This is a genomic window from Streptomyces griseorubiginosus (assembly GCF_001514195.1).
Classification (GTDB): domain Bacteria; phylum Actinomycetota; class Actinomycetes; order Streptomycetales; family Streptomycetaceae; genus Streptomyces; species Streptomyces griseorubiginosus.
The window spans coordinates 485,413-600,055 of record NZ_KQ948735.1; the positions used below are offsets into that span (position 1 = coordinate 485,413).

A 114,643-nucleotide genomic window follows, 5' to 3' on the forward strand; every position below is an offset into this window, starting at 1 on the left:
GACGGCCCATGTCGGTACCGGTGAGGAAACGGCTCCAGCCGGCGGACATGACGGTGCCGGCACCGAAGCTGTTCCCGAGGTTGCGATGGACGACGACGGAACCGTCGATGCGCTGCAGGACCAGGTCGTCCTTTCCGTCCCCGTCGATGTCCGCCGGTGTGACCTTCTCCCGGCTGAAGACGTCCTTGACCCAACTGCTGAGGTCGTCGACTCGGGTGTCGACGGCGCCGGTACGGGTTTCGGCGGCGTCGATGCCGAGGCATCCGCCTTGCCAGGAGCGGGAGTTGACGGCGACGAGTTCGGTGGTGCCGTTGACGGTGCGCAGGGCGGGGCCGCCGGCGTCCCCCTTGCAGACGGTCGCCGTGGCGGAGCCGTCGAGGTCCACGGTGGTGGCCGCGGTGGCGGCGACGGTGAACGTGCCGGTGTGCAGCTTGTCGGGCACCCACTCGGTCCTGGTGCGTCCGAATCCCGCCTGCACCAGCTGCTCGCCCGCGACTGCGGGCGTCGTCGCCAGCCGCACGGGCTTGACGGTGGGGTCGGTGATCCGGGAGGCCAGCCTGACCAGGACCAGGTCCCGGTCGGCGTGCGGGACCAGCCAGAGGGCCTGCCGGACACTCCCACCGGTCTGGGTCAGGTCGGTGCGGCCGACCGTGACGGTGGTGGGGACGGCGGGCTTGCCCGCCGAGAGCTCACCGTCCGCGGCGAAGCAGGTGGCCGCGGTCAGGACCCACTGCGGGTCGACGAGAGTGCCGGTGCAGGCCGACTGCTCACCGACGTTGACCTTCGCGACATAGGTCAGCTCTGCCGGGGCCTCGACCCCGCTCAGCGCGGAGGCCGAGCCGGTCGCGGACGGAACGGCGCCCAGGACGACGGGGGTTGCGAGCAGGGCAGCGGTCAGCGCGGAGAGACGGTGACGTCTGGAGAGGTGCATGAGCGGGCTTCCTGGACGAGGGCCGCGCGTCCCGTGGTCAGCGGGCGCACTGCGGTGGGCATGACAATGTGACCGCGTTTACTTGGAGGACCTGATCTCGACGAGCATGTGATCGCGGCTGTCCGGGTCCGCGGCCTCGCCCACCGGTGTCCAGGAGTTCTTGAGGATGTCGTACGACTTCTCCTCGGCGCCCACCGTCATGTCGACCGCGGTCGTGTAGTCGTTGCCCTTGATCGCGTAGACCGCGGGGATCTCCAGGGTCAGCCAGCCGGAGTTGCCGACCACCTTGAAGCAGATCTTGTCGGCCTTGTCGCGGGCCATGATCTCCAGAAGGCCGGCACCACTCGCGCACTCGGCCAGGGTGATGTGGCCGTCGCCGCGCTTGAGGACGATGTTCTTCTCGGCCAGGATCTTGTCCGCCAGCGGGTAGTTGAAGTCCTCCACCGCGTAACCGGGGGTCTCCCCTGCGACCAGCGCGGCGGGGTTCGCCTCCTGCGAGGCTGCGCCGGGGATGCTCGTGGCCGCTGCGATCCAGGCCAGGGCGCCGACCGCGGCCGCGCCCAGTGCGCGCAGCGCGATCCGCCTGCGCCGTGGCTGAGCGGACATTCTGCTGTAAGGCTTCATTGCATCCCCCAAGTTCGTTACTGAGGACCGGATATTCGTCACCGGTCTCGCGTTTTCGGGTGCAAGGGAACGCCTTATCGGCATTGTTCTGCCGCGCGCGTTCCAACTCCCCCGGGAAGTGGCTTCCTTACGCCTCAAAGCGAGCAGCCCTCGCCCTGGCGATCACCAGCCTCTTCATCATGCAAACACGAAGCCACTCCTGGGTCGAGTGCGGAGAACGGTGCATACCGCAGCAAACCACATGCCTCACTCATGACCTCCGTCACACTCCATGAAGGTTGCACCCCCACTTGTGAAGCTCCTGTAAAGAAGCTTCTGATGATCCATCAAGATGGCAGCTCAAAAACGGAGTTAAAGAACCTGGTTGCTTAATTGGCCCACTCCGCAAGGACAGTTGATATGGTCCCGAGCGACAAGTGCTCCCGACCGCACGCCACTTCACGTCCGCGGTCGGCATTCCACTTTTTCGGGGCATTCGGAACCGCCCTGCCGGTGCGATCCGGCACGTCCAGCCAGCCGCTCACACAAAGGACTACTCTCCAATGCAGACAAGCTTCTGGAGCCGTCGCCGCGTGCTCGGCGCGCTCGCCGCCTCCGCCGTCGTGGCCTCCACACCCTTAACGCTCCTGCCCGCGACCGCCGCAGCCGCGGACGGTACGGGACCCGAACCGGTGCCGCTGCCGGACACCGAGCGCGCCAAGGTCGTCAGGGCGTGGCTGACCGGTGGCAAGGGCGTCAAGGCCGCTGCCGCGGCAGCCCTTTACGGGTCCGACGCCGACATCCAGACCTTCCTCGCCGAGACGCTGCCCAGGCAGACCGTGGAGGACAACCGCGTCGCGATCGTCCGCAGCCTGGACCGTGCGGGCAAGGGCCTGCGAAGAGAGGCCGTGGCCGCTCTCGAGAGCGGCGACGCCGCGATCGCCGCCTTCCTGAAGGACGGCTTCAAACCGGCCATCCTCGAAGATCTCCGGGTCGCCACCAGCACCGTCTCGACCACCGGCGACAAGGCCGTGGTCCGCAGCGCCAACACCGCTCTCGACGCCGCCACCGCACCGGCTCTCACCGCCTTCCTCACGGACAAGCAGTACGACGCGCGTCTGGAGGACACCCGGGTCCAGGTCAGCGCCATGCTGGTGAACGGCGGCCCGGAGGTGCAGAAGTACGCGAGCCGTGCGCTCGAGGGGTCCGCGAGCGACGTGGAGTGGTTCATGGAGACCGGGCAGCACATCGCCCGCGCCCGGGACCAGGAGTCGGCGACCATCGAGGAGCTGGTGGCCCTTGTCGAGCGCGAGGGCAAGCGGGCTCAGAAGGAGACCAACCTGGCCGTGGAGGCCTCGGCACGCGCCGAGACCGCCGCCGGGAAGGCCAAGGAGGCCGCCCAGAAGGCCGCCGCCGAGGCGTCCGCGGCCCAGAACGACGTGCAGAAGTCGGCGGCCGCGGCCCGCAAGGCCGCGAACGCGGCAAAGGGCGCGGCGGACGCCGCACGCAACGCCATCAACGCCTCCAACGCGGCGGTGAACGCGTCCCGCCGTGCCTCCTGGGCGGCCACCGGTGCCGCTCAGGCCGCCTCGAAGGCGGGCAGCGCCGCCTCCCGTGCCTACAGGGCCGCGATAGCCGCCTCCAAGGACGCGAGCAAGACGCAGGAGGCCAAGGACGCCGCGGTCGCCGCCAAGAACGCGGCGGCCAAGGCCCGTAGTGCCGCCGCGGCCGCCGACAAGGCCGCCGTCGCCGGCGATGCGGCCGCGTCCGCCGGCACGGCCGCCGCCTCCGCGGCACGCAACTCGGCCGCTGCCGCCACGGCCGCCGCCCAGGCCGCCGCCTCCGCCGGTGTCGCCCAGGCGGAGGCCGCCGAGGCCAAGCGCCAGGCCGCCATCGCCACCAGTGCGGCCAACCGTGCCACCAACGCCGCCTCCGCCGCCCAGGCACTGGCCGGCACTGCCGCCGCCGCGGCCCGCACCGCCCGCGACGCAGCCAATTCCGCCGCCGCCCACGCCGACAAGGCGGCAGCCGCCGCCGAGGAGGCCGTGAAGTACGCGGGCCAGGCCATCGACTACGCCAACAAGTCGACCGCGCACGCCGACGAGGCCGTGAAGGCCGCCAACGTCGCCACCAAGGCCGTCACCGACGCCATCGAGGTGGAGAAGAACGCTCGCGCCGCCGAGGCCCAGACGCTGGAGCAGGACAAGCAGAAGGCGATCGAGGAGGCGCGGCTGCTCGCCTCCGTGGAGGCGACCGATCTGTCCGACGTCCGCGACAAGCGCCTTCTCGCGGAACGCACCGCCCAGGACATCAAGGACCTCATCACCAGGGCTGAACAGGCCCTGTACTCCGGCGACATGGAGCTCGCCGCGACCCTGGGGCGCAAGGCCGCGATCGGCCTGATCGAGTCCCGGGGCGCCTTCACCCGGCAGGCCGCCCAGCACGCCCTGGCCGGCTCCGACGACGACATCTTCGCCTGGATCGACCTCGACCGGGCCCTCGCCCAGGGCCAGGACGACCGTGAGACCACCCTCCATGTGGCGACGATCGCCGCGCCGAAGATCGCCGAGGCCGCCCAGCTCGCCCTGGAGAGTTCCAGCTCCACGGCCATCGGTGACTTCCTCACCAGCGGCATGAAGAAGGCCTCCGACGAGGAACTGCGCGTCGCGATCGGCAGGATCATCAAGGACGGCGCGGGCAGGGCCGTCACCGCCGCCGCCAACAAGGCACTCGACGAGAACACCACCGAATCCCTCAACTACTTCTTCGACCACGCCTACCCGCTGGCCCAGCAGGAGGACGACAAGGTCCTCGCCAGTCAGCTCATCGCCACCGGTGGCGCCTTCACCAAGGCCTACGCCGAGGTCGCCCTGGAGGGCCCGGCGTGGATGCTGCGCAACTTCATCCTCGTGGTCCAGTTCCGGACGGCCCAGCTCGACCACGACACCGCCACCCATGTCGCCGCGATCCGCGGTGCGATAGCCGCCGCCGCGAAGATCGCCCAGCAGGCTCAGGAGAACGCCGCACGGGCGACCCAGGCCGCCTATCTGGCCCGTAACAACGCCGCCAAGGCTCAGGAGTGGGCGGACAAGGCGATAGCCTCCTCCAAGGCGGCCGACAGCTACGCCGACGAGGCGCGCCGCAACGCGGACGCCGCCGACAAGTCGGCCGCGGACGCCCAGGCTTCGGCCAACACGGCGAAGGCGGCCGCCGCGACCGCGCGCGGCGCGGCCCGCTCGGCCAACTACTCGGCCAACAAGGCGATCGACTCCGCGCGCGCCGCCCTCAAGTCCTCCGCCGCCGCGCAGAGTTCGGCCAACGCCGCCCGCGCCTCCGCGCTCGCCGCGCAGGCCGACGCGAAGAAGGCCGCCACCGCGTACTCCGAAGCCAAGCAGATCGCGGCCGCGAAGCACCGGGCCGAAGTGGCAGCCGCGGCCAAGGCAGCCGCGGAGAAGGCCAAGGCGGACCGCGAGGCGAAACGCGATCCCGCCGCCAACGACCGGAACAACCAGGTCAATCCCAACGGCACCCAGGACCCCGCCGACTCCGACGAGTGGTGGAACGACGCCCAGTTCTACGCGGACGCCGCCAACGTGGTCAGCGTCGGCGCCGGCCTCCTGGCCGCAGGCTGCACTCTCGCCGGATTCGTCTTCCCGCCGGCCTTCGCCGCAGCCGGCTTCTTCGCCGCCGTCTCCACCGGCGCGAGCGCCATCAGCACGGTCTTCACCGGCATCGAACACGGCTTCACGAGCAGCGACTTCTGGTGGTCCGCCGCAGGCACCGGCCTGAGCCTGGTCACTTACGGCCAGTCCAAGTGGCTGGGTGCGCTGAAGCCCGCCAGCACTGCCGTGAAGCCCGTCGTGGGCAAAATCGCCGGCGTGGTCGAGGACGGGGTCTCGTCCATCACCAAGGACCTGTTCGATCTGGTCGCCTGACCACTGAACCCCTCTCGCACGGCTCCGACGCGGTAGAGCGCGGGCCGCCCACCGCTGCCCCCGGGGGGCACCTCATGTCCGGTGCCCCCCTTCTCCGCTGCCTCCAGGACCACGAACCAAGGAAGAGAGACCTGACAGACATGCACGAGAGACGCCCGCGAGGCGCATCCCGAATACGGGCGCGGTCGACGGTACTCGCCGTCCTCGCCGCGGTGACGCTCGGACTCACCACGGCGGGTCCGGCCACGGCACAGCAGGCCGCGGACGGGAAGGCGCGGCCCGCGGCGACGGTGGACCGGACGAACCGGACCGGAACTCCGGCCCCCCTTACCGCCACCAGCGCCTTCCCCGGGCGGTCGGGCGAACGCTGTGAGGCCACGAGGACAGGGACGAAGGAGCGCCGGGCGGGCGCCGTCGAGGCGTGTGTGAGCACCAGCCCCGTCCCGGCCGCGCGAACCAAGGCACGGCAGCAGAGCCTCGCCGCCACCTCGGCCGCCACCGCGACCTGCTCCCTCACCAGCCCCGGCAACTACTCCTACGAGCGGTTCAGTTACTGCGTGACCGGGGTGAACGTCCTCTACGTACTGCGCGACAGCAAGGGCGCGGAGCTCGGGCGTGGCACCCTGGAGGTCTCCACCAGTGCCTCCCTGCCGGCGGCGGGTACGGCGTGGAGCGAGCACGTCACCGTGACGATGACCTCTGCGAGCGGCGAAGTCACCGCCCTCGACGCCAAGTTCCGTGCCTCCTGCGGAACCGGTTGCAGGGCGACGACGACCGCACCCTGGTACGAGAGTGGTCTGGTCCTGGGGAAGACCCTCGCCGGTGACGTCAAGTACTCCTCGGCTCCCGCGGTGGGCTCCGTCGCGGAGTTCCTCACCTCGTACAAGCTGTACGTGACCTCCCCCGGCGCCACGCCCGTCGACCCGAGCGCCTCCTGGGACAACCCGCGCAAGATCCGCTGCGACAACGCGGTCGGGGGCACCTCGTCGGCCGGCTGTGTCATCCCTTCGATCATGCCCGTCGTAGCGATGAGCGCGAAGGCCTCCGACGCCGGCGGCGCCGTGGCCGCCTACGCGTGGGCGCAGAAGAACCTCAACGGCGCCTGGGGGAAGAAGGGCAGCCCCCTGACCCGGTCGACGAGCGGGGTGGCGGACCGTACCGCACGTACATGCGGCGGCTTCTCGCCCGAGCCGGAGCTCGTCGACAACGACTCCTGCGGTGACTTCCCCTTCGGCGAGGCGAAGGAAGGCGGTGCCGCCGGCAGCGCCTGCGTCAAGGTGATACCCAACCTCGGCAACGGCGAATGGGACACGTACGTCCTGAACGACGCCCGGGCCGTGGACCCCGCCTCACCCTGTGTCCAGGCCCATGTCACGCCCGACGAGAAGCAGTTCGCCGCCGCGCAGCTCGCCGACGGATTCAGGAACCAACGGGTCATCGACGCCGACCAGTTCGAGCTGACGTTCTCGCTGCCGGACACCGGCCCGCACGCCCGCTGCCTGGACACCACACCGGACGGCTCGCTTCCCAACGGCGCCGGATGGATCCTGAACACCACCGAACCGGTTCCCCACGTCAACAAGACGACCGACCCGCTGGGCCGGCCCGGAGCCAGGCCGGGCAGGGCTCAGGCGTGCCTGGACAAGACAGCCCCCAAGGGCACACCCGCACAGGGAGACATCCCGGGCTGGCAGGATGCGGAGAACTTCAGGAAGGCCAACTCGCTCACCAACGGGCTGGCCCGGTGCCACCTGATTCCGAACGTCGCCGGCGGCCGGGGCATCCAGGTCAATCTCGTCCCCTGCTGGCAGTTGGGCATGAACACGGGCACGCCCAGCATGCGAACCTACGAAACCATGGCGCAGGATCTCATCCAGAGCGACGACGACTCCGAGTTCGGACCGGACGACGCGATCTTCTACCAGGTGACGCCCGTCTACAACGACGACACCAGTACGATCCCGGTGGGAGTCACGATGAACGCCAATGTCGAACGGGCCAACGGGACGATCGAGCAGTTGTTTTCCAACGTCTATGTCACCAACACCCTGAAGAACACCGGGTTGTACAACCTCGGCAACTGATCACCGTCAGTTCGTGCCATCGGGAGCCAGCATGAGTTTCACCACCCCGCCGCGGCCGCTCGACGTGACCGCGCTCTTCCCTCAACTGGCCCCGCTGGCCCGCACGGCGACCCGGCTGCATCCACGCCCCGGGTCGCCCACGCCGTACGAAAGCTCCGTCGGCGGACCGCTCCTGTGGCCCGCCGACGAGCCGTGGCCGCACTGCGACGAGCCACACGACAGCGAAGCGTCGGACAAGATGCACTCCCCGGACGAGATCCGGCTTCTGCGTCGTATCCGTACGGCAGCAGCCGAGCGCCGACGCCGCGACCCCGAGGCTCCCGCGTTCACGCCCGAGGAACGGGAGATCCAGCAGCGGCTCCGGAAGGGCCACCCGTGGGTCGACGGTCCGATTCCGATGATTCCTGTTGCCCAGCTCTACGCCCGTGACGTGCCCCTCCCGGGCAGCCCGCCCGGCGCCGATCTGCTCCAGGTCCTGTGGTGCCCCTGCGACCACGAGGAGTTCGCACACCCCCGAACCGCCCTCCGCTGGCGTTCGTCCGCCTCCGTCACCGACGTCCTCGACGCCCCGCCCGAGCCGCCGGTCATCCAGTTCGACTGGTACCTCCCGATGCCGTGCCTCCTGGCACCCGAGCAGGTCACCGAGTACCCCAGCCCCATGGAACTGAGCAAGGAACTGCAAGAGGAGTTGGGGGACGAGAGCCGGTGGGAGGCAGCCGGACACGCGTGGGACGCCACCGGTGCGGAAAGCCCGCAGGAGTTCTACTTCCGCAACCTGTCCCACGCCCCCGGGTGGAAGACCGGCGGCTGGACCCGCTGGGGCCTCACCGACCCCATGCCGCGTCCGTGCGCGGCATGCGGCACCGAGACGATCCCGCTCCTCACCGTCGCGAGCGGGGAATGGGACCCCGGCAGCCAGACCTGGATGCCCGAGGAGGAACGGACGAACCCGACCCTGCTTCCCCTCCGCACCCAGCCCGGGAACGTCACTCTGCTCAACATCGCCGACGCCTACGACCTGCAACTCCACGTCTGCCCGGTGTCCGCCGACCATCCGCACATCGAACTCGTGCAGTGAGCGGCCCGGTGGCCCTGCTTAAGGACGGCAGGGCTCGGCGAGTTCGTCCTCGGTGTGCGCCTCGCCCCGACTGGCCCTGAATCAAAGCCTCTGGACGTGGCGGTGCGTGATCAGACGGACGGCGGGTCCGAGGAAGGCTTCGTGTAGGTCGTCGCGTCGTCCCCCCGCGGGTGCGCAGGCGGCGGAAGCCGTGCAGCCGTGAGCCCCCGCGAACCGCGCGTCAAGGGTGGCCGCCGCGAGCCGGGTCAGGAGTGACGCGCAGAACCTGAGGCCGGCCGACTCGGCACATGGCGATCGGCGGGGCGGCCGTCTCACCCGCGTGGTCGAGGACCGGTCGCGCGCTGAGCGTGAAGGCCGTGGCGTGCCCGAAAGCAGAGCCGTGTTCATGACGCAGGGGTCGTCCAGGAGCGAGTTCCGGCCGGTCGCCCCGGACCGTCGCGCCGTCCGGCTGCGGGGGCGCTGCGCGGATGCGGGCGCGCTGCTCGTCCCGCGCGTTCACGGCAAGCCGCACTCGTGATGCGATCGATTCCCTCGTCGTCGCACTTGAATCGAGCGCATAAATCGGTCATGGTGCTTGAAACGCGCGTGACTCCTGCCGTTCGTGCAGGAGCAGGAGGTGCTGCATGGACGACATCGACCGGGCCATCCTGCGGGAGCTACAGGTCGACGGCCGGATCCCCTACGCCGATCTGGGGCCGAAGGTGGGCTTGTCGCCCTCGGCCGCGCGGCTGCGGTTGCAGCGGCTGATCGACGCCAAGGCGGTCCAGGTCGTCGGAGTGACCGACCCGATGACCATGGGCCGGCAGACGATGGCACTCCTCGGCCTGCGCATCGACGGCGACCCCCGGGCGGTCGCCGATGAACTGTCCCGGCACGACGAAGTCGTCTACACGGTCCTGACGTCCGGCGGCTTCGACCTGTTCGCGGAGGTGGTGTGCCCTCAGCCCCGCGACCTCCTGGACTTCATCAACGACGTCGTGCGGCCCGTCGAGGGTGTCGCGTCCGTGGAGAACTTCCCCTACTTCGGGATTCACACCCACCGCTTCCTGTGGCACGTCGACTGAGGCAGCCGGGAGTCCGAGCCCTGTCCGCTCATTCGCCCATTCGCTCACCCCAGCCGAGGAACCCTGCATGCCCCACGACGAGTACCGCACCATCGACTTCTTCACCGAGGACGCCCTCCCCGTACCCCGCGTGGCGCCGGCCGAGGCCGAGCTCATCGCCGCCGAGCACCTCGGCATCACCGCTCGCGCGCAGTCGCTGGGCAGCCAGCAGGACGCCAACTTCCTGCTGCACACCGGTGACGGGACGCCCGCGGCCGTTCTGAAGATCGCCAACCCCGCCTTCGGCACAGTGGAGATCGAAGCGCAGGACGCCGCAGCCGACCTGATCGCCTCGGCCTGTCCGGAACTGCGCATCGCCACGGTCCTGCGCCACCCCGACGGCTCCCCGCGGCGCACGACGGTGGACACCGGGAACGGTCCGGCCGTCGCGCGCCTGCTGCGCTACCTGCCCGGCGGCACGCTCTCGGGACCACGGCACCTGTCACCCGGCACCGTGGCCGCCATGGGCACGATCGCGGGGAAGGTGAGCACCGCCCTGCGCGACTTCCGGCACCCGGGCCTGGACCGCGTGCTCCAGTGGGACCCGCGGCACGCCGACCGCGTCGTCGCCAAGCTCGCCGGGCACATCGACGAACCCGACCGGCGCACGGCCGTCGGGACCGCGACGGCCGAGGCCTGGGCGCATGTCCACGAGCTCGCCGCCGCGCTGCCGTCGCAGGCCGTGCACCTGGACCTCACCGACGACAATCTGGTCCGCTGTCCCGGCAGCCGTCCGCCGATGCCGGACGGGATCATCGACTTCGGTGACGTGACCACGAGTTGGGCCGTCGGCGAACTCGCCGTGTCCCTGTCCTCGATGCTCCACCACGACGGGATCGAGCCTCACCACGTGCTGCCGGCCGTCCGGGCCTTCCACGCCGTACGCCCGCTCTCTGCCGAGGAAGCCGAGGCGGTGTGGCCGCTGGTGGTGCTGCGCGGCGCCGTCCTGGTGGCCAGCGGGCAGCACCAGGCCGCCGTCGACGAGGACAACGTCTACGCCACGGCCGCGCTCGACCACGAGTGGCGCATCTTCGAACAGGCCACCTCGCTGCCGCTGCCGGTGATGGTCCGCCTCATCAAGGACGCGACCGGCACGACCGCACTGCCCGCTCGGACCGCACCGGCCGACACGCCGGTACGCCCACTCCTGCGGGACGCTGATACGCCGGAGCGCCCCCTCCTGCGGGACGCTGATACGCCGGAGCGCCCCCTCCTGCGGGTCCCCGATGCGCCGGAGCGCCCCCTCCTGCGGGACCTCGCCGCCGACGACATCACCCTCCTCGACCTGTCCACCGACGCCGACTCCATGGACCACGGCGCCTGGACGGACGCCGGCACCGAGGCCCGGCTGGTGGCCTCCGCGCTGGCAAACGGAGCGGCCGCCGTCGCCACCCGGTACGCCCGTGCGCGGCTCACCAGGACACCGGCGCTGTCGGCGGTGTCCCCCGCCACGGTGCCCACCGGAACCGACCTCTGGCTCGGCCGGGATGTCGTGGTGCAGGCGCCCGCCGCCGGGAAAGTCCTCGCCGCGGCGCCCGGCCACGTGGAACTCGCCTACGGCGCGCAGGTGTTGTCGCTGTCCTTCCCCCGCACGGTCCGGCCCGTGGTCACCGCCGGTGCGACGGTGCGGGCGGGCGAGGACATCACCCACCTCGCCTCCGGTGCCGCGATCCATGTCGCGCTGCGCGACGCCGACGGCCCCGCCGCCCCGCGCCTGGTGCGTCCCGAGTACGCCGCCGGCTGGCTCGCGCTCACCGCCGACCCCGCCCCGCTCCTCGGCCTGCCGGCCGAACCCGACCGTACGCCCGAGAAGGACCTGCTCGACCGGCGTGCCGCCGCGTTCGCCACCGTGCAGGGGCACTACTACGCCGACCCCCCGCGTATCGAACGGGGTTGGCGCCACCATCTGCTGTCCACCGACGGCCGGTCGTACCTCGACATCGTCAACAACGTCACGCCGCTGGGCCACGCCCACCCCCGCGTCGAGCAGGCGGTCTCCCGGCAGTTGCGGCGGCTCAACACCAACTCCCGCTTCCACTACGCCTCCGTGGTGGAGTTCACCGAGCGCCTCGCCGCCCTCCTCCCCGACCCCCTGGACACGGTGTTCCTCGTCAACTCCGGTTCGGAAGCGGTGGATCTGGGCCTTCGCCTGGCCATCGGGGCCTCCGGCCTGCACGACGTCGTCGCGCTGCGTGAGGCCTACCACGGCTGGACGTACGCCTCCGACGCGGTCTCCACCTCGCTCCAGGACAACCCGAACGCCCTGGCCACCCGGCCGAGTTGGGTGCACACCGTGGACTCGCCCAACTCCTACCGGGGCCGCCACCGCGGGCCGGACGCCGTGCGCTACGCACCCGAGGCCGTCGCGGTGATCGACGAACTGGCCGCCGCCGGACGCCCGGCGGGAGCGTTCATCGGGGAGACCTTCTACGGCAACGCCGGCGGAGTCCCCCTGCCCGACGGCTATCTCGCCCAGGTGTACGCGGCGGTACGGCGTCACGGCGGCCTGGCCGTCGCCGACGAGGTCCAGGTCGGATACGGCCGCCTGGGACACTGGTTCTGGGGCTTCGAGCAGCAGCGGGTCGTGCCCGACATCGTCTGTGTCGCCAAGGCCATGGGCAACGGGCACCCCCTCGGCGCCGTCATCACGTCCAAGGCGGTCGCGGACCGGTACCGCGACCAGGGCTACTTCTTCTCCTCCACCGGCGGCAGCCCCGTCTCCAGCGTCGTGGGCCTCACCGTCCTGGACACCCTGCGCGACGAGGACCTCCAGGGCAACGCGGCACGGGTCGGCGGCCATCTGAAAACCCGGCTAGAGGCACTCGCCGACCGCCACGGCATCATCGGCGCCGTCCACGGCTCGGGCCTCTACCTCGGCCTCGAACTCGTCCGAAACCGCGCCGACTTGGAACCTGCCACGGAGGAGACCGCCGAACTCTGCGACCGCATGCTCGACCTCGGCGTGATCGTCCAGCCGACCGGAGACCACCTCAACATCCTCAAGATCAAGCCACCGCTGTGCATCGACACCGCCGCCGCCGACTTCTTCGCCGACATGCTCGACCTGGCCCTCACCCAACTCGGCCACTCCTGCTGATTGCCGACACCGAACCTCGCTGTCCTGAAACGGCGCACAGGCGGATCGGTTCCGCGGGCAACCCCGAAGAGCGCTGCTCCCTCCTACCAGTCGACCTACCAGTCGAACGGCCGGGATTCTCGGAGAGGAGCGTTCATTGGCCCGCCAGTGGTCTCGCAGGAAGTTCGTGGTCTACTCGCTCGCCGCGTCCACACTGACCGTCGCCGCGCCGCTCGGCTGTGACGCGGCGCCGGCGGAAGGCGCCGAGCCCACCGCACCCGCACCGCGCCGCTCCTCCGACGTCCTGGTGACCGGCGCCGACGAGGAGATGCTGGTCCTCGAAGTCACCGAGGCCAACAAGGTCGTCGTACGACTGCCGCGCGTAGAGGTCGGCCAGGGCGTCACCACCGCGGTCGCCATGATGATCGCCGAGGAGCTGGACGCCCGGATCGCCGACGTCGAGATCCCGCTCGCCGGCGCCCGTACCCGGGGCAACCAGTTCACGGGCGGTTCCAGCTCGGTGAGTTCGCTGTACGGTCCGGCCCGTGAGCTGGCCGCCCTGGCGCGTGCCAAGCTGGTGACCGCGGCGGCCAAGCAGTGGCGTCTGCCCGCGCGGTTCCTGTACACGAGGAACACGCGGGTGTTCGCACCGGACGGGCGGTCGGCCACCTTCGGTTCGCTGACCGCGAGCGCCGCCCGGATCACCCGGCCGACCGTGTCGAGCAGACCCAAGCCCGCGTCCCGGCACCGGGTGATCGGGCGACCGACCACCCGGATCGACGCCCGAGACATCGTCACCGGCAAGGCCGAGTACGCCGGGGACCTGGCGGTGGCCGGAGCGAAGCCGACCGTGGTGGCCCGGCCGCCCACGCTCGGCGGGAAGCTCGTCTCGGTCGACTCCCGGGCAGCACGCGCCATGCCCGGTGTCCACGCCGTCGTCAAGGCCGCCGGCGGGGTCGCCGTCGTGGCGGACTCCTTCCACCACGCCTTCCAGGCGCGGGACGCCCTGCGGATCACCTGGGCTCCGGGTCCGCTCGCGTCGCTCTCCGATGCCGAGATCCGCTCGCGGCTGCGGGCCGCCGTCCCACGGCTCGGCACCCCGCCGCGCGGATCCACGCAGACGGAGGGCGAGTTCGAGTTCGCGTTCGTCAGCCACGCCCCCATGGAGGTGCTGACGGCGGTCGCGGACGTCCGCGCGGACCGTGCCGAGATCTGGTTCTCCTCGCAGACGCCGATGGACGCGCGGGACAGCATCGCCTCGGCGGTCGGGCTGCCCGCTGCGAAGGTGAAGGTCCACGTCATACGAGGCGGCGGCTCCTTCGGCCGCCGGCTCAACCACGACGCCGCGATCGAGGCGGCCCTGATCTCGAAGGCGGCACGCCGACCAGTCAAGCTGATGTGGAGCCGCGCCGACGACATCCGGCACGGCCGGATGCGCCCGGCCAGCCACCACCGGATCCGGGCCAGCCACGCGGGGGGCAGGGTCGTGGCGTTCAGCCATGTGACGGCCTCCGTGAGCGAGTCGTACGAGGGGAAGGGCCTCTTTTCCGCCCAGGGGGGCGTCGGCGACGCGGTGGCACCTGCCCTCGCGACCGCGGCCGGCCCGCTGCCCAGCGACGACGGCCTGTACAACTTCGGCCGGGTGTCCGGCGATTCGGGATCGGTCGACCTGGCCATCCCCCTCGGCGCCTGGCGGTCGGTGGACTCGGGGACGATGCGGACCGCGGAGGAGATCGTCGTCGACGAGGTCGCCCGGAGCCTGGGGAAGGACCCGGTCGCCTTCCGGCGCATCACTCTCAGGAACAAGTCCGTCAAAGCCGTGCTCGACAAGGTCGCGGCCGCCGGTGACTGGGGCCGGACCCTGCCGGCGGGCCAAGCGCAGGGTGTCGCCGTCCACGAGGAGTATGGCTCCTGCGTGGCCTGTCTGGTCGAGATCGACGCCGGCGACCCGAAGAACCCCCGGGTGACCAGAGTGGTGATGGCCGCCGACGTCGGTACGGCCGTCAACCCGCGCGGGCTGGAGGCCCAGCTCATGGGCACCGCGATCGATGGCATCTCCACCGTCCTGACGGCCGGTCTGCACATCGACCGGGGCGCCGTCCGCGAGAGCAGTTACGCCGACTTCCGCTACGCCCGCCAGCGGCACGCCCCGCTGCGCTTCGAGGCGCACATCATGCCCTCCCGGCGGGAACCGGGCGGGGCGGGTGAACTCGGTGTCCCGGCCGCGGCCGGCGCCGTCGCCAACGCCTATGCCCGGGCGACCGGGACCAGGCCCCGCCGCTTCCCGCTCACCTTCTGACCCGACCTCCGAGAACCCGACCTCCGAGAACGCGATCTCCGAGAACGCGATCTCCGAGAACGCGATCTCCGAGAACGCGATCTCTGAGAACGCGATCTCCGAGAACGCGATCTCCGAGAACGCGATCTCCGAGAACGCGATCTCTGAGAACCCGACCTCCGAGAACCCGACTCCCAGAACCCGGTCTCCGGGAACCCGACCTCCGAAAAGGGTGCTGATGCCGTCGTATTCCTTCCTCCTCAACGGGAAGCCGGTCACCGTCGAAGCCCCGTCCGACATGCCCCTGTTGTGGGTCCTGAGGGATCTGCTGAACGTCACGGGACCCAAGTACGGCTGTGGCGTGGGCGTCTGCCGTGCCTGTACGAGCCACCTCGACGGCGAGGAGATCCAGCCCTGTGTCGTGCGGGTCGCGGACTGCGCGGACCGGCAGGTCACCACGATCGAGGGCCTGGCCGACGGTGACCGGCTGCACCCCGTGCAGCAGGCGTGGCTCGACTGCGACGTCGCGCAGTGCGGCTTCTGCCAGCCCGGCCAGATCATGGCCGCGGTGGCTCTGCTGAAGAAGACGTCCCACCCGACGGACGCCGACATCGACGGCATCGAGAACGTCTGCCGCTGCGGCACCTACTCCCGGATCCGCGAAGCGATCAAGAAGGCCGCGGCGCAGGGCTGACGGTCGGCCGGGCGGTCGTGGCGCGGCCGGAGGCGAGCGAACCTGGCTCGGTGAGGACGGCGGCCTCCTGGCACACTGTCGCCTCGACATGTCGGCAGGGCGAGGGGACGGGTGGGCGGAGTGGGCTCGCGGGACACTCGGGAACGGCCGGACGTCGCCGTCGTCGCGGCGGCCCGGGACGGGGACCGGCAGGCCGCGGAACAACTCGTGGGGGACTGCCTGCCGTTGGTCTACAACATCGTCGGACGGGCACTGCACGGGCACGGCGACGTCGACGACGTGGTCCAGGAGACGATGGTGCGGGTCCTGGACGGCCTGCCCGGACTCGAACGACCGGACCGGTTCCGGTCGTGGCTCGTGGCCATCACCGTGCGGCAGATCCGTGACCGGTGGCGCGCCGGGCGCACCTGGCTCACGTCGGACCCCTTGGAGGACCCGGGCGCGGGGGAGGCGCAGCCCGACTTCGCCGACCTGGCCATTCTTCGGCTCGCCCTCTCGGGCCAGCGGCGCGAGGCGGTCGAGGCGACCCGCTGGCTGGAGGACGAGGAGCGCGAGGTGCTCGCGCTGTGGTGGATGGAGAGCGCCGGCGAACTGACCCGCGGCGAGCTCTCGGCGGCCTGCGGCCTCACGCCGAGCCACGCCGCGGTCCGGGTCCAACGCGTCAAGGAACGACTGGAGACGGCGCGCGCCGTCGTACGGGCCGTGACGGCCTCGCCGCGCTGCCCGGACCTGGCTCCTGTGCTCGGCTCCTGGGACGGACGGCCCTCCGGGCTGTGGCGCAAGCGGCTGGCGCGCCATGTCCGGGACTGTCCGCGGTGCCTGCGCAGCGCGTCCGACCTGATACCGGCGGAGGGGCTGCTGGCAGGCCTCGCGCTGGTGCCCGTGCCCATCGGTCTGGCCGGCCTGGTACTGGCCCGGACGGCGGTGGCGGGGTCGGCCGGGGCGGGGGCCGGGGCGGGCATCCGTACGGCCGCCCGTGGAGGCCGTACGACTGCCCGTGGGGGCCGTACGACTGCCCGTGGGGGCCGTACGACTGCCCGTGGGGGCCGTACGACTGCCCGTGGGGGCCGTACGGCTGCCCGTGCGAGCCGTACGGCGCGGACCACCGGCCGGCTCGCCGCCAAGCCCGTGACGGCGGCCGCCGCGACCGCCGTCACGCTCGCGGTCGCCGGAGCGGCCTGGTACGCCGCCACCGGATCGCACGAACCGGGCCCGCGGCACGCTGCCGCGGCCGCGCTGTCGCCCGGCACCTCGTCCGAGCAGCCGTCCGCGCGCACCCCCGCCCCACGGACCGCGACCCCGACCCCGACTCCGCCCCGGACGCATGCGCCTGCGCCGAAGGCGGCCTCCGTGACGGCCGCCGAGCCGCGCTTCACGGGGCGGCACGCCCTGCGGTCGGTCGACCGGCCCGGGGACTACGCGAGCCAGTCCGACCGGCTGGGCATCCTGGGACCGGTCGGCGCCACCAGCTCCGAGGCCGCTCGGCAGGCGGCGACCTTCACGTTCGTGCCCGGTCTGGCCGACCCCCACTGCTACTCGCTCAAGGACGCCGCCGGCAGGTATGTGCGCCACTACGCCTTCCGCATCCGGCTGGACACCGACGACGCCTCCGCTCTCTTCCGCAAGGACGCCACGTTCTGCCCCCGTGCCGGTTCCACGCCCGGGTCGGTCTCCCTGGAGTCGTACAACTACCCGGGCCGCTATCTGCGCCACCGCGACGACCTCCAGCTGTGGCTCGACCCCGCGCAGGACACGGCCGCGTACCGGGCCAGCCGCTCCTTCGTCCTCGCGGCGCCCTGGTCCTGACACCGGGACCGTGAGGAGGTCCGATCCCGCCCGGTGCAGCAGAATTGGCGGTATGTCGTTTTTGTCTCTCATGGGAGGCGCTCGTGAAGGATCTCAAGTTCGAGCAGAAGAGTTCGCTGTCACGTATCGAGGCGGCTGACCGCCTGGCCGCGCTTGCCGCTGCGCTGCGAGACGGCGGGGAGGCCGAGCTGAAGCTCGGCTCCGGAACCACGCTGGGCCTGCGGATCCCCGACGACCTGCGCACCGAGCTGGAGATCGAGATCGGTGACGGCGAGGTCGAGCTGGAGATCGAGTTCAAGTGGTCGACCACATCGGGCCGGGCACCCCGGACCACGCCGTCGCAGCCGGGCGCCACCGCGGAGAAACCCGCGAGCGCCACCGCGGAGAAGCCCGCGAGCGCCACCGCGCAGAAGCCCGCAAGCGCCACCGCGGAGAAACCCGCGAGGAAGAAGAGCGTGCCCGCCAAGTCCGGTCGGAGCGGTACCGGCACCAGGAGGGCCAGGAGCGGCTGACGGGCAACCGCTGTCGCGTCACACCGGTTCCGGGACGAACGGGTGCAGTTCGTCCATGCCGTCCTGGATGACGCCGTACGTGCTCTCCGGTACCTCGTTCCAGGCGCCGGGCAGGTCGCCAAGGGGTTCGGACACGACGAGGCGGGTGTCGTCGGAGACCTCTTCCAGGAACGCGGCGTCCGGGTGCAGCTTGCGCAGGGTGTCCACGCGGGTGCTGTAGAACAACGACCGCGACCGGCCCAGGCTCGAGTAGCGGAAGGCCCACACGCGTTCGCCGTCGGTCACGCCGATCGTCATCTGGAGCGGGAACTCCACACCGTGCGCGCGGCCGACGCGCTCCACCGCGCCCACCATCCGGGCCACGGCCTCCGGCGGGTTGCGGTCGAGGCCGAAGGTGAGTGCCAGGTAGAACATCACCTCCGAGTCCGTCGTGCCCTCGATGTCCGCGTACAGCTCGGGGGAGACCAGCAGGGTCAGTTCGCGGCGCAGGAGGTGGAAGTCGGCGATGGCGCCGTTGTGCATCCACATCCAGCGGCCGTGCCGGAACGGGTGGCAGTTCGTCTGCTGCACCGCCGTGCCGGTCGTCGCCCTGATGTGGGCGAAGAACAGCGGTGAGCGGACGTGATCCGCGAGCTCCCTCAGGTTGCGGTTGTTCCACGCGGGGCCCACGTCGGTGAACAGGGCCGGGGTGCCGATGCTCTCCTGCGCGTACCAGCCGACGCCGAAGCCGTCACCGTTCGTCGTCTCGACGCCCAGTCTCGAGTGGAGGCTCTGGTCGATGAGCGAGTGCGCCGGTTTGTACAGGATGGTGTCGAGGAGCAGGGGCGTTCCCGAGTAAGCGAGCCATCGGCACATGAACGATCACCTGTGTTCCTGCCCGCGTCCGCGGCCGGAGGTCCTGGTTCTGGTCCGGTCCCATTTTCGCCTTCCCCCCGGCGCGGCGCCACGCGGAGGGTTCGGACCCAGGTTCACCTCGCCGGGCTCGACGCGGGCCTTCCCCGGTCGGGCGGCGCCGTGGGAACAGCTTGGGCCGTCACGGCCTGTTCAGTCGGAGGAGGGCGGCCGTGTCGGGGCGGGGGAGGTGGACGGTGAGGAGGGCTCGGGCCGGGTCCCATTGCGTGGTGCAGTCGGAGGTCGTCGGGTAGAGGACCACCGGAGCCGGGGCGCTGCCCCGCAGGTGGGGGAGGGGGATGGTGAGGTCGGTGGGGGCGGGTCCGCCGCCGGGCGGCTCCCTGCGCCATACGGTGAGCAGCGTGCCGGCGTCGGTGTGCAGGCCCTGGGCGATCCAGGAGTCCTCCCAGCCCGGCAGACCGAGGGGCCAGAAGGGGTGGGCGTCCTGGATCTCCCGCCGGATGTCCCGGTAGACGGAGATCGCCGAGCGGACGAGGGCGAACTGTTCGGCGCTCATGAGGTTGAGGAAGCCGGAGAGGTGGATACGGCCCAGCAGCGCGCCGGTGAGGGTGAAGGCGACCTCGTCCGGGCTGAAGTGCGGCTGCGGGTAGGCCCATACCGCCGCCTGTTCCGGTGTCACGGCGGTCGGTGCCGCCGCGGCGATCGGCGGGTAGCGCAGGAAGTCCTGCTGGTCGCTGGTGGACTGCACCTGGGCCAGGGCCAACTGTGCGTAGTCCATGCGCAGTCCGCCGGACCCGCAGTTCTCCACGACCAGACCGGGGTGCCGGTCCAGGATCGAGGCCAGCCAGTCGAGATGCGCGCGGTGGTGTCCCAGCAGGCCCGCCCCCGGGCTCTCGGGGCCGTTCTCCGTACCGGGGCCGATGTTGATGTTGTAGTCGAGTTTGAGGTAGCCGACTCCCCAGTCGTCGACCAGCCGGTCCACCACTTCGTCGAGGTGGGCCCGCGCGGCCGGGTGGCGCAGATCGAGGTGGTGCCGCCCGTGCTCGGTGACGCGCAGCCCCCCGCGCCGGAAGAACGCCTCGTCGGGCAGGGCACGGGCGAGCGGACTGCGGACGCCGACGACCTCCGGTTCGAGCCAGAGCCCCGGTGTCATCCCGTGACTGCTGATCGTGTCGAGGAGCTTCGGCAGACCGCCCGGGAAACGGTTCGGCGCGGGCTCCCACGCTCCCACGGCGTCCCACCAGCCCTGCGCGTCGTCGTCGTACCAGCCGGCGTCGATGACGAACACCTCCGCGCCGGCGGCGGCCGCGGACTCGATCAGGGGCAGCAGCCGCTCGGTGGTGGGGTCACCCATGAGGGTGTTCATGTAGTCGTTGTAGATCACCGGCAGCGCGCGCAGGTCGGGGTGGTCGCGGCGGATGCTCCGCCGGTAGTCCGTCAGGGCCCCGAAGGCGGCGTCCAGGCCACCGGTCTCCGCCCGGACGAGGACGGCCGGCACGGTGGTGAACTCCTGGCCGGGGGCGAGGGTGTGCTGCCACTGGTGGTGGGCGTCGTCCGGGCCGAACAGGGCGACGTACGCGGCGCCTTCGCGCTCACCGGTCTCGAAGCGCCAGCCGGCGCTGGACTCGATCTGCCACAGCCAGGCGCGGCCGTGCGGGTCGGTCAGCGCGGCGACGGGCAGGTGGCGGCCGGTGGACCAACTGCCCTGCGAGTACCGCTCGAAGCAGCCGCGGCCCTCGTGACCGTGGGCGGACCTGCTCAACGGGACGACCTGGTCGCGGAAGGGCGCCTGACGCCAACGGCATTCCGCGAGCCAGTCGTTGTCCGCCCAGTGCAGGGTGAGGCCGTCGAGGGCGCCTTCGGCGACACCGCCGAGGGTCAGAGTGCTGACGCTCTCCAGCCGGACCGGCGCGCTGCCCTCGTTGACCAGCCGCACCCGGGCCCGGAGAAAACCGGCGGGGGTGGGGCGGGTTCGCGTGGAGGTGGAGGGGCCTTGCGGGGGAGCGGAGGGGTCTTCTGAGTGGGCCAACTGCGTTACGCCCCCCGGCGCCTGACCAGCCCGCCCCGCACCACCGGCCGAACCCGCCCCCGCAAAGCCCGCCCCGCCCGAGCCCCCCGCCCCCGTCTCCAGCAGAACCTCAGCCACCAGCCCGGTCACCGCATCCGTCAGCCGGATCGTCGTGCGCTCCCCGCCGCCCGCCGACGCGACCGTCTCGTGGTCGCGGTAGACCAGCCGCTCGCCGATGGCCGTCTCGATGAAACGCTCGCCCGACCACAGGCGCCCGTGTCCGGTCGCCGTGATCTCCACCAGGGGGACGAGACAGGCCGTGTCCTGGCCGGGTCCGCCCAGTCTCACCGAGCCGGTGGTGTCCACGACGGCATGCAGTCCGAGTTCCGGGCACGCCCAGATACGGGATCGCTCGGCAACGGCAGCGGTCAACGTGATTCCCCTTCCGGGACGGTTCGGCTCCGCGAGGCTCGGCGTTCACGGTCGCAAGACCGACCCCAATGTGACCGCTCACAATCCTGGCATGCAAGTGACCGGTCACACAACACCCCGGCCCCTGAGATGAAGATCGTCGCCCGCTCCCGCGATGGGGGCATAAGTCTCGATCGCCCCCGATTCAACCCCCGACCACCGTCCCACCCCGCCCGGCCCCGCCAGAGCATGTCACGTGATTCATGACCGTCAAGGGTCTTGCCCCCGAAGGGGCCGTCATGCGAGTGTCCGGGCGATGGTTACGTAACCATGGCCGGTTTGCGCGGATCTGGGGCGTTCGTTCACGGACTCTCCGGCTCGTCAATGGCTCGGCTCAGGTGGCGAACCCGCACCCCGCACAAGCATTTCCCGTCACTGGAGACGACATGACCGAGACCCGGACGAGGTCGAGAAGACTGGCCAGTGTGCTCATGGCCGGCTTCGGCGCGACACTCATGTTGCTGACCGCCCCCGCCCTCACCCAGCCGGCCACCGCCGCCCCGGCCGCCCAGCCCGCCTCGGTCAAGCCCGCTCCGAAGGGCGGCACCAGCGACTTCCGCGGCGTCAACTGGGCGGACCCGCGGGACAACTACGCCAGTGACGCCGTGGTGCCCAGCGGCCTGAAGGTGACCGACAGCTACCGCACCGTGTACCGCACCACGGAGAAGATGGTGCGCGGCTTCCGGAAGAACCTGGGCGCCAACACACTGCGCCTGCCGATCAACCCGGCGAGCGTGGGCACCACTTGGTGGAAGTCGTACCGGGCGACGATCGACGCGGCCACGGCCCAGGGCGACAAGGTCATCGTCAGCTACTGGGAGGCCGACACCAGCAAGGACGGCCTGGTCGACGACCCGGCCACCTGGAACACCATGTGGGACACCGTGGTGCGGGCGTACCGGAACAACCCGCGGGTCTACTTCGAGCCCATGAACGAGCCGCACGGCTACACCCTGGACCAGTGGGTCTCCGTCACCAGCGGCTGGCTGGCCCGGCACAAGGACGTCCCGCGCGGCCGGGTCGTGATCAGCGGTACCGGCTACAACGACAACGTCACCGGTGTCGGCGCGGCCCGCGCCCTGAAGGGGACGCTGCTGTCGCTGCACTTCTACGGCTACTGGGCCAGCCACACCACGCAGGCGGACTGGACCGCCGACCTGGAGGCCCGGATCGGCGCGTACGCCGGGCGGACCGTCATCGACGAGGCCGGCTCACCGATGACCATCGGCCTCAACTACGGCGCCTGGAACGGCAACGTGTACACCTCCTACCTGGCGGCCGTGGCCAACACCGCCCGCAGCAAGGGCATGGGCCTGGTGTACTGGCCGGGACTGCGGTTCGGGGACGCCTACTCGATCGAGTCGCTGGACGCCGACGGCAACCTGGTGGACAACAGCGCCACCGGAGTCGCGCTGCTGCGCTGGGGCTACGGCTTCGGCAAGACGCCGCCCGTGAACGACCTGCCGCCCGCGCCGCCCGGTGAGGTCCTGCGCGGAGTCGGCTCCAACCGCTGCGTCGACGTGCCCGGCTTCAGCACCACCAACAACACCCAGCTCGACCTGTGGGACTGCAACGGCGGCGGCAACCAGACCTGGAACTGGGACGCGAACAAGCAACTCACCGTCTACGGCAACAAGTGCATGACGCTGGGCGGGACCGGAGCCTCGGCGGGCGACCCCGTGGTCATCTCCGACTGCACCGGCGCGGCGGCCCAGCAGTGGAACGTCAACGCGGACCTCTCGGTGACCAGCGTCGCCAACCCGGCGCTCTGCCTGGACGCGGCCGGAGCGGGCACCGGCAACGGCACCTCGGTCGACGTCTGGTACTGCAACGGCGGCAGCAACCAGCAGTGGACCAGGAGCTGACCCCGGCACCGTCCGTCGGCCTCGACGGCTGATCCCGCCCCCCACCCGTACGGGCCTCGCGAGCACCTTCGCGAGGCCCGTACGCGCGACTCCCCGCATGCTCCCGGCGTGCGATCCCTTTCTTTGTCACAGCTTGATCAGGCGTAGCTCCTCGCTTGGGCTCGCCATGGGGGTGGGCTGCCTACGCTTGGCCGACTTCGGGGCCAGGAGGGGTTTTGATGAGGGTGCGACGGAGATCGATCGCTGTCGCGGGGGTGGCCGCACTGCTGGCGTCGGCCGCCGCCGGCGGTGCCGCGCAGGCGGCTTCGAGCTCGCTGACGGTCACGACGCTGGGGCGGCACGGGGTCAAGGTCGCGACGACGGTCACGGTCGTGGCCGTGCCGTCGGGGCAGACGTACAGAATCGCCTCGGGCAAGCGGCTCAGCCTCGCGGCGGGGCGCTACATCGCGATGACCGACATATGGGAGCACGGCACGGAGGGGCTCGGCACCGACACCATCGGTGCGCAGGTCGTCCGGGTGTCGGGCAGCACGTCGGTGACGCTGGACGCCCGCAAGGGCAAGCCAGTCAAGATGTCGCTCGACACGCCTGCCGACGTCACGGGTCCACCGCGGATCAGTGCGCAGGTGTGTGCGGCTGTCAGCAACATGCCCGACGCCTTCAGTGCGGGTGGCTGGAACTACCAGGGGGCCCTCTATGCCATCCCGAACTCCTCCAAGCTGCTGCAGTTCGGGTACATGGCGCAGTGGACGGGCAAGGACAGCTATGTCGCGGTGAAGAACGCCACTGGTATCCCGACCGCTCCCAGCGCGACGTACAAGCGGTCGGGGCTGGCGACGGTCCACTTCTCGGTGCGCAGTGGAACGGAGATGGGAGAGCAGGTCCACACCGCGCTCCAGGCCGAGCCGAAGGTCGACGACTGCACCACCGACCTGATGGCCGACGTGCGTGACGAAAACGGCCCCTACACGGCCACCGTCCATGTGACGCCGGGGACCTGGCAGCCACGCGACGACATCAGCGGGAGCGACGGCACGGGCGTCAGCGGGGGATTTCCGAAGGTCAGGACGCTGAAGGCGACGCAGAACTTCACGCAGTACTTCGGCCGGGCAGTGTGGAGTCCGATGCACTACCTGCCGATGGTCGCTCAGCACGAGGTCGCCTTCATTCCGGGGGCCATGATCGGAGACCCCGACGTCGGTGCCGACGATGCCGACACGACGAAGGAGACAGTGGTTCTCACCAAGGGGAGCACCACTGTCAAGAAGCAGACCCTGACCCAGTGGGGTACGGGTGACGCGGAGTTCGTCGCCGGTATCCATTCGGCGGGCTGGTACCAGCTGACCGTCGACGCCCACCGCTACCACCCCGGCATCACCTTCCCCGCCGGCATGCTCTCCTCGCGCGTCACCCTCGACTGGCACTTCAAGGCGGATCCGGCCAAGTCGATGGTCGCGCCGGTCTTCCTGACCCGCTTCCTGCCCACCGGGCTGAACAGCCGCAACCAGGCCGCGCCGAGCAGCACCACGACCGTCGACGTGAGCGCCGGGCGCGGCTCCCAGGGCCCCGACCTGCGGTTCACCACGGTGACCGCCAAGGCCGTCAAGGTCTGGTCGTCCGCCGACGGAGGCAAGACCTGGAAGGCGGCCACCGTCAGGCACTCCGGCTCCACCTGGCAGGCCACCGTCCACAACCCGGCCTCCGGCGCGGTCGCCCTGCGCTCCGAGGTGACCGACGCGGCGGGCGACCGCTCGGTGGAGACGGTGTACCGGGCGTACGCCATCGGTTGAGACAGTCGTACGGGCCGGGGGTGAGGCGATCACCCCCGGCCCGCTCGGCGTCAGCCCAGCAGCTTCGCCGGCGTCAGCCCAGGAGCTTCGTCGCCAGGGTCGCCGCGTTGTACGAGCCCCAGCCCGTGGTGAAGTCCCAGCCCGTGGCGGCCGAGTAGGCGCCGTTGCTGCCGCTGGTGATGTCGTGGAAGCCGGTGCCGTTCGCCGCGTAGAGGGCGGGGTTGGCGAAGCCGAGGTTGGCCTTGCCGGCTGCCGCGGCCTGCTGGTTGTAGAGGGCCGCGAAGGCCGCCCACTCCGGGGCCGCCGCGCTGGTGCCGCCCACCGAGGACCAGCTGCCCTGCGAGTAGATCGAGACGCCGGGGCTGGGGTTGGCGTGCGCGGAGACGTCCGGGACCTGGCGGAAGCCGCCGCCCGCGCTCCTCTGCACCGCGGTCTGCCAGCTCGGGATCTTGAAGACGCTGGACTTGCCGCCACCGCCGCCGGACCAGGCCACCTCCTTGCTGAAGGCGTTGGCCGAGGTGACGGTCAGCTTGGTGCCGCCGACGCCCGTGACGTACGGGTCGCTCGCCGGGTAGTCGACGGAGGTGCCGCCGTCGCCCGCGTCGTCGGAGCCGTCGTCGCCGGAGGCCGCGTAGAAGCCGAGGCCCTGGGCGGCGCCCGCCTTGAAGACCGCGTCGACCGCGTTGATGTTGGAGGTGGTGCGGGCGGACTCGGCGGCGCCCCAGCTGATCGAGGTGGTCGGGATGCCGCTGTCGACGATGGCCTGGTAGGTGTCGACCTCACCGGCGTCGGAGTTGGGGCCCTCGAAGACGGTGACGCCGGCCTTGGGGGCGATCGCGTGCAGGACCTCGATGTCCAGCTCGACCTCGACCTGCCCGTCACCCAGCGCGCCGGAACCGCCGTCCACCTTGGACACGGTCGGAGTGGGCGAGCCCAGGCCGTAGTTGGTGTCGTACTTGGTGATGTTGGACTGCTGGAAGCCGTCGAACTCGATCAGCGCGATCTTCTGGCCGCTGCCCGTGTAGGTCCCGGAGACGTTGTAGCCGCCCTTGAGCTGGGCCGGGGTGTAGCCGCCGCCCGGCCCGTTGTGCGGGGAGACCGTGCGGGGAATGGCCTGGTGGTGCAGCTGGGCGTGGTTGTTGAGGCCCGCCACGTCACTGACCAGGGAGGCGAGGGCGGTGGGGAGGGTGGGCGCGCTGTCGTTGGCGTAGAAGGAACGGCCCGACCTGGCGTCCTTGAACGTGGACAGCTTGGTGCCGAAGGCCTTCTCCAGCTGGGCGGCGGTGCCGGTGGCGTCGACCAGCAGGTTGCCCGCGTGGACCTTGCCGACGGTCAGACCCTGCGCGTGCAGGTACCGCGTGAGCTGCTTGACCTCGGCGTCGGTGCGACCGAAGCGGGCCGCGAACTGAGCCTTCGTCAGATAGTGGCCGTAGGACGCCGAGTGCGGGTCGCTGACCTTCGCCACGAAGGTGTCGAGGGCCGAACCGCCTCTGGGGGACAGGCTGATCGCCACGGGTATCCGCTTGCCGGCCGCGACCGAACCGGTGCGCTTCGCCTGCGTGTCGAGGCCCTTGACGACGTCTCCGGCGACGGCCGCGCGGGTGGTGTGCGGCTGCGCCGCGTTCGCCGCGTAGGCGGCGGGGACGGCCGCGGAGAGCAGGGCCGGCACGGCGACCAGACCGACCAGCTTCAGGCGTGACTTCACTGAGTCCTCCGGAGAGTGGGGGTTGCGTCCCTGAGGCGGGAACGGCTTCACCGTAGGAACAGCGGACCCCTGCCCATAAGCGGGGGAACCCTTGCGTCACGTGTTAACGGCGGGTGTCGGAAGTGCGGGAGAACCGGACCCGGCCCTGCTGACTGACCGTCACCGCCTGTACGGGCGGCTGCACTTGGTCGTCGTCGCCCGTGTTCACGGCCGCCCCGGTCGCGAGGACCGTCACGGCCATCGCGTGCGCGAGCGCGGTGCGGGAGCGGACGCCGATCTTGCGGTAGACCCGGGACAGCGCCCCCTCGACCGTCTTGACGCTGATGAACAGCTCCGCGGCGACTTCCCTGTTGGTGGCCCCGCCACCGACCAGCGCGGCGATCCGCGCCTCCGTCGGGGTGAGTTCGGGCCCGCCCGTCTCGCCGGCCCTTTCCCCGGTGTCCACCCTGGCCAGCTCCTCCCGGGCCCGGCAGGCGAGCGGGGCGGCACCGATCCGGGTGGCCGTCTCCAGGGCCTCGCCGAGGACCCCGCGCGCCGAACTCCGGCGCCGCGAGCGGCGTTCGACCGCACCGAGCGCGATCAGGGTGCGCACCAGCTCGACCGGGAGCGGCAGCCGGCGCAGCCGCTCGACCGCGGCCCGCAGCCGCGCCGCGCCCTCCTTGGCCCGGCCTAGCCCCGCCTCCCGCAGCCCTTCCGCCCGCTCCAGCGCGGCCAGCACACTGCCGGGCGTGGCAGCGGACACCCGGGCACGAGCCTCCCGTACCACCGCCCCGGCCTCGTCGGTCTCGCCGAGCACGACCAGCGCCTCGGCCAGGTCGGCGTACCAGTGCAGCAGGGGCGGGTCGGCGGCGGACATCGCCTTGCCCAGCTCCCGCACCCGTTGGAGCGCCTCCACGGCGGCCGCGGCCCCCCGCGGGTCGCCGCCGAGCAGTTCGGCCTGTCCCAGTACGGCCAGCGCGCGCAGCAGGAACAGCCGGTCGCCGTCGGCCTCGGAAGCACGCACCGCCTGTCCGGCGAGCCGCCGGGCCTCCTCCGCGGTGCCGCCCACGGTAGCCGCGAGCGCCGCCGCGTACAGCGCCGGAGCCGCCGGTACGCCCGCCTCCGCGAGCGGCCTCGCACAGCGGTCCGCGGTGAGCAGGGCCTCCCGGCAGTGCCCGGCGCGCACCTGCACCCGGGTCAGCGCCACCAGGGTCGCCAGGACGTCCTCGACTCCGGCCAACTCGCCGACGGCCGCGAGGAGTCGGGTGAGCTGCTCGTGGGCCTCGGTGACCCGGTCGGAGTCCAGGGCGAGGATCGCCCGCATCCGGATCAGCCGCCAGCTCTCCGGACCGCCCCCGGTGCCGCCGCTCAGCGCGAGGGCGGCCTCCAGCGCGGCCTCGGCGGCGAGCGGCGCACCGGCCAGCGAGCGCACCCGGGCGAGCGTGGCCAGTGCCGCGACCCGGGTCTCGGTGTCGCCCACCTCGGCGGCCTGCCGCGCGTGCCGGTCGGCCTCCTCCAGCTCCCCGCACAACAGGCCCCGTACGGCCGCCCAGTGGTGCAGCCGTGCCTCCGACTCCGGGTCGCCCAGGGCGTCCTGGAGGCCCTCCTCGATCAAGTCGCCCGCGCCCTCCAGTGCTTGACCGGCGTTGCGCAGCAGGATGAGGCGGGCCCGCACCCGGCGGTGCGCGGAGTCCGACTCGGTGAGGACGGCACCGGCGGCCTCGCCCGCCTCCTCGATCCGCCCGGCGTCGCAGGCGTACTCGGCCGCGGCCAGCAGCCGGTCGGCGCGGTCCGCGGGACGGTCGCCCGGGGTGCGCCGGACGGCGAGCGCGGCGAGTTCGAAGCCGGTGTCGGGCGCGCCCTCGCGCCGGGCGGTGTCCGCCGCCGACATCAGGGTGCGGGCCGTGCCCTCGTCCTCGTAGGGACGGGCGTGGGCCAGGTGCCGGGCCCGCTCCACCGGCTCGGTCACCGCGTCGGCCAGCAGGGCGTGCGCCCGTCTGCGGTCGCTGCCCGGGGCGTCGGCGTACACGGCGGCCCGGAGCAGCGGGTGCCGGAAGTGTACGGCCCCGTCGGCGTCGACGGCCGCGACGCCGAGCCGTTCGGCCGCCGCGAGGTCGGCGGCCGGATCGGACAGCCCGGCGGCCCGCAGCACCGTGAGACCGGGCCGCGCGGCGGCGCTGGCGAGGAGCAGGGCGAACCGGGCCGGGTCGGGGAGGAGGCGGACCCGGCGCAGGAGGTGGCCGCGGAGTCTGGGGGGCACGTCCGTGCCGTGCGGGCCGGCGGTCGGTGTCGCCGGCAGTCCGGTCCGGCCCGCGAGCGGTGATTGGGGCAGCCCGTGCGTCTTGTGTGCGGCCCGGCCCAACTCCCGCGCGTACCAAGGGTTTCCGGCGGGGAGTTCCTGGACGGCGCGTACCGCCGACGGGGACAGGACGGTGCCGAGGTCGGTGCGGACGAGGTGGGCCACCTCCTCGTCCGTCAGCGGCGGGACGGGGAGTTCGAGGGTGCCCGGAGGGCAGCAGCGCAGGCGCGTCGGCTGCTCGCCCTCGGGCACGCGCTCGGCGGCCAGGACGCGGATGTCGAGGCCGTCCAGGCGGCGAACCGCGAAGGCGAGCAGGTCGGCGGTCGGCTCGTCGAGCCACTGCACGTCGTCGACGACCAGCAGGACGGGGCCGCTCGCGGCCAGCGCGCGCAGGGTGTCGAGCACGGCGACGCGGAGCGCGAGCCGGTCACGGTGGTCCGCCGGTGCCGCGCCCCGCAGCAGGGCCGCCTCAAGTGCCGTGCGGAGCCCGGGCGCCAGGGACTCCAGGCAGTGCTCCGGCACCCGTGCGAACAGGTCCACGAGCCCGGCGCAGGGGAGTGGGGCGTCCTCCTCGGCGGGTGCGCAGCGCAGGACCGCGCCGGGGGCGTCGGCCGTCAGTGCGGTCAGGAGGGTGGACCTGCCGATCCCCTCGGGGCCGTGGAGGAGCACTCCCTGCGCGGTGCGGGCGAGGTCGAGGAGCTCTCGGCGCCCGGTCAGCGGGGGTGGTGAACCCATGGGACACCGGCAGGTCGGACCATGTGCTCATGACAACCCTGGTGGATCACGGTTGTCAATGACGTCCGTCACCCGGCCGGTGTCTCCCGCAACGCCGCCTCCGCCCGCCGCGTCGGCCTGCCCAGCGCCCAGAACAGCACGCCGAGGAGCATGAACCCGACGAGCGGGACGAGCTCGGTGAGCAGGTACTTCCCGCGCTCGGCGTGGCTCCAGCCGGACGGGGCGTAGGCGGATCCGAACCAGTGGTCACCGGCGCCCGGGGCGACCAACTGCACGGTGGCGAACACGACGAGCACGGTGAGCACGATGCTGATCAGCAGCGGCGCCGGGGCCCGGTAGGGACGCGGGACACCGGGGGCCCTGCGGCGCAGCACCGCGAGCGCCGGGAAGATGCCCAGGTAGCTGACCAGCGTCGTGGAGACGGCCAGGCCAAGGACCGCGCCGAAGAGCTTCGCCGCGCTGCCGTTCGTCAGTTCGTGGGCCAGCACCAGGACGGCGGTGGAGACCAGGCCGCTGAGGACGTTGACCCGGACCGGGGTGCCGAAGCGGCTGGAGATGACGCCGAGGAAGCGCGGGGCCGCGCCGTCGTACCCGGAGACGGCGAGCGCGCGGTCGGAGCCCATCACCCAGGTCACGCCCGAGGACAGCACCGTGAGGATGAACAGGACCGCGGCGAGGTCCCCGAGCACGCTGCCCGCCCCGCTCAGGGACGCGGTGCCGTCGCCGGCGACATGGCCGCCGTAGACCGTGAAGACCTGCCGGATCGCGTCGATGAAGCCGCCGAGGCCGGAGATGGCCTTGACGGGCAGGACCAGCAGGATGCCGAGGATCGGCAGGGCGTAGAGGAGCACGGAGAGGGCGGCGCTGCGGAAGACGGCGTACGGCACGTCCTTCTGCGCGTCGGTCATCTCGTCGCCCGCGGTGCTGGGCAGTTCGAAGCCGACGAAGTTGAACATCAGGACCGGCACCAGACCGACGAAGCCCGCGTACGTGGGGGAGAAGTCGCCGAGCCCGAATCCGTGCAGGCCGTGCTGGACGCCGTAGACCACGACGGTGACGGTGAACAGGCCGAGCAGGAGGAAGCGGCTCCAGGCGCCGACGGTGGGGATCCACTTGCCGACGTCGAAGGAGAGGATCGCGGCGAGCACGCCCACCCACACGAACACCAGGGTGAAGACGTAGAAGGCGGGGGTGCTCAGGTCCTTGCCGTCGTTGAAGAAGGTCGTGTACGCGGTGACGGCCGAGACGGAGAGGGTGCCGCCCAGCCACACCGGATTGGTGATCCAGTACAGGAAATTGTTGACCGCGCCGGCCAGGCGGCCGAAGGCGCGGCTGGTCCATATGTAGGGGCCGCCCTCGTCGGGGAAGGCGGCGCCGAGTTCGGCGGTGAGCAGCGCCGAGGGGACGAAGAACACGAGGGCCAGCACGATGAGCCAGGTGAACGCCTCCGCGCCCTTGGAGGCCACCGTGCCGATGGTGTCGACGCCGACGATCGTGCACAGCAGGAAGAACAGGATGTCGAACCGGCCGAAGTGCTTGCGCAGCTTCTGCCGCTCCGACTGGGCTGCCGCCGGCGGGCCGGCCGGCTCTTTGGTCAGGGGGCCAGCGGTCACCAGGGGCTCCTGCGGAATGAGCGGGACAGGCGGGATTCGGCCAATGATCGGGGCCGTCGCACAAGCTCACAAGCGTTCATTGGGAAGTCTTGACCGGATATTGCCGAAAATGGACTGGGATAAGGCTCCGGCGTGCGCCCCCCTGCGCGGGGCCGTGTCTCCACGTGTCCCCGCCGCGCGGACCGGACCAGGCTTGATCGGGGTCTCCCGGGGGTAGTTGAACTCCCCCGGGAGTAGCGAGAGGGCGGGCGGTCGTCCCGGGGCGGCAGTGCAGGTGCCTCCGTGGGCACGATGTGCGGGCGGGTCTCGAGGGCGAGGCCGGTCCGTGTCGGGGAACAGCAACGCAGCCCGAGGAGGGCGCCATGAACCGCCAGATCCGTGTTCGCGTCACCCGTCGGCCCTCGTCCACCCGTGACACCCGGCAGCCCGAGATCGACCGCCGGACCCCGTCGGGGCGGCTCCTGCCGTACTGACGGCCCCTGGCAGTCCCTGACGGCCTCTTCGGCCGACGATGAAGTCGGTTCAGGCGGAGGCCGGTTCAGGCGGACGTCAGTTCAGGTACCTGTCGATCGCCGTCCGCAGCGCCCGCCGTACCGCGGGCGACGCGTCCGGCTCCTCGCCCACGGCCCCGGCCGTGACCACCGCGGCGACCTTGCGCAGCTTGGTGTTGGAGAGCTGCGAGGCCTCCCGCAGGATGTCCCACGCCTGGTCGGACGAGCAGGCGTGGGTGGCCATCAGGACCCCGCGCGCCTGGTCGATGAGCGGGCGGGTCACGATCGCCCGGCGCAGCTGCTCCACCTCCGTGCGCAGCAGATCCAGTTGCTGTGTGCGCTCCAGGACCACCACCGAGGGCACCGGCTCGCGGCGCGTCCCGGGGCCGTTCAGCGGGTCCTCGGGGTCCAGGCCCGCCATCTTCAGGACGCGCTGCGGCTGCTCGTTCCAGCCCGTCGCCGACACCGGCACGCCGCGACGGCGGCCGTAGGTGTCGAGCACTTCCAGCAGCTGGAGTCCCGCCGTGTCCATGAAGGTGACGCCCCGCAGGTCCAGCTCGACCCGGTCGATGCCCTCCGGCAGCCGGGCGAGGGCCCTGGACAGGGTGTCCGCGCAGCCGTGGACCAGATTGCCGCGCGGGGTGAGCACGGCCGTGGTCCCGTCCACGCGGCCCTCGACGGTCAGGGCGTTCAGCTGCCCCGCGAGCGTGGTGTGTGTCGCTGAGCTCATGTCCGCCTCGCTGCTCCCCACAGTCGTCACGACGTTGAGTCACCGATCACCGCCGGCCCGCCCCGGCCCTGGGTGTGGCCGTGCTGGATCGGCGTTACTGGAGTGCGCCTGCCCTGAGGGCGGTGGCCTACACCCCCGGCTCGCCGGGGAATGAGCGGCGTCCGCCGGGGGTAAACGCGGACTCGTCCAGGTATTGCTGAGAGAATTCCCGGGAGGGGAGACGTATCGGAGGAGAGAGCGTCCGGACGGCAGTGGGGAGTGGGTGTGTACATCGGATACGAAGCGTCACGGCGCCGCCTTCGGGTGCACGGGAACACGGTGAGGCCGCGATGACCGCCGTGACCGAGCCCGCGGGCCCCTTCGTGCATCCCGCGCTCTTCTACCGTGACCAGCAGGAGTACCTGGCCGGCGTGGTGCCGTTCGTGCGGAAGGGCCTCGCCGCCGGGGAGCCGGTGGCCGTCGCCGTGCCGACCGAGAACCTGCGGCTGCTGAAGCGGGAGATCGGCACCGGTGAGGGGGTGCGGTTCCTCGACATGCGGGAGGTCGGGCGCAACCCCGGCCGGATCATCCCCGGGGTGCTGAGCGCCTTCGCCGACGCCCAGTCGCCCGGCACCCGGGTGCGGATCGTCGGCGAGCCGATCTGGGCGGGCCGCAGCGCCACCGAGTACCCCGCCTGTGTGCAGCACGAGGCGCTGATCAACGCCGCGTTCCAGGGGCGGACCGTCACCATCCTGTGCCCGTACGACATCCAGCGCCTCGATCCGCAGGTCGTCGCCGACGCCTACGGCACCCACCCCGTGATCGTCGACGCGGGCTCCGGCCGGGAGCGGGAGAGCCCGCCGTACGACTACGAGGCGGTCCACGCCCGCTACAACGAACCCCTGCCCCCTGCGCCCGAGGTCCCCGCGCACACCTTCGTCTCCGACGTGCTCGGCGAGGTGCGGCACCTCGCCACCGACGCGGCCGCGCGGTTCGGTCTCGTGTCGCCCCGGCTCGACGACCTGGCCCTGGCCGTCGCCGAGCTGACCACCAACAGCGTGGTGCACGGCGGCGGTTCGGGCCGGCTGCGGGTGTGGGCAGAGGACGGGTACGTGGTGTGCGAGGTCCACGACCAGGGGCGCCTCTCGGACCTGCTGGCGGGCCGCCGCCCGGCCTCCCGGGACCAGCGGGGCGGCCGCGGCCTGCTCATCGTCAACCTCGTCGCCGACCTCGTCCGCGTCCACACGAACCCGGCCGGCACCACGGTCCGCTGCTGGTTCGCCCTCTGACCCGGGCACCCGAAGCCACCTGATGGATCTGGCCCCGACGCCGACTGACGGATCCGGCCCCGACGCCGGGGGGGGGGGTGGCCCGGACGCCGACTGGCCGATCCTGACCGACGCCGGCTGACGGATCCGGCCGCTGAGCCCGGCCCGCACGGCGTCCCCGCCGACTCTCAGCCCGCCAACGGGTCCAGCGACAGTGGCTCGATACGGCCCTCCAGCATGTACCCCAGGCCCTGTACGGCACAGACGTCGGGACGCTCGGCGATGTGCACCGGCATCCCCGTGGCGTGCCGCAGCATCTGGTCGAGGCCGGGGAGCAGCGCGGAGCCGCCGACCATCATGATCCCGCGGTCGGCGAGGTCGGCCACCAGGTCCGGCGGGCAGTTGCGCAGCACCCGGCCGATGCCGTCCAGGACGGCGGTCAGCGGGGTCTCGATGGCGTCCCGGACGGCGGCGGTGTCGACCTGCACGGAACGGGCGAGGCCGGTGGCCACGTCCCGCCCGTGGATCTCGGTGGACGCGGGACCCTGCGGGGTGAGGCCGTTGCCGGACAGGGCCAGCTGGAGCGGCCGTACGGACTGGCTGGGCAGCATCAGTTCGTGCTCGTGGCGCAGGTGCTGGACGATCGCGTGGTCCACGGCCTCGCCGCCGACCGGAATGCGCTCGGCGGTCACGATCGACCCGAGGGAGAGCACGGCGACCTGGGTGGCGGCGGCCCCGCACACCATGATCATGGTGGCCTCGGGCCGCTCGACGGGCAGTCCGCAGCCGACGGCGGCGGCGATCAGGGTGTCGACGAGCTCGACGCGGCGCGCGCCGAGTCCGACCAGGGTCTCGATGGCGGCGCGCTGGGCCAGCGGGTCGGCGTCGTGCGGGGTGCAGGCGGCGGCCCGCAGGATGGGCTTGCGGCGCAGCGCCCGGCGGATCTTGTCGCCGAGCAGATGGCGCAGCATCCGCTGGGCCATCTCGATGTCGACGACGGTGCCCCCGGAGACGGGCCGGACGACCCGGATGTAGTCGGGGGTGCGGCCGGTCATCTTCTCGGCGAACTCCCCGACCGCGATCAGCGCGCCGGTCTTGGTGTTCACGGCGGCGGCCGACGGCTGATCGACGACGAGCCCGGCCCCCTTCACGTACACCCGGGTCCTCGCCGCGCCCAGGTCGACGGCGAAGTGGCAGCGGCGCAGCTGCTCCAGACTGGCGGTCATGGCAGGTCCTCCCGAGAGCACAGACCGTGGGCCGCGCCGGGTGGCGGGCCTAGTGGCATCGTGCGGGGGCGGGGGAGCGGGCGCCTTTCCTGGGGGGCCGGGTGGGGTGCCGCTGAATGGGGGGTTTTGTCTGTTATGCCCGATATAAGCGTTCGGTAAATGTTCTGACGCAGGGTCATCGGGAGAGCAGGCTTCCGTGAGGGTCCGTCATGTACCGGGCTCCCGGACCACCCCCAGTTCCACCAGGTCCTGCGGACGGATGCGGAGCTGGTCCGCCGTCGCCTCGGCCTCCTGCGGCGGGCGCTTGAGGATCGCCGCCGCCGACTCCGGGGCGATGACCGAGAAGTAGCTGTCCGGGGTGGCGTACGTGTTCCCGGGTGCCGCGAGGGCAAGCGCCCCGCCGGAGCCGCCCTCGCCGATCAGGAGGGTGGTGACCGGGGTCCGGACGGCGGCCACCGTGACGAACAGGTCGGCGATCGCCGCGCCCGCGCCCTGACGCTCGGCCTCGGCGTCGTTGGCCGCGCCCGGGGTGTCCACCAGCGTGAGCACCGGAATGCCGAGCCGGTCCGCGAGGCGGATCAGCCGGGAGGCGGTGCGGTAGCCGGCCGGGCGGGTGGCCGTGCCAATCTGCGCCGCGTACGCGACCGTACGGCCGCCCCGCTCCCCGAAGCCGCAGAGCATCCCGGGGTCGGTGCCGCCGCACCGGTCGCCGGAGACGGCCACCCGGTCGGTGAAGTAGGCGTCCAGATAGGCCCGCGCGCGAGGCCGCTCGGGCGAGCGGGCGCGCCGCACCGCGTCCCAGCCGGTGCCGGGCAGCTCGGTGGCGCCGAGCGGGGCGGGCACCGGGGCGGGTTCGCTCGACGTGGACGTCAGCAGCCGCAGCCACCGGCCCAGCGTGTCCCGCAGCTCCTCCTCCGCCACCACCGCGTCCGCCGCGCCCGCCGCCACCTGGGCCTCCGCCGTGTACGCCGCGGGGTCCGCGTCCGGCGGCCGGACCCGGGAGCCCGCGAAGCCGACCTGGGCGCCGGGGAGGGCGAGCACCACGTCCGCGCCCGCGCCGAGGGTGGCCCAGCCGCCGCCCGTGGTGGGGTCGCGCAGCACCGCGATCTGGGGGAGCCCGGCCTCCCTGGTGAGCGCCGACTGCCGTGCCACCCGCTGGAGTTGGGTCAGCGCGAGCATGCCCTCCTGCATCCGGCTGCCGCCGGTGGCCACCAACGGGACGACGGGCAGGCGGTGTTCCCTGGCGTACGTGTACGCCGCCTCCAGCCGGTCGCCGGTGCGCTCGCCCAGGGAACCGCCGAGGAACCCGAACTCGAAGGCGATCAGCACGGCCCGGACGCCCTCGACGTGCGCGGTGCCGCAGACGACCGACTCCGCCTCGCCGGTGCGCTCGGCGGCACGGGCGAGCGAGGCGTCGTAACCCTGCCAGGCGAGCGGGCCGTCGGGCCCGGACCGCCGTGCGGGGGAGGGGATTTCGGCGAAGTCGTCGGCGACGAGGGCGATGACCTCGCGGGCGGACCGGCGCTCAGGCACGCAGGGCCCGCTTCATGATCTTCCCCATGTCGTTGCGGGGGAGCGCGGCGAGGCGGTGCAGGACCCGGGGCCGCTTGTGCGGGGCGAGACGCCGGGCCACGTGATCGGCCAACTCCTCGAGTTCCGGGGGCGATTCCGGGTCCGCCGGGACGATCCACGCCACGATCCGCTCGCCCAGATCGGGGTCCGGCTCCCCGGTCACGGCCGCCTCGCGCACTCCCGGGTGTTCGAGGAGCGCGTTCTCGATCTCACCCGCCCCGATCTTGTACCCGCCGCTCTTGATCAGGTCGGTGGCCTTCCGGCCGACGATCCGGACGTACCCGTCCGCGTCCCGCACGGCCATGTCCCCCGTCCGGAACCAGCCGTCCGCCGTGAACGCGGCCGCCGTCGCGTCCGGCCGGTTGAGGTACTCGGTGAACAGGTTCGGGCCGCGCACCTGGATCTCGCCGACCGTCTCACCGTCGTACGACGGGATCGCGGACCCGTCCTCCTCCACCAGCCGCAGCTCGACACCCGGCAGCGGGGGGCCCACGGTCCCGGGGCGCGGGTCGCCGTCCGCGCGCACACCGGTGTTCATGAGGGTCTCGGTCATGCCGTAGCGCTCGACGACCCGGCGGCCGGTGGCGGCCGCGATGCGTTCGTGGTCGTGCACCGGGAGCGCCGCCGAACCGGACACCAGCAGCCGGGCACCGGCGAGTGCCTTCACCAACTCCGGGTCCCGCTCCAGGGTTTCGGCGATGCGGTGGTACATCGTCGGGACGCCGAAGAGCATGGTCGCGCCGGCGTTCAGCTCGCGGGCCACCCCGTCGGTGCCGAAGCGGCCGAGGTGGCGGACCGAGCCGCCGCGGCGCAGCGGCCCGAGGATGCCGATGACCAGGCCGTGGACGTGGAAGAGCGGCAGGGCGTGCACGAGGACGTCGTCCCCGGTCCACTGCCAGGCGTCGGCGAGGGCGTCCAGGGTGGCGGCGACGGCCCGGCGGGGGATCACGGCACCCTTCGGCGGGCCCGTGGTGCCGGAGGTGTAGACGACCAGGGCGGGGTCGCCGTCCAGGGCGCGGCTCTCCGGTGCCGCGCCGCCGGTGCCGTGCACCTCGACCTCGATGTGCTCCAAGTGCCGCACGGCGGCGGGGAGTTCCGCGCCCGGCGCGGCGAGCAGCACGCCCGGCGCGCTGTCGCCGAGGATGTGCCCGAGCTCCTTCTCCCCGGACTTCGGGTTGAGCGGCACCGCGGCGACACCGGCCTCCAGCACCGCCACCACGGCCACCGCGGTCTCCAGTTCCGGGGTCGCCCAGACGGCCACCCGGTCGTAGCCCGCGATGCGGCCGGCCAGCGTGTCCGCCGCGGCGGCGAGTTCGGCGTACGTCAGGGCGCGGTCACCGAACCGCAGCGCGGGACGGTCCGCCGTGGCATCCCTGAGGGCCGGGAAGAGAGAGGTCACGCTTCACCACTCCTAAGCTGTCGTCGCCTGTGGGTCCTACCCGATCACGGACCCGGCCTCACCGTCGCGCGGCCGCCAGCACCGCCTCCACCACCCGCGGCAGCGAACCCGGATGCAGGAACAGGAAGAGGTTCGGCTCGACCAGCTCCAGTTCCATGACCCGCGGCTGTCCGTCCTCCCCGTCGACGAGGTCCACGCGCGCGTACAGCAGTTCCGGCGCCTCCGGTACGGCGGCCAGGGCCCGCTCGGCGACGGCGACCTCGGCCGGGGTCGGGATCCAGGGCTCCAGTCCCGGGTGGGCCACCTTGTCCGCGTCGAAGGCGATGCCGGAGCTGAGGACAGCCCGTTTGCGGCTGGCGTGCAGGAGCCGGCCCCCGAAGAACTGGAGCGCCCGCTCACCGCCCGCGTCGATGCCCCGCATGTACGGCTGGACCATCGCCGTGAGCCCCTCGGCGTGCATGCGCTCCAGTTGCCGTACGGCATCCTCCTGCCGCTCGGGCGTGTAGCGGGCGGCGTACCGCGCACCCGCCCCGGACGTGGGCTTGACGACGTACTCGTGGTCGGTCGGCAGGGAGAGCGGGTCGCCGGGCGCGATGTATCCGGTCGGCACCACCGGCACGCCCGCCCGGTCCAGTTCCCCGAGGTAGCGCTTGTCGGTGTTCCAGCGCACGACCTGCGCCGGGTTGGCGAGCCGGGTCGCCTTGCCGCACCGCTCCGCCCACGCCGTGAACTCGGCCGCCCGCCAGCTGTAGTCCCAGGTGGAGCGGATCACGGCCAGGTCGTAGCCGGACCAGTCGACGTCGGCGTCCCAGAACACGGCCTCCGCCTCGGCCCCGGCCGCGCGCAGCGCCTCCACCAGCACGGGCAGGTCGGTGTCCTTGCTGGGCTCCGGCCGGGGGTCGTAGGTGACGAGGGCGACTCGGGGCACGGGGGTTCCTTTCCTCGGGGGCACGTCCGGCAGGCTAACCGGGGCGGGGGAAACCCCGGCAACCCCTTTACCCTCCCCCTCGGTGAACCCCCACCATCGGGACCGAGGAACGGAGGAGACCGTATGGAGTGGCTGACGATCGGCGCCTTCGCGCGGGCGTGCCGCCTGTCGCCGAAGGCACTGCGGCTCTACGACGAGCTGGAGCTGCTGCGTCCGGCCCGCGTCGACCCTCACACCGGCTACCGCTACTACGCCCCGGCCCAGCTGGAGCAGGCCCGCCTGGTGGCGTGGCTGCGCCGCCTCGGCATGCCGCTGGCCCGGATCCGCACGGTGTGCGCCCTGCCGCCCGCCGCGGCCGCCGGGGAGATCCGGGCGTACTGGGCCGAGGTGGAGGCGCAGACGGCCGTGCGGCGGGATCTCGCCGCGTTCCTCGTCGACGAGCTGACCGCTCCCCCGAGGAAGGACACCACCATGCTCGAACTGCGCTACTGCGCCCACTCGGACCGCGGCCGGGTCCGCGCCGCCAACCAGGACACGGCCTACGCGGGCGCCCGCCTCCTCGCGGTCGCCGACGGCTACGGCCCGGCCGGCGCGTCCGCCGGCAGCGCGGCCGTGGCGGCCCTGCGGTTCCTGGACAGTGCCGAGCTTCCGGCCGGTGACGTCCTCAACGTCCTGGAGGACGCCGTGCACGGGGCGACCGAGGCGGCACGCGACGCCGGCGACGGCACCGACGGGACCGGCACCACCCTGACCGCCCTGCTGTGGACGGGCTCCCGTCTCGCCCTGGTGCACATCGGCGACTCCCGCGCCTACCTCCTGCGCGGCGGCGCCCTCTTCCGCATCACCCACGACCACACGGTCGTCCAGTCGCTGGTCGACGAGGGCCGGCTGACCGCCGAGGAGGCCGTCACCCACCCCCAGCGCGCCCTGCTCCTCAAGGCCCTCACCACCGCGGCGCCCGACCTCGGGCTGCGGGACGCGGAACCCGGCGACCGCTACCTCCTGTGCTCCGACGGGCTCTCCGCGGTCGTCCCCGACGCCACCGTCCGTGAGCTGCTCACCTCCGCCGCCGACCCCGAGGCGGCCGTGCACGCCCTGGTCGACGCGGCGAACGCGGCGGGCGGCCCGGACAACGTCAGCTGTGTGGTCGCGGACCTCGTGGCGGATCCGGAGTCTGATCGGGTGGCCGATCCGGTGGCGACGGCGGTCTGACGGCTGGCAGCATCACGGCCATGTCGCTCTCCGGAACGGACGCGTACGACCGGGAGACCGGGCTCCCGCCGCTCGTCGAGCGGGCCCTCGCCGCGGCCCGCGCGCACGGCTTCCCGTACTCCTGCCGCCCCGAACAGGGCCGTCTGCTGCACGCCCTGGCGGGCGGGGCGCGCGAGGCGATCGGGGAGACGGGCACCGGCTGCGGGGTCGGGCTCGCGTGGCTGGCCTCGGGGGCGCGGGACGGCGTACGGCTGGTCAGCGTCGAGCGTGACCCGGAGTGGGCTCAGGTCGCCTCCGAGGTCTTCGCCGACCGCCCCGACGTGCGGGTCCTGTGCGGCGACTGGACCCGCGTCGAGGCCGACGGCCCCTACGACCTGCTGGTCCTGGACGGCGGGGGCACCGGCAAGACGCCCGCCGACGCGCCCGCGGACCCGGCCCGCCTCCTGGTCCCCGGCGGCCGGATCGTCGTCGACGACTTCACCCCGGCGACGGACTGGCCGCCCCGGCACGGGGAGTCGGTGGACCGGCCCCGGCTGCACTGGCTGGAGCACCCGGCCCTGGACACGATCGAGATACCCCTGGCGGCGGACCTGGCCACGCTGGTGGGGATGCGGCGGCGGAGCGCGTCAGCGCGGCTGCCATCTCTGGAGCAGGCCCCAGGTGAACTCGGCGACCACCTCCCGCCGGACCCCCTCCTCGTCCGGGGCGGTGAATGACAGCCCCCAGCGGGTCGGTGCCGTGCCCTCCAGCGGACGCGCCGGGGCGAAGGCGCGGGCCGCCTCGTCGACCGTGCAGGACCAGGGGGTGAGGTCGGCGAGGGTGCGCAGGGCGGGGCCGGTCGCGCCGGGCGCCCGGATCAGCCACTCGTTCCACACCGCGCCGGTCGGCGCGAGCAGGACCTCGAAGCGCAGGTCGGGCCAGAGCGGCACGGGCCACAGCCACGCCTCGCACTCCAGGTCACCCACCTTGCGCGTGAGGACGGTCTCCGGGGTGCCGAGGACCGAGCGGTACCGGGAGGCGGCGGCGCGGGCGCGCGGGGAGCGGACCATCGCCTGCCAGCGCCGGTTGGCCTCCCGCATCTCCGCGATCGAGACACCGAGGGCACGCCGGGCGTCCTCCACCGGGCCGGGATTGTGGTCGGCCATGCGGCGCAGCAGGACCAGCTGGAAGTCGTCGACGGTGAACGGGCTAGCCGGGGGCTTTCCGGAGGGCATGGTCCCCATCGTCCCCGACGGCACTGACACCGGGCCTGCGCCCGTCCGGCAGGAACAGCACCGAGTTGACGTACCGCGGACGGTGCACGAAGGGCAGCACCCGGCGCAGCAGGCCCTGCGAGACGACGTACGAGGCCCGCGCCTGGTGCGCCTCCAGGGGGAAGCCGGAGAGCGGGACCCACGTGGTGCGGGGCAGCACCCAGCCGTCGTAGCCGAGCAGCGAGAGGTACGTCACCACCGGGGCGATCGGCTGGATCCGGGACTCCAGCTCCACGAAGAGCGCGGGCCGGTCGCGCGCGAGGATGCCGGTCGCCCCGCGCAGCACCGCCAGCTCGCTGCCGTCCACGTCGATCTTGATGAACCCGACGTCCGTCAGGGCGAGTTCGTCCAGCGTGACGCAGGGCACGTCCAGCGCCCGGCCGTGGATGTCCCGCCGGACCAGGGAGGACACCCCGCGGTCGCCCTCGTCGCCGGGCGGCAGCCACAGCCGGGCTATCCCCGGCCTGTCGGAAGCGGCGGCCTGCACGACCCGGACGTTCGCGGGGGCCGCCGAGGTCAGCAGACGGGCCAGGTGCGGCACCGGCTCGACGGTCACCACCCGCCGCGCCCGCCCGGCCAGCCGCCGCGTCCACGGCCCGTACCAGCCGCCCACGTCCACGGCCGTCCCGCAGCCCGCCGGGCACAACTCGGCCAGCCGGGCGAGCTCCGGCTCGAAGCGCGGGTACACGGCCCGGGCGACCGCCGCGACGAGCGGGGTCGGCAGCAGCGGGGCCACTCTCGCCGCCCAGGTGCGCGCGGGCCCGGTCACGAGGCCGTCCCCGGGGTCCCGGGAGCCTCGGCGGAGCCGTCGGCGCAGCGCTTCAGCAGGTCCTCGTGCTCCTCGTCCGACACCTGCTCACCGGAGGCCGGCAGCAGCTGGGGGATGCCGTCGACGATCGGGTAGCGGCGCCGCAGCCGCGGGTTGTAGAGGGCCTCGTCCGGCGGCACGAGATGCAGGGGGCCCTTGTCGAGCGGACAGGCCAGGATCTGGAGCAGCGGGTCGTCGGGGTTCATGGGGGAGTCAACTCCTTGGCGCCGATAGGGGGTTGAGGAGCCGGATCGTGCTTGGGCATCGCCAGCAGCACGGCGACGGCGAGCACCGTGCCCGCGAGACGCAGCGCGAGCCGCAGCGGGTCGTGGGGCAGGGACTCGCCGAACGAGAGCGTGCCGAGCACCGCCGTGTACAGGCAGGTCACCGTCGTGCACACCGGCACGATCAGCGAGGCCCGGCAGCGTTGCAGCGCCGCCTGCGACATCACCAGGCCGAACGCCCCGGTGAACAACAGGAGATACGGATACGGGGAGCGCAGTACCTCAACCACCGCACTGCCCAGGCCGCTTGAGGTCAGACAGCTCGACACGCCCTTGATCGCCAGCGAACTGACCCCGTACAGCAGGCCCACCGCCACGCCGTACTCCACACCGGTCGTCGGCATGCGGTGCCGGTGCCGGGTGCGCCGCTCGGCGGAGCCGTACAGCCACACCCCCGCCGCAAGCGACGGCACGCACACCAGCAGGATCAGCTGGTAGGGGGCGTCCCGGCTGACCCGGTCCGAGCCCTCCTTCAGGGACAGCACGACCATCAGCAGCGCGAGCAGGATGGCACCCAGCGCGTACCGTTCCCGGCCGGTCGTCTCCTCGCCCAGCAGCCGCGCGGACAGCAGCACCAGCAGCACCAGGCCGGAGACGAAGATGCCCTGCGCGGCCGCGATCGGCAACGTCCGGTACACCGCGAGCTGCGCCCCGAACCCGGCCGCCAGCGCCAGCGACCCGCCGATCCACAGCGGGCTGCGCAGCACCAGCCCGAGCAGCTTGGCGGGTTGACGGATCGACACCTCCGGCAGAGAGGTCAACGCCCGCTTCTCCAGCACGAATCCGACGCTGTACAGGGTGTTCGCCAACAGGGCCGCCGCCACTCCCCACCACATGATCCCCCCTAGGTCTTGCGCGCGTGCAGCAGCAGGATCGACGCGAGCGAGGGTCTGGCACACGCCAGCCGGTCCAGTGCCCGCAGCGGACGCGGCACGCCGTGGAAGGGGGCCCCTTCCAGCCGTACGACCTCGAAGCCGGCCGCCGCGACGAACTCCCGGAGCGCACGGGCCGTGTACAGCCGCAGATGCCCCACGACCTCTCGGCCCGGCCGCCCGTGGATCGCGCGCAGGCTCACCTCCGAGAACACCGGCTGGACCCCGGCGAGGAGCAGCCCGCGGTTGTACCAGGCGGCCAGGTTCGGTGTGGACAACATGAGATGACCTCCGGGGCGCAGGACGCGGCGGATCTCGTCCAGGGCCGAGTCCGGGTCGACGAGATGCTCGACGACCTCGCTGAACAGCACGGCGTCCACCGAGGCGTCCCTGAACGGCAGCCCGGTGCCGGTCAGTTCACCGCGGATCGCGTACGGCAGCCGGGTGCGGGCCCGCCGGAGGGCGTCCTGGGACCAGTCGACACCGATGATCCGGTGACCGGGCAGCAGCGGGGCGGCGGTGGCGGCCGCGGTGCCGTCGCCGCAGCCGATGTCCAGGACGGTGGCCGTGGTGGCTCCGGGTGCCGCGGAGGTGCCGGGTGTTGCGAGGGCTCTGGCCAGCATGCGGGCCTGGCGCAGGGAGCGGGGGGTGCCGGAGGCGACCGGGACGGCGGGGTTCTCGTAGAAGTCCCTCAGGCCGGGGTGGCGTGGCGGTGCGGGGGCGCTCGGGGGCGCGGGGGTGTTCACGGGGCTGCCTCCGTGGTGTGCAGGTAGTGCTCGAACAGGTCCCGCAGGTGGTGGCCGTCGCCGTGGCCGAGCAGGGTCCGCGACCAGCGCAGGGCGAGATGCAGCCGGCCCGCGGTGGAGGCGGTCGTGACGGTGAGGCCGCGGGGCATCCTGGCGGGCGCCGAGAACCACACGGCGTGCGCGCGACCGGCCTCCTCGCCGAAGTCCAGGGGGTACGGGATGCGGCCGATGTTGCTGAGCAGGGTGGTGGAGGTCCAGGGCGCGGCTGCCCTGCGGAGACCTCTGGTGAGTGCCGCGCGCCAGGTCACCGGGGTGACCGGAGCGGTGAGCAGGCCTGCGCCGTGGCCGAGTTGGGGGCGGGTGAGGGACTTGAGGGCGCGGGTCCGCTGGGCGGTGCGGCGCAGGAGGTCGGGCATGTCCTCGGGCTTGCTGGTCAACTCCGTGGGTGAGAAGGGGACTTCGACCAGGCGGGTGCCGTTTCCGATCGGCATCGTCATGTCCCTGGGGCGGTCGTCCACGGGCATGGTGATGCGGAGGGGGCGGGGGGACTGTCCGTGCTCCCTGTTCCAGTGGGCGATCGTCAGGGCGGTGGTGACCATGAGCTGGTCGTTGACCGTGTAGGGGGAGCCCTTGGGGCGGTGGGGGAGGGGGAGTTCGGTGACGAGGAGGCCGTTGCCGGGGGACTTCTCCGGGGTGCCCGGTGCTACGCGGGCGGGGCGGGTCCAGTTGGAGGGGGTGTCCGTGGACTGTGGGGGGTCTGGGGGGCGGATGGGCGCGGGCGTCGGCGAGTTGTCCTTGCCGCCGTAGATCTCCGCGGCTGTGGCGAGGATGCGGAGGCAGGCCGGGCCGTCCAGGGCTGTGTGGTTGATGGTGAGGAAGAGGACGGTTGAGTGGTGCGCTTCCTCGACCACCTCCAGCCGGATCGGTGGGGACAGCGAAAGCGGCGGGGCTTGGCTCAGTGCCCTTGTCCTCGCGTCCCGCAATGCGTTCCGTCCCGGAGCCGGAAAGGACACCACCTCCACGTCCGGGTTCTCGGTCAGTTCCCACTCGTAGCGGCGCCGGTACCAACCCCCCGCCGCCTCCCGCATCAGGATCCGGGGATGGCGGTGCAGTGCCTCCGTGAACGCCTTTCTCATGCGGGCCGGGTCCAGTGGGCCGGGCAGGTGCACCTCGATGTGGACCGTCTCCGGTTCCTCCTCCTGGAGGCAGTGGCGGGAGACCTCGTCCACCACCGGGAACGGGATCCGTGCGGGGGTCGTCATGCCGGGTCGTCCCCTTCCTCTCGCACACTCACGAGAGCCGCGAACAGGCCGATCAAAGCGAGCAGTTGGGCCACATGCCCGAAGGCCCCGTGCGACGCCCCCACCGGCTCACCGGCTCCGACCGCCGCGGCGATCCCCGCCCCCGCCAGGGCCACGAAGGCGATCGGCACCAGCAGGCCGTGCCGCCTCGACGCGAGCAGCGCCAGTGCCGGGACCAGCAGGGCGAACCAGCCGGCGATCACCACACCCACCAGGGTGAGCGCGACCAGCCCGAGCCACACGCCCGGCGCCGCAGGCACCCGCTGCGGTTCGTCGGGGTTCGGGGAGCGCCTGCGCCACAGGACCAGGCCCACCAGGACCGCCAGGGCGATCCCGCTGCCGATCAGCGCGCCGTCGTACGTCGTCGCGGGCTCGTACGACAGCTTCACCGTGCCGCCCGCGCCCGCGGGGATCCGCCAGCCCTGCTGCCAGCCGTCCAGGCGTACCGACGACAGGCTCTTGCCGTTCAGGGTGGCCTTCCAGCCGTCGTTGTAGTTCTCGTACGTCGTCAGATAGGAGGACGCTCCCGAGCCGACGGTGGCCTCCCGTTTGTCGCCGAGCCAGTCCTGGATGCGCAACTCGCGGGTGAGAGCGGTGGGTTCGGCGACCGTGCCGCGGGTCAGGGTGAGGTCGGTGAGGGTGAGGGGTCCGGCGTCGCCCGCCTCGACTACGTGTTCACCGGAGGCGAGGGACAACTCGGGTGCCGAGCGGCCGCTCTGGCACAGCGTCACCGTGAGCAGGCGTCGGTCGGTCAGGTCGCGGATCCGGCCCGACACGCCCGTCTGGTACAGCTTGCCGTCGACCGCCACCACCGGGCCCTTCCCGCACGGCAGCGAGAACGTCCGGGAGGCCTTGGGCTGCGGGGTGCGGTACTGGTCGAGGGCCGGGAGGTACGCCTCCGTGAGGCCCACCGGGAGTTGGAGGTCCTCGTCGGCGACCGGGTTGTGCAGGGTCAGCGGGGCCGTTTTGGTGATCGTGATGTCGAGGCGGTCGGTGGTGATCGCCGGGAAGCGCACCGCGCCGTTCTCGTCGACCCCGGCGACCGTCGCGCCGTCGGGTGAGCTGATGTCGACCTCGGTGGGCCGGGTGGAGAGGCCGCCCGCGGGTGCCAGCACGATCTCGGAGACGGGCTGTCTGCCGTTCCAGCTGAGGTGGATGGTGGGGCGGTCGCCCGCGATCCAGGCCGTCGTGAGGTCGCCGTCGGTGAGGTTGCGGGCGGACAGCCCGGTGCCGAGCGTGGCCGTGGAGTCGGCGGTCGCCGTGATGCGGTCGCGCTGGTCCGGGGCGACCTCGTACAGCAGCTTGTCGAGGGCCTCCCCGCTCACCGGCACCGCGCTGGCCTTCACCGTGTACGTCCCCTGGGCCTCGGTGGTGAAGCGGCGATGCAGTCCCGCCTCGGTGCCGGTCGGGGAGATCCCCGCCGGGTCGGGCACCCGGTGCAGGGAGACGGTCTCGGCGGACGCGTCGGAGGAGCCGGCGTCGGTCGGCAGCCGCAGCAGCCGGGTCACCTGCACGTGCGGCAGGTCGATCTCCGAGAACCCGGCCCCGGCGAGCCCGGTGCGCCGCGCCACCGAGTCGGTGATCGTCAGCTTCATCCACCCCGTGGTCCCGGGCGGCGCCTCGATGCTCTGCGTGGAGCCGTCGGCGCGCAGGAAGCTGGTCTGTGACCCGTTCTCCGTCTGCACCCGCACCTCGGTCGCCGCCGACCGCACACTCTCCTGCGGCAACGGCGTGACCTTGAAGGACGAGGGCATGTCGTACGCCGGGTAGGAGAAGTCGATGCGCAGCCACTGCCCGTCCGGCGAGCCCGCCACGCCCTCCGCCCACGCGGTGTCGGGGTTGCCGTCGAAGGCGTTGACCGGGTCGAACTGCGGCAGGTGGAAGAGCCAGTTGCCGTACGAGGACGCCGTCACCGCACGGGCGCCGCGCAGTTCGGCGACCGTCTGGTGGTCGAGGCCCTTCGTCGGCAGGATCTGGTGCGGTTTCTCCCCGGCGTCCTGCGCGGCCCCGGAGGCGTTCCGCTCGTCGCCGGTGTACGTGTACGACGTGTTCGCGTTGACGAGCCCGAACCGGGTGTCGGCCCGCCGCAGCCCGTCACCGACGATCTGGAGCGCCGGGGTGCCGAGCCCGGGGTGGTTGTCGCCGGTCAACACCGTGGCCCGGCCGCGCAGTTCGGTCGCCAGGGGCAGCAGCGACTCGGGGCCGCCGGACACCTGGGCGGTGTCGGCGACCGGCAGCAGACGGGCCTGTCCGGGCCGGGGCACGCTCTCGCTCGCCGGCCGGTAGATCTCCACGGCCCGCTGCCTCGGGTAGAGCCCCTCGATCTGGAGCGGGGTGTCGTGCGCGATCCGGCCGCCCGTCATGAGCGGCCCGATGCCGGTCACCCGCTCGTAGCCGGACTGTTCGAGGGCCCGCTTGACCACCGAGGACGACACGGTGCCGATCTGGTCCGGGTCGAGATCGTTGCGGACGACGACGTAGTAGACCCCGGCCCGGCTCAAGTAGTCGGCGAGGCCCGGTATGTCGCCGCCGGTCATCAGTGCCTGCTCGACCGCGTCCATGGCCCGCCGGTTGCCGGGGGTGCCGAAGGGGACGTAGTCCCGTTGCGCCCAGCGGGACTCGGCGAGGACGTCGAGCGGCTGGTCGATGGGAGAGCCCCAGGTGTAGATGCCGTGCGCGGTCGCCGGGACGACGAGGGCGCGCGAGTCGGGGGAGTACTTCTCCAGCCAGTCGGCCGTGGCGTGCCAGTACTTCGGCAGCTCCTGGAAGGAACCCGGGTTGAGGATCGAGCCGTTGAGATACGGCCACATCAGCCCGGGCAGCACCAGGACGGCCGCCACGAGCGGGGCGTACCGGCGCCCCCTGACCTCTCTCGCCCCGCGGGGCTCGGTGGCCACCCCCACCAGATGGGCCAGGCCCAGCACCAGCGCGAGGGCGAGGCCCGGCTGGAACTTGTAGATGTTGCGGAAGGGGGCGAGCCAGCCGTTCAGCCAGTCCTGCACCAGCCCGTGGAAGGGTGCGCCGAACGCGCCGCCGTACCCCGCGAGCAGCACCAGGACCGCCGTCAGCGCGGTCAGCACCAGCCAGCGTCGCTCCGGCATGTCCCGCCTGGCCAGGCCCGCGAGGCCGAGCCCGGCCGCGAACGCCGAGCAGAGGATCACGATCACCGAGGAGGCCACGGTCCAGCCGGCCGGCAGCCACGCCTCCGTCAGATGCAGATAGGCGACCCAGTTCCCGGCGCCGCGCAGGGCCTCCGTCGCCGACATCGTCTCGGTGGTGGTCCGCGCGTTCTCGACGTACGGCAGGAAGTTCTCGCCGTAGAAGCCGAGCAGCAGCAGCGGGATCACCCACCAGGCGGTCGCCAGGACCACGCCCGGCACCCACCAGGAGATCAGCTTGCGCTGCCGGGGGCCGGGCGGCCGGGACAGCAGGTACAGCCCGACGGGCAGCAGACCGGCGAGGGTCGAGGCCGCGTTCACCCCGCCCATGAACGGGACGACCAGCGCCGAGCGCAGGGCGGCGATGCGGGCGCTGTACCGCTCGTTCGTCAGCGGCAGCAGTACCCAGGGCAGGAAGGCGCCGGGCAGCGCGGCGGCGGAGGTGGAGCCCACGACGATGGTGAACGTCGGCCACAGTGCGTAGGCGACCGCGGCGAGCAGCCTGCCGGCCCCGTTGCCGACGCGCAGCCGCTCGGCCAGCCGGAGCGCGCCCCAGAACGCGACCGACACCACCAGCGACAGCCACAGCCGCTCCACCAGCCACACCGGCAACTGGAGGGCGTGGCCCAGCCAGTAGAACGGCAGCATCGGCCACAGATAGCCGACGTACTGGTCCTGGATCCCGCCGAAGGACCCCTGGTCGTGCCACAACTGCCCGAGACCGGCGAGGAACCGTCCGGGGTCCGTGGTGACGCCGAGCTTGGTGTCGAAGGTCTGCCGTCCCGGGTGCACCGCCAGGAACAGCACGAGGACCACGGCCCAGAACCCGAGCAGCCAGCGCCGCGACCGGGGGCCCTCCGGCGGCCCCGACATGATCGCGGTGCTGGAGGCGGCTGCCGGAGGAGGGGCCTGGACCGTGGACGTCGTCATGGTGGACACCGCCGGAGGATGAGGAGGAGGTTCCAGGTGGCGACCTCGCGGATGCCGGGAGCCCGGACGACGGTCTCCGCGAGGAAGGGCCAGTAGCGGGAGCGCGCCGAGACGACCGTGACGTCGTCCCGCGCACGCACCTGCCGCAGGGTCGGGCCGATGTGCACGGCGAACAGGTTCTCGCCGAGGGTGTGCTTGGCGGCCTTCCCGGTACGGCGCCGATAGCGGGCCCGGGCCCGTTCGGCACCCAGGTAGTGCCAGGGCGCCCACTCGTGACCGCCCCACGGGGACAGCCAGTTGGTGAACGACACGTAGATCAGGCCGCCGGGCCGGGTGACCCGGACGAGCTCACTGAGAAAGGTCTGCGGATCGGCCACGTGCTCCAGCACGTTGGAGGAGAAGGTGACGTCGGCGGAGGCGTCCTGGAGGGGGAGCAGATAGCCGTCGGCGATCACGGTGGAGTCGGGCGGCTTCTCGCCGAGTTCGCCGGGATCGGGCTCGAAGAGAAACGCCCGGGCCCCCCGCCTGCGGAACTCCTCGGTGAAGTACCCGCTCCCCCCACCGACGTCGACGACGGTACGCCCGGCGACGGGACCGTCGTAGGCCTCGACCTGGTCGACGGCGTCACGGGCGAGGAGTGAATAGCAGGCTTCGGGATCATCCTGCTCGTGCCGAAATGCCTGGAGGAGACTGAGGGATCGTCGAAAAGAGGGGTCCTTGAACTCGTAGGGGCGCGGGGAACTGCGCGACAAGCCACGACGTCGCCGCACCCGCCTCACGGCCCCCAGCCCCTCACCGCCTCAGACGCAACAGCCCGAAACTGTCTGACAGTCCGATCCCAGCGATAACGGGCCGCACGATCCCGCGCCGCCTTCCCCATGACCTCCCGGCGATGCCCCGACAGGGCAAGCGTGCACCAGGCCGCGGCGAACGACGACTCCCCCCGCGCCAGCACCCCCGTCTCCCCGTCCACGACGGAATCCCTGAGCCCGGGCACGTCAAAGGCGATGGTCGGTGTCTCCCGGGACGCCGCCTCGGTCACCACCAGCCCCCACCCCTCCACGGCAGACGGATGCAGCAGCAGCCACGCCTCGCACAACAGCCGGTGCTTCTCCGCCTCGGACACATGCCCGGCGAACTCCACGCCAGGACCGGCGAGTTGCTCCAGACGGTCCCGCTCGGGACCGTCGCCCACGATCACCAGCCGGCCACCGGTCACCGGCCGCACCCGCTCCCACAGCCGCAGCAGCAGATCGATCCGCTTGTACTCGACCAGCCGGCCGACGGCCACGAACAGCGGTTCCGGCGAGCGCCGCACCAACGGCTCCGGCTCCTCGACCCCGTTGTGCACGACCCGGATCCGGTCCCGCTCGACCCCGATCGCCCGCAGCGCGTGCGCGGTCGAGGGGGACACGGCCACCAGCAGACTCCGCCCGCGGGCCGCCGCACCGGCCAGCGCCCAGTGTTCGAGTCTTCGGCCGAGCCGCGCGGCGGGCGCCAGCGGGCCGCCGAACCGCATCTTCCACAGGTCGGTGTGCACGTGGTTGACCAGGCAGAGGGTCGGGCCGCGGTGCCAGAGGGGAGCGAGGTACGGCATGCCGTTGCAGACCTCGACCAGCAGGTCGGTCTCGCCGACCTGGCGGGTGAAGGCCGTACGGGCGCGCAGGTAGTGCCCGAACTCGCCGCCCGCCGACACGACCCGGTAGTCCCGGTAGGAGGCGGGCCCGCCGCACAGCAGGGTCACCTGGTGGCCGAGTCGGGTCAGTCCGTCGGCGAGCCGGTCGACGAGCAGTTCGGAGCCGCCGGCGGACGGGTTGTCGAGGTCGCGGTGGGCGAGGAAGACGATGCGGCGCGGAGGTGGGGGGAGCGCCGAAGGGTGCTGTGCGTCGTGCGGTGCGGCGTGCCGCGCGTCGTGCTGTGTGTCGTACTGCGCGTTGTGCGGTCCGTGCGATGAGGGTTGCCGTTGCGACGCCTCGGAAGGCGACCGCAGCGGATGGGGCACGTGCTGGGGCATGGGTGCTCCAACTCGTCTCAGGGTGCGGAACTCAGCGGTGTTTTCCGCCTGCTTGTGGGGGGACTGTGCGCTTCCTGGGAGGTGGGTGTGGGTGGGTTGTGCTCGGGTGGGGTGGCACAGTTTTCGCCCACCGGAACGCCGTGGCTACTCACGCACGTGACAATTTCCGGGCTTATTAGAGCTGACGTCCAGTCACATCGTGAGGACGGGCTCGGGCGTACCGCTCATATCGGTGGACTCGGGACGCCTGCGCCCCCGTACCACCAAAACGCCTCCCACGACCGCCAGTACGAATCCGGCCACAGCAGCCCCGATCGGCAACGTTGTGCCCACCGCGCGCAGTTGTCCGCTGTCCCGCTCGGCCAGCCGTACCGCGTCCTTCTGGGTCGCGGAAGTGAACGCGATCTTGCGGCTGTCCAGCAGGACCACGGCGTCCTTCTTCGCACCGGGTGCCCGCAGGGTGCGCCTGGGGCCCACCTGCGCGTAGACGACCCGGCCGGTGCGCTGGTCCACGACCAGCTCGATGCCGTGGTTGGAGTACCACTCCTCGGCCAGCACCTGCGGCCGGTCGGGCTCGTCCACGATCGTGCCCGGCACCAGGCGGGTCCCGACCTTCGCCGGGGCCACGGTGCCGGTGAACCGGTAACCCGTGTACCCCTGAACCTTCTTCGTACCCCGGTAGTGCAGAGTCACCGTGGAACCGAGCGAGTTGTCCCACCACTGGTAGGAGCGTCGCTGCACGTCGAAGGGGAACTTCAGATAGGCCTCGCCCTCGATGTACGGCTTCTCGCCGCAGCAGTGCACCGGCTTGGTGGTCCTGCGGTCCATGACCCAGCGGTGCGGGACGAACTCCAGCGCGTCGTGCGGGTCCGCGGCCGGCAGCGACTTGTCGGTGTCGACGGTGGTGGTCACGTCCCACACCGCGGCCCGGCCGCTGCGCTCGCTGTCCTCGACGTCGCCGCGCACCCGCTGGGTGACGGTGATCCGCTGGTCGGGGACGGTCTTCACCTGCTCGGTGTCGAAGACGCTGCCGGTCCCGCGGTAGACGGCTGTCTGGTCGATGTCGATCGGGTTCACGGCGGCCCGCGGTTCCACGTACCACGCGAGCAGGGGCGCCAGTACCAGCAGAAACGTGCCGAGTCCCAGCAGGATCAGGGAGAGGGGAGAGGCTGTACGGCGCATCCGGACACTCCAGGGGCGTGAGATGACGGAGTTCGGGCCGCTCTATGGGCCGGAGACCGTAGGCGCTCCTTGACGGAGTGTCAACGTCTTGACGGGGCGTCAGGGTCCTGCCGACACTGGGTCGACAGGCAGGGTGGGTGACGGGTTCCGGGTTCCGGGTTCCGGGTGGGGACGTACGCCGGATCGAGCCGCTCGAGAGAGGCTGCCCCTGCGATGTCCAGACTGCTCGCCGCCGCACTGACCGTCGTGGCCGCCGCCCTGCTCGCCCTCGGTGCCGCGCTCGGCATCGTGGCGCTGCTGGAGGCGACGCCCGAGCAGCCCAACACCCCCTTGATCACCTACGAGCAGCCGGACCAGGGGAGTTGACCGGTGGTCGCCCGTCCGGCAGCCGTGCACACCCGCTCGGCCTGGCATGACGTCCCACGTCCGCAGGTCCGTCGTTTCGCCGCCATCGCCCTGTCCGAGGCGCCGGCGCTCGCGGAGGAGATCCTGAACGAGATCCGCCGCGAGTACCCGCATCTGCCGGTCGTCCTCGACGAGTCCGGAGAGCCGATGGCCCTGGTCGGCATCCGCCGCGCGATCGAGGTCTTCGTCCAGCATCTGGAGACTGCGGAGGGCTGGCCGACGGTCCCGCCCGGGGTCTTCCAGGAGTTCGGCAGGGGCGAGGGCCTGAACGGCCGGAGCCTCGACTCCCTCCAGGCGATCTACCGCATGGGGGTACGCCTGGCCTGGCGCCGTTTCGCCGACATCGGCCAGCGTGTGGAGATCCCGCCGCCCGCGATGTACGAGCTGGTCGACGCGGGCTACGAGTACCTGGACGGCCTGGTCGACCAGTCGGTGCGCGGCTACGCGGAGGCGGCGGCCCGGCAGGCCGGTGAGCGCCTGCGCCTCCAGCGGCGCCTGATGGAACTGCTGCTGGCCGACCGGCACCACGGCGACCCGGCCGAGGCCCTCACGGAACGCGCGGCCCGCATCGGCTGGCCGCTCCCGAGGAAGGTCGCGGTCGGCGTCCTGCTCCGCCCGGCCCGGGAGGCGGTACCGCCCGCGGTGACCCAGGGCGTCCTCCTGGACATGGACTACGAGCAGCCCCGCATGGTCGTACCGGAACCGGACGCGGCCGGCCGCCCCGAGCTCCTGCACCGGGCCCTGACCGGCTGGTCGGGCGCGATCGGGCCGCCGGTCCCGCTGGCGGACGCGGCGAAGTCGCTGCGCTGGGCCGAGGCGGCCGTACGCCTGATGGAACGGGACCTGCTGCCCGGCGGTGAGGTCCTGTACTGCACCGAGCACACCGAGGCCCTGGTCCTCCTCCAGCCCGAGGAACTGATGGACGACCTGGCCCTGCGCTGTCTCTCCCCCCTCCAGCACTGCGGCCCCACCCACGCCCGCCGCCTCGCGGAAACCCTGCTCGCCTGGCTGGAGACCCGCGGCGGCGCCCCCGAGGTCGCCGCCCGCCTGGGAGTCCACCCCCAGACCGTCCGCTACCGCCTACGCCAGATCCGGGAACTCTGGGGCGACGAAATAGACGACCCGGACCGCCGCTTCGAACTGGAACTGGTCCTACGCGCCCGACGGCTGCGGGGGGAGTTGGCCTGAGACACGCGGGTGACGATCCGTGCACGGAGTGGTGCCGCGCGTCGCCTGCCCATTGCCTGGGGAAACGGCCTGTCGCTAGCCTGTGTTCGTCATGCCGATCGTCTGTTGAAATTTCGAACGCAGACGCCTTAGACGACAACAAGAGAGGGGGCAGGTTGTGGGACGCCTCGTACCTGCCGTGACCCGGGCTCTCGACATTCTCGAGCTCTTCCTCGAGGGGGACGGCACGCTCTCCGCCCCCGACATAGTGCGCCGGCTCCAGCTGCCCCGCACCACCGTCCACGAGCTGGTGACCACTCTCGCCGCCCGGTCGTACATCGTCCAGGTCCCCGGGCAGCCCGGACGCTACCGGCTCGGGGTCCGGCCGTACCAGCTCGGCAGCCGCTATGCCGAGCAGCTCGACCTCGCCGCCGAGGGGCAGCAGGTCGCCCGGGCCGTCGCCGAGACCTGTGACGAGACCGTGCACGTGGCGATCCTGGAGGGCACCGACGTCATCTACATCGCCAAGGTCGACTCGACGCACGCGGTGCGGATGGTCTCCGCGGCGGGGCGCCGGCTCCCGGCCCACTGCACCTCCGTCGGCAAGATGCTCCTCGCCTCCCTCCCCGAGCAGCTGCTCGCCTCCCGAATCCAGGAGGGCGTCCCGCTCGTCGCCATGACCCCCAACAGCATCACCGACCCCGTCGCCCTGCGCGAGGCCCTGGACGACATCCGCCGCCGCGGCGTCGCCATCGAGAACCGGGAGTCCAACCCGGACGTCTCCTGCGTGGCCGCCCCGGTCCGCGACCGCTCCGGGCAGGTCGTCGCCGCCCTCTCCATCTCCGTGCCGATGATCCGCTGGAGCGAGGACCGGCGCGCCGAGCTGGAGCAGCTCGCCCTCAAGGGCGCCGGCGAACTCTCCGAGCGCCTCGGCCACCGGGGCGCGGCATGACCCGGCTCAGCAGGTACGACGTCGCCGTCCGGGCCGAGGCCACCCTCGGCGAGGGGCCCACCTGGGACGCCGCCGGGAACCGCCTGCTGTGGATCGACATCCTCGGCGCCCGGCTGCACACCTACGAACCCGCCACGGGCCGGCGCACGGTCCGCGTCCTCGACCAGCACATCGGCGCCGCCAAGCCGCGCGCGAACGGCGGCCTGGTCCTCAACCTCCGCGACGGCGTGGCCGTGCTCGACCCGGACGGCGCCTTCCGCTGGCTGCACCGCGAGCCCGTCCCCGGCCGCCGTGCCAACGACGCCGCCGTCGCCCCCGACGGCTCCCTCTGGGCCGGCACCATGCGCTACGACGAGGCGCCGGGTGGCGGCACCCTGTCCCGGATCACCGCCGACGGCACCCACACCACCGTCCTCGCCGACGTGGCCGTCAGCAACGGCACCGGGTGGAGCCCGGACGGACGGCTCATGTACTACGTGGACTCGCCGACGCGGCGGGTCGACGTCTTCGATCACGAGGACGGGCGGATCACCGGTCGCCGTACCCTCGTCGCGATCGAGGACGGCGCCGGCTTCCCCGACGGCCTCACCGTCGACGCCGACGGCTGTGTCTGGGTCGCCCTGTGGGACGGGGCGGCGGTGCGCCGCTACACCCCTCAGGGCGAGCTGGACCGGGTGATCACCCTGCCGGTCCCGCGCGTCACCGCGTGCGCGTTCGGCGGCCCGGACCTCACCGACCTGTACGTCACGACGGCCCGCGTGGGCCTCAACTCGCCGCACCCGGTGGCGGGTTCCCTGCTGGTGGTGCCGGGCGCGGGCAAGGGCCTGCCCCAACAGCCGTTCGCGGGCTGACCGACGTCTACTGCAAACCCGCCTTCTTCAACTCCTCCGCGGTCAGGGGCGGTTCGGTCAGCGCCGGTTTCAACGGCCCCCGTACCGCCGCCAGGAGCACGGCCGGCGTCAGCAGCACCTCCGCCCGCCGCTCCAGCGAGGTCACGTCGGTGACCCGGCGGGCGATCCGGCCGTTGCCGGTGGCCGTGCGCATGAGACGCGAGACGTACGCGGCCACGAGCCGGTCCCGGGCCGTCGGGCCCGCCTCCGTCGCCCCCGGATAGAACACGTCCTGTCCGGTGGCCAGGTCCCACGCCGCTCCCACCGGCCGGGCCACCGCCTTCTGCACCCGACGGGACAGCCCGGCCGCCCCGAACCCGTGCCGCCGCGTGAGGTCCCGCAGGATCAGCGCACTCTGGGCGCCGACGGCCAGACCGTGCCCGTAGACCGGGTTGTACGCGGCCAACGCGTCCCCCAGCACCGTGAAGTTCTCCGGCCAGACCGCGGCCCGCTCGTAGAAGTACCGCCGGTTGACGGTCGTACGGGTGAAGGCGACCTCGGACAGCGGCTCGGCGCGGGCGAGCAGGTCGCCGATCAGCGGATGTCTGAGCTCCTCGCGGGCGAAGCGCACGAAGTCCTCGCCCGAGGCGTCGGCGGCGGTGGGTTCGCCGCCGCGGGTGCCGTTGAGGGTGACGATCCAGCGGCCGTCCTCGATCGGCAGCAGGAAGCCCGACCGGCCCGGTCCCGGCTCGCGGGGGTCGGGCTGGACGCTGACGACGGGGAAGCCGTCGCGGGCCCCTTCGGGCGCGAGGTAGAGGCGGCTCGCGTACGCCAGGCCCGAGTCGACCTCGCGGCGCTCCGGTGCCGGCAGCCCGAGATCCGCGAGCCGGCGGGGCGTTCCGGAGGCCCGCCCGGTCGCGTCCACGACCGTCCCCGCCTCGATGGTCCGTTCCCGGCCGTCGGCCTCCCGGACCCGGACCCCGGTGACGGCCTCCGCGCCGCCCACCAGCCCCAGGGCCTCGACGCCGCCGAGCACCTCGACCCGTTCGTCCGCGAGGACCCGCGCCCGGACCGTGGCGTCCAGCAGGTCCCGGCCGGCCAGGATCACGTGGTGGGACTCGGGCCAGCGCCGGAACCAGCCGTGGGCCGAGTGGACGACCATGTCGGTGGTGACCGGCGCCCGGCGGGCCCCGGCGTCCAGAAGCGCGGCGGTGATGCCCGGCAGCAGGTCCTCCATCGCCCGCACCCCGCCGGACCACAGCATGTGGGCGTGCCGGGCCTGCGGCAGCCCCTTGCGCGGGGCAGGCCCTTCGGGCAGTACGTCGCGCTCCACCACGACCACCCGGTCGGCGAGGCCGGTCAGCGCGGCCGCCGCGAGCATGCCGGTGTGCGATCCCCCGAGGACGACGGCGACTCTCGCGGGGGAGGGGCTTTCAGTCATGCGTGGACATGCTCTCTGCCGGGACGGCCGCGCGGGCGCGTACCGCCTTGATCTCGTCGGGGCTGCGCAGGGCCTCGGACACGGCCGCGATCTCCTGGAGCAGGTACGTGGTGTCGGGGTCGCCGTCGCCCTCGGTGTCCGGCGCCTGCCGCCCCGCCTCGACGGCGTCCAGGATCGTCACGGCGGCGGCGAGGGCCTGGGCCCGGCCGCGTTCGAAACCGAGGGCGAGCGCGGTGTCGTAGGCGCGCACGCGCAGGTCCTCGTCGATGAACCGGGACAGTTGGAGCAGTGCGTCGCGGATGAAGGTCTCGCGGCGGATCAGCCGCATCTCCGCGGTGGCGCGCAGGGCGAGCGGTTCGCGGCTGCCCGCGACGGTCCGCATCAGCCGGGCCAGGGCCCTGAGGTCGCGGTGGCGACGGCGGACCAGCCAGCGCTCGTGGAGGTACTGGCCGGCGTGCGGGATGATGAAGCCGATCGCGACCAGGGTGGCGGCGACACAGGCGGCGGCCGGGGCGATGTTGGTGTTCAGCCAGTCAAGGTCGTGCCCGGTCCAGCGGGCCACGACGGCGGTGAGCTTGGCCGCGCTGAAGAGCAGGTTCGTCGCGAAGCCGACCCCGAGGAACCGCAGGCCCCAGCGCAGCCAGGCGTCGAGGCCGGTGGTGCGGATCCAGTTCCACACCAGCCCGGACGTGATCAGGCTGGCCACGGTGTGCGCGAGCAGGTAGAGCAGGATCAGCTCGCGCATGAACGGGGTGTCGGCGTAGTAGGTGTCCAGGTCCCGGATCCGCTCCACGGGGACGTCGGCGAGGGCGAACAGCACCCACATCACGACGACCACGGCCGCGTACACCCAGATCACCCAGCGGGTCGCCCGCCGGATCCGGGCATGGTGCTCGCTGCGGCCGTCGCGCCAGTGCACGACCAGCAGCAGCCAGGACGCGCACAGGGCGGTGAGCAGCGTGTACACCCAGGGTGCGGCGATGTTCGGGACGCCGGTGACCCGGTTCGTCCAGGCGATGGTGCTCGGGGCCGCGAACAGGAACACCGCGCAGGCGAACAGCAGCAGGCCCCCCACGGCCCGCAGCAGCGGGTCCCGCCACAGCTTGACGATGCTGGGCAGCTTGATCGCCAGGGCCGCTCCGAGGACCAGGCCCGGCAGCCAGTAGGGGATGCTCAGTCCGGTGAGGGACTCGACCGTCCCGGCGGCCGGCTGGGGGTGTGTCACCGTGCTCCGCCTCCGCGGTAGCCGAGGGTTCTCTGGACCGTGTCGGGCCGGGCACCGCAGCCGCGGCCCGCGACGAACGGCCGGAACGCCGCCGCCAGCCGGTGCCCGAAGTCGTCGGCCTCGGCCTCGTCCGCGGCCCGGGAGCCGTTGCGGGCGGCCACCGTCAGGGCGACGGAGTCCCAGCCGGGCCGGTTCGCGAGGGCGTCGGCCGCGGCCGCGTGGTGATGGGCGTGGCCCGCGTGCAGGTGCCACAGCTCGTGGCCCAGGATGACGAGTTGCTGCATCGCCTCGGCGCGTTCCTCGACGATGACGAGGTCGAAGTCCTGGAACTCCACCCACAGCCCGGTGACGGCGATCTCGTCGGGGAAGCGCTCGAAGCGCAGGTCGACGGGGCGTCCACCGCGCCGGCCGCTCATCGCCTGGCACAGGGCCCGGCACAGCTCGGGCACGTCGGCCGGGGGACGGGGTCGGGCCCGGACCGCGGCGGTGAGGTGGGAGACCAGATCGCGCATGGCCGGGGTCGCCCGGCTGCGTCGTAGCGCCGAGGCGATCCGGGCCGCACTCCTGCGCGCGCCCGCGATGTCCATCCCACCCCCTGAGCGTCCCGCCGCCGTAGGACGGGCTGTTCGAGAGTACGCGCCCCCGAACCGCCCCGTCACGCGATCCGATTCTGCTGCATACCCCATTGACTTGAAAGGGCTTCCTGCCTACGGTCCGTCCGGGATGGCGACCATGATTCGAAATAGCGAACAAGCGTAACCCTGTCGTCGAACCGCACCCGCCGACGAACCAGGCCCCTCCACCCCGAAAGGCGCACATGAGCTCCACCGCCCGCTTCACCCTCGACCCCGCCTTCCGGATCGGCAGGGTCGACCCCCGTGTGTTCGGCTCCTTCGTGGAACACCTCGGCCGCTGCGTCTACACCGGCATCTTCGAACCCGGCCACCCCACCGCGGACGAGGACGGCATCCGCACCGACGTCCTGGACCTCGTCCGCGAACTCGGCGTCACCGCCCTGCGCTACCCCGGCGGCAACTTCGTCTCCGGCTACAAGTGGGAGGACTCGGTCGGCCCCGTCGAGGACCGCCCCCGCCGCCTCGACCTGGCCTGGCGCTCCACCGAGACCAACCGCTTCGGCCTCTCCGAGTACATCGCCTTCCTGAAGAAGGTCGGCCCTCAGGCCGAGCCGATGATGGCCCTCAACCTCGGCACCCGCGGTGTCGCCGAGGCCCTCGAACTCCAGGAGTACGCCAACCACCCGGCCGGCACCGCCCTGTCCGACCTGCGGGCCGCGCACGGCGACAAGGACCCCTTCGGCATCAGGCTCTGGTGCCTGGGCAACGAGATGGACGGCCCCTGGCAGACCGGCCACAAGACGGCGACGGAGTACGGCCGGATCGCCGCCGAGACGGCCCGCGCGATGCGCCAGATCGACCCGGACGTCGAACTCGTCGCCTGCGGCTCCTCCAGCCAGTCCATGCCCACGTTCGCCGAGTGGGAGGCGACGGTCCTCGCCGAGACCTACGACCTCGTCGACTACATCTCCCTGCACGCCTACTACCAGCCCGAGGACGGCGACCTCGACTCCTTCCTGGCCTCCGCCGTCGACATGGAGTCCTTCATCGAGAACGTGGTCGCCACCGCCGACCACATCGGCGCGCGCCTGAAGTCGAAGAAGAAGATCAACCTCTCCTTCGACGAGTGGAACGTCTGGTACATGTCGAAGTGGCACGAGATCGAGAACTCCGGCGCCCGGGACTGGGCGGAGGCCCCCCGCCTCCTGGAGGACAACTACAGCGTTCTGGACGCCGTCGTCTTCGGCTCCCTCCTCATCGCGCTGCTGCGCCACGCGGACCGCGTCACCGTCGCCTGTCTCGCCCAGCTGGTCAACGTGATCGCCCCGATCATGACCGAGCCGGGCGGGCCGGCCTGGCGCCAGACCACGTTCTTCCCGTTCGCCCAGGCCTCGAAGTACGGCCGCGGCGAGGTCCTCGACGTCCGGGTCGACTCGCCGACCCACGACACGAAGAAGTACGGCGAGACGGACCTCCTGCACGCCACCGCGGTACGCGCCGAGGACGGCACGGTCACCGTCTTCGCCGTCAACCGCAGCCGGACCGGCGCCCTGCCCCTCGAAGTCGCCCTGAACGGCCTCGACCTGACCGAGGTCGTCGAGCACAGCGTCCTCGCCGACGCCGACCCGGACGCCCGCAACACCCTCGCCGAGCCGGAGCGGGTCGCCCCGCACCCGGCCGAGGGCACCGCGCTGACGGACGGCACCCTCACCGCCGTACTGGAGCCGCTGTCCTGGAACGTGATCCGGCTCGGCTGACCGGGGTCCCCGGGGGCGTCAGCAGGTCTTCCGCAGGAAGCCGGCGGCGCCCTCGGGCACCACGTCCGGGTCCCGGCGCACCACGCTGAGCGTGCCGCCCCAGTGGGCGCACGCCGTGGCCATGCCCTTGCCGGTGTACTCGACCACCAGGACGTTGCCGTCGAAGGCGTCGGCGAACGCGCCGCACTCGTCGTACTCCGCGCACTCCTCCGCCATGGCGAAGTCCAGGCCCACCGACGCGCGGTCGGCGAGGAGTTCCGTGGTGTTCTTCTGCGCGACGGCCAGGCCCTTGGCGTGGGCGTGCCGCGTCAGCAGCTTCATCAGGGCCTCTGCCTGACCGGCCTTGAGGTACGACGGGAAGCGGGCGAAGGAGTCGTAGTTGTCGGGCTCCACGGCCCGGTAGCCTTGGCCGCGCAGGAGTCGATCCAGCCCTCCAGCCTGGTGGCGATCCGCTCGCGCTTTCCGGCGGTACGGATGTCCAGGACCGCCTCGTCCCAGTCCTTGTCGTGGACGACCTTCCCGTGGGTGTCGCGCAGCAACAGGTCGGCGTCCCAGTCCCGTTCCGTCCCGGACTCCGCCTGGTAGGCGTTGATGTTGCAGATGTTGTAGAGCCCCTCGCCGGGGGCGTCCTCGTAGCTGCGGCTCACCACGCGCACGTCCGCCGCCGGGGGGTACGCGCCGCCGATCTGGTAGTCCCAGGGCACGTGTCGGGGCGGCAGCGTCACGGCTGGTGTGGACCCGGGTGCGGCGGACACCGGCCCGCTCGGTGCCGGGGACGCGCTCCTGCCGGCCGACCCGGCCCGTACCGCCGCGATGGTCAGCCCGGTCAGGGCCAGGGCGGCGACGGCACCGACGAGGACGCGCCGCCGGGGCCCGCGCCGCGAGACCGGGGGGCCGGTTTTGGTGGGTCCGGCCTTGGTGAGGTCGGACGCAGGTGCGGGCGGCGGCTCTACGGCCGGGCTCGCAGGGGCTGCCTCCGTGTCCGGCAACTGCCTGAGCAGCTCGTGCAGTTCACCGATCTCCGGCCGGGCTCCCGGGTCCTTGTCCAGGCAGCGTTCGGCGATGCTCCGCAGCGGTTCCGCGACCCCGTCCAGGGCCGGCGGCTCGTACATCACCTGATAGCCCGTCAAGTAGGGGCTGCTGCCGTCGAAGGGGCGGCTGCCGGTGGCCGCGTAGACCAGCAGGGACCCCAGCGAGAAGACGTCCGAGGCGCCGGTGACCTCGCGGGGCGCGGCGAACTGCTCCGGGGACATGAAGGGCGGGGTGCCGATCAGCCGCCCGGTCATGGTGAGCGCCTCGTTGTCGACGGCGTACGAGATGCCGAAGTCGATGACCCGGGGCCCGTCCTCGGCCATCAGGACATTGCTCGGCTTCAGGTCCCGGTGGACCATGCCGACCCGGTGGATGTCCCGCAGCGCCTCGACGAGGCCCAGCGCGAGCACCCGCAGCGCGCCGCCGCGCAGCGGGCCGTCCTGGGCCACGATGTCCGCGAGGGTGCGGCCCGGGACGTACAGGGTCGCCATCCACGGCTGCGGGGCGTCCGGGTCCGCGTCCACCACCGGGGCCGTGAACGCCCCGCTGACCCGGCGGGCCGCCGCGACCTCCTGACGGAAGCGGGTGCGGAACTCCTCGTCCAGCGCGAACGCGGGGTGCACCAGCTTGACGGCGACCCGCCGCCCGGACTCCGAACGGCCCAGGTAGACGACCCCCATGCCGCCGCTGCCCAGCCGGTCGACCAGCGTGTAGCCGCCGATTGACGCCGGATCGCCGGGAGTCAGCGGCATCGCGGGTCACCTTCCAGGGACGAGTGCTCGAAATGTCAGGGTGTTCGAACTTTCAAGGACAGCAGGCTAGCGGCCGGGCGCCGGCACCGGGGCGACCGGTACGCCCCCGGCCGACGTCCCCAGCAGTCTCAGCCGTACGTCCCCGGGCCCGGACTCCGTCGTCCCGTCCGAAAGGACCGCCAGGGCAAGGGTGTTGGTGCCCCGGGTGCGCAGGATGCCGTTGGGCAGCACGAAGGTGTGCTGCGGTCCCACGTCGTTGATGTACTGGCCCATGTTCCAGCCGTTGAGGAAGATCTGGACGCGGTAGGCGCGCTTCGGGTCGTCGTCGAGGACGAGGCCGACGGAGGCGTCGATGTCGGCGTCCACGGCGAGCCGGAACGTCGTCCGGTACCAGGTGACCCCCTGGCGCCGGTCGGCGCGCGGCAGTTCGGCGGGCTCCCAGTGCTCCTCGGCGAAGCCCGGCAGGTGCCAGCCCTTGCGCTCCCCGTACAGCCCGCCGTTGTTGAGCGGCCCGCGCACCGGGTCCGGTGCCGTCTCGCCCTGGATGCGCCAACGCGCCTTCGGGGAACCGCCCTTGAAGGAGACGCCCGTCAACCCCCGGGCCGCCTTGTGGGAGTCGGCCGACCTGCCGTCCATGTCGTGCGCCATGCGCCGGACCAGGACCGACAGCACGCGGGGCGACTGCCCGGTGGGCGGTGGCGTGTCGAAGGTGGCCGTGGCCGTCCAACTGCCCTTCCGGACAGTGGACTTGTCCGGCACCGGCATCCTGTGCGTGCCCAGCGGCTCCCCGTCCAGCCACGCCATCAGCAGCCCCTGCGTGCCCGTGCTGTAGGTCAGCGAGACCGACTCCAGGTCCGCCGCGTCCGTCAGCCGTCCCCGGTACCAGACGTCGCCGTAGTGGAAGCCGTAGTCGTCGGCGAACAGCACCGGCCCGCCCTTGGGGACCGGGGTGAGGCTGTACGAGCCGGTGCGGTCGGCCGGTGTCCAGCCGGAGTCGTCGTAGTCCGGGAGCACCTCGAAGTTCTCGGTACGGCTCCGCCAGCCGTCCAGCGCGGGCAGCCGCACCTCGCCCACGGCGGGGATGGGCAGCTGCCCCGGGACGGCCGGCATCTCGGCCCGCAGGCTGCCCATGGGGGTGATCGAGGTGCGCAGCGGACGACCGTTCCAGGTGATCTGGCCGAGACCGCGCGGCCCCCACACCTCCAGGCCCGTGCCCTCGACGGTGTCACCGGTCAGATGGGCGGTCACGCCGTCCAGGCGGGCCTCGCGCAGCAGCGAGGGGCCGTACACCAGGACCGTGCCGGTCGGGGTGTCGAACGGGAACAGCCGCAGCGCGCCGGGGTCGTCGGCGAAGATCAGCAGCAGCGGGGTGTCGCCGCCGGTGCCGCCGCCCTCGATCCGCACCCGGGCGAGGCCCCCGACGCCGATCGGCGTGGTGATCCTCAGGACCCCGAGGTCGTAGTTCCACGCGGGTTCGGCGTCGCCCCGGGTGACCAGCGGCTCCTCCGGGCACTGCAGGAGCACCTGCGCCATCTCGCCGTGCGGGGCCGTGAAGACGGCCACGTCCAGCCGGCCGACCTTGAGACACATCATCGGCTGCGCGGTGGCGAACTTGAGCGTGCGGCCGCCCAGTTGAAGGTTCGCGGTGAACAGCCGCGCGTCATGGGCGGCGACGGTGAAGGCCACGTCGATCCCGGCGTCAGGGATGGTCGTGGTGATCGGCGCGTCGGTGTCGTTGCGCACCACGTACACATGCGAGCCGGTGTCCGGGTTGGTCAGGTGGTACACCTTCAGCCGCTCGTCGGCGGCCCGCACCGGGTCCGCCCGGTCCAGCTTGGCGAAGTCCGGCACGGTCCGCAGCAGATGGCCGAGCTGGTGCGTCGGGGCGAGCTTCGGCGTCTGCCTGCGGGCCTCGTCGATCGCCGCCCCGTAGTCGTACGACGTGTAGACCTGCGGCGCTGGCAGCCAGCCCCACGAGGTGCCGCCGAAGGTCATGTAGACGTTGTGCACGGTGATGCCGTTGGCCAGGTTGGTCAGCTGGAAGCGCCGCTCGTAGGCCGCGTCCCGGCTGTACCGGGCCTCGGCGTACCCCTTGCCGTCGAAGGTGGCCCCGCCCCAGGAGTCGAACCAGCCCCCGCCGAACTCCGGGATGAACCCGGGCGTGCGCGGACTGGCCGTCGCCCCGCCCTTGATCCCGCCCTCCCCGAAGTGCCCCCAGTCCGGAGGCACTTCACCGGGATCGGGGTAGCCGTCGAAGCCGTACAGCCAACCGTGCTCCTCGCCGCCGGTGTTGAAGGAGCCGGGGGCCCAGTAGCCGTTGCGGCCCTTGTCGTTGTGGAACAGCGGCACGTCGATCCCGTCGGCGCGCACCTTCTTGTAGAGGTGGGACATGTAGTCCTGGCCGAGCGGCTCGTCGACGAAGGCGTCGTACTCGTTCTCGATCTGGTAGAGCAGGACGGTGCCCCGGCCCCTGGTGAACAGGTGCCGGGCGGCGATGGCGTTCACCGCGGTCAGCCACTCGTCGACGTACGACAGGTAGGTCGGGTCGGAGGTGCGGGCCCGGCCCGCGGTCGCCGTGAGCCAGCCGGGGAAGCCGCCGCCGTCGACCTCGGCGTTGATGTACGGGCCCGGGCGCAGGATCACGTACAGGCCGGTCTCGGTGGCGGTGCGCAGGAACAGGTCGAGGTCGCGGACACCGGTGAAGTCGTACTGGCCGGGGCCGGGGGAGTGGTAGTTCCAGGCCACGTACACGCTCACCGCGTTGAAGCCGTGCGCGCGCATCTTCTGGAGGACGTCCCGCCACAGCGACGGGCTCGGCAGCCGGAAGGGGTGCATCTCGCCGGACCACAGCACCAGGCGGCGGCCGTCGACCAGCAGCGAGTACCCGTCGAAGCCCACCGTGTGCCGGGCCCGGTCGGCGGCGGGCGCGCCCGGCGCGGGCCCGGTGGGCACGCTGTGGGAGGCATACGCCCGGGTGGTCTCCCCACCACTGCCGCTCAGCGCGAAGCCGAGCGCCGTGGTGCCGGCGAGGGCGCTGAATGTACGTCTGCTCAGCTCCAAGGGAGCGCCTCCTGGTCGTGCCTGTCCTCGTGTCCGTGCCCGGCCCGTTCGCCGGGCTGTGAGTGGTGAGGCCATTGTGGTGTGGCCATTCTCTATGGCCGGACGCCGCACAATTGTCGTATGAGGATCTCTGCGCGGGCGGACTACGCGGTACGGGCGGTGCTGGAGCTTGCCGTGCGGCAGGGCACGGAGCCGGTGAAGGCCGAGGCCATCGCCGCTGTCCAGGACATTCCGCACAAGTTCCTGGAGGGGATCCTCGGCGATCTCAGGCGGGGCGGGATCGTCGACAGCAGGCGGGGCGGGGGCGGCGGCTACCGGCTCGCGCGCGACGCCTCGGCCATCACGGTCGCGGATGTCATCCGGACGGTGGACGGCCCGATCGTGTCGGTGCGCGGCGAGCGCCCCACCGGTCTGGAGTACACCGGCTCCGCCCAGCCGCTGCTCCCGCTGTGGATCGCGCTGCGCGCCAACGTCCGCAAGATCCTGGAGGGCGTCACCATCGCCGACATCGCGGGCGACGCGCTCCCCGAGCCGGTGCAGCGCCTCGCGGCGGAACCGGCGGCCTGGGAGAACCCGTAGGGCGCAGCAGTCAGTTTGCGTTCAACTCCAGCCACTTACACGTGAGTTCGGCCATCGCGGGAATGGCTGGAGTTCGCCCTGGCATGCCCATGACGTGCTTCCTACGATTCCCTCGCCGCGGTGCTTCACAGAAACCACACAGGTTCTCCACGCTTCAACATTCAGCGCCTTCAGCGCAGAGGAGAGACCCCCCATGGCCAGTGGACTGCTCCTGGGCGGCGCCGTCGCCGCCCTTCTCACCGCGGCGATACCCGCCCACAACCCGTCCGGCGGGTTCGTCGACCCGCCGCCGGACAAGATCGTCATCAACATCGCCACGGTGAACGGCTCCGGCTGTCCCGCGGGCACGGCGGCCGTCGCGGTCTCCGAGGACAACACCGCGTTCACGGTGACCTACAGCGACTACCTCGCCCAGGTCGGCGGCAACTCCGACCCCACCGCGTTCCGCAAGAACTGCCAGCTCAACCTGATCGTCCACGTCCCGTCGGGCTTCACCTACGCCATCGCCGAGGCGGACTACCGGGGCTTCGCCTCGCTCCAGTCCGGAGCGAGCGCCGTGCAGAGAGCCTCGTACTACTTCCAGGGCTCGTCCCAGACGGTCTTCAAGACCCACCCCTTCTCGGGCGCCCTCAACGACAACTGGCAGGCGACCGACACCACCGACTGGGCCCAGCTGGTCTGGGCGCCCTGCGGGGTCCAGCGCAACTTCAACATCAACACGGAGATCCGGGTCAACGCCGGCACCTCCTCGCCGTCCAAGGTCAGCTTCATGACGATGGACTCGACGGACGGCGACATCAGCACGATCTACCACATGGCGTGGAAGGAGTGCCCTGGCAAGTGACGCTCTGAGAGGACGGCCCGCGGCCCGGAGGGTGACGGGTGGCGGGCCGTCCGTGCGGGTTGCGCCGTCGGACGGGGTGCGCGCGGTACCGTGCCGGGGCGTATGCCGACAAGGAGGGTAAATGGGGCTTACCGTGCGGGTCGAACGGCGCATCGCGGAGGACTTTCCCGGCCGGGAGGGCGAGGTGGTGGGCGATCTCCTCACCGAGCTGGTCAACCACCTGACCGACCGGGGCGACCAGGAGGACAAGGAGCGCATCGCCGCGGCGACCCTGCTGTGCGGCCAGGGCCGGGTGGACCGCCTGCTCGACGCCGTCCAGCTGGCCAAGGAGGACTGGCGGGACGTCCTCGTCGGGGCGGGACTGGCGGACTCGGGATGGAAGGAGCGACTGGACGCGGACTTCGGTCCGGAGAGGTGACGCCCGGGTGAACCGGCGCGGGCGCCGTCAGGCTCCTGCGCCCGGGTCACCCGCGAGGTGGGCGAGGAAGTCGGCCCACGGGGTCCGGGAAGCGGTGAGGTGGGGGCCGCGCGGGTTCTTGGAGTCGCGGACGTGGATGGTGGACGGGGTGAGGGCGACCTCTACGCAGTCGCCGGAACCGCTGCTGCTGTAGCTGCTCTTGAACCAGGCCGGTTCGGAGGTGCTCATAGATCTCCTCGCATCCGTCGCAAGAGGCTCACCGAGTCCGTGATGGAGAGCGCCTGGGAACGCATCCTGGCATACCTGCTCTGGAGCGCGCTGATCACTTTGCGGTCGGAGATGAGCAACCCGCTCTCCGGCGCCTCGGTGTAGGCGAACCACCTGTTCTGCGGGGTCTCCAGCAACTGCATGGGCCCGTGCAGACCGGCGTGCGACGGCCGCACCAGCGGCATCACCTGGATCTCGACGTTCCGCAGCTCGGCGACCTCCAGCAGGTGATCGATGAGCTCTCGTGTCGTCCCCACTCCGCCTGTGCGGCGCAGGAGCACGTGTTCCTCGACGATGAAGCTGTACGCGGTGTTCGGCCGCTCCCTCAGCAGCCGTTGCCGTTCCGCCCGGGCCGTCCACTGCGTCTCGATCTGTTCGTCGTCCAGCAGCGGAAGCTCGTCGACGAATAGCTGCCGCGCGTACGCCTCCGTCTGCAACAGGTCCGGAACCAAACGGCATTCATACGTGTACAGCGTCATCGCGGACGCCTCCAGCCCCGCCCACTGCCGGAACCAGGCCGCCAGCCCCGGTTGCCGAGCCAGCTTCGGGAACGACTTGCGCAGCGCCCCCGTGTTCCCCGTCGCCTCCTCTCCCCGCTCCACAAGCACCACATCGGGCATCCTGCGGCCCAACTCCACCGACGCCACCGTGTGTTTGGAGAACCCCACCAGATCGCCGAACTCCTCCCGGCTCAACCCCTGATGCTCCCGCAGGGCTTGAAGCACCGCCCCGAACGTCCGCATGCTGTCCGAGGACTCCGGCTCACCGCCACCATCGACCACAGTCGGTCACCTCCCGGACCCATGGTCACGTTCCGTCACGCGTACTGTCCAGCCCGTGACCGCGTACGCTGCCGCAGCGTACGCGGCGCCGACCTGGAGAAGTCCCCGTCGGAGGCGCCAGATTGAGCCCCATGACAGCACGAGCTCCGGTGACCGTACGTACGTTCACCCAGCGACTCAGCGCGACCCCGAGAGGCGCGCGCCTGGCCCGTCACCTCGCCCTGGACCAACTCCGCGCGTGGGGGCTGCCGTACGACACCCCGGTCGCCGAAGCGGTCGCGGTGATCGTGGCCGAGCTGGCCGCGAACGCGGTGACCCACGGCCGGGTTCCGGGGCGGGACTTCGAGCTACGGCTCTCCCTGGTGACCGGCAGTGTCCGCATCGAGGTCACCGACACCCGGGCCGAACCACTGCCCGCCGTACGGCCGTCGGAACCCCTCGGGGACGGCGGCCGAGGTCTCCTCCTCGTGGAGGCACTCGCCGACCGGTGGGAGGTGCTCGACCGGGAACCACCGCCGGGCAAGACGGTGCGGGCGGAAGTGGACGTGGTGGGGTGGCTGGGCCTGGTCGGCGTGGGCTGTCGGTCGGCTCAACGGCCGTGCACGTAGGCGGAGCCCGCGATCCGCAGCGCGGTGTGGGCGGCTCGGCACTGTTCCCGGGCGGTCTCCAGGGCTGCCTCCACCTCGGGTGAGAACCGGCCGTCGGTCACCGGGCCCAGGACGATGTCCGGCAGTTGCACGGCCGTTCGCCACGCGGTCTCGGCGGCAGTCAGAAGCTCCGGGTCCGAGACGACGAGGAGGCCGACCCGGTCGCGGGCGACCGTGGCCGCGCTGCGCGTCGTCGCCAGGGCGGTCCGGTCTTCCGCTGTCTCGGCGGCGCCGGTGCGCCGGGACTCGACGGACAACCAGTGCACTTCACGGTGCCGGACGATCGCCTCCAGCAGTTGCGCGACGGCGTGCGTCACGTCCTGGCGGTGTGCGTGCTCCCGGGCCTGCCGGTCCCCTGACCGCTGGGCGTAGCCCGCCAGGGCGACACCGGCGAGGGTGCCGAGGACGGCGACGATCGTGGACCACATCTACGGCTCCAGGGGGTGCGGCGGGATCCGCGCCAGGGTGGTGGGCGACGGGCAGTATGGCAGGGCGATCAAGGCGGCGAGTCCGGCGATGGCCGGTTCCGTCCCTCCTCCGGGGCTCACCCCCGTACCCCTTACACCCGAGGTAATCGCCCCGCCGCGTCCCCCGTGCCAGGCTCGTCCCCGCACCCAGCCGGACCACGACGGAGGACACCATGACCGCCTACGCCATAGCCCACCTCCGCGCAGCCACCCCGCACCCCGAGATCGCCGAGTACATCGAGCGCATCAGCGGGACCTTCGAGCCGTACGGCGGACGCTTTCTCGTGCACGGGACACAGCACGAGGTGCGGGAGGGGGAGTGGCCCGGGCACGTCGTGGTGATCGGGTTCCCCGGGATCGGCGAGGCGCGGGCCTGGTGGGAGTCCGCCGCGTACCAGGAGATCGCGCCGCTGCGTTCGCGCCACATCCAGGGCGACATCATCCTCGTCGAGGGCGTTCCCGAGGGTTACGACCCGACGGTCACCGCGAAGGCCATGCGGGACGCCCTCTCCTCGTAGCGGACGTGGGGGCTGTTGGATACTGGGGCGGCCGGCGTGCGGAAGGGGGAGGTTCGGGTGGCGGACGGACGTGAGGTGGATCAGGGGGAGTTGCTCGGTGTCGCGAAGGACGAGGAGCGGGCCCGCAGCCTGCTCCGCGCGCTGCGTACCCTGAGCACCGGGCCCGATCCGAAGCTGCGGGAGATGGCGAACGGCGTGCTGCGCGGCAGCCTCTCCGCCGAACAGGCCTTCACCGACCCGGAGTACACCGCCGCCCTGTTCTCCGGCGCCGACAAGGTCCGGCGGGCCGGGGAACTGCGCTCCGACGCCGAAGCCCGGGAAGCCGGCGCCCGCTTCGGGGAATGGCAGCGGGCCCGCGACGCGGAACAGGAACGTGAGGAGATGGATCCGGACGGGGCGTCGCAGGACCGGCGGAGCGCGGAACGGCCCGGCGTGCCGGGCGGTCCGGGCGGTCTCCGTGGGCCGGACCAACTCCACGGCCTCCGGCCCGGCAACCGCTTCGGCCCTCGCTGAACCGCCGCTCCTCCAGGGGTACTTGACATCCCCACCCGCATCGACAACCCCTCTCCCTCCCGTCACCCCGGCAAATCGGCGTCCCCGTAGTAAAGTTCGGCCGTCGTCAGCGTGACCTGAAATGGTCCTGCCAAGACAAAGGGGGAACGCGCATGGGGGTCGTGCTGCCCGACGAGGCGGCCTGGGTGCTGGATCTCATCGGCGTCGAGTGGCCCAACGTCGACGAGGACGACTACCGCGACATGGCCGACGGCCTGCGGTCGTTCGCCTCGCAGATGCGGTCCGGCAAGGACGCCACGGCGAGCGTCGTCAACGAGTTCCTGGAGGGGAACGAGGGCATCGCGACCGCCGCCTTCCAGCAGCACTGGGGCAAGGTCAGCGACGTACACCTGGAACGTCTCGGCGAGGCCGCCGACCTCGGGGCCATGGCCCTCGACGGGGCCGCCGTCGCCGTGGCCGGGGCCAAGGTGGCCGCCATCGTCCAACTCGGCATCCTCGCCGCCGAGATCATCGCCGCCCAGGCCGCCGCGCCCTTCACCCTCGGCCTCTCCGAGGTCGGCGCGCTCGGCGCCACGCAGGCCACCCGCCTCATCGTGCGACGGCTGCTGAAGGAGGCGGAGCACATGCTCGTGGAGGAGCTGATGTCCGTCGCCATGGGCCCCGTCTACTCCGCGCTCGGCAACATGGCCACCGACCTCGTCCTCCAGCTCGGCGCCAACGCCGTGGGCCTCCAGGACGGTTACAGCCCCGGCAAGACCCTGCGCGCGGGCACCGAGGGATTCCAGGAAGGGCTCGACGGCACCACGGGGACCTTCTCCCAGAAGGGCGGCGCCGCGTGAGCGACACCGTACGCAGCGACAAGGACCTCCATGACCGGCTAGCCGACCGGATCACCTCGCAGGCCGACGAGCACGAGTCCGGCGCCCGCCCCCATCTGCGCCGCAGCCGGGCCGGGTTGAACCGCACCCGCGGCAAGGGCGCGCTCGCCGCGGCCGTCGAGACCGGCGCGGAGAAGATCCTCAGGGCCATCGAGGAGGCCGAGGACCAGCTCCACAAGCACCTCCAGGACGTGTCCAAGGGCGTGCGCGCCATGGGCGACAACCACGCGCGCAACGACAAGAACATCGAGACGATGCTCCAGAGCATCGTCAAGCGCTCCCGCGACCAGGACGCCGTCCGGGACGGCGGCGGCATCGGCAAGGACCGCCCGGACACCACCAAGGACCCGCACACCGTCACCCTGGAGTGGAAGCCCGGCATGCCCAAGCCGGCCTTCGAACGCAAGGCACGGGCTCTGCAACGGCTGGGCGAGGAAGGGAAGCTCTTCAAGTTCAAGGGCAGGACCTCGGACTATCGTGATTCGAAGATCACAGCGGACTACAAGGGCGCGCTGACCGCACTGATCCACAGGAACCACAAGGACGACCCCGACTTCGCCAAGGAGGCGGCGGCAGCCGCCCGTAAGATGGAGCCCGACCACACCAATGAACTCCAGACCGGTGGTCCGGACGCGTGGCGTAACCTGCGGATGCTCGATCGGTTCACGAACCAGGACATCGGCAACGCGCAGATACGGCAACAGATCAAGGATCTTCCGGACGGCAATCCCATCAGCATCGACATAAAGTGGTGGCCAGATGACTAGCGCGAGCCCGGCGTCGTCCCGTCTGATCGCGACGGTGGACGCCCTGCGGGCGGCGCTGAAGGAAAGTCCGGACGTGCTCTCGTTCACGCTCGGCGGGACGATCGACGAGGAGACGGCCGCTGCCGCGGAGGCCGACGGGGTGCCGCGGGAGTTCCTGGACTTCTGCCGGGTGCTCGACGGCGCGAGCTGCGGACCGTCCGTGCAGCTCTTCGGTCTGGACGAGGCGGAGGAACACCAGTTCTACTGCGAGCCGGTGGTCGACTCCCCGTTGGACCTGTCCCCGCACAAGCTGTTCTGCATCGGGATGACCAACCAGACGCCGGTCTTCCTCGATCGCGCGAGTGGCGCCGTCCTCGGTATCCCGGCCGAGCACTGGGAGTGGGTCGACGCGGAGCGCTTCGACCAGCTCGCCCCCGGCGTGGAGGCGTACTTCCTGGAGCGACTGGCCACGTTCGACGAGTACAAGCGGTTGGCGCTGGTCGACGACGAGCTGGTGGAGTACGACGACTGGCTGAAGCTGCTGCGACGCGCCGGCCTCAGCGGCTGACGCGGGACGGAAGGGGAGAAGGGGACGCATGGCCACCCATGACGAGATGACGGAGCTGTTCGGCGCGGACCGCGTGGTCACGCTGGACCGTGCCGTCGCCGAGGAGCACGGACTGTCCGAGGCCGACGCCGAGGTGCTGTGCGAGGTCGGTCTGCCGAAGTTCGTCGACGTGCTGTTCACCCTCGACACCGCCGACGAGGGGCCCGACCCCTTCACGGTGGTGCCGGTCGCCGCGGGCGGCGAGGAGACCCACATCCTCGTCCTGGGCGGCCCCACCGACGACCCCGAGATGCGCTATTGCCTCGACCTGGACCGCGGTTACGTCATCCTGCTCTCCTTCGACGAGGAGCCGAGCGCCGAGATCGCCAACCGCACCCTCGCCGACCTCGTCGAATTCCTGTACCGCTTCGCCCTGCGCGCCAAGCACCTGGAGCGGGCCGCACTCCAGGACCGCGCCCCGTACACGGACAAGCTCGTCGAGTACCTCAAGGCCCGAGACCCGTACGCCTTCGCCCAGCCGGACAGCTGGTGGTCGATGGTCTTCGAACAGGTCGGCTGAGCCCTGGGGCTCTGCATCCGTACGAGTCCGGCTCCGAGGGAGTTCGTGAGGGACTCCGCCACCTGCATCAGGGGGAGATTCACCTGGTCGTGGTACGCCGTCGGCGCGTCCTCCCAGTTCCTGCAGATCACTGAACGGCCACACTGAGCCCTGGCTCACTGGAAGCGGGATCTCGGCCTCCCAGATCAGCCGAACCCGCAACGCAGCGGCGGCACCGGCAGTCCGACACTCTCCGTGGACTCCCGCAGGAACCGCTCCGGGGTGACCTCGGCCGCGGCCGTCGGTGGGAGGTCTCGTACCCGGTCGAGGAGGTCCGCGACCAGGGGACGGTCGGCCGCCGCCGTGAAGGCCGAGGGCTGGATCAGGGCGAGGGAGCGGAGCAGGTCGGGGCGGCGCGCGGCGGCGAGGAGCGCGACGACACCCCCGTTGCCGTGCCCGACGAGGTGTGCGCCGGTGCCGAGCAGCCCTACGACGTCCTCGGCGTCCACCTCGAAGTCGCTCCGCGCGGTGTCCGGGCTGTCGCCGTACCCCCGGCGGTCCATCAGGAGCAGCCGTCGGTCCGCGGCGAGGGGCCGCTGGCCGGCGAAACCGTACTCGGGGTCGTCCCCCCAGGTGAAGATGTTGTGGACGAAGAGCGCCGGGGTGGCCGCCCCGCCGCCGCTCCGGTCGTCCCACACCGTCACGTGCACATCGGTCACCATCGCACACCGGTCAGCATTGCACCCTGGTCACCCGCGGCCGCCGGTCAGCCGACCTGCCCCATCCCCGCCGCGTTCGGCCAGCTCTGCGCGTTGGGCCAGCCGGTGGCGGGCGCGGTCGACAGTTCCTCCGGACCGGTGGGCGCCGGGGCCGTCATGCCCCGCACCTGGGCAGCGGTGAGGCCGCCACGGGCCGGTACCCCGGGGGGCGTCGGTCCGACCGGCGCGCCGAAGGGCATCGGTGCCGGAGCGGGCGGGGCGGGTGCCGGTACCGGCATGGGAGGCGCGACAGGGGCAGGGGCAGGAACCGGGGTCGGTATCGGGGCCGGTGCCGGCATCTGGGCGGGCGTCGGCATCTGGGCCGGCGCGGGCATCCCCGCGCCCATGGACTGCGCCCCCATGGACGGGGCCCCCATCGACGCCGCCGCGGCCACCGCGACCGGCGCCGGCTGCGCGACCGGCATCGGCATGCCGCCCCCCACCGAGCCGCCGCCGACGGCCATCGCCGCCAGACCCTGCATTCCGGCCCCGTTGGTCTGTCCGACCAGCCGGTCCACTGCCGCCGTACCCGAGCTGTAGCTGGTCCCTTGAGCGAGCTCGGGCACGGCGGCTCCCCTCCTGGTCCCGTAGAGCACCTGTTCCAGGCCGGACACCAGGCGACGCACGTCCACCTGGGGGCGCACCACGAGCCGCAGGAAGCGGCTGGAAGAACCGATCTTGTTGCCGCACTCGCGGACGAGGATGCGGTGCTCGGAGAGCATCCGGTCCCGCACCACGGTCCCCTCGGCGCCGACCGGCAGGCGCACGAAGAGGAAGTTGCCCTGCGAGGGGTAGACGGTCAGGCCGGGCAGCGCGGCCAGCTGGCTCGCCATGTCGAGACGGTCCCGGCGGACCTGGTGCAGGCTCTGCGCGTACTCGGCGCCGTGCTCCTTGAGCATGAACACCACGTACTCGGCGAAGGCGTTGAGGTTCCACTTCGGCAGCATCGAGCGGACCCGGCCCGCGAGGGAGGGGTTGGCGACCATGTAGCCGAAGCGGATGCCGTGCAGGCCGAAGTTCTTGCCGAGGCTGCGCAGCACGATGACGTTCGGCCGGACCATCGCCTCCTGGACGACGCTCGGCTCCTGCTCGGCGTCCGCGAACTCCAGGAACGACTCGTCGATGACGATGAGGTCCAGGTCGGCCATCGCGTCCATGAACTGCACGAGCGCGTGCTTGTGGAGGAAGCCGCCGTCGGGGTTGTTCGGATTGCAGATGACCGCGACCCGTGTCCCCCGGGTGCGTATGAAATCGGCGTACTGCGCGAGGTCCAGGGCGAATCCGCTGGACTCCTGGAGCGGGAACATGTCGACCCGCTTGCCGGTCTCCATCGGCTGGTCGGTCCAGCGGCCGAAGGTGGGCACCGGCACGGCGAGCGACTCACGGACCAGCAGATGGTCGATCCACGTGATCAGTTCGGTCGAGCCGTTGCCCATCGCCACGGCCTGCGGCGGCAGTTGGAGCAGGTTGCACAGCTCGGCGGTGATCGTGTCGGCGCTGCTCGGGTAGTAGGTGATGATGTCCTTCAGCCGCGCGGCCATGGTGTCCATCATCGCCGGAGTGGGAAAGTAGGGATTGCAGGGGATGCAGAAGTCCACCGGCCCTACCCCGTCCCCGCCCTCGCGCGTCAGCGCCGCCATCGACGGGCTGTGCGCGGCAGAGCTGCGGAACAACGAGGTGACGTTGTCGGCCATGGAACCTCCGTATGGGGCGGGTCCGGCGGGGACGTCCGGGCCCGTCGTCATTGGGTGGCCCGCGCGGGGGAGCACGGGCCGCCCCTACATACGGATGCCTGCGTGGCGCCGTTCAACGGGTGTGAAAGAAGTGTGAGTTCGGGAACCCCCAGCCCGATTACCTCATCAGGCCAGGTCAGGCGCCGAATGTGTGGATCGTCGTGGACCGGTGCTGCCGGCCCGGCCGCAGCACCGTGGACGGGAACGACGGGTGGTTCGGCGAGTCCGGGAAGTGCTGGGTCTCCAGGCACAGGGCGTCGCCCTGACGGTAGGTGCGGCCGGAGGGGCCGACCAGGGTGCCGTCGAGGAAGTTGCCCGAGTAGAACTGGAGCCCCGGCTCGGTGGTGGCGATCTTCAGGGTGCGGCCGGACGCCGGGTCGCGCAGGGTCGCGACGTGCTCGGGCTCGGCCGTGATCCCCTTGTCCAGCACCCAGTTGTGGTCGTAGCCCTTGGCGGCGAGCAACTGGGGGTGTCCGGTGCGCAGGTCCCGGCCGATCGGCTTGCTCTCGCGGAAGTCGAAGGGGGTGCCGTCGACCGGCGCCAGTTCACCGGTCGGGATCAGCCCCGGGTCGGTGGGTGTCCAGCGGGAGGCGGCGATCGCGAGCTCGTGGTCCGCGATCGTGCCGCTGCCCTCGCCCGCGAGGTTCCAGTAGACGTGGCTGGTGAGGTTGACGACGGTGGCCCTGTCGGTGGTGGCCTCGTAGTCGATGCGCCAGTCGCCGTGCTCGGTGAGGGTGTAGGTCACCGTCGCCGTGAGGGTGCCCGGGTAGCCCATCTCGCCGTCGACCGAGGTGTAGGACAGGTGCAGGCCGACGTCCGAGCCCTTGGCGAACGGCTCGACGTCCCACACCCGCCGGTCGAAGCCCTCGGCACCGCCGTGCAGGCTGTTCTCGCCGTCGTCGACGGAGAGTTGGTATGTCTCGCCGTCCAGGGTGAAGCGGCCCTTGCCGATCCGGTTGCCGTACCGGCCGATCAGCGCGCCGAAGTACGGGCTGGAGGCGACGTAGTCCTCGATCCGGGCGAGGCCCGCACAGACATTGGCGTACCGGCCGTGCCGGTCGGGGACTTCCAGCGACCGCACGATCCCGCCGTACGACAGGACTTCGAGGCGGGTGCCGCCGTTCTCCAGCGACCAGCTGTGGATCTCGGTGCCGTCGGCGAGCTCGCCGAAGAGCGTCTTCACCGGCTTTGCTCTCCTCTCATGGGAAGGGGCCCTCATGGGAAGGGCCCCGCCTCGCGGCGGGGCCCGATCCGACCGGGTCGATCGGGTCTACGAACCGGACTTGCGCTTGTTCCACACGTCGAAGCCGACCGCGGCCAGCAGGGCGAGGCCCTTGATGACCTGCTGCCAGTCGGTGCCGACGCTCAGGAGGTTCATGCCGTTGTTCAGCACACCGAGGACGAGACCACCGATGATCGCGCCGAGGACGGTGCCCACACCGCCGCTCATGGACGCGCCACCGATGAACGACGAGGCGATGGCCTCGAGTTCGAAGTTCAGGCCCGCCTTAGGGGAGGCCGCGTTCAGACGGGCGGCGACCACCAGACCCGCCAGCGCCGCGAGCACGCCCATGTTCAGGAAGACGAGGAAGGTGACCTTCTTGTCCTTGACGCCGGACAGCTTCGCGGCCGGCAGGTTGCCGCCGATCGCGTAGATGTGCCGGCCGAAGACCGCGTTGCGCATGACATAGCCGTAGCCGACCACCAGCGCGCCGAGGACGATCAGGATGATCGGCGCGCCCTGGTAGCTGGCGAGCAGCATCGTGACCGCGAGGATCGCCGCGGCGATCGCGACGAGCTTGAGCAGGAAGGCGTTCCTGGGCAGCACGTCCAGCGCGAACTCCTGCTGGCGCTTGCGGTCGCGGACCTCCTGGTAGATCACGAAGGCCAGCAGCGCGAAACCGAGCAGCAGGGTGAGGTTGTGGTAGTTGGTGTTCGGGCCGACCTCGGGCAGGAAGCCGTTGCCGAGCTTCTGGAGTCCGTCCGGGAAGGGGCCGAGGGTCTGGCCCTCCAGCAGGATCTCCGTCAGACCGCGGAAGAGCAGCATGCCCGCCAGGGTCACGATGAACGACGGTATGCCGAGATACGCGATCAGATAGCCCTGCACCGAGCCCGCGACCGCGCCCACCACCAGGGTCAGCACCAGCGCGAGCGGCCAGGGCACGTCGTGCTGCACGGTCAGCACGGCCGCGAAGGCGCCCACGAACGCGGTCAGCGAACCGACCGACAGGTCGATGTGCCCCGCGATGATCACCAGCATCATGCCGATCGCGAGGATCAGGATGTAGCTGTTCTGGAGCACCAGGTTGGAGACGTTGCGCGGCAGCAGCAGGTCGCCGTCGGTCCACACCGCGAACAGGGCGACGATCAGGCCGAGCGCGATCAGCATGCCGTACTGCCGCATGTTGCGGCGCAGTCCGCCGACCATCAGCTGGAGCAGGCCCTCGTCGGAGGACGACCCCCCGCCCTTGCCGGGCGGCACCGCGGCCGGAACCTTCGTCACATCGGTGCTCATCGCGTTACCTCTTTGTCCTTCGTCATCTGGCGCATCAGCACTTCCTGCGTGGCCTCGGCGCGCGGGACCTCACCCGTGAGCCGTCCGGCGGCCATGGTGTAGATGCGGTCGCACATGCCGAGCAGCTCCGGCAGCTCGGAGGAGATGAAGACGACCGCCTTGCCCTCGGCGGCCAGCTGGTCGATGACCGTGTAGATCTCGTACTTGGCGCCCACGTCGATACCGCGGGTGGGCTCGTCCAGGATCAGCACCTCGGGACCCGCGAAGATCCACTTGCTGAGGACGACCTTCTGCTGGTTGCCGCCGGACAGCCTGCCGACCGTCTCGAAGACCGTCGGCGCCTTGATGTTCATGGACTTGCGGAACCGCTCGGAGACCTTGCGCTCCTCGTGCTCGTCGACGACACCGCGCTTGGCCACCTTGTGCAGGGCGGTCAGCGAGATGTTCCGGTTGATGTCGTCGATGAGGTTGAGGCCGTAGTGCTTGCGGTCCTCCGTGACATAGGCGATGCCGTGCCCGACCGCCTCGGAGACGGTCTTGGTACGGATCTCCTTGCCGTCCTTGAAGACCTGGCCGCCCGCGTGCCGGCCGTAGGCGCGCCCGAACACGCTCATCGCGAGCTCGGTGCGCCCCGCGCCCATCAGGCCCGCGATACCGACGATCTCGCCGCGGCGCACATGGATCGACACGTCGTCGACCACCTTGCGCTGCTGGTCGATCGGGTGGTGGACGGTCCAGTTGCGGATCTCGAGCGCCGGGGCCGCGTCCACCTCGCCCTCGTACGGCGTGCGGTCGGGGAAGCGGTGGTCCAGGTCGCGGCCCACCATGCCCGAGATGATCCGGTCCTCGGTGGTCTCCGGGGCCTTCACGTCCAGGGTCTCGATCGACTTCCCGTCGCGGATGATCGTCACCGAGTCGGCGACCCGGCGGATCTCGTTGAGCTTGTGGGAGATGATGATCGAGGTGATGCCCTGCTTCTTCAACTCCAGTATGAGATCCAGGAGTTTGCCGCTGTCCTCGTCGTTCAGCGCCGCGGTCGGCTCGTCGAGGATGAGCAGCTTCACCTTCTTGGAGAGCGCCTTGGCGATCTCCACCAGCTGCTGCTTGCCCACGCCGATGTCGGCGATCCGGGTCTCCGGGTGGTCGCTCAGACCCACCCGGCGCAGCAGCTCGGTGGCGTGCTTCAGCGTCTCGTTCCAGTTGATGAACCCGCCCGAGGCGTGTTCGTTGCCGAGGAAGATGTTCTCCGCGATCGACAGGAACGGCACCAGGGCCAGTTCCTGATGGATGATCACAATGCCGTGCTGCTCGCTCGCCCGGATGTCCTTGAACGAGACGACCTCTCCCTCGAAGAGGATGTCGCCCTCGTACGTGCCGTGCGGATGGACGCCGGAGAGCACCTTCATCAAGGTGGACTTCCCGGCGCCGTTCTCACCGCAGATGGCATGGACCTCGCCCTGACGGACGGTCAGAGTGACGTCCGACAGCGCTTTGACGCCGGGAAAGGTCTTGACGATCGAGCGCATTTCCAGGACGGGTCCCGCCATGGTCGTGCCTTTCAATCAGGGGGGATGGGGCCGACAGGGAGCCGGCTCGGCTAGTTGAGCTCGCTCGCCTTGTAGTAGCCCGTGTCGACCAGTTCCTTGGTGTAGTTGGTCTTGTCGACGCTCACCGGCTGGAGCAGGTAGGCCGGGACGACCTTGGTGCCGTTGTCGTAGGTCTTGGTGTCGTTGACCTCGGGCTTCTTGCCGTTGAGGACGTCGTCCACCATCGTCGAGGCGACCTCGGCGAGCTTGCGGGTGTCCTTGTAGACGGTCTGCGTCTGCTGGCCCGCGATGATCGACTTCACCGAGGCGAGCTCGGCGTCCTGGCCGGTGATGACCGGGATCGGCTTGCTGCCCTTGCCGTAGCCGTCCGACTTCAGGGCGGCGAGGATGCCGATGGAGATGCCGTCGTACGGCGACAGGACCGCGTCGACCTTGCCGCTGGTGTAGGTCGAGGTGAGGATGTCCTCCATGCGCTTCTGGGCGGTGGCGCCGTCCCAGCGCAGCGTGGTGACCTGGGTGAGCTTGGTCTGGCCGGACTTGACCACGAGCTTCTTGCTGTCGATGTACGGCTGGAGCACGCTCATCGCGCCACCGAAGAAGTACTTGGTGTTGTTGTCGTCGTTGGAGCCGGCGAACAGCTCGATGTTGAAGGGGCCCTTGCCGCTCTTGAGGCCGAGCTTGTCGACGATGTAATTGGCCTGGAGCTCACCGACCTTGGTGTTGTCGAACGACGCGTAGTAGTCGACGTTCGGCGTGCCGAGGATCAGACGGTCGTAGGCGATGACCGGGATCTTGGCGTCCTTGGCCTGCTGGAGCACGTTGTTGAGCGACTTGTTGTCGATGGCCGCGACGATCAGGCCCTTGACGCCCTGCGTGATCAGGTTCTCGATCTGCGATACCTGCTGGTCGGGGTCGTCCTCGCCGTAGACCAGCTTGGTCTTGTAGCCCTTGGCCTGGAGGTTCTTGACGACGTTGTTGCCGTCGGCGATCCAGCGCTCGGAGGACTTGGTCGGCATCGCGATGCCGATGGTGCCTCCCTTGGCGCTGCCGCTCGACTCCTTGCTGCCGCCCTCGCTGTTCTGGCCGCAGGCGGAGAGGGTCAGGGCGAGGGAGGCGGCGCCGGCTATGGCGGTGAGTGCGGCACGACGAGTACGCATTGATCATCTTCCTTGATGTCGGGACTGGCTCGGTCTGGTGGTTCGGGGTTCCGGCAGGTGGTGCAGGGTCCGACCGAGGGAGAGGCGTGTGGGATTCTGTGGGACTACGTCCGGTTCTGTGAAGGGGCTTCGCCAGAACCGTTATGAGGGTGTGTCGAAACGCTTCAGCACCCCCGGCGTTCGTGAACCGAGCGGCGCCATGTCGCCGTCCGCTCCGTGCCGGGCGAGCAGATCGAGAGCGAGCCGGCCCCGGCGGACCCGTTCCCGGGCCGTACTGAGGGCGAGATCGCGCAGATGGTGGCCGTACGGGTAGATCCCGGGGGCCTTGGACAGGCCGAACTTGAGGTACAGCGGTGCGCCGCGCCGGATCAGTTCGGCGACCTCGTACATCCGCACATATCCGCCGAGGTCGTCGGGTGCCTCGATGTACATGTCCATGGGGGCGGCCGACACCCGCCGGATCTCGGTGAGGTGATCGAGCGTCAGATCGCTGGGCACGTTGATGGAGTCGGCGCCCAGGTTCTCGTAGACCGCGAACGCCGCCGGGTTCACCGGCCCGACGAGCGCGCTCAGCTTCAGGGTGGTGTCGTCCGGGATGAGACCGGCGGTGCGTGCCCGGTGCAGCGTCCAGAGCACGCCCTCGTCGGCCACGAGCAGGCACTTGACGCCCAACTCCGTTGCCCGGACGGCGTCTTCGACACAGCCCGCCACGGCGTCGTGCCCGCGCGCCCGCATGCCCCCGCCGCGCGAGTCGCTGCGCACCGAGCCGCCGATGTCCCAGGTGCCGCGCGGACCGGTGAACAGGCAGAGCTCGATGTCCCGTTCGCTCGTCCCCTCGACCATCTCGGTGATCTCGGCGTCCGTCAGCATCCACACACCGCTGCCCTGACTGATCCGGTGGATGGGCACGTCGAGCCGCGAGGCCTCCTTCAGGACGACGGCCAGCGCCTCCGGGCCCTCGCACGAGGGGATCTCGGTACGCCAGCGGCCGCCGCCGGGGAACGAGTGCGGTGAGGCGTCCGCGGGATCCGGGGCGGGCGCGCCGAGGCCGAGCGCGGTGAGCGCCGGCTCACCGGGTCTGCGGGCCTCCGGGGCGGAAGCGTCGGTCGTCACGTGCTGTCCTTCGTGTTCGATATCTCGGACAAGGTTCGCGGCTCGGATCATGCGGGTTTGGGGTACGTCGGTACGGGATGGTCAGGTCACCCCGTACCGACGTACGTCTAGGGGCGGAGCAGCACCTTTCCGACCGTCGGATCACCGGATCCGACCAGCTCGATCGCCTCCGGGAAGGCGTGCAACGGCAGTTCGTGCGTGATCAGCGGCAGCGGGTCGAACACGCCGGCGGCGAAGAGCCGCACCGCGTGCGCCCAGGCGGACGGCGGGGCCCCGAACACGGCGTGCACCTCCAGTTGCCGTACGACCAGGTCCGCCGGGTCGAGACCCGGCGCGCCCGGCGCCGGGATCCCCGTCAGGACCAGGCGTCCGCCGCGCCGGAGCAGGGAGGTCGCCGTGCGTGCGGCGGAGGTGGACCCGGCGGTCTCGACGACCATGTCGAAGTCGCCGGGGAGTTCCTGGTTCCGGGTGCGGAAGTCGTCGGCGCCGAAGGCCTTCGAGAGCTCTGCCCGGTCCGGCCGGGTGCCCACCATGAGCAGCTCGGCGGGCGAACTCGCCTTCAGGAACTGAACGGCGAACATCCCGAGCGTTCCGGCCCCCACGACGGCCACCCGCTCGCCGGGCACCGGCTTCAATTTGAGCAGGGCGGCCGCGACACAGGCGGCCGGCTCCAGGAGGGCCGCGGCGGTGAGATCGGCGTTGTCGGCCAGGACATGGAGCAGACGCGCGGGCAGCGTGAGGGTGGGGGCCATCGCACCCGGCTGGGTGAACCCGGTCTCCTCGTACCCCGCGGTGCACAACGTTGTCTCGCCCGCGTGACAGCGCGCGCACACCTGGCAGTTGCGGAAGCCCTCCCCGACGACCTTGCGGCCGACGAGAGTCGACGGCACCCCCGCACCGACCGCCTCGACCGTCCCGGACCACTCATGGCCGGGGATCAGCGGGTAACGGACGTACCCCTCGGGCCGGTTGCCCTGGTACACCTCGCGGTCGCTGCCGCAGATCCCCACGGCGTGGACGCGCACCAGCGCCTCCCCGGCCGTGGGCTCACGAGGCGTGTGCTCCTCCAGCCGGTGCTCGCCGGGCGCCTCGACGACGACCTGACAGCTCACTGGGTGCCCTTCGGCCTGCGCTGCTCCCAGCCCTCGGCCCACAGGTCGAAACGCGCCTGCTGCTGCGGGAACTCGGCGGCCGCGTCCACGTCCAGCTCGACACCGAGACCGGGGGCGTCGGAGAGGTGGAAGTAGCCGTCCACGACCTGCGGGGCGCCCTTGACGACCTTCTTGATCTCCGCGTCGGCGAAGTCGTTGAAGTGCTCCAGGATCTTGAAGTTCGGTGTGGTGAAGCCGACTTGGAGGGAGGCGGCGGTCAGCACCGAGCCGCCGACGTTGTGCGGGGCGATCAGCATGTAGTGGGTCTCGGCGGTGGCGGCCAGCTTCCTGGTCTCCCAGATGCCGCCGAGGTGGCCGACGTCGGGCTGGATGATGTCCACGGCCTGGCTCTCGAAGAGCTCACGGAACTCGATGCGGTCGTGGATCCGCTCACCGGTGGCCACCGGGATGTCGACCTTGGCGGCGACCTTCTCCAGCGCCTTCAGGTTCTCCGGCGGAACGGGCTCCTCCAGCCAGGCCGGCTTGAACGGGGCGAGGTCCTTGGCCAGCCGGACCGCGGTGGACGGCGAGAACCGGCCGTGCATCTCCAGCATCAGCTCGGCGTCCGGGCCGATGGCGTCCCGCACGGCCTCGATCAGGGAGACGGCGTACAGGCTCTGCTCGTGGTCCAGCTCGAAGTGGCCGGTGCCGAAGGGGTCGATCTTGAGCGCCTTGTACCCGCGCTCCATCACACCGAGGGCGGCCTTGTGGTACGCCTCGGGCGTGCGCTCCGTCGTGTACCAGCCGTTGGCGTACGCCTTGACCTTGTCGGTGACCTTTCCGCCCAGAAGCTGCCAGACCGGCACGCCGAGGGCCTTGCCCTTGATGTCCCAGCAGGCCATCTCGATCACGGCGATCCCGGACATCACGATCTCGCCGGCCCGGCCGAAGTCGCCGTACTTCATCCTCTTGACGAGGTCCTCGACAGCGAACGGGTCGGAGCCGAGAATGTGGTTGCGCTCGGCCTCCCTCAGGTAGCCGATCAGCGCGTCGGTGCGGCCCAGCATCCGGGTCTCACCGACGCCGGTGACGCCTTCGTCCGTGTGCACCTGGACGTACGTGAGGTTGCGCCATGGCGTTCCGACCACATGCGTACTGAGTCCCGTGATACGCACGTCAGCCACTCCCTAAGACTTTCGGCCCGTTCGAGATTTCGGATCATGTTCGAAATGCTGGCTCGACGGTAAGGACGGTGTAGGCGGAGTGTCAATGCTCCGGCCGGGTCGAACGTCCCACATGACCGATGCTACGGCCGTGCGACACCTGCCCGCCCTGGGGGCGTCGTGCGTCGGTCGCGTTACGCAACCGTGACGACTTCCGGCCGCAGCCCCCTTGACCGCCATGAATTGTTAGCGCTCACAATAACCTCCGCATTCAACGAGCAATGGCCGAGGGGGGTTGAGCGTCGTGTCGGCAGTGCTCCAACTGGCTTCACCAGCAGCTCACTTGGAAATGTCCGGAATTTCGACGTGACCTCGACCGCGCGCCCACGTCCGTCCACACCGCAGGCCTTGACGGCCGACGACCACCAGGGAGGTGCGACCATGCGGCACTTGCAGCTCCGGCCGCCCACCATGGCGGACGTGGCCCGGGTGGCAGGGGTGTCCCACCAGACCGTCTCCCGCGTCCTCGCGGATCACCCCAACGTGCGCAAGGAGACCCGCGCCAAGGTCCTGCGGGCGATCGAGGAGATGGGCTACCGCCGCAACTCCTCCGCACGGGCCCTGGTCACCCGACGCACCCGGACGCTGGGGGTGGTCGCGTCCAACACCACCCTCTACGGCCCGGCCAGCACGCTGTTCGCGCTCGAGGAGGCGGCGCGGGCCGAGGGGTACACCGTCTCGACGGTCAATCTGCGCAAGCTGGTCGTGGACACGCTCTCCGAAGCCCTGGACCACCTCGGCGAGGGCGGAGTGGAAGGTGTGATCGTCCTCGCCCCGCAGCGGTCGGCCGCCGAGGCCCTGGCCGAACTCCGGCGCCCCTACCCGGTGGTGGCCGTCGGGACCGGGTCCGGCGCGCAGATCCCCAGCGTCAACGTGGACCAGCACCTGGGCGCCCGGCTCGCCACCGGTCACCTGCTGGCCGCCGGCCATGCGACGGTCTGGCATCTCGCCGGGCCCGAGGACTGGCAGGAGGCGGTCGACCGGACCGTCGGCTGGCGGACCGCACTCGAAGCGGCGGGCATCGAGCCGCCGGCCCCGCTCCAGGGCGACTGGAGTCCGCTGTCGGGCTACCGGGCGGGCCAGGAACTGGCCGGCTGGGTGGGCCGCGGGCTGACCGCCGTCTTCGTCGCCAACGACCAGATGGCGCTGGGGGTGTTGCGGGCCCTGCGGGAAGCGGGGGTGCGCACTCCCCAGGACGTCGCGGTGGTCGGCTTCGACGACATCCCGGAGTCGGAGTTCTTCGCTCCTCCGCTGACCACCGTCCGGCAGGATTTCGCGGAGGTCGGCAAGCGGAGCATCTCCCTGCTGCTGGACCTGATCGAGGGCCGGTCTCCCTCCGGTGTCGAGGGGGTCCAGATCGAACCCCAACTCGTCGTCCGCGCCAGTACGTTCCCGCACTCGCCCCAGCCGGGGGACCCCGGCTGACACGGCACCAGCCGATCCCATTCGCACATCAGTGTGATCGGTATTTCGAATGATGATCGACGGGGTGGACAAGACGCAGCGTCCGCCCCTCGCACCAGGGTCCGTCGAGGACCGACGGTCCGATCCCGGGCCGACTCTTCAAAGGAGAAGAAACATGCTCAACAGGAGAAACTTCCTCACCGCGGCGGTCGGCGTGGCGGCGGCGGGCGGCCTGGCGGCCTGCGCCAAGGAGGACAAGAGCTCCACCGGCACCTCGTCCGGCGGCAGCAAGGCGATCACCCTCGGCTTCTCCCAGGTCGGCTCCGAGAGCGGCTGGCGCAGCGCCAACACCACCTCGGTGAAGGAGGCCGCCAAGGAGGCCGGGTTCAACCTGAAGTTCTCCGACGCCCAGCAGAAGCAGGAGAACCAGATCTCCGCCATCCGCAGCTACATCGCGCAGAAGGTGGACGTCATCGCCTTCTCCCCGGTGGTCGTCACCGGCTGGGACGCGGTGCTCAAGGAGGCCAAGGCGGCGAAGATCCCGGTGGTCCTCACCGACCGGTCCGTGGAGACCTCCGACGACTCCCTGTACGTCACCCTGGTCGGCTCCGACTTCACTGACGAGGGCCGCCGCGCCGGCAAGATCCTGGAGAAGGTGCTGGCCAAGGCCGGCGTCAAGGGCCCGGTGAAGATCGCCCAGCTGGAGGGCACCACCGGCGCCGCCCCGGCGATCGAGCGCGCCAAGGGCTTCAAGGAGGTCATGGACGCCGACCACAAGGGCGACTGGAAGATCGTCGTCAGCCAGACCGGTGACTTCACGCGTGCGGGCGGCAAGCAGGTCATGGCGGCCTTCCTCCAGTCCAACCCGGACATCAACGTCCTCTTCGCGCACAACGACGACATGGCCATCGGCGCCATCCAGTCCATCGAGGCCGCCGGCAAGAAGCCCGGCAAGGACATCCTCATCGTCTCGATCGACGGTGTGAAGGACGGCTTCATCGCGATGTCCGAGGGCAAGATCAACGCCATCGTCGAGTGCAACCCCCTGCTCGGCCCCCAGCTGATGGAGGTCGTGAAGACGGTCCACGACGGCGGCTCGGTCGAGCGCTGGATCAAGACCAAGGAGGGCGACTTCATGCAGGACCAGGCCAAGGCCGCGCTCCCCACCCGTAAGTACTGACCGACCGCACCCACCGGCGGGGAGCCAGGGGCCGGCCGAGAACACTCTCGGTCCGGCGGGCTCCCTGCGGGCCCGGCCCGCAGTGGGCCTGAGCCGATTCACGAGGAGCGCTGCCATGGCAGAGCCGCAGCCCGTCCTGGAGATGACGGGCATAGTCAAGGAGTTTCCGGGGGTCAGGGCTCTGTCGGGCGTCGACTTCCGGCTCTTCCCCGGCGAGATCCACGCCCTGATGGGCGAGAACGGGGCCGGGAAGTCCACTCTGATCAAGGTGTTGACCGGGGTCCACACCCTGGACGGCGGCACCATCACCCTGGACGGGAAGCCCGTGCGGATCGGCAGCCCGCTGCAGGCGCAGCAGGCCGGCATCAGCACGGTCTACCAGGAGGTCAACCTCTGCCCCAACCTGTCGGTCGCGGAGAACATCTTCATCGGACGTGAACCCACCCGCGCGGGCCGCATCCAGTGGAAGCGCATGCGCAGCGAGGCGGCGAAGCTCGTCGACCGCCTCGGACTCGACGTCGACGTCACCGCACCCCTGTCCGCCTACCCGCTGGCCGTGCAGCAACTGGTCGCCATCGTGCGGTCGGTGGGCACCGGCGACAGCGACGGAGAGGGCTCCGGCACCAAGGTGCTGGTCCTGGACGAGCCGACGTCCAGCCTCGACCGCGACGAGGTCCTCGAACTGTTCCGTCTGATGCGGCAGTTGAGGGACGAAGGCGTCGCGATCCTGTTCGTGTCGCACTTCCTCGACCAGATCTACGAGGTCTGCGACCGGATGACCGTCCTGCGCAACGGCGCCCTGGTCGGCGAGCACATGGTCCGCGACCTCGACCAGGTCGGGCTGATCGAGCTGATGATCGGCAAGGCACTGGACCAGCTGGAGGAACTCCACGACCAGCAACTGCACGCGGATGTCGGTGAGCCGCTGCTGAAGGCGGAGGGCCTCGGAAGGACCGGCGGTGTCGCCCCCTTCGACCTGGAGATCAAGAAGGGCGAGGTGGTCGGACTCGCCGGCCTGCTCGGCTCCGGCCGTACCGAACTGGCCCGGCTGCTCTTCGGCGCCGACCAGCCGGACAGCGGCAAGCTGACCGTCGGCGGCGAAGCGGTGTCGATGAGCGCCCCGAACGACGCCATCGGCGCCGGAATCGCGTTCTGCTCGGAGAACCGCAAGACCGAGGGCCTGGTCCCCGATCTCACCGTGCGGGAGAACATCATCCTCGCGCTCCAGGCGGCCCGCGGCTGGACACGGCCCATTCCCGCCTCCCAGCGCGACGAACTCGTCGCCAAGTACATAGCGGCGCTGGACATCCGCCCCGCCAACCCCGAAGCCCGGGTGGGGCAGTTGAGCGGCGGAAACCAGCAGAAGGTGCTGCTCGCCCGCTGGCTGATCACCCAGCCGAAACTGCTGATCCTGGACGAGCCGACCCGCGGCATCGACATCGGCGCCAAGACGGAGATCCAGAAGCTGGTGGTCTCCCTCTCCGAGGACGGCATGTCCGTGCTGTACATCGCGGCCGAACTGGAGGAAGTGCTCCGGCTCAGCCACACCATCGGAGTGCTGCGCGACCGCAAGCTGGTGGCGCAGCTCACCAACGGGCCCGAGATCACCACCAGCAAGATCCTCGAGACCATCGCGAGCGGAGAACACCAGTGACCACCCCCTCCCGCTGGCGAGCACTGACGCGCCATCACCTCTTCTGGCCGGTAGCGGTCCTGGTCGCCCTGCTGCTCGTCAACGTCCCCTTCACGCCCGACTTCTTCGCGATCCACATGACGAACGGCCACCTCTACGGCAGCCTCGTCTCGATCGTGCTGTTCGGTTCGCCCCTCATCCTGGTGGCGGTCGGCATGACCCTGGTCATCGCCACCGGCGGCATCGACCTGTCGGTCGGCGCCGTGGTCGCCATCACCGGGGCCCTGACCTGCTCGTACATCAGCCACCAGGCTGACCAGAACGCCCTGTCCGGCGTGTTGCTGGCGATGGGTCTCGGCCTGGTGGCGGCGGTCGTCTGCGGTCTGTGGAACGGCTTCCTGGTCGCCCGGATGGGCATCCAGCCCATCATCGCGACCCTCATCATCATGGTCGCCGGCCGGGGCGTGGCCCAGCTGATCACCGACGGCCAGATCATCACCGTCAACAGCGATCCGTACCAGCTGATCGGCGGCGGCTACTGGCTGACCCTGCCCTTCTCCATCTTCGTGGTGGCCGCCGTCGTGGCCGTCACCGTGGTGCTGACCCGCCGTACGGCCCTCGGCCTGCTCGTCGAGGCGGTCGGCGGCAACGCCGAGGCCAGCCGCCTGGTCGGCATCAGGTCCCGTCGTATCAAGATCATGGTGTACGTGTTCTGCGCCGTGTCCGCCGGTATCGCGGGCCTGATGATCAGCTCCAACACCTCGGCCGCGGACGGCAACAACGCCGGCCTGTGGATCGAGCTCGACGCGATCCTCGCCGTGGTCATCGGCGGCACCTCGCTGCTCGGCGGCCGCTTCTCCATCGGCGGCACGGTGATCGGGGCCCTCGTCATCCAGACCCTGACCACCACGATCTACACCATCGGCGTGCCGACCCAGACCAACCTGGTGTTCAAGGCCGCCGTGGTCATCGTCGTCTGCCTGCTCCAGTCCCCGAAGTTCCGCGCCAAGGTCTTCGGCGCCCGCGCGAAATCCGCCGCCCCGGCCGCGCCCGCCGCACCGGCCGAGGCCGCTCCCAAGATGGAGGTGTCGTGATGAGTGCGACCACCCGGACCCCCACGACACCGGAGAGCCGGACCACGTCCACGTCCGCGCGCCTGCTGGGCGACCGGCGGCTGCCCGTCCTGGTCACCGCCGGCCTGTTCCTCGTGATGTACATCGCGGGCCTCAGCCGCTACCAGAACTACGGCTTCGGCGAACCGCAGGTGTTCCTCAACCTGTTCATCGACAACAGCTATCTGCTGGTCGCCGCCGTCGGCGCCACCTTCGTCATCATGTCCGGCGGAATCGACCTGTCCGTGGGTTCCGTGATCGGCTTCACCACCATGCTCACCGCCTGGCTGGTGCAGGACGTGGGCCTGCCCCTGCTGGTCGTCGTGCCCATCTCCCTGAGCGTGGGCGCGTTCGGCGGCTTCCTCATGGGCTACGTGATCCACAACTTCGAGATCCAGCCGTTCATCGTGACCCTCGCCGGACTCTTCCTCTTCCGCGGTCTGTGCCTGGTCATCAGCAAGGAGTCGATCGCCATCAGCGACTCGGCCGTGAGCAGCCTGGCCGAGACACGGATATCGCTCGGCGTGGGAGACCTGTCGATCGGTGCCGTGGTGGCCCTGGTGGTCCTGGGCGTCGCCTTCTACGTCCTGCACTACACGCGCTTCGGGCGCCGTGTGTACGCCATTGGCGGCAACGAGCAGTCGGCCCTGCTGATGGGGCTCCCGCTGGGCGGCACGAAGATCGCGGTCTACACGATGAGCGGCTTCTGCTCCGCGCTCGCCGGTCTCCTCTTCATGCTCTACATCCAGTCCGGTGACCCCTTGCACGCCGTGGGCATGGAACTCGACGCGATCGCCGCGGTCGTCATCGGCGGCACCCTGCTGACGGGCGGCTCGGGCTATGTCCTGGGAACCCTCTTCGGCGTCCTCGTGCTCGGCCTGATCAAGAGCATCATCCAGTTCGAGGGCACCCTCAGCTCCTGGTGGACGAAGATCGCCACCGGAGTGCTGCTCTGCGCGTTCATCCTGGTCCAGCGGGCCATGACGGCCCGTAAGGCGACCTGAGGCGACGCGACGCAGCTCGCTCCGGCGATCTTCGCGAGGCGGTTTCGGCGCGATGGGGCGGATCATCCGCAATCCGTCGCGCCGAACTCGCCGGTCCGCACACAACCTTCACACAAGTCCTCGGGATTCCTGCTCCCGGGGCCCATAACCTTCCCGCGTCATGGACTACTGCGACCCGTGCCGACGGCACCTCAACGGCGCCCTCGCCTGCCCGGGGTGCGGCACCCCGATCGAAGCGCTGGGCACGGCACGCGCGCCGTACGACCCGAGCCCGTCCGGTTCCCACGGGGGCATGGCGGGGCTGTACGCGGGGGGTGCGGCGGGCGGGTACGGCGTCCAGGTCCCGTACGACACGACCGCTCCCGTCGGCGGGCACGGCGGCGGGGGATACGTCACGCCGGCGCCAGCGGCGTCCGAGGCTTCGTACGGCGGGGCCGTCGGGGCGGTGCCGGGTGGCTCGGGGTACGGCGGAGCCACCGGGGCGGTGCCGGGTGACCCGGGGTACGGCGGAGCCGCCGGGGCGATGCCGGGTGACCCGGGGTACAGCGGGGCCGCCGGGGCGGTGCCGGGTGACCCGGGGTACGGCGGAGCCGGCCACGGCAGCGTGCCCTACCCGAACGGTTCCACGGGCGGCGAGTCGAGCGCGGGTCGCGCTCCAGCGCTTGCGGCCGCGGGTGCGGACTCCGGCTCCGGTCTCGGGCCCGGCTTCCCTCTTGATGCCGGTTCCGGCGCGGGCTCTGGTGTCGGTCCGGGCGGCGACCCGGGTCCGGGTCCCGGCGCGGACTCGGGGTTCGGCTCGGGCTCAGGTCTCGGCTTCGACCCGGGTGCAGGCGCCGGTTCCAGTGCCGGGTCCGGGTCCGGTCCCGGACTGGGCCCCGGAGCCGGCCCCGACGCGCAGGCCGACTCGTCGGGCGCCGGTGACGAAACCGCCCCCGCGGACGACACCCCGGCCGAGGGGCGGGCCTCCCGGCGGCGCGCGCGGGGCCGAGACGCCGAGGACGCGGGTGCCGAGTACACGGGGAGCGCGGACGGCCCCGACCGCTCCCGCCACCCCGAGGACGACGACCAGGGCAGTCACGGCGAGGACGACTACGACGAGGACCCCGACTCCTCCAGTGGCGGAGCCAGTCGGCGAGACCGAAAAGCCGCGGCCCACCGCCGGCGTCGCCGCAGGACCCTGCTGATATCCGCCGGCTTCGTGCTCGCGGCCGGCGGTCTGAGCCTCGCGGAGCTGGGCATGGACGCCCCGGGATCCGCCCCGAAACCGGCGACGGTGGGCGAGGATTCGGCCGAGGGCGGCGCGTCCCCGGACGCGAGCGAAGCGACGTCGACGGCCACCGACTCGGGCGGAGCCGCTGCTTCGGCGTCCCCTTCGTCGTCCGCCTCCGCATCCCCCTCCGCTTCCGCGTCCAAGAGCGAGGACGCGAGCAAGAGCCCCGCCCCCCGGCCGACGGCCACCACGAGTCCGGGCGCCTCGACCCCCAGGGCGACGGCCACAGCGACGAACGGCGGCTCGGCCCCCACGGCCGCCCCCACGACAACGGCCCCGAGCCCGACCGCGTCCCCCACCCAGTGCGACCGCTTCCTCTGGTGGTGCACCTAGACCTGGCCCTGGCCCGTCTTGCGTCCGCGGCCCGGCGGGGGCTGGTCGCGCAGTTCCCCGCGCCCCTAGGGGGTTGCAGCTCGAACCGGCCTGGGCCGTACCCACTCAGGGGCGCGGGGAACTGCGCGACCAGCCACAACGCACCCGCACCCGGCAACCGCGAAACGGCCTACGCGTCCCGCATCCGCCGCAAAAGATCCCGCAACGACTCCCGCTCCCCCTGGGACAACCCCGTAAGCGGCTCCCGGGCAAACCGCAGCCCTTCCCGCAGCGACCGAGCCACCCGCACCCCTTCCTCCGTCGCCGCCGCCACCTTCACCCGCCGGTCCGCCGGGTCGGGCCGCCGCTCCACCAGCCCGCGCGCCTCCAGCCGGTCCACGATCCCGGTGACGTTGGACGGCTCGCATTTCAGTTTTTGCGCCAGCTTGCGCATGGGCAGCGGCTCAAGGGACAGCAGACTCAACAGTCGCGCCTGCGCCCCGGTGAGGGCGTGTTCCGCGGCCGCGTCCTCGTAGTCCGAGTAGAAGCGGGCCACCACATCGCCGATGAGTTCCACGACTTCCATGGTCAGTGGATCCGGCCGGGTCTTGTGAGGTGTGGGCATGCCCACCACAGTACCTCTTTACTTGACAACCTGAAATATCCAGAGGCATGGTTGTTTCAGGTACTGAAGTAAATCGCAGTGATTCTCGAAAGGCTCTGTCATGATCAACCGCGAATGGCACCTGCTCAGCCGTCCCGTCGGCTGGCCCAAGCCCGAGGACTTCGCCCTGGTCGAGGCGGAGGTCCGGCAGCCCGGCGAGGGACAGGTCCTGGTGCGGAACAAGTACCTCTCCGTCGACCCGTACATGCGCGGCCGCATGAGCGCCGCGAAGTCGTACGCCGCCCCCTTCGAGCTGAACAAGGTCATGCAGGGCGGCGCGGTCGGCGAGGTCGTCGCCTCGAACGCCGAGGGTGTCGCCGTAGGCGACCACGTCCTGCACTTCAACGGCTGGCGCGAGTACGCCACCTTCGACGCCAAGCAGGCCGTCAAGGTCGACGCCGACGCCGCGCCCCTGTCCACCTACCTCGGTGTCCTCGGCATGACCGGCCTCACCGCCTACGCCGGCCTGCTGCGCACCGCGTCCTTCAAGGAGGGCGACTCGGTCTTCGTCTCCGGCGCCGCGGGTGCCGTCGGCAGCCAGGTCGGCCAGATCGCCAAGCTCAAGGGCGCCTCCCGCGTCATCGGCTCGGCCGGCTCGGACGAGAAGGTCAAGCTGCTCGTCGAGGAGTACGGCTTCGACGCGGCCTTCAACTACAAGAACGGCAAGGTCAGCGACCAGCTGCGCGAGGCGGCCCCGGACGGCGTCGACGTCTACTTCGACAACGTCGGCGGCGACCACCTCGAGGCCGCCATCGGCTCCCTGAACCAGGGCGGCCGGATCGCGATCTGCGGGATGATCTCGGTCTACAACAACACCGAGCCGGCCCCCGGTCCGCGCAACCTCGCGCGGCTGATCCAGACCCGTGGCCGTATCGAGGGCTTCCTGGTCGGCGACCACTACGACCTCCAGCCGCAGTTCGTCTCCGAGGTCGGCCCGTGGGTGGCCTCCGGGCAGCTGAAGTACCGCGAGACGGTCGTCGAGGGCATCGAGAACAACCTGGAGGCGTTCCTCGGGGTCCTGCGCGGCGACAACACCGGAAAGATGATCGTCAAGCTGTGACCCTGTGCTGGACTTCCGGCATGCGGTAACTTCTTTCCGAATCCCGCCGTCGATCGTGGGCGCGAGTCGCGGTGGACCGAGGAGGAAGACACCCGCATGCCGGAAATCCAGCAGTCCGACGTCCTGTACACCGCCGTCGCCACCGCCGAGAACGGCCGTGACGGCCGGGTCGCCACCGCGGACGGCAGGCTCGACGTCATCGTCAACCCGCCCAAGGAGATGGGCGGCAGCGGTGCCGGCACCAACCCCGAGCAGCTGTTCGCCGCCGGATACAGCGCCTGCTTCCAGGGCGCCCTCGGTGTCGTCGCCCGTCAGGAGAAGGCCGACGTCTCCGGCTCGACGGTCACCGCGAAGGTCGGCATCGGCAGGAACGCCGACGGCTTCGGACTGATCGTCGAGATCTCCGCGACCATCCCGAACACCGACCCGGCCACGGCCCGGGCCCTCCTGGAGAAGGCCCACCAGGTCTGCCCGTACTCGAAGGCGACCCGCGGGAACATCTCCGTGACCCTCGCCTGACGAGGCTCGTTGGGCCTACCAGGCGCGGGCGGCACCCCTGGACGTGGGGCGGCCGCCCGCGCCTGCCGTCTGCGGCCGAGGCCGCAGGAGCCGCCGCCCCCAGGGCGGCCCCCACGGTCATCCGGCTGCCAGCGCCGCCTTGTGCACGGCTCTGACGAGCCGCTGGTTCTCCGGCGCCGCCCCTCCCGGGAACGTCATCCGGCGGCGGGTGTAGCCGTAGGCCAGGCCGCTGCGGGGATCGGCGAAGGCCTGCGAGCCGCCGGCGCCGCTGTGCCCGAAGGCGCCGGCGCCCAGGAACGGGTGGGTCATGTCGGCCGTGGCCTGGAAGCCGAGGCCGAAGGACCGGTGGGCGCGGGCGACCAGGTCGTAGCCGATGGAGTGGATCTGGCCCACCTCCGCGACGGTGTCCGGCTTCAGCAGTGGCGGACGGTCCGCGACCTCGCTGATCGCCGCCGCGTACATCCCGGCCAGACCCCGCGCCGCCGCCACTCCGCCCGCCGACGCCGGCCCCTTCGCGCGCACGGCACGGGAGTTGGCGTGGTCCAGCAGCTCCGTCGGTTCCGCCGCCTGGAGGTTGGAGGCGATCCCGGTCAGGGTGTACGGCCCGGTCGGCATCGCGTCGAGCAGGGCCTGCTGCTCGGGGGTCGGCAGCATCGGCTGCACGGAACGGAACCGCGGCTCCAGGGAGGCGGGCAGCCCCAGGTGGAAGTCCAGCCCGTACGGCGCCCGGATCCGCTCCTCGTACACCTCCTGGAGGGTGCGGCCGGTCGCCCGCCGCACGATCTCTCCGGTGAGCGCGCCGATGACGTACGCGTGGTAGCCGAAGGCCGTGCCGGGGCGCCAGAACGGCTTCTGGTCCGCGAGCCGTTCCGCCATCGCCCGGTCGTCCGCCAGTTCCTGCGCGCTGAAACCGCCGTCGATGCCCACCACGCCGGCCCGGTGCGCCAGCAGGTCGCGCAGGGTCAGCTGGCCCTTGCCCTCGGCCCCGAACTCCGGCCAGTAGTAGGTGACTTTGCGGTCCAGCTCCAGCGTGCCCTCCTGGACGAGGAGGGCCACCACCAGATGCGCGGCGCCCTTGGTCGACGAGAACACGCCGTAGAGGGAGTCGGGCCGGACGTCCGGTCCCGCCCACAGGTCGACGACCCGCCTGCCGTGCACATGGGCGCACAACTGTCCTTCGTAGTCGGGCCGTTCACCGGCGACGAAGGCGGCGAACTCCTCACGCACCGCCTCGAAGCCGTCCGCGACGGTGCCGTGGATCTCCTGCGTCATCCGCTCTCCTCAACTTCGGCCGCTGCTCGCGTGCGCCGTCCAGCGGGTTCCCGGAGGCGTACGACCGCTCCACGCACACCCCTGGCTCGTGATGTGCACGCGTACCTCCTACGGAGCTTCCTGAGATCGGTACGGCGAGATGTACCTCTTCGACTCAACAGCAGCGCGGGGGAGTCGGTGGCGCGGATGCCCCGGATGGCGCATCCCCTGCCGCCCGGACGGGGCACGGGTGCGAACGGGCACCCGATAGGGTTCTGGCCATGCGTGATCTCGGGGCGGGCTTCCACTATCTCCTGAAGGGCCAACGATGGGTGGCCCGGCACGGCAAGCAGTACGGCTTCGGGCTGATCCCGGGCCTGATCACCCTGGTGCTCTATCTGGGCGCCCTGGTGTCCCTGGCGACCTGGGGCGAGGACATGGTGTCCTGGGCGACCCCCTTCGCCGACGGCTGGTCGAGCCCGTGGCAGGGCCTGTTCCGCGGCTTCCTCGCGGTGCTCCTGTTCGCCCTGGCGCTCCTCCTCGCCGTCCTGACCTTCACGGCCGTCACCCTCCTCATCGGCCAGCCCTTCTACGAGAGCCTCTCCGAGAAGGTCGACCGGGACGTCTCCCCGGACGGCACCGCCCCCGAGTCCGGCCTCCCGCTCTGGCGCGAGCTGTGGATCTCCGCGCGGGACAGCCTGCGCATCCTGATCCGGGCCGGGCTGTGGGCCGTCCTCCTCTTCGCCCTCGGCTTCGTCCCCGTGGCCGGACAGACGGTGGTCCCGGTGCTCGGCTTCTTCGTCACGGGCTTCTTCCTCACCGAGGAACTCACGGCGGTGGCCCTCCAGCGCCGCGACATCGACCTCCGGGCCCGCCTCGCCCTCCTCCGCTCCCGCAAGGCCCTCGTCTGGGGCTTCGGCACCCCCCTGGGCCTGTCCTTCCTGGTCCCCTTCGTCGCGGTGTTCCTGATGCCGGGAGCGGTGGCGGGCGCGACGCTGATGGCCCGGGAACTGCTGGGGGAGGAGAACCGGGACGAGGACAGGGACGAGGACAGCGACGAGAACACGCAGGACGAGGAGGAGCCGGTTCCCGGCCCGTAGTCGGCCCCCCCCGGAGCGTCCTACGCCCCCACCGCCACCGCCACGATCGCCCGGACCTGCGCGATGATGTCCACCCGGTTCCGCACGAACCCCGGATCCGTCACCGCCCCCGTCGCCGGATCGGTGTTCCCCGCCCCGAACTCCAGCACCGGCGTGTGCACATGCCCGCCCGGCAGCACGTCGTGGAGCCCCAGCCGGTCCCGCAGCAGGGTGGCCCGGTAGGCGATCTCGTTGGAGAGGTAGTTCCCGCCGCCCCCGGCCCGCGCGGTGGACCCCTCGGTCGGCCCGTCGGGACGGACGACCGCCTCGGTCCCGCCCGCCGGGATCTCGGTCACGCTCGTGTTGTCGTAGACGGGGAACCGCCCGGTGTCCGCGGCCACGATCGCCTTGTACGGCAGCGTGGTCGTCGTCCACTGCGGCTGCGAGGCCGGATCGCCGACCGGCACCGTCCCCGTCACACCGATGTTCTCGTTGTCCGGGAACCCGCCCCGCCAGGCCCCGTTGGTCCGCTCCACGTCGAACCGCCCCACCCGCCCCTGACTCACGGTCGTGAAGAGGTCCACCTTCCTCAGGTACGGCCGCAGCGCCCGCTTCAGCCGCTGACCGGCCGGATACCGCACCGCGTCCTGCCCCCGCGAGGTCCGCTCCAACTCACCGAGCAGAGCCGTGCGTTGTGCGTCCGTCAGCCCGAACGACGGCTCCCAGGTGCGCACTTCCCGAGTCATCCCCAACCGCGCCCAGTACAGCGGCCGGTCGTCGTCCCGGCTCAGGTCCCCACCGGCCGGCCCCCGCCCCTGCGCCCGGTCGACGGCCCGCCGCCACAGCCCGGACCCCTCCCGTACGACGACCTTCCGCGCCTCGGCGTAGGAGAGCGCCGCCCCGAGCGCCCGGGTGAAGTGCCGCGTCACCGCGTCGAACCCGGACCGTTCCAGGATCTCCCGCGGCACCGGCCTGTCCAGGCGCTGCTCCTCCACCGTGGCCGAGGGTGCCGCCTCCGCCGCCACGGCCGTTGTGGGGACCACCGGTCCCGCCAGCAGGACCAGTCCGAGCATGCCGATCCGAACGCGCAGGGAAGTCAAGGGAGTTCGGGTCCTTCCGTCGCTGTGGGGCGCGAGTGGTGCGGGACCACGGCAGTATCGCCTGCCCCAAGTGGTCTACGCCATGGGGCGCGACGTACCAGGAATCCGCACCGCCGCCTCCCGCATCGCACCGACGAAGGCCTCCCCGGCGGGCGACAGCGACCGTCCCCTCACCACTGCCGCGTACACCGCCCGCGCCGGCGCCTCCTCGTCCCGCACCGGCACCAGCGCGACGTCCGGCCGGACCGACCCCGCCGCGAGCGCCGGAACCAGCGTCACCCCGAGCCCCGCGGCGACGTACCCCTGCTTCGCGGTCCACTCGCCCACGACATGCGCGATCCGCGGCCGGAACCCCTGCCGCAGCGCCGCGTCCAGCAGCGTGCCCTCGGGCCGCGGGCTCCCGGAGATCCAGTCGGCGTCCGCGAGGCGGCCCAGCCGTACGGGGCCGCCGTCGGCCAGCGGATGTCCGGCCGGGACGGCGACGTACAGCGACTCGTCGAGCAGATGGTGGAGGACGTACGGCTCCAGCGCCGCGCCCCCGGTCGTCGACACGACCGCGAGATCCAGGTGCCCGCCCGCGAGCCGGTCCAGCAGGGCCGGTGTGAGGCCCTCCTCGCGGGTCACCCGCACCCGAGGACTGCGGTCGCGGAAGACCCCGAGGGCGAGCGGAACCAGCGCCGCGTCCGCGGTCGGGAAGGCCCCGAACCGCAGCCGCCCGCCCGCCGCTTCACGAAGCGCGGCCAGCTCACGGGCGGCCCCGTGCAGGGCCCCGGTGACGGTCTCGGCGTACGGCATCAGCACCCGCCCGGCCTCCGTCAGCCGCACGCCCCGCGGCAGCCGGTCGAACAACGGCCCCCCGCCGAGCGCCTGTTCCAGCGAGGAGATCTGCCGGGACACCGCCGACTGCGTCCACCCCAGGGTGCGCGCGGCCACGGTGAACGACTCCTGCCGGGCCACCTCCAGGAAGACCCGCAGCCAGACGGTGGCGAGGTCGGGGACTCCGGTGCGATGCGGGTCGGGCATGGCAGCCATGCTGGACATTCGCTTGTCGCATCGCAAGCCCGGACCTAGCGTCGACGCCATGAAGGTCACCCTCGACAACCCCGCCGGCGCACCTCAGCCGCTGAGCCCCTACTACTCCCAGGTCGCCCGCGTCGAACAGGCCGACGGCAGCGCCCTGTTGTTCGTCTCCGGGCAGATCGCCGAGGGCGCCACGCTCGCCGAGCAGTCCCGGGGCGTCTTCGAGACCCTGGCCGCACTGCTGACCGCGCACGGGGCGAGCCTGGCCGACGTCGTCAACATCCGCACCTACCTCACCGACATCTCCGAACTGGAGCAGTACGGCGCCGTACGACGGGAGTTCCTCACCGGCACCCCGCCCACCAGCATGACCTTCGAGGTGCCCCGGCTGTTCCGCCCCGAGGCGCTCGTCGAGATCGAAATCGTGGCGGCGGTACCGGCCGCCGGGTGATACTGCGGCCATGAAGGCAGCCAACCTGGGCGTTCTCTTCCTCATCGAGCTGGGCGCCCTGGCGGGTGCCGCGTACTGGGGCTTCACCCGGGATGTCGCCACACCGCTGGCCTGGCTGCTCGGCCTTGCCGCGCCCGCCCTGCTGATCGTCCTGTGGGCGCTGTTCGGGGCGCGGAAGGCGCGCTACCCCCTGCACGGCGCGGCCCGTGTCGGATTCGAGGCGCTGTGGTTCGGCGCGGGGGCGCTCGCCCTGCTGGCCGCCGGCGACACCGGCGGGGCGGTCACGCTCGCCGTGCTCGTCGTGGTGAGCAAGTCCCTGGCCTTCAAGTGGGGCCAGTAGCAGGCGGATTCAGGCCTCCTCGCCCAGCAGTCGCAGAAAGTCCCGGAACGCCCCCGGCATGTCCACCGACTCCGGGTCCAGCAGCCACTGGTACTGGAGGCCGTCCATCACGGCCACCAGCAGCGGCGCGGTGCGTTCCGGGGTCAGGCCGTTGGGGAGCCGCTCGCCGTACTCCGCCCGCAGTGCCACCGCCATCGACTCCCGCACCCGGGTGTAGCGCTCGGTGAAGTACTCCCGCGCCGGATGTCCCTCCGTCACGCTCTCGCCGAGCAGCGCCGAGAAGGTCTGGATGATCCCGGGCCGCATCGCGTTGTACTCGACGAGCGAGGTGAGCAGGTCGACCCGCCAGCTGCCGGCCGGCACCGCGTCCCACCGGTCCCGCTCCTCCAGCACCGCCACCAGCAGCGCGTCCTTCGTCGGGAAGTGGTGCAGCAGCCCCTGCTGGGTCAGCCCGACCCGTTCGGCCACCGCGGCCAGGCTCGCGCCCCGGTAACCGCGCTCGGCGATGACCTCCAGGGCCGCCCGGACGATCTCGGCCCGGCGCTCCTCGCTTCTGGTCCTGGCGTTCATGGCGTCACCGTACGACATCACCGGGAGCTGAAAATAACAGCAAGGTAACGAAACCTACCGCTCACCAGGCAGCCGATGCACGATGGGGAGGACCGGTCGGACTTCAACGAGGAGGCACCGCCATGGCGGCACCCGAGGGACACCAGGCCACCACCCCCGCCGACCACGCCCGCGAGGCGGCCGTGGAGGCGACCCTGACCCGCCTGGACCTCGACGCCAAGGCCAGGCTCCTGGGCGGCCAGGACATGTGGTCCCTGCCCGCGCTGCCGGAGATCGGCCTGCCCTCCCTCGTCATGTCCGACGGCCCGATCGGCGTCCGCGGTGTCCGCTGGAGCGCCGACGACCCGTCGATCGCCCTGCCCTCCCCGACCGCCCTCGCCGCCGCCTGGGACCCGGAACTCGCCCGCAGGGCGGGCCGGTTGCTCGCCCAGGAAGCCCGCCGCAAGGGCGTCCACGTCCTGCTCGCCCCGACCGTGAACCTCCACCGCTCCCCGCTCGGCGGCCGCCACTTCGAGGCCTACAGCGAGGACCCGTACCTCACCGGCCGGATCGCCGCCGGATACGTCACCGGCGTCCAGGAGGGCGGTGTCGGCACCACCGCAAAGCACTTCGTCGCCAACGACGCCGAGACCGACCGCTTCACGGTGAACAACCTGGTCTCCGAACGCGCCCTGCGCGAGCTGTACCTGGCGCCCTTCGAGCACATCGTGGAGAACGCCCACCCGTGGGGCATCATGACCGCCTACAACACGGTCAACGGCACGACGATGACCGAGCACCACCACCTCGTCAACGAAGTCCTGCGCGGCGAATGGGGCTTCGACGGCTGCAACGTCTCCGACTGGATGGCCGCCCGCTCCACCAAGGGCGCCATCGAGGGCGGCCTCGACATCGCCATGCCCGGCCCCGCGACCGTCTACGGCGAACCCCTCGCCCGCGCCGTACGCAGCGGCGAGGTCGAGGAGAGCACGGTCGACACCGCCGTACGCAACGTGCTGCGGCTCGCCGCCCGCGTGGGCATCCTTGAGGGCGCCGAGCCCGTCGTCACCGAACTGCCCCCGCCCGTCGACGGCGAGGCCCTGGCCCGCGAGATCGCCCGCCGCTCCTTCGTGCTGGTCCGCAACCAGGGCGCGCTGCCGCTGAAGCCGGGCACCGTCGCGCTCAGCGGCGCCGCCGCCCGCGACGCCCGCATCCTCGGCGGCGGCTCCGCCACCGTCTTCCCGGACCGGATCGTCTCCCCGCTCGACGGCCTCACCGCCGCCCTCCCCGAGGGCTCGGTGAGCTACCGCGTCGGCGCCGACCCGAACACCGAACTCGCGGTAGCGGAGAAGGGGTTCAGCCTCCGGGCGATCTGCCGGGACGCGGACGGCACCGTCCTCGGCACCCGCTCCGCCCCCAACGGCCAGATCCAGTGGATGGGTGCGGACCTCCCCGAGGGCGTCACCCACGACCGCCTCCACACCGTCGAGCTGACCGGCACCTTCACCCCGCGCGAGACCGGCACCCACACCTTCGGCATCAAGGGGCTCGGCGCCTTCCGGCTGGCCGTGGACGGCACCACCCACTACGACGACGTCCAGCGCGCCGACAAGGACGACCCGTTCGTCTCCTTCTTCGGTGCGCCCGAACCCCGCGCCGAGGTCGGACTGACCGCGGGCGAGCCGGTCGAGGTCTCCCTCACCCACGTCGTCGACCTCCCCGACGACCTGCCCATGAAGGTCGTCGGGTTCGCCCTCGCCCACCTGGACCCGCGGCGCGACCCGGACGAGCTGATCGCCGAGGCCGTGGAGGCGGCCCGGCACGCGGACACCGCCGTCGTCGTGGTCGCCACCACCGACCGCGTCGAGTCCGAGGGCTACGACCGCAAGGACCTCACCCTGCCCGGCCGGCAGGACGACCTGGTTCGCGCGGTCGCCGCCGCCAACCCGAACACCGTCGTGATCGTCAACTCCGGCTCCCCGGTGGAACTGCCCTGGCGGGCGGACGTCTCCGCGATCCTGCTCGGCTGGTTCCCCGGCCAGGAGGGCGGCGCCGCCCTCGCCGACGTCCTCACCGGCGCCCACGAGCCCGGCGGCCGGCTCCCCACCACCTGGGGCACCCTGGCCGACGCCCCGGTCACCCGGGTCGTCCCGGTGAACGGAGAACTCCCCTACGACGAAGGCGTCTTCATCGGCTACCCGGCCTGGGAGAGGGCGGGCCGCACCCCGGCCTACCCGTTCGGCCACGGCCTCGGCTACACCGACTGGACCTACGAGTCCGTCGAGGTCCAGGGCGCCACCGTGCGGGTCCGGCTGCGCAACTCCGGCAGCCGCGCGGGCCGCGAGGTCGTCCAGGTCTACCTGGCGCCCGAGCCCGACCCCGAGCGCCCGGGCCGCAGGCTCGCCGGGTTCGCGGGAGCCGAGGCCGGCCCCGGCGAGAGCGTCGAGGTCACCGTGGAGATCCCGCGCCGGGCTTTTGAGATCTGGGACGAGAAGACCTCGTCGTGGGCGTATGTGAAGGGTTCGTACGAGATCCAGGTGGGACGCTCGATCGAGGACCGCCGGGTCACCGCGACGATTAACGTCTGATATCAGGGGGTGCGACCCCCGCACAAGCAGCCCCGGCCCGGGACCTGACCCCTGGGCCGGGGCTCGTTCGTGCTCAGCGGGTACCGAAGCCGTACACCGTCTCCGACCGGTACACCTCACCCGGCCGCAGCACCGTGCTCGGGAACTCCGGGCGGTGGGGGGAGTCCGGGAAGTGCTGGGTCTCCAGCGCGATGCCGTCGCCGGGCGTGAAGGGCTCGGGCAGGTGGTCCGCGGTGTACAGCTGGAGCCCCGGCTCGGTGGTCGACACCGTCAGCACCCGCCCGGACGCCGGGTCGTACAGCTCGGCCACCTCCACGGCCTGCTCGGTGAGCCCCTTGTCGAGCACGAAGTTGTGGTCGTACCCGGCCCCGACCTTGCGCGCCTGACGGAAGTCGAACCGGGTGCCCTCGACCTCCTCGATCCCCGTCGGGATCAGGTCCGCGTCGACCGGCGTGAACCGCGAGGCGTCGATCCGCAGCTCGTGCCCGCCCGCGTTCCCCGACCCGGACAGGTTGAAGTAGCTGTGGTTGGTCAGGTTCACCAGGGTCGGCGCGTCGGTGACCGCCTCGTACGAGATCCGCAGCGCGCCCGACTCGTCCAGCGCGTAGGTCCCGGAGACCTCGAGACGGCCCGGGAAGCCCTCCTCGCCGTGCGGGCTGACCCGGCTCAGCCGCACCCCGAACTCCCCGGCCGGCTCCAGGTCCCACACCCGCTTGTCGAAGCCGTTCTCCCCGCCGTGCAGGGAGTTGGGAGCGTTGTTCGCCGCGAGCGCGTACGTCCGCCCGTCCAGCTCGAAACGGGCGCCCGCGATCCGGTTCGCGTACCGCCCGACGAAGGCGCCGAGATAGGGACCGGAGTGCTCCAGGTACCCGTCCAGATCGGCGAACCCCAGCACCACGTCAGCGGTCCGCCCCTGCCGGTCCGGGACCTCGACCGACTGCACGATCCCGCCGTAGGACAGGATCCGCACGCGCACGCCCGCGCGCTCCAGGGTCCAGCGGTGGACCGGTGTGCCGTCGGGAAGCGTGGCGAAGAGTTCGTTCATGTGCGGAACTTTAAGTCACGGCCTTGACCTTGCGGTATGCGATCTCCGCCAGCCGTGCCTGGCCGTTCACGCTCGGATGGAACCAGTCCCAGTGACTGAGCTGGTCGGTGCCGAAGCGGTAGTCGTACACCGCGCCCCCGTCGTACCGGCAGTGCGCGTCCTTCGCGCACACCTGCTTCAGCACGGCGTTGTACTCCTCCACCCGCTTCTGCACGGTGTCCCGGCGCTCGGTCGCCGCCGCGTCCACGGCGTCCGCGTCGGCCAGCATCGACGGGCACACGCCGAGCTTCCACACCTGCTTGCCCAGCGGGTTGGTCCGCCCCTGGGACCACAGCCGCTTGAGGTTGGGCACGCTCGCCACGTACACCTGCGCCTTCGGGGCCTTCCGGCGCAGCACGCTCAGGGCGTCCTCGAACCCGGCCCGGAACTCGGACACCGGGGTCATCGCCGCCGTGGAGTCCCGGCAGGCGTCGTTGGCACCCACCATCACCGTCACCAGCGCCGGCGCGCGCGAGGCCGCCTGGGACATCTGCGCGGACAGATCGGCCATCCGCGACCCGGACACCGCGTAGTTCCAGCTGCGCTCGGCCGCCCTGGCCTTCCCCAGCAGCCGTACGGCCAGCGAGTCGACCTGCGCGCTGCCCCCGGTGGCCCAGGAGACGTCGGGGCAGTCCGTCAGCACCCCGCACGCGTCGAAGCCACGGGTGATGGAGTCGCCGACGGCGGCCAGCGAGGCCGGGCTGCTGTCCCAGGCGGGCGTCGGCTTCGGCGAGGGCTTCGCCCTGGCGGTCGGCGCCGCCGAGTCGCCGCCCACGGCGTCGCACCCGGCGACGCCCACAAGAGCCGCGGTCAGGACGGCGGCGACGGCCCGCGAGCGATGGCCCTGCTTGCGCATCCGTGGTGTTCCCCTCGTGAAATGGTGGTCCGTTCATAACAACGCGCCCGAGTTCCCGGCGGCCCCGAGGGAACGATCGGGACCCGTACTAGCGTCCTGCCGGGTGAATGGCGGGCGTTTCGGGGCATCGGGACCGACGGTACGTCACACTCCTTGCGCCGCCGCACGGTAGCCTCGCCCTCAACGTGGCCGGTCGGCATCGCCGCCGTGCCGGCCAGCAAGACCTGTCCCGCTCTGCCCGGAGGTCCCGGTGACGACACGTGGAGTTCTGTACGTGCACTCCGCGCCGCGCGCGCTGTGCCCGCACGTCGAGTGGGCGATCGCCGGGGTGCTCGGCACGCGCGTCAACCTCGACTGGATCCGGCAGCCCGCCGCGCCCGGCACCTGGCGCTCGGAGTTCTCCTGGAAGGGCGAGGTCGGCACCGCGTCCAAGCTCGCGTCGGCGCTGCGGGGCTGGCACCTGCTGCGCTTCGAGGTCACGGCCGAGCCTTGCGCCACCGCCGAGGGCGAGCGCTACAGCTGCACCCCCGAACTGGGCATCTTCCACGCGGTCACCGGGATCCACGGCGACATCCTGATCCCGGAGGACAGGTTGAGGGCAGCCCTCACGCGCTCCCAGCGGGGAGAGACGGACCTGGAGGCCGAGCTGTCCAAGCTCCTCGGCAAGCCCTGGGACGACGAGCTGGAGCCGTTCCGGTACGCCGGCGAGGGAGCCCCGGTCCGCTGGCTGCACCAGGTGGTGTGAAGGCGCCCCTTCAGGGGCGCGGGGAACGGCGCGACCAGCCCCCACCGACCCGCAGACGAAAAGCGGCCCGGCCTCCATCTGGAGACCGGGCCCATTTCGGCTGACGGCGTTCTCAGACCGTCCGGAACGCCAGCACCACGTTGTGCCCGCCGAAGCCGAACGAGTCGTTCAGCGCGGCGATACGGCCCTCCACGGGCAGCTTGCGCGCCTCGCCGCGGACGACGTCGGCGTTGGCCTCCGCCTCCGGGTCGAGGTTCTCGACGTTGATGGTCGGCGGAGCCACCCGGTGGTACAGGGCGAGGACGGTCGCGACCGTCTCGATGCCACCGGCGCCACCCAGCAGGTGACCGGTCATCGACTTGGTCGCCGAGACCGCCATGTGGTCGGCGTCGTCCCCGAACACCTTGCGCAGCGCCTTGAGTTCGGCGATGTCACCGGCCGGCGTCGACGTGGCGTGCGCGTTGACGTGCACGATCTCCGCCGGGTTCAGGTCGGTGTTCTCGAGCAGGTGCTGGAGGGCGGCCGAGATGCCGCGGCCCTCCGGCTCGGGCTGCACGATGTCGTGGGCGTCGGCGGAGATGCCCTGGCCGACCGCCTCGGCGTACACCCGGGCCCCGCGCCTGGCGGCGTGCTCCGCGGACTCCAGGACGACCACACCCGCACCCTCGCCGAGGACGAAGCCGTCCCGGGCGGTGTCGTAGGGACGCGAGGCGCCCTGCGGGTCGTCGTTGTTCTTGGACATCGCCATCATGTTGCCGAACGCGGCGATGGGCAGCGGGTGGATCGCCGCCTCGGTGCCACCGGCGACGACGATGTCGGCGCGGCCGGTGCGGATCATCTCGATGGCGTAGCCGATGGCCTCGGCGCCCGAGGCGCACGCGGAGACCGGCGTGTGCACGCCCGCACGGGCGCCCACCAGCAGGCCCACGTTGGCCGAGGGACCGTTCGGCATGAGCATGGGAACGGTGTGCGGGGAGACGCGGCGGACGCCCTTCTCCTTCAGCACGTCGTACTGGTCCAGGAGGGTCGTCACACCGCCGATGCCGGAGGCGATGACGGCGCCGAGGCGGTCCGGGTCGACGTCGCCGACCGAGCCCTCCTCACCGGCCTTGCCCTCGAAGCCCGCGTCGGCCCACGCCTCCTTGGCGGCGACCAGCGCGAACTGTGCCGAGCGGTCGAGGCGCCGGGCCTGCGGCCGCGGGATCACCTCGGTCGGCTCCACGGCGACGGGCGCCGCGATACGGACCGCCTGGTCGGCGGCCCACTCCTGCTCGAGGGGCTTGACGCCGGACTTGCCGGCGACCAGACCCTCCCAGGTAGAGGCTGCGTCGCCACCCAGCGGTGTGGTTGCGCCGATACCGGTGACGACCACGGTGCGATTGGTCGGGCTCACGGGAAATCTTTCTCCAACGGTACGAGGATTAAGCGGCGCCACCGCCGGGTGGCGGGGCCGGTCAGCGTCCGGCCCAAGCAGGGGCTCAGGCCTGGTGCTTGAGGATGTAGTCGGTCGCGTCGCCGACCGTCTTGAGGTTCTTGACGTCGTCGTCCGGGATCTTGACGTCGAAGCGCTCTTCGGCGGCGACGACGACCTCGACCATGGACAGCGAGTCGACGTCCAGGTCGTCGGTGAAGGACTTGTCCAGCTGGACGTCCTCAACCGGGATGCCGGCGATCTCGTTCACGATGTCGGCGAGACCGGCGACGATCTCTTCCTGAGTGGCGGCCATGTTGGCGCTCCTTCGTTTTCTTATCCAGAGGGTTGGCAGTGTTTTCCGTCCCGGACCGGTCGATCCGGCACGGAGTGCCTAGGGGAGGGTAACGACAGTGGCGGCGTAGACGAGACCCGCCCCGAATCCGATGACGAGCGCGGTGTCGCCGCTCTTCGCCTCGCCGGTCGCCAGAAGCCGCTCCATGGCGAGCGGGATCGAGGCGGCCGAGGTGTTGCCGGTGGTGCGGACGTCACGCGCGACCGTGACGTGCTCCGGCAGCTTCAGCGTCTTCACCATCGAGTCGATGATCCGCTCGTTGGCCTGGTGGGGGATGAAGACGTCCAGGTCGTCCGGGCTGATCCCGGCCGCGTCCAGCGCCTGCTGGGCGACCTTCGCCATCTCGAACACGGCCCAGCGGAACACCGCCTGGCCCTCCTGCGTGATCGCAGGGAACTTGTCGGTGGAGCTGTCGTACTCGTTCCACGCCACGGTCTGCTTGATCGTCTCGGACTTGTCGCCCTCGGAACCCCAGACCGTGGGGCCGATGGCCGGCTCCTGTGAGGGCCCCACGACGACCGCGCCGGCGCCGTCGCCGAACAGGAAGGCGGTGGCCCGGTCCTCCAGGTCGGTCAGGTCGCTCAGCCGCTCGACGCCGATCACCAGCACGTACTCCGCGCTGCCCTCGACGATCATGCCCTTGGCGAGCGTGAGGCCGTAGCCGAAGCCCGCGCAGCCCGCGGAGATGTCGAACGCGGCGGCCTTGTCCGTGCCCAGCTTGTCGGCGATCTCGGTCGCCACGGCCGGGGTCTGCTTGAAGTGCGAGACGGTCGAGACGATCACGCCGCCGATCTGCTCGGCGGAGATCCCGGCGTCGGCGATCGCCTTGCCGGACGCCTCGATCGACATGGCGGCGACGGTCTCCTCGTCGTTCGCCCAGTGCCGGGTCTGGATGCCGGAGCGCGAGCGGATCCACTCGTCGGAGGAGTCGATCGTCTCGAGGATCACCTCGTTCGGCACGACCCGGGTCGGGCGGTAGCCGCCGACCCCGAGGATGCGCGCGTACGGGGCGCCCTTGCTGGGCTTGATCTTCGACATGCTCTCGTGCTCCTTCTCAGGCACCGTGCTCGGCGATGAGCTCGCGAGCAGCGTCGAGGTCGTCGGGGGTCTTGAGCGCCAGCGTGGTCACACCGGGCAGCGCGCGCTTGGCGAGGCCGACCAGCGTGCCGCCGGGGGACACCTCGATGAGCGCGGTGGCGCCGAGCTCCTTGAAGGTCTCCATGCACAGGTCCCAGCGGACCGGGTTGGCGACCTGGCCGACCAGCCGCTCCAGCACCTCGGCGCCGGTGGCGACGGCCTGGCCGTCCTTGTTGGAGACGTACGTGACCGTCGGGTCGGCCGGGGTCAGGTCGGCGGCGGCCTTGGCCAGCGCGTCGACCGCGGGGGCCATGTGGTGCGTGTGGAAGGCGCCGGCGACCTTGAGCGGGACGACCTTGCGGACACCCTCGGGCTTGTCGTCGTTCAGCGCGGCGAGCTGCTCCAGCGTGCCCGCGGCGACGATCTGACCGGCGCCGTTGACGTTCGCCGGGGTCAGGCCCAGCTTCTCCAGGTGCGCGACGGAGACCTCCGGGTCGCCGCCGAGCAGCGCCGACATGCCGGTCTCGGTGATCGCGGCGGCGTCGGCCATTGCCAGGCCCCGCTTGCGGACGAGGGTGAGGGCGGCGGTGTCGTCCAGGACGCCCGCGAAGGAGGCGGCGGTGATCTCACCGACGCTGTGCCCGGCGACCGCTCCGGGGGCGATGTCGGCGATGGCACCGAGTGCCGAGGCGGACAGGATCCCGGCCGCGACCAGCAGCGGCTGGGCCACCGAGGTGTCCCGGATGGCGTCGGCGTCGGCCTGTGTGCCGTAGTGGGCGAGATCCAGTCCGATGGCGTCGGACCACGCGGCGACGCGGTCCGCGGCACCGGGGAGTTCGAGCCAGGGGGTCAGGAAGCCGGGCGTCTGGGCGCCCTGGCCGGGAGCGACGAGTACGAGCACTCTCACACTCTCTCTTGAGGGCGGCCCAAGCCGCCCGTGGGGACAGGGACGAAGAACGTGTGGGGGTTTTGTTGGCCCCCGACAAAAGCCTAGGGCTGGAGATCACCGTCGGCCAGACGCCCCAGGATGAGCGCGATCCGCAGGGTGAACGCCGACCGTACATCGGAAGGCGACCATCCGGTGACGTCAGTCACACGTCGAAGCCGGTAGCGCACGGTGTTGGGATGCACGAAAAGCATCCGGGCCGCACCCTCCAGACTGGACGCCTGTTCGAGGTAGACGGACAGGGTTTCGAGGAGCGCGGAACCGGCCTCCTCCAGCGGTCTGTAGATCTCCTCCACCAGCTGCTCGCGCGCACTGGGATCACCGGCCATCGCGCGTTCCGGAAGCAGGTCGTCCGCCAGCACCGGGCGCGGGGCGTCCTGCCAGGCCGAACACGCCTTCAGCCCCGCGGCGGCCGCCTGCGCGGACCGGGTCGCGGCCAGCAGATCGGGGACGACGGGACCGGCGACCACCGGTCCGGCCGCATACGGTCCGATCAGCGACTTGGCCACGGCCAGCGGGTTGTCGCTGCCGCCCGCGATGACGACGAGCCGCGCTCCGAGCACCCCGGTCAGCACCTGGAGCTTGGCGTGCCGGGCGGCCCGCCGGATGGCCTCCACGGTCAGCTCGGAGTCCCCGTCGGGGGCCGTGCCCAGCACCACGCACACGTGCTCCGGGGCGTTCCAGCCCAGCGCCGCCGCCCGGCTCACGGCCCCCTCGTCGGCCTCCCCGCTCAGCACGGCGTTCACCACCAGGGACTCCAGGCGGGCGTCCCAGGCACCGCGTGCCTCGGCGGCCTGGGCGTAGACCTGGGCGGTGGCGAAGGCGATCTCACGGGCGTAGACCAGCAGGGCCTCGCGCAGCACGGACTCGTCACCGGGGGCCGCGACCTCGTCGATCGCGCTCTCCATCACCTCGATCGTGGTGCGCACCATCTCCACGGTCTGCCGCAGCGTGATGGCCCGGGTCAGCTCCCGGGGAGCGGTGCCGAACACGTCGGTGGAGATGGCCTGCGGGGCGTCCGGCTGCCGGAACCACTCGGTGAAGGCCGCGATACCGGCCTGGGCGACCAGCCCGATCCAGGAACGGTTCTCCGGGGGCATCGCCCGGTACCACGGCAGCGTCTCGTCCATCCGCGCGATGGCCTGCTGGGCCAGCGACCCGGACGACTTCTCCAGCCGCTTCAGGGTCGCGGCGTGAGCATGGACGACGGACGCGGCGGGATCGGACTTGCGGAGTTCGGGTTCGGGCACGTGGACAAGACTGCCTTATCCGGACGTCAGTGCGCGCCGCCGGGGTTGTGCTTGACGGTCCGGACATGTCGCCGCGGGTCTACCGTGGTCCCGTGACGGACGTGTGGCGCGCTGCGGAGCGTTATCCAGGTGGGGATCCCGGGGCCGGTATCGAGTCGTGGCACGCCTTCTCGTTCGGGCCGCACTACGATCCCGGCAATCTGCGGTTCGGCGCGCTGATCGCGTGCAACGAGGAGCGGCTGGTGCCCGGTGCCGGGTTCGACGAGCACCCGCACAGCCACACCGAGATCGTGACCTGGGTGGTCGAGGGGGAGCTCACGCACCGCGACTCCACCGGGCACGAGACGGTCGTACGGGCCGGAGACGTGCAGCGGCTCAGCGCCGCCGCGGGCGTGCGGCACGTCGAGCGCAACGACGCCGACACCCCGCTGACCTTCGTGCAGACCTGGCTGGCACCCCTGGAGCCGGGCGGCGAGCCGTCGTACGAGATCGTCCGGGGGATCGCCGACTCGACGCCGTACGCGATCCCGGAGGCCGGCGCGATGCTGCACGTGCGGCGGCTGGCCGCGGGGGAGCGGACCGCGGTGCCGGACGGGCCGTTCGTCTACGTCCACGTCGTGCGCGGAGACGTGCGGCTGGACGGCGAGGAGCTGGGCCCCGGTGACGCGGCCCGGGTCACCGACGCGAAGGAACTGGACGCGGTGGCGGTGACCGGGGCCGAACTGCTGCTGTGGGAGATGTCCTAGAGCTCGGAGCGCACCGCGTCGGTGAAGGGCGGCCACGCCTCGACCGCCCAGGGCCCGAAGGCGCGGTCGGTCAGGGCCACGCAGGCCGCCCGCGCGTCCGGGTCGATCCACAGGAACGTACCGGACTGGCCGAAGTGCCCGAAGGTGCGCGGTGAGGACGAGGAGCCCGTCCAGTGCGGGGACTTGGAGTCGCGGATCTCGAAGCCCAGGCCCCAGTCGTTGGGGTTCTGGTGGCCGTAGCCGGGCAGCACGCCCTTCGTGCCCGGGTACTGGACCGTCATCGCCTCGGCGACCGTGCGCGGGTCCAGCAGCCGCGGCGCCTGCACCTCCGCGGCGAACCGGAGCAGGTCCTCGACCGTCGAGACCCCGTCCTTCGCCGGGGAGCCCGTGAGCGACGTCGACGTCATGCCCAGCGGCTCCAGGACCGCCTGCCGCAGGTACTCCGCGAACGGGATGTCCGTGGCCTTGGCGAGATGGTCGCCGAGCTGCTCGAACCCGGCGTTCGAGTACAGCCGCCGCTCCCCGGGCGGGGCGGTGACCCGGTGCTCGTCGAAGGCCAGCCCCGAGGTGTGCGCGAGCAGATGCCGCACGGTCGACCCGCTCGGCCCGGCCGGCTCGTCGAGCTCGATCGCGCCCTCCTCGTACGCGACGAGGACGGCGTAGGCCGCGAGCGGCTTGGTGACCGAGGCCAGCGGGAAGCGGTGGGTCACCGGACCGTGGGTGCCGAGGACCGTGCCGTCGGCCCGCACCACCCCCGCCGCGGAGGTGGGAACCGGCCAGTTCTCGATCAGCGCGAGGCTCTGCAACGACATGCCGTCGAGGTTAAGCCGCTCACAGCTTCAGGATCATCGTGGGGTCCGGCTTGGTGACGAACCCGAGGTCGCTGTAGAGCGGCTCGGCCTCCGGGGACGCGGTCAGCATGACCTGTCCGGCACCCCGCTCGCGGAACCACGCCAGCAGTTCGTCCATGCACGCCCGCGCGTACCCCCGCCGCCGGGCGCCCGGATCGGTGGCGACGCTGAAGACGTACCCGGCGAGACCGTGCGGGTTGCCCGCCTTGCCGATCCGGTAGTCGAGGGTCCCGACCACCAGCGCGGCCAACGCCCCCGGCCGGTCCGGGTGATCGACGACGAAGGCCGCGAAGTCCCCGTCCGGCTCGCCCAGTCTCTCCCGCAGCGACGGCAGCGCCTCGGCGTGCCACCCCATGGAGGCGTCCCCGCCGGGCAGCGCGTCGATCATCACCTGGCGCAGCCGCAGCACTTCCTCGGCGTCCTCGGGCAGGGCCCGGCGTACGAGACTCATGTCCCGCAGGCTAGTCACCCGGTCCGTGCGCGGTCCTGCCGATTTCTTACCGGTACCGCTTGCTTGGAGTGCACTCCAAGGCCATAGCGTTGAGGTCATGACGGTGATGGAGACCACGAGTACCAGGACCGACAGCTGTGCCGCCCCGCCGCACCCGCACCGGCGCCCCAACGGCCAGGACAGCTACACGATCAGCGAGGTCGTCGCCTTCACCGGCCTGACCGCGCACACCCTGCGCTGGTACGAGCGCATCGGCCTGATGCCGCACATCGACCGCTCGCACACCGGCCAGCGCCGCTACAGCAACCGTGACCTCGACTGGCTCGCCTTCGTCGGCAAGCTCCGGCTCACCGGCATGCCGGTCGCCGACATGGTCCGGTACGCGGAACTGGTGCGGGAGGGCGACCAGACCTTCGGCGACCGCTTCAAGCTGCTCGAGGCGACCCGCCGGGACGTGCTGGCCCGGATCGCGGAACTCCAGGACACCCTCGCCGTTCTGGACCACAAGATCAGTTTCTACGCCGAGGCCGGCAGCGCCGACTGGGAGAAGGAGAAGGCAGGATGACCGACAGCAGGATCCCCACCGCACGACTGGGCGAGAACGGCCCGGAGGTCGGCGTCCAGGGACTCGGCTGCATGGGCATGAGCTTCGCGTACGGCCCCGTGGACGCGGAGGCGTCCCGGGCCACCCTGGAGCGGGCCCTGGAGCTCGGGATCACGCTCTACGACACGGCGGACGCCTACGGCCAGGGGGAGAACGAGAAGTTCCTGTCCCCATTCTTCAAGGCCCACCGCGACGAGGTCGTGATCGCCACCAAGTTCGCCCTGTCGATACCCGCGGACGACCCGACCCGGCGGATCATCCGCAACGACCCGCCGTACATCCGCCAGGCCGTCGAGGCGAGCCTGAAGCGCCTGGACGTCGACGTCATCGACCTCTACTACATGCACCGGCGCGATGTGAACGTGCCGATCGAGGAGTCCGTCGGCACGATGGCCGAACTGGTGCGCGAGGGCAAGGTCAAGCACCTGGGCCTGAGCGAGGTCACCGCGGGCGAGCTGCGCGCGGCCCAGGCCGTCCACCCGATCGCCGCCGTGCAGTCGGAGTGGTCCCTGTTCAGCCGGGACATCGAGGCCAAGGTGGTCCCGGCCGCCCGTGAACTCGGCGTCACCCTCGTCCCGTACTCCCCGCTCGGCCGCGGCTTCCTCACCGGCTCCTTCACCGACGCCGCCAAGGACCTCACCGCCGACGACTTCCGCCGCCAGCAGCCCCGCTTCACGGGCGACAACGCTGCGGCGAACGCGGCCCTGCTGGAGCCGATCCGCCAGGTCGCCGACGCCCACGGAGTCTCCCTGGGTCAGGTCGCCCTGGCCTGGGTCCAGCAGCAGTCCGAGGTCCACGGCCTCCCGGTCGTCCCGATCCCGGGCACCCGCAAGCCGGCCCGGGTCGAGGAGAACGCGGCCGCG

The 114,643-nt window shown here is 71.5% G+C and carries 98 protein-coding genes and 2 pseudogenes (1 of these 100 cut by a window edge); 46 read left to right on the forward strand and 54 right to left on the reverse strand.

Annotation, left to right across the window (positions count from 1 at the left end; genetic code table 11):
- Together AQJ54_RS08710 and AQJ54_RS08715 are read right to left on the reverse strand one after the other, a co-directional pair.
- Positions 1–931, reverse strand: a 931-nt coding sequence (locus tag AQJ54_RS08710; protein ID WP_159055512.1) for a S1 family peptidase, incomplete at its 3' end; no start/stop codon positions are given.
- Positions 932–1,009: 78 nt separating this feature from the next.
- Entirely contained in the window at positions 1,010–1,537 is a 528-nt protein-coding gene (locus AQJ54_RS08715) for a hypothetical protein (RefSeq protein WP_211278514.1), read from the reverse strand.
- A gap of 560 nt (positions 1,538–2,097) precedes the next feature.
- On the opposite strand from AQJ54_RS08715, the gene AQJ54_RS08720 reads away from it, so the two are divergent.
- The 10 genes from AQJ54_RS08720 (at position 2,098) to AQJ54_RS08760 (ending at position 18,100) form a co-directional block, all read left to right on the forward strand.
- Positions 2,098–5,469, forward strand: coding sequence for an ALF repeat-containing protein (locus AQJ54_RS08720; RefSeq protein WP_211278515.1), 3,372 nt, complete (start codon positions 2,098–2,100; stop codon positions 5,467–5,469).
- Positions 5,470–5,609: 140 nt separating this feature from the next.
- Entirely contained in the window at positions 5,610–7,553 is a 1,944-nt protein-coding gene (locus AQJ54_RS08725; RefSeq protein WP_079069788.1) for a DNA/RNA non-specific endonuclease, read from the forward strand.
- Positions 7,554–7,584: 31 nt separating this feature from the next.
- Positions 7,585–8,631, forward strand: coding sequence for a hypothetical protein (locus AQJ54_RS08730; protein WP_062235676.1), 1,047 nt, complete (start codon positions 7,585–7,587; stop codon positions 8,629–8,631).
- Between the two features lie 361 nt (positions 8,632–8,992).
- The gene (locus AQJ54_RS45600) at positions 8,993–9,148 is read left to right on the forward strand and encodes a hypothetical protein (RefSeq protein WP_159055513.1); all 156 of its coding nucleotides are present in this window, start codon (positions 8,993–8,995) and stop codon (positions 9,146–9,148) included.
- A 106-nt stretch (positions 9,149–9,254) separates the two neighbouring features.
- Positions 9,255–9,695 (forward strand): Lrp/AsnC family transcriptional regulator, encoded by a 441-nt coding sequence (locus AQJ54_RS08735; protein WP_062235679.1) that lies wholly within the window; start codon positions 9,255–9,257, stop codon positions 9,693–9,695.
- Between the two features lie 67 nt (positions 9,696–9,762).
- Positions 9,763–12,831 (forward strand): aminotransferase, encoded by a 3,069-nt coding sequence (locus AQJ54_RS08740; RefSeq protein ID WP_062235682.1) that lies wholly within the window; start codon positions 9,763–9,765, stop codon positions 12,829–12,831.
- Positions 12,832–12,997: 166 nt separating this feature from the next.
- Positions 12,998–15,109, forward strand: a complete 2,112-nt coding sequence (locus tag AQJ54_RS08745) for a xanthine dehydrogenase family protein molybdopterin-binding subunit (RefSeq protein ID WP_079069789.1) — start codon at positions 12,998–13,000, stop codon at positions 15,107–15,109.
- 217 nt (positions 15,110–15,326) lie between these two features.
- Complete coding sequence (locus AQJ54_RS08750; RefSeq protein WP_030323655.1) at positions 15,327–15,782, forward strand: (2Fe-2S)-binding protein; 456 nt, start codon at positions 15,327–15,329, stop codon at positions 15,780–15,782.
- A gap of 120 nt (positions 15,783–15,902) precedes the next feature.
- Positions 15,903–17,588 (forward strand): sigma-70 family RNA polymerase sigma factor, encoded by a 1,686-nt coding sequence (locus AQJ54_RS08755; RefSeq protein ID WP_062235688.1) that lies wholly within the window; start codon positions 15,903–15,905, stop codon positions 17,586–17,588.
- An 83-nt stretch (positions 17,589–17,671) separates the two neighbouring features.
- The gene (locus tag AQJ54_RS08760) at positions 17,672–18,100 is read left to right on the forward strand and encodes an amphi-Trp domain-containing protein (RefSeq protein ID WP_062235691.1); all 429 of its coding nucleotides are present in this window, start codon (positions 17,672–17,674) and stop codon (positions 18,098–18,100) included.
- An 18-nt stretch (positions 18,101–18,118) separates the two neighbouring features.
- Here the strand turns inward: AQJ54_RS08760 and AQJ54_RS08765 are convergent, their stop codons facing one another.
- Together AQJ54_RS08765 and AQJ54_RS08770 are read right to left on the reverse strand one after the other, a co-directional pair.
- Entirely contained in the window at positions 18,119–18,955 is an 837-nt protein-coding gene (locus AQJ54_RS08765; RefSeq protein ID WP_062235694.1) for a class II glutamine amidotransferase, read from the reverse strand.
- Between the two features lie 178 nt (positions 18,956–19,133).
- Positions 19,134–21,326, reverse strand: coding sequence for a glycoside hydrolase family 36 protein (locus AQJ54_RS08770; RefSeq protein WP_248845344.1), 2,193 nt, complete (start codon positions 21,324–21,326; stop codon positions 19,134–19,136).
- Between the two features lie 491 nt (positions 21,327–21,817).
- Between AQJ54_RS08770 and AQJ54_RS08775 the strand changes: the two genes are divergently transcribed.
- Positions 21,818–23,296, forward strand: coding sequence for a ricin-type beta-trefoil lectin domain protein (locus AQJ54_RS08775; RefSeq protein WP_062235697.1), 1,479 nt, complete (start codon positions 21,818–21,820; stop codon positions 23,294–23,296).
- A 218-nt stretch (positions 23,297–23,514) separates the two neighbouring features.
- A complete protein-coding gene (locus tag AQJ54_RS08780) occupies positions 23,515–25,086 on the forward strand; it encodes a hypothetical protein (protein WP_159055514.1) in 1,572 nt (523 codons plus the stop codon).
- 73 nt (positions 25,087–25,159) lie between these two features.
- On the opposite strand, the gene AQJ54_RS08785 is transcribed toward AQJ54_RS08780, so the two are convergent.
- From AQJ54_RS08785 to AQJ54_RS08800, 4 genes are all read right to left on the reverse strand, one after another.
- Complete coding sequence (locus tag AQJ54_RS08785; RefSeq protein ID WP_062235702.1) at positions 25,160–26,791, reverse strand: S53 family peptidase; 1,632 nt, start codon at positions 26,789–26,791, stop codon at positions 25,160–25,162.
- 103 nt (positions 26,792–26,894) lie between these two features.
- Positions 26,895–29,804 carry a helix-turn-helix transcriptional regulator gene (locus tag AQJ54_RS08790; protein ID WP_062235706.1) on the reverse strand — a complete coding sequence of 970 codons (2,910 nt, stop codon included), beginning with the start codon at positions 29,802–29,804 and terminating at the stop codon, positions 26,895–26,897.
- A gap of 68 nt (positions 29,805–29,872) precedes the next feature.
- Positions 29,873–31,417, reverse strand: a complete 1,545-nt coding sequence (locus AQJ54_RS08795; RefSeq protein ID WP_062027880.1) for an APC family permease — start codon at positions 31,415–31,417, stop codon at positions 29,873–29,875.
- A 549-nt stretch (positions 31,418–31,966) separates the two neighbouring features.
- Positions 31,967–32,638 carry an ANTAR domain-containing protein gene (locus AQJ54_RS08800; protein WP_062235708.1) on the reverse strand — a complete coding sequence of 224 codons (672 nt, stop codon included), beginning with the start codon at positions 32,636–32,638 and terminating at the stop codon, positions 31,967–31,969.
- 329 nt (positions 32,639–32,967) lie between these two features.
- On the opposite strand from AQJ54_RS08800, the gene AQJ54_RS08805 reads away from it, so the two are divergent.
- Entirely contained in the window at positions 32,968–33,906 is a 939-nt protein-coding gene (locus tag AQJ54_RS08805; protein WP_062027884.1) for an anti-sigma factor RsbA family regulatory protein, read from the forward strand.
- Between the two features lie 167 nt (positions 33,907–34,073).
- Here the strand turns inward: AQJ54_RS08805 and AQJ54_RS08810 are convergent, their stop codons facing one another.
- The 4 genes from AQJ54_RS08810 to AQJ54_RS08825 all read right to left on the reverse strand — a co-directional run bounded on the left by AQJ54_RS08810 (position 34,074) and on the right by AQJ54_RS08825 (position 39,010).
- Positions 34,074–35,111, reverse strand: a complete 1,038-nt coding sequence (locus AQJ54_RS08810; protein WP_062027886.1) for a rod shape-determining protein — start codon at positions 35,109–35,111, stop codon at positions 34,074–34,076.
- A 207-nt stretch (positions 35,112–35,318) separates the two neighbouring features.
- A complete protein-coding gene (locus AQJ54_RS08815; protein ID WP_062235711.1) occupies positions 35,319–36,644 on the reverse strand; it encodes a carboxyl transferase domain-containing protein in 1,326 nt (441 codons plus the stop codon).
- Complete coding sequence (locus AQJ54_RS08820; protein WP_062235714.1) at positions 36,637–38,082, reverse strand: acyl-CoA synthetase; 1,446 nt, start codon at positions 38,080–38,082, stop codon at positions 36,637–36,639. The genes AQJ54_RS08815 and AQJ54_RS08820 overlap by 8 nt, the downstream gene beginning before the upstream one ends.
- Positions 38,083–38,140: 58 nt before the next feature.
- Positions 38,141–39,010 (reverse strand): ATP-grasp domain-containing protein, encoded by an 870-nt coding sequence (locus tag AQJ54_RS08825; RefSeq protein ID WP_062235716.1) that lies wholly within the window; start codon positions 39,008–39,010, stop codon positions 38,141–38,143.
- Between the two features lie 123 nt (positions 39,011–39,133).
- On the opposite strand from AQJ54_RS08825, the gene AQJ54_RS08830 reads away from it, so the two are divergent.
- Positions 39,134–40,222, forward strand: a complete 1,089-nt coding sequence (locus tag AQJ54_RS08830) for a MerR family transcriptional regulator (RefSeq protein WP_062235719.1) — start codon at positions 39,134–39,136, stop codon at positions 40,220–40,222.
- Positions 40,223–40,242: 20 nt separating this feature from the next.
- Positions 40,243–40,938: an O-methyltransferase gene (locus AQJ54_RS08835; protein ID WP_062235722.1), complete on the forward strand. Its 696-nt coding sequence runs from the start codon at positions 40,243–40,245 to the stop codon at positions 40,936–40,938.
- Here AQJ54_RS08835 and AQJ54_RS08840 read toward each other — a convergent pair.
- From AQJ54_RS08840 to pgfA, 10 genes are all read right to left on the reverse strand, one after another.
- Positions 40,849–41,445 (reverse strand): hypothetical protein, encoded by a 597-nt coding sequence (locus AQJ54_RS08840; protein ID WP_062235724.1) that lies wholly within the window; start codon positions 41,443–41,445, stop codon positions 40,849–40,851. The two genes, AQJ54_RS08835 and AQJ54_RS08840, sit on opposite strands and share 90 nt — an antisense overlap.
- Complete coding sequence (locus tag AQJ54_RS08845; protein WP_062235727.1) at positions 41,411–42,244, reverse strand: FkbM family methyltransferase; 834 nt, start codon at positions 42,242–42,244, stop codon at positions 41,411–41,413. Before AQJ54_RS08845 ends, AQJ54_RS08840 begins: the two co-directional genes overlap by 35 nt.
- Positions 42,241–42,489 carry a Trm112 family protein gene (locus AQJ54_RS08850; protein WP_062027898.1) on the reverse strand — a complete coding sequence of 83 codons (249 nt, stop codon included), beginning with the start codon at positions 42,487–42,489 and terminating at the stop codon, positions 42,241–42,243. The genes AQJ54_RS08845 and AQJ54_RS08850 overlap by 4 nt, the downstream gene beginning before the upstream one ends.
- Positions 42,486–43,391, reverse strand: a complete 906-nt coding sequence (locus AQJ54_RS08855) for a hypothetical protein (protein WP_062027904.1) — start codon at positions 43,389–43,391, stop codon at positions 42,486–42,488. Before AQJ54_RS08855 ends, AQJ54_RS08850 begins: the two co-directional genes overlap by 4 nt.
- 20 nt (positions 43,392–43,411) lie before the next feature.
- Positions 43,412–44,185, reverse strand: coding sequence for a class I SAM-dependent methyltransferase (locus AQJ54_RS08860; protein ID WP_062235729.1), 774 nt, complete (start codon positions 44,183–44,185; stop codon positions 43,412–43,414).
- A complete protein-coding gene (locus AQJ54_RS08865) occupies positions 44,182–45,447 on the reverse strand; it encodes a condensation protein (RefSeq protein ID WP_062235731.1) in 1,266 nt (421 codons plus the stop codon). Before AQJ54_RS08865 ends, AQJ54_RS08860 begins: the two co-directional genes overlap by 4 nt.
- Positions 45,444–49,574: an alpha-(1->3)-arabinofuranosyltransferase gene (locus tag AQJ54_RS08870; protein ID WP_062235734.1), complete on the reverse strand. Its 4,131-nt coding sequence runs from the start codon at positions 49,572–49,574 to the stop codon at positions 45,444–45,446. The genes AQJ54_RS08865 and AQJ54_RS08870 overlap by 4 nt, the downstream gene beginning before the upstream one ends.
- Positions 49,571–50,326 carry a class I SAM-dependent methyltransferase gene (locus AQJ54_RS08875; RefSeq protein WP_062027912.1) on the reverse strand — a complete coding sequence of 252 codons (756 nt, stop codon included), beginning with the start codon at positions 50,324–50,326 and terminating at the stop codon, positions 49,571–49,573. Before AQJ54_RS08875 ends, AQJ54_RS08870 begins: the two co-directional genes overlap by 4 nt.
- A gap of 23 nt (positions 50,327–50,349) precedes the next feature.
- Positions 50,350–51,588, reverse strand: a complete 1,239-nt coding sequence (locus tag AQJ54_RS08880; RefSeq protein ID WP_062235736.1) for a glycosyltransferase family 4 protein — start codon at positions 51,586–51,588, stop codon at positions 50,350–50,352.
- 192 nt (positions 51,589–51,780) lie between these two features.
- The gene (pgfA, locus tag AQJ54_RS08885) at positions 51,781–52,770 is read right to left on the reverse strand and encodes a cell envelope lipid trafficking protein PgfA (protein WP_062235740.1); all 990 of its coding nucleotides are present in this window, start codon (positions 52,768–52,770) and stop codon (positions 51,781–51,783) included.
- 213 nt (positions 52,771–52,983) lie between these two features.
- Here pgfA and AQJ54_RS46050 point away from each other — a divergent pair, with 213 nt between their 5' ends.
- From AQJ54_RS46050 to AQJ54_RS08900, 4 genes are all read left to right on the forward strand, one after another.
- Positions 52,984–53,136 (forward strand): hypothetical protein, encoded by a 153-nt coding sequence (locus AQJ54_RS46050; RefSeq protein ID WP_020136392.1) that lies wholly within the window; start codon positions 52,984–52,986, stop codon positions 53,134–53,136.
- Between the two features lie 3 nt (positions 53,137–53,139).
- Positions 53,140–54,363, forward strand: coding sequence for a PucR family transcriptional regulator (locus tag AQJ54_RS08890; RefSeq protein WP_062235744.1), 1,224 nt, complete (start codon positions 53,140–53,142; stop codon positions 54,361–54,363).
- 157 nt (positions 54,364–54,520) lie between these two features.
- Complete coding sequence (locus AQJ54_RS08895; protein WP_062027920.1) at positions 54,521–55,294, forward strand: IclR family transcriptional regulator; 774 nt, start codon at positions 54,521–54,523, stop codon at positions 55,292–55,294.
- The gene (locus AQJ54_RS08900) at positions 55,291–56,145 is read left to right on the forward strand and encodes an SMP-30/gluconolactonase/LRE family protein (RefSeq protein ID WP_062235747.1); all 855 of its coding nucleotides are present in this window, start codon (positions 55,291–55,293) and stop codon (positions 56,143–56,145) included. Before AQJ54_RS08895 ends, AQJ54_RS08900 begins: the two co-directional genes overlap by 4 nt.
- A 7-nt stretch (positions 56,146–56,152) precedes the next feature.
- On the opposite strand, the gene AQJ54_RS08905 is transcribed toward AQJ54_RS08900, so the two are convergent.
- From AQJ54_RS08905 to AQJ54_RS08915, 3 genes are read right to left on the reverse strand one after another with little or no spacing between them, the layout of a single operon-like run.
- Positions 56,153–57,565, reverse strand: coding sequence for an NAD(P)/FAD-dependent oxidoreductase (locus AQJ54_RS08905; RefSeq protein WP_246091180.1), 1,413 nt, complete (start codon positions 57,563–57,565; stop codon positions 56,153–56,155).
- Positions 57,558–58,790 (reverse strand): MAB_1171c family putative transporter, encoded by a 1,233-nt coding sequence (locus AQJ54_RS08910; protein ID WP_062235752.1) that lies wholly within the window; start codon positions 58,788–58,790, stop codon positions 57,558–57,560. The genes AQJ54_RS08905 and AQJ54_RS08910 overlap by 8 nt, the downstream gene beginning before the upstream one ends.
- Positions 58,787–59,377, reverse strand: coding sequence for a hypothetical protein (locus AQJ54_RS08915; RefSeq protein ID WP_062235755.1), 591 nt, complete (start codon positions 59,375–59,377; stop codon positions 58,787–58,789). Before AQJ54_RS08915 ends, AQJ54_RS08910 begins: the two co-directional genes overlap by 4 nt.
- Before the next feature lie 230 nt (positions 59,378–59,607).
- Here AQJ54_RS08915 and arfA point away from each other — a divergent pair, with 230 nt between their 5' ends.
- Entirely contained in the window at positions 59,608–61,122 is a 1,515-nt protein-coding gene (gene arfA / locus AQJ54_RS08920) for an arabinosylfuranosidase ArfA (protein ID WP_062235758.1), read from the forward strand.
- Between the two features lie 18 nt (positions 61,123–61,140).
- On the opposite strand, the pseudogene AQJ54_RS47735 reads toward arfA, so the two are convergent.
- The 3 genes and pseudogenes from AQJ54_RS47735 to AQJ54_RS08930 form a co-directional block, all read right to left on the reverse strand.
- Positions 61,141–61,943 (reverse strand): annotated as a pseudogene (locus AQJ54_RS47735) (endo alpha-1,4 polygalactosaminidase).
- Positions 61,917–62,906: pseudogene (locus AQJ54_RS43335) on the reverse strand (serine/threonine-protein kinase); the annotation flags it as partial. The pseudogenes AQJ54_RS43335 and AQJ54_RS47735, both read right to left, overlap by 27 nt.
- A gap of 66 nt (positions 62,907–62,972) precedes the next feature.
- Complete coding sequence (locus tag AQJ54_RS08930) at positions 62,973–65,966, reverse strand: glycoside hydrolase family 35 protein (RefSeq protein ID WP_062235761.1); 2,994 nt, start codon at positions 65,964–65,966, stop codon at positions 62,973–62,975.
- Positions 65,967–66,086: 120 nt separating this feature from the next.
- On the opposite strand from AQJ54_RS08930, the gene AQJ54_RS08935 reads away from it, so the two are divergent.
- The 3 genes from AQJ54_RS08935 (at position 66,087) to AQJ54_RS08945 (ending at position 67,807) form a co-directional block, all read left to right on the forward strand.
- Positions 66,087–66,545 carry an RrF2 family transcriptional regulator gene (locus tag AQJ54_RS08935; RefSeq protein WP_062027932.1) on the forward strand — a complete coding sequence of 153 codons (459 nt, stop codon included), beginning with the start codon at positions 66,087–66,089 and terminating at the stop codon, positions 66,543–66,545.
- 193 nt (positions 66,546–66,738) lie between these two features.
- Positions 66,739–67,389, forward strand: coding sequence for a DUF4360 domain-containing protein (locus AQJ54_RS08940; RefSeq protein ID WP_062027934.1), 651 nt, complete (start codon positions 66,739–66,741; stop codon positions 67,387–67,389).
- A 121-nt stretch (positions 67,390–67,510) separates the two neighbouring features.
- Complete coding sequence (locus tag AQJ54_RS08945; RefSeq protein ID WP_062027936.1) at positions 67,511–67,807, forward strand: hypothetical protein; 297 nt, start codon at positions 67,511–67,513, stop codon at positions 67,805–67,807.
- A 27-nt stretch (positions 67,808–67,834) separates the two neighbouring features.
- Here AQJ54_RS08945 and AQJ54_RS08950 read toward each other — a convergent pair whose 3' ends face one another.
- Together AQJ54_RS08950 and AQJ54_RS08955 are read right to left on the reverse strand one after the other, a co-directional pair.
- Entirely contained in the window at positions 67,835–68,035 is a 201-nt protein-coding gene (locus tag AQJ54_RS08950) for a DUF397 domain-containing protein (RefSeq protein ID WP_062027938.1), read from the reverse strand.
- Entirely contained in the window at positions 68,032–68,817 is a 786-nt protein-coding gene (locus tag AQJ54_RS08955; RefSeq protein ID WP_079069834.1) for a helix-turn-helix domain-containing protein, read from the reverse strand. The genes AQJ54_RS08950 and AQJ54_RS08955 overlap by 4 nt, the downstream gene beginning before the upstream one ends.
- 170 nt (positions 68,818–68,987) lie before the next feature.
- Here AQJ54_RS08955 and AQJ54_RS08960 point away from each other — a divergent pair, with 170 nt between their 5' ends.
- On the forward strand, positions 68,988–69,464 hold the full coding sequence (locus AQJ54_RS08960; protein WP_062235768.1) for an ATP-binding protein: 477 nt from the start codon (positions 68,988–68,990) through the stop codon (positions 69,462–69,464).
- Here the strand turns inward: AQJ54_RS08960 and AQJ54_RS08965 are convergent.
- A complete protein-coding gene (locus AQJ54_RS08965; protein WP_062235771.1) occupies positions 69,446–69,931 on the reverse strand; it encodes a hypothetical protein in 486 nt (161 codons plus the stop codon). The two genes, AQJ54_RS08960 and AQJ54_RS08965, sit on opposite strands and share 19 nt — an antisense overlap.
- Positions 69,932–70,143: 212 nt before the next feature.
- Here AQJ54_RS08965 and AQJ54_RS08970 point away from each other — a divergent pair, with 212 nt between their 5' ends.
- The 6 genes from AQJ54_RS08970 to AQJ54_RS08995 all read left to right on the forward strand — a co-directional run bounded on the left by AQJ54_RS08970 (position 70,144) and on the right by AQJ54_RS08995 (position 73,752).
- Complete coding sequence (locus AQJ54_RS08970; RefSeq protein WP_062027945.1) at positions 70,144–70,488, forward strand: DUF1330 domain-containing protein; 345 nt, start codon at positions 70,144–70,146, stop codon at positions 70,486–70,488.
- A gap of 57 nt (positions 70,489–70,545) precedes the next feature.
- Positions 70,546–71,001: a hypothetical protein gene (locus AQJ54_RS08975; RefSeq protein WP_062235773.1), complete on the forward strand. Its 456-nt coding sequence runs from the start codon at positions 70,546–70,548 to the stop codon at positions 70,999–71,001.
- A 152-nt stretch (positions 71,002–71,153) separates the two neighbouring features.
- Positions 71,154–71,840, forward strand: coding sequence for a WXG100-like domain-containing protein (locus tag AQJ54_RS08980; protein WP_062235776.1), 687 nt, complete (start codon positions 71,154–71,156; stop codon positions 71,838–71,840).
- Positions 71,837–72,646: a hypothetical protein gene (locus tag AQJ54_RS08985; protein WP_062027951.1), complete on the forward strand. Its 810-nt coding sequence runs from the start codon at positions 71,837–71,839 to the stop codon at positions 72,644–72,646. Before AQJ54_RS08980 ends, AQJ54_RS08985 begins: the two co-directional genes overlap by 4 nt.
- On the forward strand, positions 72,639–73,193 hold the full coding sequence (locus AQJ54_RS08990) for a hypothetical protein (protein ID WP_246091182.1): 555 nt from the start codon (positions 72,639–72,641) through the stop codon (positions 73,191–73,193). The genes AQJ54_RS08985 and AQJ54_RS08990 overlap by 8 nt, the downstream gene beginning before the upstream one ends.
- Before the next feature lie 28 nt (positions 73,194–73,221).
- A complete protein-coding gene (locus AQJ54_RS08995; protein WP_062235778.1) occupies positions 73,222–73,752 on the forward strand; it encodes an SUKH-4 family immunity protein in 531 nt (176 codons plus the stop codon).
- A gap of 185 nt (positions 73,753–73,937) precedes the next feature.
- Here the strand turns inward: AQJ54_RS08995 and AQJ54_RS09000 are convergent, their stop codons facing one another.
- From AQJ54_RS09000 to AQJ54_RS09040, 9 genes are all read right to left on the reverse strand, one after another.
- Positions 73,938–74,450, reverse strand: coding sequence for an alpha/beta fold hydrolase (locus tag AQJ54_RS09000; protein WP_248845329.1), 513 nt, complete (start codon positions 74,448–74,450; stop codon positions 73,938–73,940).
- 47 nt (positions 74,451–74,497) lie between these two features.
- On the reverse strand, positions 74,498–76,183 hold the full coding sequence (locus tag AQJ54_RS09005; protein ID WP_062235785.1) for a pyridoxal phosphate-dependent aminotransferase: 1,686 nt from the start codon (positions 76,181–76,183) through the stop codon (positions 74,498–74,500).
- A gap of 175 nt (positions 76,184–76,358) precedes the next feature.
- Complete coding sequence (locus AQJ54_RS09010; protein ID WP_079069791.1) at positions 76,359–77,441, reverse strand: aldose epimerase family protein; 1,083 nt, start codon at positions 77,439–77,441, stop codon at positions 76,359–76,361.
- A gap of 51 nt (positions 77,442–77,492) precedes the next feature.
- The gene (gene mmsB, locus AQJ54_RS09015) at positions 77,493–78,737 is read right to left on the reverse strand and encodes a multiple monosaccharide ABC transporter permease (protein ID WP_030323550.1); all 1,245 of its coding nucleotides are present in this window, start codon (positions 78,735–78,737) and stop codon (positions 77,493–77,495) included.
- Positions 78,734–80,284 (reverse strand): multiple monosaccharide ABC transporter ATP-binding protein, encoded by a 1,551-nt coding sequence (gene mmsA, locus AQJ54_RS09020; protein WP_062027959.1) that lies wholly within the window; start codon positions 80,282–80,284, stop codon positions 78,734–78,736. The genes mmsB and mmsA overlap by 4 nt, the downstream gene beginning before the upstream one ends.
- Positions 80,285–80,334: 50 nt before the next feature.
- Entirely contained in the window at positions 80,335–81,441 is a 1,107-nt protein-coding gene (gene chvE / locus AQJ54_RS09025) for a multiple monosaccharide ABC transporter substrate-binding protein (RefSeq protein ID WP_062027961.1), read from the reverse strand.
- Positions 81,442–81,582: 141 nt separating this feature from the next.
- The gene (locus tag AQJ54_RS09030) at positions 81,583–82,554 is read right to left on the reverse strand and encodes a hypothetical protein (RefSeq protein ID WP_132839207.1); all 972 of its coding nucleotides are present in this window, start codon (positions 82,552–82,554) and stop codon (positions 81,583–81,585) included.
- Positions 82,555–82,661: 107 nt separating this feature from the next.
- A complete protein-coding gene (locus AQJ54_RS09035; protein ID WP_062235791.1) occupies positions 82,662–83,666 on the reverse strand; it encodes a zinc-dependent alcohol dehydrogenase in 1,005 nt (334 codons plus the stop codon).
- Entirely contained in the window at positions 83,663–84,820 is a 1,158-nt protein-coding gene (locus AQJ54_RS09040) for a mandelate racemase/muconate lactonizing enzyme family protein (RefSeq protein ID WP_062235795.1), read from the reverse strand. Before AQJ54_RS09040 ends, AQJ54_RS09035 begins: the two co-directional genes overlap by 4 nt.
- Before the next feature lie 429 nt (positions 84,821–85,249).
- On the opposite strand from AQJ54_RS09040, the gene AQJ54_RS09045 reads away from it, so the two are divergent.
- The 6 genes from AQJ54_RS09045 (at position 85,250) to AQJ54_RS46355 (ending at position 92,804) form a co-directional block, all read left to right on the forward strand.
- Positions 85,250–86,293 (forward strand): LacI family DNA-binding transcriptional regulator, encoded by a 1,044-nt coding sequence (locus AQJ54_RS09045; RefSeq protein ID WP_062027973.1) that lies wholly within the window; start codon positions 85,250–85,252, stop codon positions 86,291–86,293.
- A 154-nt stretch (positions 86,294–86,447) separates the two neighbouring features.
- Positions 86,448–87,452: an ABC transporter substrate-binding protein gene (locus AQJ54_RS09050; protein WP_062027975.1), complete on the forward strand. Its 1,005-nt coding sequence runs from the start codon at positions 86,448–86,450 to the stop codon at positions 87,450–87,452.
- Between the two features lie 115 nt (positions 87,453–87,567).
- Entirely contained in the window at positions 87,568–89,106 is a 1,539-nt protein-coding gene (locus AQJ54_RS09055; RefSeq protein WP_062235799.1) for a sugar ABC transporter ATP-binding protein, read from the forward strand.
- A complete protein-coding gene (locus AQJ54_RS09060; protein WP_062027979.1) occupies positions 89,103–90,179 on the forward strand; it encodes an ABC transporter permease in 1,077 nt (358 codons plus the stop codon). Before AQJ54_RS09055 ends, AQJ54_RS09060 begins: the two co-directional genes overlap by 4 nt.
- Entirely contained in the window at positions 90,179–91,201 is a 1,023-nt protein-coding gene (gene yjfF / locus AQJ54_RS09065) for a galactofuranose ABC transporter, permease protein YjfF (protein WP_062235802.1), read from the forward strand. Before AQJ54_RS09060 ends, yjfF begins: the two co-directional genes overlap by 1 nt.
- Positions 91,202–91,361: 160 nt before the next feature.
- Positions 91,362–92,804, forward strand: coding sequence for an SCO2400 family protein (locus AQJ54_RS46355; protein WP_062235805.1), 1,443 nt, complete (start codon positions 91,362–91,364; stop codon positions 92,802–92,804).
- Positions 92,805–92,973: 169 nt separating this feature from the next.
- On the opposite strand, the gene AQJ54_RS09075 is transcribed toward AQJ54_RS46355, so the two are convergent.
- Positions 92,974–93,408: a MarR family winged helix-turn-helix transcriptional regulator gene (locus tag AQJ54_RS09075; protein ID WP_062237064.1), complete on the reverse strand. Its 435-nt coding sequence runs from the start codon at positions 93,406–93,408 to the stop codon at positions 92,974–92,976.
- 100 nt (positions 93,409–93,508) lie between these two features.
- On the opposite strand from AQJ54_RS09075, the gene AQJ54_RS09080 reads away from it, so the two are divergent.
- Together AQJ54_RS09080 and AQJ54_RS09085 are read left to right on the forward strand one after the other, a co-directional pair.
- Positions 93,509–94,507, forward strand: coding sequence for an NADP-dependent oxidoreductase (locus tag AQJ54_RS09080; protein WP_020136432.1), 999 nt, complete (start codon positions 93,509–93,511; stop codon positions 94,505–94,507).
- 96 nt (positions 94,508–94,603) lie between these two features.
- The gene (locus tag AQJ54_RS09085; RefSeq protein ID WP_062027987.1) at positions 94,604–95,026 is read left to right on the forward strand and encodes an organic hydroperoxide resistance protein; all 423 of its coding nucleotides are present in this window, start codon (positions 94,604–94,606) and stop codon (positions 95,024–95,026) included.
- A gap of 117 nt (positions 95,027–95,143) precedes the next feature.
- Here the strand turns inward: AQJ54_RS09085 and AQJ54_RS09090 are convergent, their stop codons facing one another.
- On the reverse strand, positions 95,144–96,298 hold the full coding sequence (locus tag AQJ54_RS09090; RefSeq protein WP_062235808.1) for a serine hydrolase domain-containing protein: 1,155 nt from the start codon (positions 96,296–96,298) through the stop codon (positions 95,144–95,146).
- A 260-nt stretch (positions 96,299–96,558) separates the two neighbouring features.
- Here AQJ54_RS09090 and AQJ54_RS09095 point away from each other — a divergent pair, with 260 nt between their 5' ends.
- Complete coding sequence (locus AQJ54_RS09095) at positions 96,559–97,377, forward strand: EI24 domain-containing protein (RefSeq protein WP_062027990.1); 819 nt, start codon at positions 96,559–96,561, stop codon at positions 97,375–97,377.
- Positions 97,378–97,397: 20 nt separating this feature from the next.
- On the opposite strand, the gene AQJ54_RS09100 is transcribed toward AQJ54_RS09095, so the two are convergent.
- Positions 97,398–98,456, reverse strand: a complete 1,059-nt coding sequence (locus AQJ54_RS09100) for a hypothetical protein (RefSeq protein ID WP_062235811.1) — start codon at positions 98,454–98,456, stop codon at positions 97,398–97,400.
- Positions 98,457–98,531: 75 nt separating this feature from the next.
- Positions 98,532–99,479, reverse strand: a complete 948-nt coding sequence (locus AQJ54_RS09105; RefSeq protein ID WP_062237067.1) for a LysR family transcriptional regulator — start codon at positions 99,477–99,479, stop codon at positions 98,532–98,534.
- Positions 99,480–99,537: 58 nt separating this feature from the next.
- Here AQJ54_RS09105 and AQJ54_RS09110 point away from each other — a divergent pair, with 58 nt between their 5' ends.
- Positions 99,538–99,927, forward strand: a complete 390-nt coding sequence (locus AQJ54_RS09110; protein WP_062027994.1) for a RidA family protein — start codon at positions 99,538–99,540, stop codon at positions 99,925–99,927.
- 10 nt (positions 99,928–99,937) lie between these two features.
- A complete protein-coding gene (locus AQJ54_RS09115) occupies positions 99,938–100,267 on the forward strand; it encodes a YrdB family protein (RefSeq protein WP_062027996.1) in 330 nt (109 codons plus the stop codon).
- A gap of 9 nt (positions 100,268–100,276) precedes the next feature.
- Here the strand turns inward: AQJ54_RS09115 and AQJ54_RS09120 are convergent, their stop codons facing one another.
- The gene (locus tag AQJ54_RS09120) at positions 100,277–100,855 is read right to left on the reverse strand and encodes a TetR/AcrR family transcriptional regulator (RefSeq protein WP_062027998.1); all 579 of its coding nucleotides are present in this window, start codon (positions 100,853–100,855) and stop codon (positions 100,277–100,279) included.
- A 104-nt stretch (positions 100,856–100,959) separates the two neighbouring features.
- Between AQJ54_RS09120 and AQJ54_RS09125 the strand changes: the two genes are divergently transcribed.
- On the forward strand, positions 100,960–103,404 hold the full coding sequence (locus AQJ54_RS09125) for a glycoside hydrolase family 3 protein (RefSeq protein WP_062235814.1): 2,445 nt from the start codon (positions 100,960–100,962) through the stop codon (positions 103,402–103,404).
- Between the two features lie 73 nt (positions 103,405–103,477).
- Here AQJ54_RS09125 and AQJ54_RS09130 read toward each other — a convergent pair whose 3' ends face one another.
- Positions 103,478–104,449, reverse strand: coding sequence for an aldose epimerase family protein (locus AQJ54_RS09130; RefSeq protein ID WP_062235816.1), 972 nt, complete (start codon positions 104,447–104,449; stop codon positions 103,478–103,480).
- Positions 104,450–104,459: 10 nt separating this feature from the next.
- Positions 104,460–105,344 carry an SGNH/GDSL hydrolase family protein gene (locus AQJ54_RS09135; protein ID WP_062235818.1) on the reverse strand — a complete coding sequence of 295 codons (885 nt, stop codon included), beginning with the start codon at positions 105,342–105,344 and terminating at the stop codon, positions 104,460–104,462.
- 250 nt (positions 105,345–105,594) lie between these two features.
- On the opposite strand from AQJ54_RS09135, the gene AQJ54_RS09140 reads away from it, so the two are divergent.
- Positions 105,595–106,089 carry a DUF3145 domain-containing protein gene (locus AQJ54_RS09140; RefSeq protein ID WP_062235821.1) on the forward strand — a complete coding sequence of 165 codons (495 nt, stop codon included), beginning with the start codon at positions 105,595–105,597 and terminating at the stop codon, positions 106,087–106,089.
- Positions 106,090–106,201: 112 nt separating this feature from the next.
- Here AQJ54_RS09140 and fabF read toward each other — a convergent pair whose 3' ends face one another.
- The 5 genes from fabF to fasR all read right to left on the reverse strand — a co-directional run bounded on the left by fabF (position 106,202) and on the right by fasR (position 111,128).
- A complete protein-coding gene (gene fabF / locus AQJ54_RS09145; protein WP_020136443.1) occupies positions 106,202–107,482 on the reverse strand; it encodes a beta-ketoacyl-ACP synthase II in 1,281 nt (426 codons plus the stop codon).
- Between the two features lie 85 nt (positions 107,483–107,567).
- The gene (locus tag AQJ54_RS09150) at positions 107,568–107,816 is read right to left on the reverse strand and encodes an acyl carrier protein (RefSeq protein WP_007381745.1); all 249 of its coding nucleotides are present in this window, start codon (positions 107,814–107,816) and stop codon (positions 107,568–107,570) included.
- A 78-nt stretch (positions 107,817–107,894) separates the two neighbouring features.
- Positions 107,895–108,893: a ketoacyl-ACP synthase III gene (locus tag AQJ54_RS09155; protein ID WP_062028004.1), complete on the reverse strand. Its 999-nt coding sequence runs from the start codon at positions 108,891–108,893 to the stop codon at positions 107,895–107,897.
- A 16-nt stretch (positions 108,894–108,909) separates the two neighbouring features.
- Positions 108,910–109,833 (reverse strand): ACP S-malonyltransferase, encoded by a 924-nt coding sequence (locus tag AQJ54_RS09160; protein ID WP_062028006.1) that lies wholly within the window; start codon positions 109,831–109,833, stop codon positions 108,910–108,912.
- Positions 109,834–109,922: 89 nt separating this feature from the next.
- Complete coding sequence (gene fasR / locus AQJ54_RS09165) at positions 109,923–111,128, reverse strand: fatty acid biosynthesis transcriptional regulator FasR (protein ID WP_062028008.1); 1,206 nt, start codon at positions 111,126–111,128, stop codon at positions 109,923–109,925.
- 92 nt (positions 111,129–111,220) lie between these two features.
- Here fasR and AQJ54_RS09170 point away from each other — a divergent pair, with 92 nt between their 5' ends.
- Positions 111,221–111,874 carry a pirin family protein gene (locus tag AQJ54_RS09170; protein WP_062237070.1) on the forward strand — a complete coding sequence of 218 codons (654 nt, stop codon included), beginning with the start codon at positions 111,221–111,223 and terminating at the stop codon, positions 111,872–111,874.
- Here the strand turns inward: AQJ54_RS09170 and AQJ54_RS09175 are convergent.
- Both AQJ54_RS09175 and AQJ54_RS09180 read right to left on the reverse strand, forming a co-directional pair.
- A complete protein-coding gene (locus tag AQJ54_RS09175) occupies positions 111,871–112,686 on the reverse strand; it encodes a serine hydrolase domain-containing protein (RefSeq protein WP_062033781.1) in 816 nt (271 codons plus the stop codon). The genes AQJ54_RS09170 and AQJ54_RS09175 overlap by 4 nt on opposite strands.
- 19 nt (positions 112,687–112,705) lie before the next feature.
- A complete protein-coding gene (locus AQJ54_RS09180; RefSeq protein WP_062235824.1) occupies positions 112,706–113,176 on the reverse strand; it encodes a GNAT family N-acetyltransferase in 471 nt (156 codons plus the stop codon).
- Positions 113,177–113,273: 97 nt separating this feature from the next.
- Between AQJ54_RS09180 and AQJ54_RS09185 the strand changes: the two genes are divergently transcribed.
- Together AQJ54_RS09185 and AQJ54_RS09190 are read left to right on the forward strand one after the other, a co-directional pair.
- Positions 113,274–113,741 (forward strand): MerR family transcriptional regulator, encoded by a 468-nt coding sequence (locus AQJ54_RS09185; protein WP_020116113.1) that lies wholly within the window; start codon positions 113,274–113,276, stop codon positions 113,739–113,741.
- Positions 113,738–114,643, forward strand: the 5' portion of a protein-coding gene (locus AQJ54_RS09190) for an aldo/keto reductase (protein ID WP_030323486.1). It continues 111 nt past the right edge of the window; the window shows 906 of its 1,017 coding nt (coding positions 1–906); the start codon lies at positions 113,738–113,740; the stop codon falls past the right edge of the window. The genes AQJ54_RS09185 and AQJ54_RS09190 overlap by 4 nt, the downstream gene beginning before the upstream one ends.

Bases quoted from the DNA above. Each gene is read 5' to 3' on its own strand.
- AQJ54_RS09055 (WP_062235799.1), top strand. From the start codon at position 87,568: ATGGCAGAGCCGCAGCCCGTCCTGGAGATGACGGGCATAGTCAAGGAG.
- AQJ54_RS08965 (WP_062235771.1), bottom strand. From the start codon at position 69,931: ATGTGGTCCACGATCGTCGCCGTCCTCGGCACCCTCGCCGGTGTCGCC.
- AQJ54_RS46355 (WP_062235805.1), top strand. From the start codon at position 91,362: ATGGACTACTGCGACCCGTGCCGACGGCACCTCAACGGCGCCCTCGCC.
- pgfA (WP_062235740.1), bottom strand. From the start codon at position 52,770: ATGCGCCGTACAGCCTCTCCCCTCTCCCTGATCCTGCTGGGACTCGGC.
- AQJ54_RS08865 (WP_062235731.1), bottom strand. From the start codon at position 45,447: ATGACGACCCCCGCACGGATCCCGTTCCCGGTGGTGGACGAGGTCTCC.
- AQJ54_RS08960 (WP_062235768.1), top strand. From the start codon at position 68,988: ATGACAGCACGAGCTCCGGTGACCGTACGTACGTTCACCCAGCGACTC.
- AQJ54_RS08720 (WP_211278515.1), top strand. From the start codon at position 2,098: ATGCAGACAAGCTTCTGGAGCCGTCGCCGCGTGCTCGGCGCGCTCGCC.
- AQJ54_RS09155 (WP_062028004.1), bottom strand. From the start codon at position 108,893: ATGTCGAAGATCAAGCCCAGCAAGGGCGCCCCGTACGCGCGCATCCTC.
- arfA (WP_062235758.1), top strand. From the start codon at position 59,608: ATGAGCTCCACCGCCCGCTTCACCCTCGACCCCGCCTTCCGGATCGGC.
- AQJ54_RS08950 (WP_062027938.1), bottom strand. From the start codon at position 68,035: ATGAGCACCTCCGAACCGGCCTGGTTCAAGAGCAGCTACAGCAGCAGC.
- AQJ54_RS08840 (WP_062235724.1), bottom strand. From the start codon at position 41,445: ATGGGGACCATGCCCTCCGGAAAGCCCCCGGCTAGCCCGTTCACCGTC.
- AQJ54_RS09110 (WP_062027994.1), top strand. From the start codon at position 99,538: ATGAAGGTCACCCTCGACAACCCCGCCGGCGCACCTCAGCCGCTGAGC.
- AQJ54_RS09050 (WP_062027975.1), top strand. From the start codon at position 86,448: ATGCTCAACAGGAGAAACTTCCTCACCGCGGCGGTCGGCGTGGCGGCG.
- AQJ54_RS09180 (WP_062235824.1), bottom strand. From the start codon at position 113,176: ATGAGTCTCGTACGCCGGGCCCTGCCCGAGGACGCCGAGGAAGTGCTG.
- AQJ54_RS09080 (WP_020136432.1), top strand. From the start codon at position 93,509: ATGATCAACCGCGAATGGCACCTGCTCAGCCGTCCCGTCGGCTGGCCC.
- AQJ54_RS08835 (WP_062235722.1), top strand. From the start codon at position 40,243: ATGTCGCTCTCCGGAACGGACGCGTACGACCGGGAGACCGGGCTCCCG.
- AQJ54_RS08880 (WP_062235736.1), bottom strand. From the start codon at position 51,588: ATGCCCCAGCACGTGCCCCATCCGCTGCGGTCGCCTTCCGAGGCGTCG.
- AQJ54_RS08935 (WP_062027932.1), top strand. From the start codon at position 66,087: ATGAGGATCTCTGCGCGGGCGGACTACGCGGTACGGGCGGTGCTGGAG.
- AQJ54_RS08800 (WP_062235708.1), bottom strand. From the start codon at position 32,638: ATGAGCTCAGCGACACACACCACGCTCGCGGGGCAGCTGAACGCCCTG.
- AQJ54_RS09005 (WP_062235785.1), bottom strand. From the start codon at position 76,183: ATGGCCGACAACGTCACCTCGTTGTTCCGCAGCTCTGCCGCGCACAGC.
- AQJ54_RS08995 (WP_062235778.1), top strand. From the start codon at position 73,222: ATGGCCACCCATGACGAGATGACGGAGCTGTTCGGCGCGGACCGCGTG.
- AQJ54_RS08765 (WP_062235694.1), bottom strand. From the start codon at position 18,955: ATGTGCCGATGGCTCGCTTACTCGGGAACGCCCCTGCTCCTCGACACC.
- AQJ54_RS08735 (WP_062235679.1), top strand. From the start codon at position 9,255: ATGGACGACATCGACCGGGCCATCCTGCGGGAGCTACAGGTCGACGGC.
- mmsB (WP_030323550.1), bottom strand. From the start codon at position 78,737: ATGAGCACCGATGTGACGAAGGTTCCGGCCGCGGTGCCGCCCGGCAAG.
- AQJ54_RS09175 (WP_062033781.1), bottom strand. From the start codon at position 112,686: ATGTCGTTGCAGAGCCTCGCGCTGATCGAGAACTGGCCGGTTCCCACC.
- AQJ54_RS09115 (WP_062027996.1), top strand. From the start codon at position 99,938: ATGAAGGCAGCCAACCTGGGCGTTCTCTTCCTCATCGAGCTGGGCGCC.
- AQJ54_RS08805 (WP_062027884.1), top strand. From the start codon at position 32,968: ATGACCGCCGTGACCGAGCCCGCGGGCCCCTTCGTGCATCCCGCGCTC.
- AQJ54_RS08725 (WP_079069788.1), top strand. From the start codon at position 5,610: ATGCACGAGAGACGCCCGCGAGGCGCATCCCGAATACGGGCGCGGTCG.
- AQJ54_RS08940 (WP_062027934.1), top strand. From the start codon at position 66,739: ATGGCCAGTGGACTGCTCCTGGGCGGCGCCGTCGCCGCCCTTCTCACC.
- AQJ54_RS09125 (WP_062235814.1), top strand. From the start codon at position 100,960: ATGGCGGCACCCGAGGGACACCAGGCCACCACCCCCGCCGACCACGCC.
- AQJ54_RS08970 (WP_062027945.1), top strand. From the start codon at position 70,144: ATGACCGCCTACGCCATAGCCCACCTCCGCGCAGCCACCCCGCACCCC.
- AQJ54_RS09120 (WP_062027998.1), bottom strand. From the start codon at position 100,855: ATGTCGTACGGTGACGCCATGAACGCCAGGACCAGAAGCGAGGAGCGC.
- AQJ54_RS08900 (WP_062235747.1), top strand. From the start codon at position 55,291: ATGACCCGGCTCAGCAGGTACGACGTCGCCGTCCGGGCCGAGGCCACC.
- AQJ54_RS09075 (WP_062237064.1), bottom strand. From the start codon at position 93,408: ATGCCCACACCTCACAAGACCCGGCCGGATCCACTGACCATGGAAGTC.
- AQJ54_RS09130 (WP_062235816.1), bottom strand. From the start codon at position 104,449: ATGAACGAACTCTTCGCCACGCTTCCCGACGGCACACCGGTCCACCGC.
- AQJ54_RS08955 (WP_079069834.1), bottom strand. From the start codon at position 68,817: ATGCGGACGTTCGGGGCGGTGCTTCAAGCCCTGCGGGAGCATCAGGGG.
- AQJ54_RS46050 (WP_020136392.1), top strand. From the start codon at position 52,984: ATGTCCAGACTGCTCGCCGCCGCACTGACCGTCGTGGCCGCCGCCCTG.
- AQJ54_RS09185 (WP_020116113.1), top strand. From the start codon at position 113,274: ATGACGGTGATGGAGACCACGAGTACCAGGACCGACAGCTGTGCCGCC.
- AQJ54_RS09010 (WP_079069791.1), bottom strand. From the start codon at position 77,441: ATGAGGGCCCCTTCCCATGAGAGGAGAGCAAAGCCGGTGAAGACGCTC.
- AQJ54_RS08850 (WP_062027898.1), bottom strand. From the start codon at position 42,489: ATGAACCCCGACGACCCGCTGCTCCAGATCCTGGCCTGTCCGCTCGAC.
- chvE (WP_062027961.1), bottom strand. From the start codon at position 81,441: ATGCGTACTCGTCGTGCCGCACTCACCGCCATAGCCGGCGCCGCCTCC.
- AQJ54_RS09135 (WP_062235818.1), bottom strand. From the start codon at position 105,344: ATGCGCAAGCAGGGCCATCGCTCGCGGGCCGTCGCCGCCGTCCTGACC.
- AQJ54_RS08905 (WP_246091180.1), bottom strand. From the start codon at position 57,565: ATGACTGAAAGCCCCTCCCCCGCGAGAGTCGCCGTCGTCCTCGGGGGA.
- mmsA (WP_062027959.1), bottom strand. From the start codon at position 80,284: ATGGCGGGACCCGTCCTGGAAATGCGCTCGATCGTCAAGACCTTTCCC.
- AQJ54_RS08915 (WP_062235755.1), bottom strand. From the start codon at position 59,377: ATGGACATCGCGGGCGCGCGCAGGAGTGCGGCCCGGATCGCCTCGGCG.
- AQJ54_RS08750 (WP_030323655.1), top strand. From the start codon at position 15,327: ATGCCGTCGTATTCCTTCCTCCTCAACGGGAAGCCGGTCACCGTCGAA.
- AQJ54_RS09105 (WP_062237067.1), bottom strand. From the start codon at position 99,479: ATGCCCGACCCGCATCGCACCGGAGTCCCCGACCTCGCCACCGTCTGG.
- AQJ54_RS08945 (WP_062027936.1), top strand. From the start codon at position 67,511: ATGGGGCTTACCGTGCGGGTCGAACGGCGCATCGCGGAGGACTTTCCC.
- AQJ54_RS09085 (WP_062027987.1), top strand. From the start codon at position 94,604: ATGCCGGAAATCCAGCAGTCCGACGTCCTGTACACCGCCGTCGCCACC.
- yjfF (WP_062235802.1), top strand. From the start codon at position 90,179: ATGAGTGCGACCACCCGGACCCCCACGACACCGGAGAGCCGGACCACG.
- AQJ54_RS08790 (WP_062235706.1), bottom strand. From the start codon at position 29,804: ATGGGTTCACCACCCCCGCTGACCGGGCGCCGAGAGCTCCTCGACCTC.
- AQJ54_RS08715 (WP_211278514.1), bottom strand. From the start codon at position 1,537: ATGTCCGCTCAGCCACGGCGCAGGCGGATCGCGCTGCGCGCACTGGGC.
- AQJ54_RS08780 (WP_159055514.1), top strand. From the start codon at position 23,515: ATGAGGGTGCGACGGAGATCGATCGCTGTCGCGGGGGTGGCCGCACTG.
- AQJ54_RS08740 (WP_062235682.1), top strand. From the start codon at position 9,763: ATGCCCCACGACGAGTACCGCACCATCGACTTCTTCACCGAGGACGCC.
- AQJ54_RS08980 (WP_062235776.1), top strand. From the start codon at position 71,154: ATGGGGGTCGTGCTGCCCGACGAGGCGGCCTGGGTGCTGGATCTCATC.
- AQJ54_RS08775 (WP_062235697.1), top strand. From the start codon at position 21,818: ATGACCGAGACCCGGACGAGGTCGAGAAGACTGGCCAGTGTGCTCATG.
- AQJ54_RS09095 (WP_062027990.1), top strand. From the start codon at position 96,559: ATGCGTGATCTCGGGGCGGGCTTCCACTATCTCCTGAAGGGCCAACGA.
- AQJ54_RS09150 (WP_007381745.1), bottom strand. From the start codon at position 107,816: ATGGCCGCCACTCAGGAAGAGATCGTCGCCGGTCTCGCCGACATCGTG.
- AQJ54_RS08730 (WP_062235676.1), top strand. From the start codon at position 7,585: ATGAGTTTCACCACCCCGCCGCGGCCGCTCGACGTGACCGCGCTCTTC.
- AQJ54_RS08990 (WP_246091182.1), top strand. From the start codon at position 72,639: ATGACTAGCGCGAGCCCGGCGTCGTCCCGTCTGATCGCGACGGTGGAC.
- AQJ54_RS08870 (WP_062235734.1), bottom strand. From the start codon at position 49,574: ATGACGACGTCCACGGTCCAGGCCCCTCCTCCGGCAGCCGCCTCCAGC.
- AQJ54_RS08830 (WP_062235719.1), top strand. From the start codon at position 39,134: ATGGAGTGGCTGACGATCGGCGCCTTCGCGCGGGCGTGCCGCCTGTCG.
- AQJ54_RS09045 (WP_062027973.1), top strand. From the start codon at position 85,250: ATGCGGCACTTGCAGCTCCGGCCGCCCACCATGGCGGACGTGGCCCGG.
- AQJ54_RS09090 (WP_062235808.1), bottom strand. From the start codon at position 96,298: ATGACGCAGGAGATCCACGGCACCGTCGCGGACGGCTTCGAGGCGGTG.
- AQJ54_RS08810 (WP_062027886.1), bottom strand. From the start codon at position 35,111: ATGACCGCCAGTCTGGAGCAGCTGCGCCGCTGCCACTTCGCCGTCGAC.